The organism is Uliginosibacterium sp. sgz301328, assembly GCF_041807905.1.
Lineage (GTDB): Bacteria > Pseudomonadota > Gammaproteobacteria > Burkholderiales > Rhodocyclaceae > JBGVSA01.
The window spans coordinates 56463-171805 of record NZ_JBGVSA010000003.1 but is presented as its reverse complement, the minus strand read 5'-3'; the positions used below and the strand labels follow the sequence as shown (position 1 = coordinate 171805).

The following is a 115343-nucleotide window of genomic DNA, read 5'->3' as shown; positions in this document are numbered from 1 at the left end:
AGATCTTCCGGCTGGCCCCAGCGACCGGCGGGGATGCGGTCCAGGATCGCCTTGTTGCGGGCTTCGTCAGCGCGGATCGGCGCGGTGTTGGCCGTGGCGATGTACCCCGGGGCGATGCCGTTGCAGTTGATGCCCTTGGAGGCCATTTCGTTGGCGATCAGCTTGGTGATGCCGGCGATGCCGTGCTTGGAAGCCGTGTAGCCCGGCACCAGGATGCCGCCCTGGTACGACAGCATCGAGCAGATGTTGATGATCTTGCCCTTGCCGTTGCGGCCGACGACGTGGCGGCAGAAGGCCTGCGACAGGTACACCGGTGCGTAGAGGTTGATCTTCATGACGAAGTCGAAGTCCTCTTCGGTGTGCTCCAGGAACGGAGCGCGGCGGATGGTGCCGGCGACGTTGCCGAGGATGTCGACCTGACCCGCCAGCTTCACGGCTTCGTCGATGACGCGTTGCGGAGCGCCCGCTTCGGTCAGGTTGGCCTTGAGGTACCAGAACTTGCCGCCGGTCTTGGCGACGGCGGCTTCCAGGCCGGTCTTGGTCTCGTCAGTCATCGGTGCGAAGTCGGCAGCGATGACGGAGGCGCCCGCTTCGGCCATCTTGATGGCGATGGCTGCGCCGATGCCCTGTGCCGCACCGGTAATCAGGGCAACCTTGCCCGACAGATCAAAAGGATTGCTCATTGTGGTGACTCTCCCGTGTTGTAACGTTAATGCCGCCCGAGGGGTCGGGCGGAGGTGCCGGAGGGCGGTTCAAGCTGGTCGGCGGAGATGCCGCCGCCTGGAACCTGTTCCCGCGCCTGTTGCGATGTCGCGATCGGGGCTCATGTCCTGCCCGCCCCGCCGACCTTTCGCCACTGGCTGCGAACAGGTTGAACTTACTTGCGGAAATCCTTGCGTGGCGGGCTGAAGGTATCCAGCAGCAGGGTTTCTTCGCCTTGCTTGGCGAGGAAGCCGTGCATCAGTCCGCTCGGCACGAGGATCATGTCGCCGGCCTTCATTTCGTAGGCCTTGTCGACGATCGTATAAGTGCCGCCGCCATAGACCACGAAAGTCGTCTGCTCGTGCGGATGGCTGTGCATGTAGCCTTCGGCCCCGGGCTGGAAGTGGACCTCCACCTGCATGAGCATTTCGCCGTCGGCGATGATGCGTCGCTTGACGCCGCCGCCAAGCTCTTGCCATTCGGGTTTTTCGAGCGTGGTCATGGGGATGCTCCTCGTTGTCCTGGGACGGCGAGCCGTCCTGAAAAAACGTCGCACCGTCTGAACGGCGCGCGTGGTGCAACCATGGGATTTTAGCCGATGGCGGGCTTCCCCGTATATGTTTGATGGGCCCTGGCGCGGGGGCCCCATTTGAGTACGATCAAATGCATCCGGTCGCTTGTGGGAAAATGCGTGGTGGCTGCGACGGATCACCCCATGACGCCGGCGTCGAAGGCGGCCGGTATCCACTGGATCGCGGCCGTATCGAGCCGGTCGAGCAGGATGGCATCGAAGCGGCACGGCGCCGCCGAGTAGGCTTGGCCGGCGCCGCTCAGCCAATGCTGGGCCGCCAGCGCGACGCGCCGCTGCTTGGCGGCCGTGATGCTTTCGGCCGCGCCGCCAAACCGGACGTGGCGACGCAGGCGGACTTCGACGAAGACGACTGCGCCGTCCATGCGGGCGATCAGATCGACTTCGCCGCCCCGGCAGTGCACATTGCGCGCCAGTATCCGCGCACCATGGGCAACGAGGAAATCCGCCGCCAGGGTTTCGGCCGATGCGCCCTGATCGCGCTTGCGTGCGGGCGTGTCGGCTTGCCGCTTTTTCCACCACATTCCACAATCCCCCGATTCCATCGCGCTGGCGCCGTCCGCGCCATACCCGATCACGACATGAACGAATCCGTCTCTCCGCTGGCGCCGCAAGCCAGCCTCTACATCGTCGCCACGCCGCTGGGCAATGTCCGCGACATCACGCTGCGCGCGCTCGACGTGCTGCGCGCTGTCGACGTGGTGGCCGCCGAGGATACGCGTCACAGTCAACGGCTTCTTGATGCACATGGCATTCGCGCCAATCTGCTGGCGCTGCACGAGCACAACGAACAGGCCGGCGCCACGCGCGTCATCGCCATGCTGGAAGAGGGGCGCCATGTGGCGCTGGTGACCGACGCCGGTACGCCGGCCGTGTCCGACCCCGGCGCACGACTGGTTGCACGCGTGCAGGCCGCCGGGCATCGCGTGGTGCCTGTGCCTGGCCCCTGTGCGGCGATCGCGGCGCTGTCCGTATCGGGTCTGGCCGATGGGGCGTTCCAGTTCGTCGGCTTTCTGCCGCCCAAGCCGGCCGCCCGCCGCGCGATGCTCGAAGCGCTGGCGCCGGTTGCCGCGACCTTGGTGTTCTACGAGGCACCCCATCGCATTGCCGAATGCGTGGACGATTTGCTCGCGGTGCTCGGTGGTGAGCGCGAGCTGGTGGTCGGGCGCGAACTGACCAAGATGTTCGAGCAGGTCCAGCGCCTGCCGCTGGCCGAAGCGCCGGCGTGGTTCGCCGCCGACCCGAATCGCCAGCGCGGCGAATTCGTATTGCTGGTTTCCGCGCCGCCGCCGCGCGAAGGCGTGCCCGCCGAGGTCGAACGCACGTTGCGCCTGCTGATGGCGGAACTGCCGCTCAAGTCGGCGGCGCGACTGACGGCCGAACTCTCTGGCGTGTCACGCAATGTGCTGTATGACCTGGGGCTTTCGTTCAAAGCCGCGGATCAGGGCGACTGAAGGCGGCGCGATGAGTACAATGCTCGTTGCAGCCCGGTGTGCCGCGCGCACGGGCCGGCTGCAATGAGCTGATGGGTTGCCGCACTCTTGCCGGACGCTTCGCCCATGCACCACTCGCGGCGATGCGGGCCGTTCCCTAACCCCGCGTGCCCGGACCCCCGCACGCGATTCGTGACCGGAGCTTCTGTCCATGACCCTCTACCGCAAGACGTATTACGCCACGCATCCGGATTCCATGCCGGGTGCGACGAATGATCAATTGCGTAATCGTTACCTGATCACTGATCTGTTTGCCGCGGACGAAGTCCGCCTGAACTACACCCACTTCGAGCGCATGGTCATCGGCGGCGCAGCGCCCGTGTCGAAGAAGGTGTCGCTGCCGGTGCAGACCGAGCCCGCGTCCGCCAAGGACAAGCCTTTCCTGGAGCGTCGCGAGCTTGGCGTCGTCAACGTGGGCGCAGGGCAGGGCGCCGTGATCGTCGACGGCAAGCGTTTCGAGATGAAGCCCAAGGATGGCCTGTACGTGGCCATGGGCGCGGCCGACGTGACGTTCGAGTCGGCCGATGCGGGCAACGCGGCCAAGTTCTATCTGGTGTCGACGCCGGCACACGCTGCGTACGAAACGACCCATATCTCCATCGACAAGGCGGTGCCGCTGGAACGCGGTGCGCTGGAGACCTCCAACGAGCGCACCATCTACCAGTACATCGTTCCGCAGACGGTGAAGTCGTGCCAGTTGCTGCTGGGCCTCACCGCGCTCAAGCCGGGGAGCGTGTGGAATACCTGCCCGCCACACCTGCATGACCGCCGGTCCGAGGCGTACTTCTATTTCGACCTGGCCGAAGATCAACGCATCATGCACTTCATGGGCGAGCCGGACGACGTGCGTCAGATCACCATGGCCAAGGATGAGGCCGTCATATCGCCGCCGTGGTCGATCCACATGGGTTCGGGCACGAGCAACTACACGTTCATCTGGGCGATGGGGGGCGAGAATCTCGACTACACCGACATGAACGTGCTGGATATCTGCCAGCTCAAGTGATTCTCGGCGCTCTCTCAGTCAGGAATTGAGCAAACGACCCGCTCGCGCTCAGGCCGGCGGGTCGTTTTGTGTCGAGGCATTGCAGAACACGGATCTTGCGCGGCGCTTGGGCTGTAACGCGGTCGGTCCAATGAACGAGTGAACCTCTCCATCTTTCATCCATGTTGCCATGAGTGACCTGCCATCCCTGCGAGCCAGTGCGCTTGCCAACCGCTTATCCGACTGGCGCGCGTGGCGCGACCGCATCGTCGTGTGGCTGGCGGCGATCGTTGCGGGCCTGTGCGTGGTGGTGTTCACCAAGATGACGGAGTTCGCGGCGGATCTGTTCCAGACGATCCGCGCACACAGTGTTGCCTGGCCGCTGCTGTTGACTCCTTTGGGCGGCATGCTGGCGGTGTGGATCGCGCGCACCTGGGCGCCGGGCAGCGCGGGCAGCGGCATTCCGCAGGTGATGGTGTGTCTCGACCCGAGCGTGCCGCCGTCGCGCGTCCGGCACTTCGTGTCGACCCGGCTCTCGATCATCAAGAGTGTATGTGGCGCGCTGGCGCTGAGCGTGGGTTTTTCGAGTGGTCGCGAAGGACCGTCGGTGCAGATCGCCGCCGGCATCATGCACGGCTTCCGGCGCTTTCTGGGGCCCGACTCGCGCATCCAGCCCAACGATCTGATGCTGGCAGGCGGCGCCGCCGGTATTGCCGCCGCATTCAACACACCGCTGGCGGGCGTGATGTTCGCCATCGAAGAACTCTCGCGCCGTTTCGAGCAGCGCTCCAGCGGCGTGATCGTCACGGCCATCATTATTGCCGGTCTGGTGTCGGTATCGGTGTTCGGCAATCTCAACTACTTCGGTCGTCTGACGATCGAAGAGACACGCATTGCACTGCTCGTGCCGGCCGCCATCTGCGCCGTGGTCAGCGGTGCGCTGGGTGGATTGTTCTCGCGCCTGCTGATCGTGTCGTCGGCGGGCACCAAGGATCGCGTCACGGCGTTCCGCATCGCGCATCCGATTTGGTTTGCCGGCGGCTGTGGCCTGGCGGTGGCGATCCTGGGGCTGGTCAGCGGCGGTTCGGCGCATGGCAGCGGCTACGAACTGACCCGCGGTCTGCTGGCGCACGAAGAGTCGGTGCCGTTCCTCTATGCAGGCGTCAAGTTCATTGCCACGTGGATTTCGTACTGGAGCGGCATTCCCGGCGGCATCTTCGCGCCGGCGCTGTCGGTGGGCGCCGGCATTGGTTACGACATCGCCATGCTGACGCATTCGGATCTGATGATGCCGCTGGTGGCGCTGGGCATGGTCGGCTTTCTCGCCGCCGTCACGCAGGCGCCGATCACGTCCTTCATCATCGTCATGGAAATGATCGACGGACACATGATGGTGCTGAGCCTGATGGCGACCGCACTCGTCGCCTCGCTCATCTCCCGCCTGGTGTCGCCGCCGCTGTATCACTCGCTCGCACAACTGCAGTTGGAGGGCGCCAAGGCGGCCGAGAACGCCGCGGCAGGCGCTGATGCAGACAATGCCGCATCACCTGATACGGAACGCGATGCACCACCGCTGGACAACGCTGCAATCACCGAGCAGGCATCGAACACCAAGGAGCCCACATGACGCAACCACAACGCATCCTGATCATCGTGCACGCCGCACCTTACGGCAGCGAACGCGTACTGTCCGCACTTCGGCTGGCCTCTGCGCTGGCCGGGCATGGGGACGCAACTCCGCACCTGCGCCTGTTCTTCATGTCGGACGGCGTGACGACCGGCCTGGCCGGGCAGGCGGAGGCGACAGCGGGCGGCGGCCTGCAACAGATGATCGAAGACCTGACCGGGCAGGGTGTGCCGGCAAAATTGTGCCGCACGTGTGCGGTCGCGCGCGGCGTCGACAAATTGCCGCTGGCCTCCGGCGTCGAGATCGGCACGCTTCCGGAGCTGGCCGAATGGACGCTGTGGGCGGACAAGGTCATCACGTTCTGAACCATGTCTGCGCGCGACGTCGGCGCCGGCGTCAGGCGACGACGCCGGCCCGTTTCTTTGCCGCGCGCAGGAATTCGCCGAGCAACGGCGCGCCATCGAGCAGGTGGCTGTTGTGGGCGGGGTGGAATTCCGGGTGCCACTGCACGCCATAGACGAAGCCGTTGCCCGTCCAGCGGATGGCTTCCACGACGTCGTCGTGAATCGACTGCGCCTCGACCACCAATCCGTTGCCAAGTTGCTTGACGGCCTGATGGTGGATGCTGGTGACCTGCGGATCGTCCTCGGTGGGGTAGAGCCGTTCGAGCAGCGAATCCTTGGTGAAGCGAACGCCGTGCGCGTGCCGATCATAGGCGTCGTGGTCGACGTGCTTGAACGCACCGCCGAGCTGCGTGGCGACGTCCTGGTAGAGCGTGCCGCCGAAGGCCACGTTGATCAATTGGCAGCCCCGGCAGATGCCCAGCACCGGCTTGTTCTGGATGATGCACTCCCACAGCAGGTCGAGCTCGTACAGGTCGCGCACGCGATCGCCCCGCCACTCCGGGTGCATGGCTTCTTCGCCATAACTCTGCGGTGACACATCCGCGCCGCCCTGCAGCACCAGTCCGTCAATGGCGCGCACGTAGTCGCCCACGTGTACGGCGGCGCGGCGCAGGCCGCCCTCGCTCTCCAGCGTCGGGATCATTAATGCCAGGGCGCCTTCGGCAATGATCCAGTGTGCGATGGACTGCTCGATGTACTGCAATTTCTTGCCGCGGAATCCGAGCTCCATCGGCGGCTGGTGCATCAGTCGCGCCGATACGCCAATGCGCAATGGCGGCGTGCGGGCCCCGCCGAGAGGCGTAGTGGGCGTGCTCAGTGTGGGCCGCGCCATAGCTGGGCTTGCTCCCACACCAGGTCACCGAACGAGCGGTTGCGCTGGTAGGCGTTGCGCATCCATTGCGCGTGGTTTCCCGCTTCGACCGACTGCCACAAGGATTTGAGCAGATCGGTGGTTTCCAGTTCAGCCGCGTGGGGCGCGAGCTTTTCGAGCGTGTCGGCCAGATCGTCGCGCAGGCTGCGGCGCTCCTTGGTCTGCGGATCGATGATGCAGCCATCGAAGCCGAAGCGTGCAGCCTGAAAGCGGTTGTAGGTGTAGACCGCGTAGAGGGATTCGTCGATGACGAAAGGGCGTTCGATCAGCAGATAGCGGCACACCGTCTGCGCCAACGCCGCGAGTGCGGCGGCCCGCTCGATCGTCAGCGGGGTGTCGCAGATGCGGATTTCGACCGTGCCGAATTCGGGCTTGGGCCGGATGTCCCAGTAGAAGTCCTTCATGCTGCCGATCACGCCGTAGCTCTTCATGTTGTCGTAATAGGCGATGAAGTCGGCCCAGCGCTTGACCATCGGCGCTCTGCCCGACAGCGGGAAGGCCGAGATCGCATTCAGGCGCGAAGTATCGAATGCGGTATCCACGCCCTGGTAATAGGGCGACGCCGCCGACAGCGTGATGAAATGCGGAATGAAGCGCGACAGGCCGTGCAGCAGGAACAACGCCTCATCGCCGGACGGGCAGCCGACGTGGATATGCTGACCGAATACGGTGAATTGCTTGGCGAGATAACCGTACAGCGTGTTGAGCTGATGAAAGCGCGGCGTGTCGAAGATCTTGCGGTCCGCCCAGTGCTGGAACGGATGTGCGCCGCCGCCGCACACCAGCAGGTTGAGGCGATCCGCCTGCTCCACGAGTGTCGCCCGAGCGGCATTCAGCTCGTCCAACAGCGTGTCGCAGCGGCGATGGATGCCGGTGCTGACTTCGATCATGCTCTCGGTGATCTCGGGCTTGAAGTCGCCCCGGTGCTCGCGCCGTTCGATGAGCGCGAGCAGTTCCGTCGCGCCGCGCTGCAGGTCGCCGTCCATGCGGCTGACCAGTTGCAGTTCGAGTTCCACGCCCAGAGTAAGCGTGTCCGATTGCGAGAAGTTCAGCTCGGTGGTGTTGGGCGTTTGCGCGATCGGCGTCGTGATGTCTTCGGTCGTCATTTGGTAGCCCTCAGTCGCGAGTGGTTTCGTCGGCGCGCCGCAGGGCGAATTGCAGCGCGGGCGGCCCCAGCAGTTCCATGATCACCAGCGCCGTCAGCACGATGGCAGCCAATTGCGAGCCCAGTTCCGGCCAGATGGCGGTGGTGCGCTCGACCCACAGGAGCGCGGCGCCCGACATCGGCAACAGGCTGATCGACAGCAGAGACGCCTTGCGCATCGGCAGGCCCGATGGGCGGGCAAACACGAACACGCCGACGATCTTGCCGAGCGCACGCGCGGCCAGCAGGCCCAGGGCCGGCACGATGGCGGTGACGAAATCGTCCGGCCGCAGCAGCGCGCCCGTCGAAACGAACACCACGATCAGGGCCAGCCGCCCGATGAGGCCGAAATCCATCGGCTGCATGCGACGGCGCTTGTCGAGCGAGCGGCACAGCACGCCGGCGACAAGCAGCGTGATCACGACCGACAGTTGCATTTCGTCGACGATCGCCACGGTGGCGATGATCACGGCGATGGCGCCAATGGTCTGTCCGTTCTGCTCGGGGCGCATACGTGCGAGCAACGCGAGCATGAGCGCTGCGATGGCGGCGCCCAGCGCGATCGAACCCATGATCAGGTACATCGGGTGCAGTGCGGTCACCACCAGCGTCGAGGCGTGCGCCTGGTGCTGCCACGCGTAGGCCACGCCCAGCGTGACGAAGCTGTAGCAACTCGACAGTGCGCACAGCAGATGCAACCGCTCGGTGACCTGGCCCCGCGCCGCGGTGTCGCCGCACACCCCGAGCACGACTGCCGGGCCCGTGGCGGAGGCGAGCCCGGCGGCCAGCACACTGACCAATGGCGGCACGTCGAGCAGCATCAGCAGGGCGCCGACGAAGGCGAAGGCGAGCAGGGATTCGGCAATGCTCGTGGCGAGCAGCCACGGGTTGCGACGCAGCCAGCCCAGGTCGATGCGCTGCCCGAGTTCGAACAGCACGATGCCGAAAGCCACGTCGTAGAAAGGCTGCATGCGGGCGAGCATTTCCGGCGACCAGAAGCCGGCCACGCCCGGACTCAGGATCACCCCGGCGAGCACGTAACCGGTGATGCGCGGCAGGCGCAGCAGGCTATGCCCGAGTTCGCCCAGCACCACGGCGCACAACAGCATCACGCCGAACCACGACAGATCAGTCGCGGCGGGCGGCCAATTCGGCAGGAAAAAGAGTGTTTCCATCGTTGTTGTCCCCGAAATTCGAAAACCGCGGCCACTGCGTGACCGATGCGTGACGAGCGGACAGGTGCTGCGCGATCGTCAGTGATAGAGGCCTGAGTTGGCCGTTACTTTGGGGGAGAGTATTCGCAAGGCAGCCTGCGCGCACGAGCGGGACAGGGCCGCTGCGCCGCCATCTCCGCGTCACCGCGCGGATTGAGATCGGTACTGGAGTGCTCCCCCGAGCGCTCGTCCGGGTGGCCGCATGGCCGCGTCCGGTCTGAGGTCCGACGCGCGCAGGAGTGATGCGCGCCCGGCTCATGGTTTCGTCACTTCTTGTTACAGAAAGGTTCCGCAGCGGTTTCGATTAAAATCGCCACTCCGACTCCCTTCCGCGAATCCGTTTCGTTTCACGACATGCAAAAGCTCACCCTCACGCGCCCCGACGACTGGCACCTGCATCTGCGCGACGGCGCAGCCCTGGCCGCCGTCGTCGCCGACAGTGCGCGTCGCTTCGGCCGCGCCATCATCATGCCCAACCTGCGCCCGCCGGTGACCACCGTCGCCCTGGCCGCGCAGTATCGGGAACGGATCGTGCAGGCCGTGCCGGCCGGGCTTAAGTTCGAACCGCTGATGACGTTGTACCTGACAGACAACACATCGCCCGACGAGATCGATCGCGCCGTGGCCAGCGGCTTCGTCAAAAGTGTCAAGTTGTATCCGGCGGGCGCGACGACGAACTCCGACGCGGGCGTGACGTCAATCGAAAATGTGTACCCGGTGCTGGAACGTATGGAAGCACTGGGTCTTGTCCTTTGCGTACACGGGGAGGTGACTCATGCAGATGTTGATGTCTTTGATCGCGAGCGCGTGTTTATCGATCGCGTGCTGGCTCCGGTTGCGGCGAAATTCCCGCGCCTTCGCACGGTCTTCGAGCACATCACCACGCGCGAAGCGGCGCAGTATGTGATGGACGCGGGCGAGCACGTGGCAGCGACGATCACGGCGCACCATCTGCTGCTCAACCGCAACGCCATCTTCGTCGGCGGCATCCGACCTCATCACTATTGCCTGCCGGTACTCAAGCGCGAGACGCACCGCACGGCGCTGGTCGAAGCCGCGATCTCGGGCAATGGGCGCTTCTTCCTTGGCACCGATTCGGCACCGCACGGCAAGAGCACCAAGGAGGCTGCCTGCGGCTGCGCCGGTTGCTACACGTCGCACGCCGGCATCGAGCTGTATGCCGAGGCGTTTGAAGCAGCCGGGGCCCTCGACAAGCTGGAAGCCTTTGCCAGCTTCAATGGCCCTGACTGGTACGGGCTGCCCCGCAATGCCGACACGATCACGCTGGTGAAGGACGCCTGGACCGTACCGGCCACGCTGCCGTATCTGGCCGATGATCCGCTGGTGCCGCTGCGCGCCGGTGAAACCTGTGCCTGGCGCCTGGAAGACTGATCGACGATCCCACATGAAATCTGCGCGTATTGTCGTGTTGTTTGCACTGCCTGCCGTTCTCGCCGCGTGTGAGAACAGCGGTGCGTCGTATCAGATCGGGGGCAGTGCCGATCGCACCCTGTCCCTTCTGCGCGAACAGGAATTCTTCTGGAGCGATACGGTGCAGCAGGCACTGGTCCCGGCGAGTCTGCCGGACTGCCAGCGCCGCTATGCGTTGCCGGACGACACCAGGGCGATGACGCCGATGGATGTGTTTGCCGCGCCCTCGGGCGATCTTGTCGTCCAGCAAGGTTCGCATTGGTACGCGGTGACGATGAGCGGCTGCGCGGTGCAGGTGTTGCAGCAGGCGCCACAGGAGATGGGACACAAGGTTGGCAGCTTCGCGCTGCGCGACGGCAAGCTGGTCTTCGAGGCGGCCGTGGCGCCGTGAACGTTTCCGGAACCAGGTCACGATCGCGCGGGAACGCGCGTTCGGGGCAGAGGCCGATGAATTCCCTACTGAATGAACGGCGTGACGTCCAGGCCCCACTTGGCGGGGTCTTCGTGATTCACGATACGATCTCCGCCGCCTGAGCCCAGCGGGCGCGAAAGATCCAGCTCGTATGGCTCCACGCGCGCATTGCTGCGCGTGCTGAAGATTACTTTCAGCCGAGGCGCGAGCAGGCTCTGTTCGTTCTGTTCCGTCACCACGCCTAGCCGGCCGGATTCGAGCCGCACCAGCGCGCCCACCGGGTAGATTCCCACGCAGCGGATGAAGGCCTGCACCAGCATCGGGTCGAAGTGATGCGCGCTCCATTCGTGGAGCTTGCGCAGTGCATCGGTTGCCGGCATGCCCTGGTGATAGCAGCGGTCGGAAGTGATGGCGTCGTAGACGTCGACGATCGACGCCATGCGCACGAGCTGGCCGATACGGTCCGAGGCCAGCTTGTCCGGGTAGCCCTGTCCGTCCAGCCGCTCGTGGTGATGCAGCGTGATATCGAGCGGAATCTGATGGATGCCCTTCGTCTGCACCAGTACGTCGTAACCTAACCGTGGGTGGCGGCGGATGATGTCGAACTCTTCTTCAGTCAGCCGTCCGGGCTTGTTGAGCACTTCGTCCGGGATGAATGCCTTGCCGGTGTCATGCAGCAGGCCGCCAATACCGGCGAGCCGGGTGGTTTCGGAATCGATGCCCAGCGTGCGGCAGAAGGCAACGAGCAGCGTGCACACGCTGACCGAATGCAGGAAGGTGTAGTCGTCCTTGTTCTTGATGGTCAGCAGGCCGACCAGCGCGCTGTCGTTGCGCAGGATCGAGTCGGTGATCTGTTCCACCAGCGGCTCGATGCGTTCGAGCTCTACCGCGCGGCCCAGCCGCGCATCGCGCATCACGTCTTTCACCAGCTTCTGGGCGCTGCTGCGTACGGCGCTGGCGCGCTGGTATTCCTCGGCGACGGATACCCGGATCGGCAGCATCGGCTGCGAAGCGATCTCGACGATCTGCTGCTGGAGCGTATCGCGGACTTCCTCGGCGGTCGGCGCGTCGGGCACGTCCAGCCCGCGATCGGTGTCGATGTAGACGTCGTGAATGCCGGCATCTACGATCTTGCTGATCTGGTCTTCTGCGGTGACTTTGAAGCTGCTGCGAAAGAAAGGGTGCGACAGCCAGTCGCAGCCGAGTTCTTCTATATGCATGCCGACCCGGAGGGCGGACACCGATATTTTCTTGATCATTCGCTTGCTGCAGTGAAGGGCGTCTCCAATGACGTTGACGACCACCGTCGCAAAATCTGAAGCCTTGCGGTTTGGCGACACACAATGACACATCGGGCGGATGGCCGATCCTCCCGTATAATCGGCGCCGGAAGTTCGTCAGGCAGTCGCTGCGCGCGCAAGTGCGTGGAGGAAAGTCCGGGCCCCGTAGAGCAGGATGCCGGCTAACGGCCGGGCGCTATAAGTCGAAAGACCCAAGGCGACGGAAAGTGCAACAGAGAATAGACCGCCGATGGCCTTCGGGCACAGGTAAGGGTGAAACGGTGGGGTAAGAGCCCACCGCGGGACTGGCAACAGGACCGGCATGGCAAACCCCATCCGGGGCAAGGCCAAATAGGGGAGCGTTAACGTGGCTCGCGTTGCTCCCGGGTAGGCTGCTAGAGCGTCACGGTAACGTGCCGTCCAGAGGAATGACTGCCCCGTCGTCGCAAGACGGCGCGACAGAACCCGGCTTATCGACGGACTTCCACTTCTCCCGGCTTGCAGGCCTCCAGCCCCTGCAAACGATATCCCACGCCAGTTTCGGTGAGCAGGTGGCGCGGCACCATCGGGTCGCGCTCGAGCTTGTCGCGCAATTGCTTCATGTAGATGCGCAGGTAATGCGTGCGCTCGGCATAGCCTGGTCCCCACGCATCGATCATCAACTGGCGGTGCGTCAGTACGCGACCCTGTCCGCGAATCAATGCCATCAACAGGCGATATTCGATCGGGGTGAGATGGATTTCCTCCCCGTCGCGCGTGATGCGCCTGCCGATGGAGTCGACGACCACATCACCGAAGCGGAATACCGGATCGTCGTCCCGCGAGGACTGGGCGCCTCGTCGCAATTGCGCACGCACCCGCGCGAGCAGTTCAGGCACACCGAAGGGTTTGACAAGGTAATCGTCGGCGCCGGCGTCGAGCGCGGCCACCTTTTCGGCTTCATCCGTGCGGGCCGACAGCACGACGATCGGCACCTGCGACCAGGCGCGCAGATCGCGGATGACATCCTGTCCGTCGCGGTCAGGCAGCCCCAGGTCGAGAATGATCAGCGCAGGCTGCCGCGTGCCGGCCTCCACCAGTCCGCGCGCCGCCGTCTCGGCCTCGAAGACCTGGCAGCCTTCGCTTTCGAGCGAGGTGCGCACGAAGCGACGAATGACCTGGTCATCTTCGACGATGAGGATGCGATGCCCGGTGCTCATGTCTTGTCCTCTTCATCCAGCGATGGCGGCGTGCCCTGTGGCAGGCGGAAGCGGAAGCGCGTGCCGCCCGCTGTGCTCTTGCCGGCGTCGATGGTGCCGCCGTGCGCTTCGACGATGGCCCGGCAGATCGCCAGTCCCAACCCGACGCCGGGTTGCGACGACTCGGCCGCGCCACGCTCGAACATGCCGAACACGCGTTCGGTGGCGCCGGGCGGCAGGCCGGGGCCGTCGTCATCCACACACACTTCGAGCATGCCGTCATCGATGCGCGCGATGATGTCTATATGCGAGCCGGTCGGCGTGTACTTGGCGGCGTTGTCGAGAAGATTGGCCAGCACGCGCTCGATCAGCGCCGGATCGAATTCGCACAGCGGCAGGTTCGGCGCGACCTCGATCCGCACGACGTGCTGCGCCAGCGCGGGCCCGAGCTGGCGCGTGGCGGTTTCGATCACTTCTTCAATGGCGCACCAGTCGCGGCGCAGCGCGATGCGCCCCGTCTGCAAGCGCGCCATGTCGAGCAGGTTGGTCACCAGCGCCGCCAATCGGTGCGCGGTCTGGCGCATGTCCGCGATCATTGTCTGCTCTTCCGGCGATCGGCCCTCCCGCGCGGCCAGGGTGTCGGCCATGCCGACCAGGCCGGTCAGGGGCGTGCGCAGATCGTGCGACACGGCGGCGAGCAGCGAGTTGCGCAAGCGTTCGGATTCCATTGCGACCAAAGCGTCCTGCGCCACCTCGGCGTAGTGGACGCGTTCGAGCGCCTGCGCGATCTGCCCGAAGGCGCTGTCGAGCATGCGGGCGACATCGGGGTCGTTCAACGCATCGTCTTCCTGCGGCACCACGGCCACCACGCCGCGCACGCGCATCGGGGCGCGCAAGGGGAAGTAGCACGCGGCCGCCGCCGGCAAGGTGGCCGTGCCGCGCCCGGCGCTGCGCTCGTGGTCGAACACCCATTGTGCGACGGCCAGGTCGGCCAGCGCCGGGTCCGTGGCCCCGCTGGTGTGCATGCGTCCCTGCGCGTCGGGCAACAGCACGGCGACGCGCGTCTGCAACATCCCAGCCACGCGATGTGTGGCGACTTCAACGATCTGCTCGGTCGATAGCGCACCCGACAGCGCGCGCGACAACTCCGCCTGCTGGATCGAGCGGTGCTCGCGCCGGCTGGCGGTGACGGCTTCGAACTTAAGCTTGGCGGCGAGTTGCCCGATGATCAGCGCGACGGCCAGCATCAACACGAACGTGAAGATGTATTGCGTATCGTTGACCGAAAACGCCAGCCTCGGTGGAACGAAAAAATAGTCGAATGCGGCGACCGACACGCACGCTGCGAAAGCTCCCGGCCCGCGCCCGAAGCGCAATGCCACCCCCACCACCGTGAGCAGGAACACCATCACCACGTTGGGCGGGTCGAAGAATGAGCCCAGCAGCGCCGCGACGATACAGGTCACGCCGCACGCGACGAGTGCCCACACATAGCCTTGCCAGCGAAAGCTGCTTGTGGGGCGCGAGGCAGGCGGGCGCACGAGTCCGGGCAGCGCGACGACGGTGATTTCCAGATCGCGCGCGACGGCTGTCAATTGGTCGAGCAGGGGCCGGCGCACCAATCTTTGCCATGGCGCCGCATGCGTGTTGCCAATAATCAGCCTGGCCGCGTTGCGACTGTTGGCGAACCGCGCGATGGCTTCGGCGACATTGCCCGCGCTGACCGTGCACACCTCGGCGCCGAGCGACGCTGCCAGCTTGAGCGCCCGCATGCGCGCCGTGCGACGCGCTTCGGCCTCGCCCGCCATCTCGGGCGTCTCGACGCTCAGCGCAATCCATTCGGCCTGCTGTCGCCCTGCGGTGCGCGCGGCATTGCGGACCAGCGCTTCGCCATTGCCGTGCGGCCCGATGCAGACGATGAAGCGGTCGCGGGTGGCCCACACATGTTCGATTGCGCGGTCTGCTCGCCACGCGCGCATCTGCGCGTCGACGCGATCCGCCGTGCGGCGCAGCGCCAACTCGCGCAGAGCAATCAGATTGCCCGTACGAAAGAAGTTGTCGGCAGCGTGCGCTGCCGCGTCGCCGAGATATACCTTGCCAGCCTTGAGGCGTGCCTGGAGCTCTTCGGGCGGCAGGTCGACCAGCGATACTTCGTCGGCCTGTTCGAAGATGCGATCGGGGACAGTCTCGCGCACGCGGATGCCCGTGATGCCGCCGACAATGTCGTTGAGGCTTTCGATGTGCTGGACATTGAGCGCGGTCCACACGTCGATGCCGGCATCGAGCAGTTCCTGCACGTCCTGCCAGCGTTTGCGGTGACGGCTGCCTTCAATGTTGTTGTGAGCCAGTTCGTCGACGACGATCACCTGCGGGCGTCGCGCGAGGGCCGCATCGAGATCGAACTCGGCAAGTGTTCTGCCGCGATATTCCAACTGGCGGCGCGGCAAGAGCGGCAGACCGTCGAGCAGTGCCTCGGTTTCCGTTCGACCGTGCGTGTCGACTACGCCGATGACAATGTCGACGCCCTCGGCGAGCCGCTGGCGCGCCGCGCCAAGCATGGCGTAAGTCTTGCCCACGCCGGCGCAGGCGCCGAAAAAGATCTTCAGGCGCCCGCGCACGGCTTCGGTCGCCTCGCGCTCGATGGCGGCCAGCAGGCGATCCGGGTCGGGGCGTGCGTCACTCACTTCAGGTCATCCAGCGCCAGGTTGACGCGCAGCACATTCACGCGCGCTTGGCCGAACAGCCCGAAAGTGGGGCGCTCGGTCTCGGCGTCGATGATAGCTGCAACACGCTCGGCTGGCAGCCCGCGTGCGCTGGCAATGCGTGGCACTTGCCAGTGGGCGGCGGCGGGCGAGATGTGCGGATCGAGCCCCGAAGCGGACGCGGTGACCAGTTCCTGCGGGACGGGTCCGGTCTGGGTGGGATTCGCCTTGCGCTGCGTTTCGATGCGCGCCGCCACCGTCTCTGCGAGCGCTGGGTTGAGCGGGCCGAGGTTGGAGCCGGACGAGGCTAGCGCGTTGTACGGTTGCGGCGCAGTGGCGGAGGGGCGGCTCCACAGGTACCGCGCATCGCTGAAAGACTGTCCGATGAGCGACGAGCCGACCACCTTGCCGTCGCGTTCGATGAGGCTGCCGTTGGCCTGCTCCGGAAAGACGGCCTGAGCGATCGCCGTGATGCCGGCCGGGTAGAGCGCACCCGTCACGAGCGTGAGCAGGATGAAGATCGAGACGGCCGGGCGTAGCTCTTCGATGAGGTTGCGCCAGACGGAGGTGTTTTCGCTTTCGTTGTGAAGGTCTTTCATCACGCCACTCCAATGGCATTGAGCAGGATGTCGATGAGCTTGATGGCGGGAAAGGGCAGCAGCACGCCGCCCAAGCCGTAGACGAGGATGTTTCGTCGCAGCAGGCGCGCGGCACCGACCGGGCGATAGCGCACGCCGCGCAATGCCAGCGGGATGAGCACGACGATGATGAGCGCATTGAAGATCACCGCGGACAGGATCGCCGAGGCCGGACTGCCCAGGCGCATTACGTCCAGCCGCGCCAGTTGCGGATAGGCGCCGACGAATACCGCCGGCAGGATGGCGAAATACTTGGCGACGTCGTTGGCGACCGAGAAAGTCGTGAGCGCGCCGCGCGTCATCAGCATCTGCTTGCCGGTCTCGACGATCTCGATGAGCTTGGTCGGGTTCGAGTCGAGATCGACCATGTTGCCGGCTTCCTTGGCCGCCTGCGTGCCGGAGTTCATCGCCACCGCCACATCGGCCTGCGCCAAGGCGGGCGCGTCGTTGGTGCCGTCGCCGGTCATGGCGACCAGGTGCCCCTTGGATTGGTAGTCGCGGATCAGACGCAGCTTGTCTTCGGGGCGCGCTTCGGCAAGGAAGTCATCCACGCCGGCTTCCGCCGCGATTGCCGCGGCCGTCAGGCGGTTGTCGCCCGTGATCATCACCGTGCGGATGCCCATGCGGCGCAGCGACGCGAAGCGCTCCGCGATGCCGCCCTTGACGATGTCCTTGAGTTCGATGACGCCGAGTACGCGACGACCGTCGGCCACCACCAGCGGCGTGCTGCCGCGTTTGGCGACGGCATCCACCGTGTCGTTCACATCGCGCGGAAAGCTCGCGCCTTGCTCTTCCACCCACGCACGCACGGCGTCCGCCGCACCTTTGCGGATGTGTCGCTTGCCGTGCTGCTGCGCGTCCTGTCCGCCGATATCGACGCCGCTCATGCGTGTCTGTGCGGTGAATGGAACGAAGCTGGCTTCGAACAGCTCGCGTCCCCGCAACTGGAAGCGCTCCTTGGCGAGCACGACGATGCTGCGTCCCTCGGGGGTTTCGTCGGCCAGCGACGCCAGTTGGGCCGCATCGGCCAACTCCCGCTCGCCGATGCCCGCGGCAGGCAGGAATGCGCTGGCCTGCCGGTTGCCGAGCGTGATGGTGCCGGTCTTGTCGAGCAGCAGCACGTCGACGTCGCCTGCGGCTTCGACTGCGCGCCCCGACGTCGCGATGACGTTGGCCTGCATCATGCGGCTCATGCCGGCAACGCCAATGGCCGAAAGCAGTCCGGCGATGGTTGTCGGGATCAGGCATACGAGCAGCGCGACGAGCGCGGTGATGCTGATCGGTGTGCCCTGGCCCGCAGCGCGCACGCTGTAGATCGAGAAGGGCAGCAGGCTGACACATACGAAGAGGAAGACCAATGTCATCGCCACCAGCAGGATGGTCAGCGCGATCTCGTTCGGCGTGCGCCCGCGCCGCGCGCTTTCGACCATCGCGATCATGCGATCGAGAAAGGCGTCGCCCGGATTGGCCGTGATGCGCACCACCAGCCAGTCCGACAGCACGCGCGTGCCGCCGGTGACGGAGCAGAAATCGCCGCCGGCCTCGCGGATCACAGGCGCGGATTCGCCGGTGATGGCGGACTCATCGACGGACGCCACGCCCTCGATGACTTCGCCATCGCCGGGTACCGTATCGCCGGCTTCAATCAGTACGACATCCTGCGCGTGCAAGGTGGTCGACGGGCGCAGCGCCCACGTCGCACCGTGGCGAGGCTCGGTCAGCACCTTGGCCTGCGTGACGCGGCCGAGCGCGCGCAGGGCATCCGCCTGCGCCTTGCCGCGTCCTTCGGCGAGCGCTTCGGCGAAGTTGGCGAACAACACGGTGAACCACAGCCACGCTGCGACGGCCCAGACGAATGCTGCGTCGCTGTCATGGCCGCTGCTTGCCTGGATCGCGAGCAGTGTGGTGAGAATGCTGCCAGCCCATACTACGAACATTACCGGGTTGCGCCATTGCGCCACCGGCGACAGTTTGCGCAACGCCTGGAACAGCGCGGGCCTGACCAGTTTCGGATCGAACAGCGCAAGGGATTGGGTCTTGCTCATGAGTGTCCCCATCAATGGAACAATTGCAGGTGCTCGACGATCGGGCCGAGGGCGAGCGCGGGCAGGTAAGTCAGCGCGCCGACCAGCACCACCGTGCCGACCAGCAGCACAACGAACAGCGGGCCATGCGTCGGGAACGTGCCGGCCGATTCGGCCAGGCGCGGCTTGGCGGCAAGGTGCCCGGCGATCGCCAGCACGGGGACGATGACCGTGAAGCGGCCGAACCACATCGCCACCGCCAGCAAGGTGTTGTAGAAGGGCGTGTTGGCCGAAAGCCCGGCGAAGGCCGAACCGTTGTTGTTGGCGGCTGACGAGAATGCGTACAGCGCCTCTGAAAAGCCGTGCGCCCCGGGATTTGCGAAGCCGGCGAGTCCGCTGCCCGCGGTAACTGCCAGCGCGGTGCCACCGAGGATCAGCAATGGCGTGGCGAGGATCGCCACCGAGACCATCTTCATCTCGAATGACTCGAGCTTCTTGCCGAGGTATTCAGGCGTGCGGCCGATCATCAGGCCGGCGAGGAACACCGCTTCGATGGCAAAGACCAGCATGCCGTACAGGCCTGCGCCGACGCCGCCGAAGACGACTTCGCCCAGTTGGATCAGCCACATCGGGACCAGCCCGCCCAGCGGCATGAAGCTGTCATGCATGGCGTTGACCGCGCCGCATGAAGCCGCCGTGGTCACCACGGCAAAGAGGGCCGACGCGACGCTGCCGAAGCGCACGTCCTTGCCCTCGAGGTTGCCGCCGTTCCCGTCCATGCCCAACGCCGTCAGCAGCGGATTGGCGTGGCCTTCGGCCTTGATCGCCACGGCCGCCATCACGATGAAGATCACGGTCATCGCGGCCAGGATCGCCACGCCTTGGCGCGCGTCGCCGACCATGCGCCCGAAGGCGAGGCACAAAGCGGCCGGGATCAGGAAGATCGCCAGCATCTGCGCGAAATTGGTCAGCGGCGTGGGGTTTTCGAACGGGTGCGCCGAATTGGCATTGAAGAAGCCGCCACCGTTGGTGCCGAACATCTTGATGGCCTCTTGCGAGGCGACCGGCCCCATGGGCAGCAACTGCGTCATCGCCGTGACAGTGGTCGTCAGCGGTTGCCCGGCAGCGTTCTTGACGGGATTGCCGGCCGCATCCATCACCGCCTGTTGATAGGTGACAGGTTCGGTCAGTGTTGCTTCGCGCGGCGCTTCGAAGTTCTGCACCGTCCCCTGTGCGACCAGGAAGATCGCCAGTACCACGCTCAGCGGCAACAGCACCCCCAAGGTGCCGCGCGTCAGATCGACCCAGGCGTTGCCGATGCCGGATGTCGTCTTGCGCGCGAAGCCGCGAATCAGCGCTGCGGCGACCGCCATGCCGGTGGCGGCGGACAGGAAGTTCTGGACCGCCAGCGCCAGCATCTGGGTAAGGTGGCTCATGGTCGCCTCGCCCGAATATCCCTGCCAGTTTGTATTGGTGACGAAGCTGATGGCCGTATTGAACGCCGAACTCGGCTCAACGGCCGGCATGGCGGCCGGGTTGAGCGGCAATCCGGCCTGCAGGCGCTGCAGGGCATAGACCACCAGGACGCCGATGACGTTGAACGCCAGCAGTGCGGCGCCGTAACGCCAGGCGTTCATGTCCTGGTCGGGTTTCACGCCGCAGGCGCGGTAGAGGCGATTCGCCCACGCGGCCAGGCGCGGATAGCGCACCGACACGCCGTTATCGAACAGAAACGCCAGATAGCGGCTGAGCGGCCACGCCAGCACGAACAGAACCGCCAGAAAAAGGCCGATCTGTATCGGAGCCGAGTCGTTCATGACATCTCCTCGGCCCGGAACAGGGCAATCAGCAAGTAGATGAACAGCAGGGCGGCCATTCCGCCCGCCAGCCAGAGGTCAGCGTTCATCGGCGCGCCTCCAGCGAGCGGCAAGCCGCCAGCAGTAGCACCGCGCCCGCCGCCAATACGGCGATGAGCAGCAGTTGCAGGACGTCAGCCATGTTTCTCTCCCAGGTTGTGCAGCAGCGTTGCTGCATCGCGTCACTCTAGGGAGGGGCCCGTAAAGTCGGCATCAAAAGGGCGCGGGGACGCGTAAAGAAGCCGTAAAGACGCGATCGGCGGCGTCTTTCTGCGTCACGCGTCGTGCTGCGATGCAGCGTGTTTCGGAATGGTCTGATGGTGTTGTTGCCAAATCCCGACAAAATCCGTCGCTCAATCCATAGGCAATCGGCCGTAAGTGTCTGTCCCCATGGCGAAAAACCGGCCGACTCGATCTTGACCGGTGTTGGCCTTTTATCTACAGTGGAGCTAAGTGGGAGGAAATGGGTGAAAGTGGGCCAAAATCCCGCCGACGTGGCATGAAATGGCAGAGCGGGGCAAAGGCCCGGTTTCTCGACGAGGGGTCAAAAAGACATGTTCCAGGGCGCAGCAGCGCTGAATCTCGATGCGAAGGGTCGCCTGGCGATCCCGGCGCGGCATCGTGACGCCCTGTCGGAGCTGTGCGAAGGCAACCTCGTCATCACGGCTCACCCTCACGGCTGCCTCCTGATCTACCCCCTGCCTTACTGGGAACCCATCCGCGCGCAGGTGCTCGCCGCGCCCAGCCTCGATCCGCGTTCCGCGTTGATCAAGCGGCTGCTGGTCGGCCACGCCCGCGACGAGGAGATGGACGGCTCCGGCCGCGTGCTGGTCGCGCCCGAGTTGCGCCAGTTCGCCAACCTGGACAAGCAGGTGTGGCTGGTGGGGCAGGGCAAGAATTTCGAGCTGTGGTCGGATGCCGATTGGCAGCGTCAGCAAGAACAGATGCGGGCGCTGAGCCTGCCGAATCTGGCTGACCTGCCGGGTGATCTGGGAGCGTTGGCGTTTTGAGCGCTGCAGCAGCCCATATCACGGTGCTCTTGAAGGAGGCGGTGGACGCGCTGGCGATTCGCCCCGATGGCGTCTACGTGGATGCCACCTTCGGGCGCGGCGGCCACAGCCGGGCGATCCTCGCCGCGCTGGGCCCGCAGGGCCGGCTGATCGCCTTCGACCGCGACCCGCGAGCGATCGAAGCCGGACAGGCACTGGCGGCGCAGGACGCACGCTTTGTGTTGGTGCACGAACCGTTTTCGATGCTCGGCGAAGTGCTCGCCGAACAAGGCGTGGCTCAGCTGGACGGTGTGCTGATGGACCTGGGGGTGTCGTCACCGCAATTGGACGAAGCCGACCGGGGAATGAGTTTTCGTTTCGATGCGCCGCTGGACATGCGCATGGATACGACGCGTGGCGAATCAGCCGCGCAATGGCTGGCACGGGCGACCGTTGCCGAGATCACGACTGTACTGAGGGACTACGGTGAAGAACGGTATGCTCATGCGATTGCAAAGGCGATTGATGCTGCTCGGCAAGGCGGGGATATCGCAACCACAGGGCAACTTTCCGCGCTCGTGGAAGCGGCCGTCCGTACACGCGAGCCGGGCCAGCACCCGGCGACGCGCACCTTCCAGGCTCTACGGATTTGCGTTAACCGGGAGCTTGAGGAGCTGTCGCTGACGCTGCCCCAGGCAGTGTCGCGGCTGGCCGAAGGAGGACGCCTCGTGGTGATCGCGTTCCATTCCCTTGAAGATCGCATCGTCAAGCGCTTCATGCGCGACCATGCGCGCCCGCCCGCATTGCCGCGCGGCTTGCCGGTACGCGAAGCCGATCGCCCGCGACCGGCCTTGTCCCTGATCGGTGACGCGGTGCGTCCCTCCGCGGAGGAAGTCGCGGCCAACCCGCGCGCCCGCAGCGCCATCATGCGCACGGCCCAGCGCACTGCCGCGCCCTTTGCGCCCGTCATGGAGCGCCGCCCATGACGCGCATCAGCATCGCCCTGCTCGCGCTCACCATCTTCAGCGCTCTGGGCGTGGTCAACATCCAGTATCAGTCGCGCAAGCTCGTGACGGCCATCGAACGTGAACAGGCGCGCGGTCGGGCGCTCGATGTGGAATGGGGACAACTGCAACTGGAAAGCGGTACCTGGGCTGCACATGCGCGGGTCGAAAAAATCGCTCGTGATCGACTCGGCATGGTGACGCCGGACAAGAACGCCCTCGTGGCCCTCGACCCGGTGGTGTCGCAATAATGAAAAAGAACTTCACCTTCAACCACAACCCGTTGCTCTCGGAGCGCTTGCCGGTGTGGCGCGCGCGCTTCGTCCTCATCGCCTTGCTCGTCGGATCGATGGCACTGGTCGGTCGTGCCATGTACCTGCAGGGCGTCAACAAGGAATTCCTCCAGGCGCAGGGCGAATCGCGCTACGCGCGGACGCTGACCCTGTCGGCCACGCGCGGCCGCATTCTCGATCGCCATGGTGAAACGCTCGCCATGAGCACGCCGATGAAGGGCATCGCTGCCATTCCCGACGCCGCCCAGCTCACGCCGGGGCAGACTGCGCAACTGGCGCAGGCGCTCGACATGGACGTGCGCGAAGTCAATCGCAAGCTCGCCAGCGACAAGGACTTCGTCTTCATCAAGCGCGAAGTGCCGCCCGATGTTGCTGCCCGCGTGGCCGCGCTCAAGCTGCCGGGCATTCGCTCCGAAGATGAATACCGTCGCTATTACCCGGTGGGCGACGTGACCAGCCACGTCGTGGGCTTTACCAACGTGGACGATCGCGGGCAGGAGGGCGTGGAACTGGCTTTCAACGGCAACCTGGCCGGCAAGGCGGGTTCGCGTCGCGTCATCAAGGACCGTCGCGGCGCCATTGTCGAGGACGTGGAATCCATCAAGCGTCCGCAGGACGGGGACGACATCACGCTGGCGATCGATTCCAAGATTCAGTACCTGGCCTACAGTGCGCTCAAGGAAACGGTCGAGAAGTCGCAGGCAAAGGCCGGCGGCGTGGTGGTGCTCGACGTCAAGACGGGCGAGGTGCTGGCACTGGTCAACAACCCCACCTACAACCCCAACAACCGTGGCCGCCTGTCGGGCGCGCAACTGCGCAATCGCGTACTGACCGACCAGTACGAACCCGGTTCGACGATGAAGCCCTTCGTCGCGGCCATGGCGCTGGAGAGCGGCCGCTTCCGTCCCGAAACGATGGTGGACACCCAGAACGGTGCCATGACCATCGACGGCGCGACCATCCACGATTCGCACCGCATCGGTCTGGTGACGCTGTCGCAAGTCATCCAGAAGTCATCGAACATCGGCGTCGCCAAGATCGCGCTGACTTTCCCGCCCAAGCACATGTGGGAGCTGTACGACGGCCTTGGTTTCGGCCAGCCGCTCAAGCTCGGCTTCCCGGGTGAAGTGGGCGGACGGCTGCGCCCCTACAACACCTGGCGTCCGATCGAGCAGGCCACCATGGCGTACGGTCACGGCGTGTCCGTGACGCTCATGCAAATGGCGCACGCCTACCTCGCGCTGGCGCGCGACGGTGAGCTCCTGCCCCTGTCGCTGACCAAGCTCGACGCCGCACCGCTGCATGGGCAGCAAGTGTTCAGCCCCGAAGTGGCACGTCAGGTCCGGACTATGCTTGAGAGTGTGGTGGCCCCCGGCGGGACCGCGCCTGAAGCACACGTGCCCGGCTATCGCGTGGCCGGCAAGACGGGGACTGCGCTCAAGCTCGAAGGTGGGCGCTATGCCAAGAAATACATCGGTTCGTTCATCGGCTTCGCACCGGTGTCCGATCCTCGCCTCATCGTCGCCGTCATGATCGACGAGCCGACCAAGGGCAGCTACTACGGCGGCAGTGTCGCCGGGCCGACCTTTGCCCAGATCATGGGCGGTTCGCTGCGTGCGCTGGGTGTTCGCCCGGATGCGCCCATCGTGCCGGTCCAGGTGGCACGCCAGAGCGTGACGACCAAACCGGGAGACGCAATGTGACCTCGGATCTGGCTGCTGCGCTGTTCTCGCTCCTGCGCGCCGAAGGCATCGAGCCGACGCGTGTCTGCGCCGACTCTCGCCAGGTACGGCCGGGCGATGTGTTCCTCGCTTATCCCGGACACGCCAGCGACGGCCGCCAGTACATCCGCAACGCCATCGAGCGCGGCGCGGTTGCCGTGGTGTGGGAGCGCGAAGGCTATGAATGGGATCCGACCCTGGTCGTGCCCAACGTGCCTGTCGACCATCTGCGCCACATGGCGGGGGACATCGCCGACGAAGTCTTTGGGCGTCCTTCGGCCAGGCTCCTGACGATCGGCATTACCGGCACCAACGGCAAGACTTCGATCTCGCAATGGCTGGCGCGGGCCTACAACGATCTGGGCAAACGCTGCGCGGTCGTCGGCACGCTCGGTATGGGCTTTCCCGGCCAGCTCGATCCGACGGCCAACACCACGCCGGATGCCATCGTGCTGCAGGAAAAGCTCGCGCAGTTCGTGCAGCAAGGCGCGCAGGCGGTGGCGATGGAAGTGTCGTCCATCGGTCTCGACCAAGGGCGCGTGAACGGTTGCCGCATCAATATTGCGGTGCTCACCAACCTGACGCGCGACCACCTCGATTACCACCATACGATGGAAGCCTACGCGGCGGCCAAGGCCAAGCTGTTCGATCAACCGGGCCTGCATTCCGTCGTACTCAATTTCGATGACCTCATGGGCGTGGCGCAAGCGCGCCGCCTCCAGGGCAGCGATCTCGAAGTGGTCGGTTACACGCTGGTCCCGGACAACGCCCACGTTGCGCCTGCGCGGCGCGTGCTGGTGGCGGATCAGTTGCGCAACACGCCCAACGGCATGCGCTTCATCGTTGATTGCGAAGGCCAGCGCGCCGAAATGTCGGTGGGCGTGGTGGGGCATTTCAACGTCTCGAATCTACTGGCCGTCATCGCCGTGCTCATGCAGAGCGGCTATTCGATGAGCGACGCGGTGGAAGCCGCTCGCGCGCTGACGCCGCCCGAAGGCCGCATGCAGACAGTCGGCGGCATCGGTGAACCACTGGTGGTGGTCGACTACGCGCACACGCCCGATGCGCTGGAGCAGGCACTGCTCGCCTTGCGCAGCACCGTGACCTCGCGCGGTGGCGAGCTGACATGCGTATTCGGCTGCGGCGGCGATCGCGATCCGGGCAAGCGCCCGATGATGGGTGAGGTGGCGCAGCGCCTGGCGCAGCGCGTCATCATCACCAGCGACAATCCGCGCACCGAAGACCCGGCGGCGATCATTGCCGATATCGTCAAGGGAGCGCCGCAGGCGCGCGTGACGCCCGATCGCGCACTGGCCATCCGCCAGGCCATCGAGAACGCCGCGCCGGACGACGTGGTGTTGATTGCCGGCAAAGGGCACGAGAACTACCAGGAGATCGGCAAGGAGCGCACGCACTTTTCGGACGTCGAACAGACGCGCGCCGCGTTGCTGGCATGGAATCGCACGCATGTGGCGGGCGTGCAGGAGAGCGACGCATGATGAAACTGTCCGAAGCGGCAGTCGCAACGCGTGGCCGGATCATCGGCAACGACATTGAATTCGACGGCATCGGCACGGATACCCGCCGAGCGATGTCGTCCGCACTGTTCGTCGCCCTTCGCGGCGAACGTTTCGACGGGCACGATTACATCGACCAGGCAAACTCGCACGGTGCGGTTGCCGCAATGGTGGCGCGCGGCGCCGCGCGCAATGCTGCCGCGGACCTGCCGCTGCTCGAGGTCGAAGACACTCGTCTCGCCCTTGGCGATCTGGCCGCTTACTGGCGCACCAAGTTCGACATTCCCCTGATCGGCGTGACGGGCAGCAACGGCAAGACCACCGTCAAGGAAATGATCGCCGCGATCCTGCGCGCAGCGTTCGGCGACGATGCCGTGCTTGCCACGCAAGGCAATCTGAACAACGACATCGGCATGCCGCAGATGCTGTTGCGGCTTGAGCCTTCGCATCGCGCCGCGGTGCTCGAGATGGGCATGAATCATCCGGGCGAGATTGCCTATCTTGCCGCCATCGCCCGTCCGACAGTGTCGGTCGTGACCAACGCGCAGCGCGCCCATCTCGAAGGCATGGGCGAACTCGACGCCGTTGCTCGCGAGAAGGGTTCGATCTACAACGCGCTGCCCGAAACCGGTGTGGCGATCGTCAACCTGGACGATTCGCATGCCGAAATGTGGCGCGAGCAGAACGCAGGCCGTCGCGTCGTTACCTTCGGACTGTCGCACGCGGCCGATGTCTGCGCGACGGCTTCGCAACTGGCGTTCGGCAGCCGCATCGCGATGCGCGCACTGGGGCACGACGCGCGCTTCGAACTCCCCGTTCCGGGCATCCACAACGTGCGCAACGCCATGGCTGCTGCCGCGGCGACGCTGTCGGCGGGTGTGTCGCTGGACGCGGTGGTCGCGGGCCTGTCGGGCTTCTCGGGCACCAAAGGGCGCCTGCAGGTGCGTCGCGCCAAGAACGGCGCCGTGTTGCTTGACGACACTTATAACGCCAATCCGGATTCGGTGCGCGCTGGGGTCGACGTGCTCGCCGCCACGCCGGGCAAGAAGATTCTCGTGCTCGGCGACATGGGCGAGATTGGCGACATGAGCGCGCAACTGCACGACGAGGTCGGCGGCTATGCCAAGAGCCAGGGCGTGGATAACCTGCTCGCGCTCGGCGAGAACAGCGAGGTGGCCGTGAACAATTTCGGCAGCGGCGGCCAGCACTTCGAGCGGCTCGAAGATCTCGTCAAAGCGCTCGAAAAACTCCTTGCCCCGGACGTCGTCGTTCTCGTCAAAGGTTCGCGTTTCATGAAGATGGAGCGTGTGTCCGACGCCATTGCACAGGAGGGAACGTGAGCACGCCTTCGCATTTCGCCGGTCGTGCAATGTCCCCTCGATTCACTCTGACTCATCATGCTGCTTGAACTTGCTCTCTGGCTCGGCGAAGACATTCGCGGTTTCAACGTCTTCGGCTACATCACGCTGCGCACCATGCTGGCTGCGCTCACGGCGTTGGTGATCTCCTTCATCTTCGGTCCAAGTCTGATCCGCTGGCTGACGACCAAGAAAATCGGTCAGGCCGTGCGCGACGACGGCCCGCAGACGCACCTCGTCAAGGCCGGCACACCGACCATGGGCGGCGCGCTGATCCTCATCGCCATTGCCGTCACGATGTTGCTGTGGGGAGATCTCAAGAATCGCTACGTGTGGGTCGTTCTGTTCGTGACCCTGGGTTTTGGCGCGGTCGGCTGGGTCGATGACTGGCGCAAGGTCGTGCATCGCGATCCGAAGGGGCTGGCCAGCCGCTGGAAGTACTTCTGGACTTCGGCGATCGCCGGCGCCGCGGCGCTCTATCTGGCGCTGATGGCCAACGAACCGGCGCAGACCGAACTCATCGTTCCCTTCTTCAAGACCGTGGCATTGCCGTTGGGTGTGGTCGGCTTCGTTGCGATGAGCTACTTCGTCATCAACGGCACGAGTCACGCGGTCAACCTGACCGACGGTCTCGACGGTCTGGCGATCATGCCGACCGTCATGGTTTCGGCGGCGCTGGCGATCTTCGCCTACGTTGCGGGCCACGCGGGTTTCTCCAAATACCTGGGGCTGCCGTACATCGCCGGAGCCGGGGAGCTGGCCGTTTTCTGCGGTGCGATCGCCGGGGCCGGGCTGGGCTTCCTGTGGTTCAACGCCTATCCGGCGGAAGTGTTCATGGGGGACGTGGGCGCGCTGGCGCTGGGCGCCGCGATGGGCACGGTGGCCGTGATCGTGCGCCAGGAAATCGTGCTCTTCATCATGGGCGGCCTGTTCGTGGCCGAAACCCTGTCGGTGATGCTGCAGGTGTCGTATTTCAAGTGGAGCGGAGGCAAGCGCATCTTCCGGATGGCGCCATTGCACCACCACTACGAATTAGGCGGGTGGAAAGAGACGCAGGTGGTGGTCCGATTCTGGATCATCACCTTGATGCTGGTGTTGTTCGGACTCTCCTCCCTCAAGATCAGATGAAACAAAAGAGCGGCGGACTAGGAACCTAGTCCGCCGTTTAGCACGTACTGTCAGGACAATGTCGTATCTCGATCAGCACATTCTCGTACTCGGACTGGGTGAGTCCGGCATCGCCATGGCACGCTGGCTGGCGCGCAGCGGTGCCCGTCTGCGCGTGGCTGATTCGCGCACACAGCCGCCGGGGCTGGACGAGTTGCGCCGCGATGTGCCGGGAGCCGAGATCGTCACTGGCGCATTTACGGATGCCTTGCTCGACGACATCGGGCTCGTGGCCATCAGTCCGGGCCTGTCGATCGACGCGCCGCTATTGCAGACGGCACGTGCACGCGGCATCGCCGTGACGGGTGAGATCGAACTCTTCGCGCATGCACTGGTGGCGCTCGATCTGCGTAGCCGCGCACGCGTGATCGCCATCACCGGCACCAACGGCAAGACCACGACGACCACACTGGCGGGAGAGCTATGCCGCGCCTGCGGATGGAACACCGCCATCGCCGGCAACATTTCGCCGTCGGCGCTGACTGAATTGATGCGTCGCGTGGATGAGAACGACGCCGCTGATGCGTGGGTGTTGGAGCTCTCCAGCTTCCAGATGGAAACCACTCAGAGTCTGTACGCCGATGCAGCCACTGTGCTCAATGTGACCGACGATCACCTCGATCGTCACGGCACGATGGCCGACTACGCGGCAATGAAGGCGCGCGTCTTCGACGGACAGGGCGTCCAGGTACTCAACCGCGACGACGCTTTTTCGATCGGCATGGCTCGCGCGGGTAGAAAGCAGGTCACCTTCGGACTCGACGCCCCGGTAGCCGACGCCGATTGGGGGGTTGCGGAACGTGACGGCCGCCGCTGGCTGGCGCGCGGCACGATCGCGCTCGTGGCTGCCGACGAGCTTCAGCTCGCGGGAGCCCACAACGTCTCCAACGCGCTGGCCGCGCTCGCCTTGTGCGAAGCCGTCGGCGGTGACATGGAGCGCATGCTCGAAGCGCTGCGCCGCTTCCGTGGCTTGCCGCATCGTGTCGAACGCGTTGCGTGCCGGGCCGATGGCGTCGACTACTACGACGACTCCAAGGGCACCAACGTGGGCGCCACCATCGCGGCGCTGCAAGGGCTGGGCCGCACCGTGGTGCTGATCGCGGGCGGCGATGGCAAGGGGCAGGATTTCCGACCGCTGTCCCCGGTACTGCGCGCTCACGTGCGCGCCGCCGTGCTGATCGGTCGCGACGCCCGCCGCTTTGCCAATGAGGTCGCCGACAGCGGTATCCCGCTGATCCATGCCGATACGCTCGAAACCGCTGTACTCGAAGCCAATCGATTGGCGCTCGCCGGCGATGCGCTGGTGCTGTCGCCGGCATGCGCCAGTCTCGATATGTTCAAGAACTATGCCCATCGCGCCCAGGTCTTCATCGACGCCGTGCGCCAACTGCCCGAGGTGACTCCGGTATGAAAGTCGTCTCCGCTCTATCCGGCTGGTTCGCTCGTCAGGACTCCGGCGGTTTCAGCCCGCGCGCCACGGCGGTCGGTCGCCTCGGCGGCAGCGTCGCGCAGCCGCGCGAACTCGATCCGCTGTTGCTCTGGTCGGCGCTCGGCCTGCTGTTCTTCGGCCTGGTGATGGTGTACTCATCGTCGATCGCCTACGCCGAAGGCAATCGCGTTTCGGGCCACCAATCGACGTTCTTCCTGATGCGACACGCCGTGTTCCTGGCGGTCGGGCTGGTCGCTGCGATGATGGCCTTCCAGGTCCCGATGCGCATCTGGCAACAGATTTCGCCGTACCTGTTCATGGGTGGCGTGGTGCTGCTGATTGCCGTGCTGATCCCGCACATCGGGCGGGAGGTCAACGGCTCACGGCGCTGGATTCCGCTTGGGTTGATCAACCTTCAGCCGTCGGAGTTCATGAAGCTGCTGGTGGCGATGTACGCGGCCGACTACACGGTGCGAAAGCTGCATCACATGTCGAGCTTCAAGCGCGCATTCCTGCCGATGGCGATGGTGATTCTCGGTGTGGGCTTCCTGTTGCTGCGCGAGCCGGACTTCGGCGCGTTCGTGGTGGTCTGTTCGATCGCTTTCGGCATCCTGTTCCTGGGCGGGCTGAACGCGCGCATCTTTGCGCTGCTCACGGTCGTCGCGGCAATCGGTTTTGCGCTGCTGGTGTGGTTGTCGCCGTATCGTCGCGAGCGTCTGTTCAACTTCATCGACCCCTGGAATGACGCCTACGGCAGCGGCTACCAACTGTCGCACGCGCTGATCGCCTTCGGTCGCGGCGAGTGGTTTGGCGTCGGACTCGGGGCCAGCGTTGAAAAGCTCTTCTATTTGCCTGAAGCGCACACTGACTTCTTGCTCGCGGTGATCGCCGAGGAACTCGGTTTCATCGGCGTGATGGTCGTCATCGCGCTGTTTGCCATCATCGTGCAGCGTGCCTTCGCCATCGGCCGCCGCGCACTGGTAATGGATCGCTATTACTCCGGCCTCGTTGCGCAAGGAATCGGGCTGTGGCTGGGCGTGCAGTCGTTCATCAACATGGGCGTCAACATGGGCCTGCTGCCGACCAAGGGCCTGACCCTGCCGCTGATGAGCTTCGGCGGTTCGGGCATCGTCGCCAACTGTCTGGCGGTCGGCATCCTGCTGCGCATTGACTGGGAGAATCGTCAGGTCATGAGAGGCGTGGCATGAGCAGCGTCATCACGGTGAGCGCGGGGGAGCATCGCTGATGCCGAAGATCCTCGTCATGGCGGGCGGCACGGGGGGGCACATCTATCCCGGCATCGCCGTGGCCGACGCGTTGCGCGAACGCGGCTGGTCGGTGGCCTGGATGGGCAATGCCGATGGCATGGAGGGACGCATCGTTCCGACGAAAGGCTACGAACTGGCATGGATCCGCTTCGGCGCGCTGCGTGGCAAGGGACTCATGCGCGCGCTGATGTTGCCGGTCAATCTGCTGCGCGGTTTCTGGCAGGCGCTCGCCGCCATTCGCCGCGTGCGCCCCGACGTGGTGCTGGGCATGGGCGGTTACGTCACTTTTCCCGGCGGCATGATGGCCGCACTCCTGGGGCGCCCGCTGGTGGTGCATGAACAGAATTCCGTGGCAGGTCTGGCCAACCGCGTGCTCGCGGCCGTGGCCGACCGTGTCGTGAGCGGCTTCCCCGACGTGATCAAGCGCGGGCAGTGGCTCGGCAATCCGGTGCGCGCCGATATCGCCGCAATGCCTGCGCCGGCCGAACGCTTTGCCGACCGTCAGGGCCCACTGCGCGTGCTGGTCGTGGGCGGCTCGCTCGGCGCCCAGGCGCTCAACACCACCGTGCCCAAGGCGCTGGCTTTGATTCCGACGGATCGCCGCCCGGTGATCGCACACCAATCAGGCGCAAAACAGATCGACGCGTTACGCACCGCCTACGCCGAAGCCGGCGTGGAAGGCGAACTGTTGCCCTTCATTGACGACATGGCGGCCCGCTACGGTTGGGCGGATCTGGTCATCTGCCGCGCTGGCGCATTGACCGTGGCAGAACTGGCCGCCGCTGGCGTGGCAAGCGTCCTAGTACCGTTTCCACATGCGGTGGATGACCACCAGACCGGTAACGCCCAATTTTTGTCCAGGCATGGCGCGGCCGAATTGGTGCCGCAGTCGCAACTCACGGCCGAAGGGCTGGCCGCCTTGCTGGCAGGGCTGGATCGCGGCCGCCTTCTGGCGATGGCTGAAGCTGCCCGGGCGCTGGCGCGGCCCGATGCGGCCGCCGCCGTGGCCGATGTCTGCCAAGGATTGGTGCGCACATGAGCCTGGTCCGCTTGTCTTCGATCAATTGCAGCAAAAAGGTCCAAATGGCCAATGCCAATGCTGGCGCGGGGGAGAGCATTCCCGCGCGGCCGTCAAGACATGAAGTGAAGCGCGATTTCTGCAACACTCCGCGCCGCTCGCATGCTTGTGCGGGCTTGTCCGGAGGTTCGCATAGCTTCATGAGTATTTCTGCCGTTTTTTCCGTCTTCGCCATGCACGCAGCACCGATCGTTCGGGAGGTGCGTGCATGAAACACAAGGTCAAACACATTCACTTCGTCGGCGTCGGCGGCTCAGGCATGAGCGGCATCGCCGAGGTGCTTGCCAACCTGGGTTTCAAGGTCAGTGGTTCTGACCTGACCGAAAGCGCCACGACGCGTCGTCTGCGGTCGAAGGGCGTGCACGTGATGATCGGCCACGCGGCCGAGAACGTTGCCGAGGCTGACGCCATCGTGACGTCCACCGCCGTGCGCGGTGACAACCCGGAAGTCCTGCAGGCGCGCGCGCGCCAGATTCCAGTGGTGCCGCGCGCCCAGATGCTGGCCGAACTGATGCGCCTGAAGCAGGGCATCGCCATTGCCGGTACGCATGGCAAGACCACCACTACCAGCCTCGTCGCCAGCATCCTGGCCGAAGGCCGCCTCGATCCGACCTTCGTGATCGGGGGGCGGCTGAATTCCGCCGGCGCCAACGCCAAGCTGGGCAGCGGGGACTTTCTCGTCGCCGAAGCCGACGAGTCGGACGCGTCGTTCCTGTTTCTGAATCCCGTGATCTCGGTCGTCACCAACATCGACGCCGATCACATGGAAACCTATGGCCACGACTTCGCGCGGCTACGTCAGGCCTTCGTCGATTTCCTACATCGCCTGCCTTTCTACGGCGTGGCGGTGCTGTGCGCGGATGATCCGCACGTGCGCGAAATCATGCCTTTCGTGTCGAAACAGATCGTGCGCTACGGCCTGTCCGACGATGCGCAGGTGCGCGCCGAGAACATCGAGGCGGTCGGCGCGCAGATGCACTTCGATTGCGTGCGTCGCAATGGTGAAGAAGCGCGCATGCGCGTGGTGCTCAATCTGCCGGGCATGCACAACGTGCTCAATGCGCTTGCTGCAATTTCGGTCGCCACCGAGTTGGGCATCGATGATGCGGCGATCCTGCGCGCCTTGGCCGAGTTCAACGGTGTCGGCCGCCGCTTCCAGCGCTATGGCGAAGTCGCTCTGCCGCAGGGCGGTGCGTTCACGCTTGTCGATGACTACGGTCATCACCCGGTCGAAATGGCCGCCACGCTGGCCGCCGCACGTGGCGCTTTCCCGGGGCGTCGCCTGGTGCTTGCGTTCCAGCCGCATCGCTACACGCGCACGCGCGATTGTTTTGAAGACTTCGTCCGCGTGTTGGGCACGGTGGATGCGCTGTTGCTCGCCGACGTCTACGCCGCGGGCGAGGCCCCGCTGGTGGCGGCCGATGGTCGTGCGCTGTCGCGCGCGCTGCGCGTGGCGGGCAAGGTGGAGCCGGTGTTCGTCGAGGAGATCGCCGACATGCCGGCGCGCATCCTCGAAGTGGCGCAGGACGGCGACGTGGTTCTGACGATGGGAGCGGGCTCGATCGGTGCCGTTCCCGGCAAGCTGGCGACGCCTTCGTAAGGCGCGCGGGCAGACAGAGAGAAGTGGCAGATTCAATGACTGATACTCAGAACTTCGGCAAGGTCGCGGTGTTGATGGGGGGGAACTCCGCCGAGCGCGAGATCTCGCTCATTTCGGGACATGGCGTGCTCGAAGCCCTGCGCTCGGCAGGTGTTGACGCGCATGCGTTCGATCCGGCCGAGATCCCGGTGTGGGAACTCAAGGCGCGCGGATTCGGACGCGCCTTCATCGCGCTGCATGGCCGCTTTGGCGAAGACGGCACCATTCAGGGGGCGCTCGAAGCGCTCGGAGTACCCTACACCGGTAGCGGCGTGATGGCCTCCGCGCTGTCGATGGACAAGTGGCGTACCAAGCTGGTGTGGCAGGCGGCAGGCGTGCCCACGCCGCGTTATCGCCTGCTGACGCCCAACGTGAGTCCGTCGGATGTGATCGACGAACTGGGCCTGCCGCTCATTATCAAGCCCGCGCGCGAAGGCTCGTCGATCGGCGTGGCCAAGGTGAATACGCCGGCCGAGTTCGCGCCAGCCTTTGAAGCCGCGCGCCAGTGCGATCCGCTGGTGATCGCCGAGGAATTCGTTTCCGGCCGCGAATTGACCGCTGCCGTGCTGGGCGACGTAGCCCTGCCGCTGGTGCGCATCGATGCGCCCGAGGGCAAGTACGACTACCAGAACAAGTACTTCACCGACGTGGTGAGCTATCACTGTCCGGCGGGCGTGACGCCGGATGTCGAAGCGGCCATCCAGGAGTCGGCGTTGCGCGCGTTCAAGGTGCTCGGCTGCAAGGGGTGGGCGCGCGCTGACGTCATCCTGCGCGAGGATGGCAGTTTTGCCTTCCTCGAAATGAATACCGCGCCCGGCATGACCAACCATTCGCTGGTACCGATCGCCGCACGCGCGGCGGGTATCGATTACGCGACGTTGTGCGTACGCATTCTTGAGATGGCGAGCATTGGCTGACGCGCATCCGACCTCTTCGTTCGGCAAGTCCCCCGCCGCGGCAACGCGCGGCGCGGGCGGCGCTGCCCGTCAGGCCAAGTCACGGCCGGCGGGCTTCTGGCATCGTCCGGAACTGATGAACCTGGTGTCGGATGTGCTCATGCTGGTGGCGTCGGTCGCGCTCGGTTATGCCGCGGTCAAGGCCGTCATGCGCGCGCCCTGGTTCGGACTGGATCAGGTGGTGGTGACTTCGCCGTTGAGCCAGGTGACTCCCGCCCAGTTGGAATACGCTGCGGCCAGTTCGTTGCGTGGCAATTTCTTCACCGTCGACCTCGATGCGGCACGTCAGGCGTTTGAAAAATTGCCCTGGGTCCGACACGCGCAATTGCGCCGCGTCTGGCCGGCCACGGTGGAAGTGAGCCTTGAGGAACACGTCGCTGCAGCTTACTGGCGCGGCGTGGATAGCTCCGACGTGCAACTGATCAACACCCACGGTGAGGTGTTCGATGCAGCCAGTAACGCGACCATGCCGACGTTTTCCGGTTCGCCCGAGAACGCCCGCCTGATGCTCGAGCGCGATCGGCAGTTCGACGCCAAGCTCAAGCCGCTGGGCCGCCGTGTCGATACGCTCACCTTGTCCAACCGCATGGCGTGGCAGCTCAAGCTTGATAACGGGCTGACGGTGGAGCTGGGGCGCGACCAGCAGCAAGCGCCCATCGATGCGCGGCTGGATCGTTTTCTGGCGATCTATGGTCAGGCCGAAAACCGCTTGGGCACGAAAATTCTGGTGGCGGATCTGCGCTACCCCGGCGGCTTTGCCGTCAAGCTGGAACCGACGGCGCGCTCCGCCGAAAAAACAGGAAAAAGGTAAGCAATGAGCAAGGACAACAAGGACATCATCGTCGGCCTGGACATCGGTACGTCCAAGATCACTGCCATGGTCGCCGAGATGAAGCCCGACGGGCGCGTCGAAGTGCTCGGTGTCGCCACGCAGCCTTCCAGCGGACTGAAGAAAGGCGTGGTGGTCAACATCGAGGCCACCGTGGACGCCATTTCCCGCGTAGTGCAGGAAGTCGAACTGATGGCCGACTGCAAGGTGCGCGATGTCTATACCGGCATCGCGGGCAGCCACATCCGCAGCTTCAACTCCAACGGCATGGTGGCGATCAAGGACAAGGAAGTCTCGCCGCTGGACGTCGAACGGGTGATCGAAGTCGCGCGCGCGATGCCGATTCCCGCCGACCAGCAGATCCTCCACATCCTCACGCAGGAATTCATCATCGACGGCCAGGACGGCGTGCGCGAGCCGATCGGCATGAGCGGCGTGAAGCTCGAAGTGAAGGTGCACATCATCACCGGAGCGGTGTCTGCCGCGCAGAACCTCGTGAAGTGCGTGCGCCGCTGCGGGCTCGAAGTCGTCGACCTCGTGCTGCAGCCGCTGGCCTCGAGTTTCGCCACGCTGTCCGAAGATGAAAAAGAACTGGGCGTGTGCCTCGTGGACATGGGCGGCGGCACGACCGACCTGGCCGTGTTCACGCAGGGCGCGATCCACCACACGGCGGTGATTCCCATCGCGGGTGACCAGATCACCAACGACATCGCCATGGCGTTGCGCACGCCCACTGCCGAGGCTGAAGAGATCAAGCTGCGCCACGGCGTGGCGCTGCAGACGCTGGTCGACCCGGCGGAAATGATCGAAGTCCCCAGCGTTGGCGACCGTCCTCCGCGCAAGCTGTCGCGCGAGAGCCTTGCCGCCGTGGTGCAACCACGTGTGCAGGAGCTGTTCGAACTGGTGCAGGTCGAGCTGCGTCGCAGCGGTTACGAACAACTGCTGTCGTCGGGTCTCGTCCTCGCGGGGGGGTCGGCGCAGTTGTCCGGCATCTGCGAATTGGGCGAGGAAGTCTTCCATCTGCCGGTGCGCGTAGGCGTTCCGGTGTATCAGGGCGGGCTCGCCGACGTGGTGTGCCATCCGCAATACGCCAACGTGATGGGCCTCATTCTCGAAGGCGCGGCACAGCGTCGACGTGGTATCCAGGCGCGCGAGACGCGCAATGTGCGTCAGGTTTTCCAGCGTATGAAGTCCTGGCTGGAAAAAAATTTCTGACGACGTCGAGGATTTTTTTTGTGATGTGTCATGCACTTAGCGCATGACGCTTGATTTGTCTGAAAAAGCTTGTGCGCGCGGCCGATATTTAGTAGTACACTCGCGCGCTAATACTAGATTTAGGGTATCTCGGTTCAGCCTTCGGGGGCCGTTTTCCTAAGTGGCATACAGGAGCGATGAGCATGATCGAAATCGTTGAAATGGAACCGGTAGGGACAGTGATCAAAGTCATCGGGGTAGGTGGCGCGGGCGGCAACGCCGTCGATCACATGATCCGCGAAGGCGTGCAGGGCGTTGAGTTCATCAGCGCCAATACCGATGCACAGGCACTCAATCGCTCGCTGGCGCCCGGCAAGCTGCAACTGGGCAGTTCGGGGCTCGGCGCAGGCGCCAAGCCCGAGGCCGCCCGCGCTGCAGCGCTGGAGTGCCGCGATGAAATCGCCGAAGCACTGGCTGGCGCGCACATGGTTTTCATCACCGCCGGCATGGGCGGTGGCACGGGTACTGGCGCCGCTCCGGTGGTCGCGGAAATCGCGCGTGAGCTGAATATCCTCACCGTTGCGGTGGTTACCAAGCCGTTCGATTTCGAGAACCGCTATCGCGTGGCCGACAGCGGCATCGAAGAACTCTCCAAGCACGTCGACTCGCTGATCGTCGTCCTCAACGACAAACTGATGGAAGTCTACGGCGAAGACGCCAGCATGGAAGAGTGCTTCCGCAGCGCCGACGACGTGCTGCGCAAGGCGGTCGGCGGCATCGCCGAAATCATCAACGTGCCGGGCCTGGTGAACGTCGACTTCCAGGACGTGCGTACGCTGATGGCCGAGATGGGGCGCGCGATGATGGGTTCGGCCGAAGCCGCAGGCATGGATCGCGCCCGTATCGCCGCCGAGCAGGCCGCCGCGAGCCCGCTGCTGGAAGGCGTCGAACTCTCTGGCGCGCGTGGCGTGCTGATCAACATCACTGCCAGCCGCTCGCTGAAGATGTCGGAAGTCAAGGACGCGGTGCAGACCGTGCGTGCCTTCGCGATGGAAGAGGCGACCGTGTTCTACGGCACCGTGTTCGACGAAAGCATGGAAGACCGCATCCGCGTGACGGTGCTTGCGACCGGCCTGGGCGCTCGTCGCGCCGTGGCGCGTCAGCCGATGGTGCAGGTCGTCAAGACCGGTACCGATGATGTCGGCATCGAAGTCGACTACGCCGATCGCGATGTGCCGGCGGTGTTCCGCCGTCAGCAGCGCACCACCGCCGAGGCGATGAGTGCCAACGGCTACGGTACCTACGACATTCCGGCATTTCTGCGCAAGCAGGCGGACTGATCGTCCAGACCCGCCCATTCGGGCTGTAGGCGAATCGACAGGCTGTGAGGGCGCAAGCTCCCACGGCCTGTTTGCGTTAGAGGTGTTTGAATCGGGGTGTGGGCCGGGCGAGATTGCGGCGCTTGCGGCGAGCGCCTTGTCACGTTTTGAAACGCTCCCGAGCAGAGCTCTGGCAGCGAGCCCGCAACGTGCGGTGTATACTTTTTGAAATCAGTCAGTTGAAAGAACAAAGCATGGTCAGGCAGCGCACCCTCAAATCCGTGGTCAAGGCAACCGGAGTCGGCCTGCACGGAGGCGTGCGCGTCGATCTGTCGCTGCGCCCCGCGGCGCCCGACACGGGCATCGTTTTCCGCCGCGTCGACCTCGATCCCCCCGTCGATCTGCCGTGCGATCCGTACTCGGTAGTCGATACGCGCATGTGTTCGGGCCTGCAACAGGGCAAGGCCAAGGTCGGCACCATCGAGCATCTGATGTCGGCGCTGGCCGGACTGGGGATCGATAATTGCTATGTGGACGTCAATGCGCCCGAGATCCCCATCCTCGACGGCAGTGCAGCGCCGTTCGTGTTCCTGATCCAGTCTGCGGGTGTCGAGGTCCAGAATGCGCCTAAGCGCTTCATCCGTGTGAAGAAGCCGGTCGAATACCGCGAAGGCGACAAGTGGGTGAAGCTCGAGCCGCATGATGGCTTCAAGCTTTCGTTCGCCATCCACTTCAATCATCCCGCCATTGACCGCACCGTGACGGAAGTCACCGTGGACTTCGCTAAGCACGAATACGCGCGTGACGTGGCGCGCGCACGCACCTTCGGTTTCATGCAGGAAGTCGAAGCCATGCGCAGCAGCGGCCTGGGCCTGGGCGGCAGCCTGGATAACGCGATCGTCATGGACGAGTACCGGGTGCTCAATGCCGACGGCCTGCGTTACGCCGATGAGTTCGTCAAGCACAAAGTGCTGGATGCCATTGGCGATCTCTACATCATCGGCAAGCCCCTGCTGGCGGCTTACTCGGCCTATAAATCCGGCCACGCACTCAACAATCAGATCCTTCGCACCTTGCTGGCCGATGAGCAGGCGTGGGAGGTGGTCAGTTTCGAATCGTCCGAGTCGGTGCCTCCCGCGCTGCAAGGGCAACTCGCCCTCCAGTTTTCCTGACGCATGCTGATCCTGCGCGCCGCCGGCTTGCTACTGCTGGTTGCCGTGGCCCTCTGCGTGGGCGCGTGGCTGTTGACTGGGCGGGGCGAGTACCTTCGTTGGACCAAGCTGTTGCTGCGCGTCGGTGTGTCGGTCGCGCTCGTGTTCATGGCGCTGTTGCTGTTCGAACGTTTGTTGGCGCCGATTCTCTGATAGACGGTCGGCGGCATTGAGCCTTTGAGAAAAATCGGCTCCGGGTTGTCCGGCTTGGGCTAGAGTCCGTTCCCTTTTTTTCTTGCGTCACAGGAGCACCCATGGTGGAAGTGCTGTTGTTGGTCGTAAAGAACGCGGCCATCGTTGCCGGCGCCATGCTGCCGATCATGAACCCCCTGGGGTCGATGCCGATCTTTCTGTCCCTGAGTCGGGGCGCCACCGATGCACAACGCCGGCACCTCGCCTCGCGAATCGCTGTCAATGTCGCGATCGTGACCTTCATTGCGCTGCTGCTCGGGTCGTATGTGCTTGAGTTTTTTGGTATTTCGACGGCTGCCGTGCGTGTGGGCGGCGGCATTCTCGTGATCGTCATGGGGTGGCGGCTCTTGAATGCAGAGTCTTCGTCAACGGACGCCGAAGCGGCCACCACGCATGCATGGAATGAGCGGATGGTCGAGCAGCGAGCCTTTTATCCGCTGACCTTTCCATTTACGGTCGGTCCCGGCTCTCTGTCGGTCGCCGTCACGTTGGGCGCCCGCATATGGGGCGACACGCGCCACAAGCTGTCCGATCGCCTGCTGGCCGGCCTCGGCGCGATTGTCGGCGTGATCATCGTCGCCGTGGTGGTCTATGCATGCTTCCGCTCGGCGCGCACGGTGCTGGGGCGCCTGGGCGAGACCGGCACCAATGTCATGCTGCGGTTCGCGGCCTTCATTCTGTTGTGTATCGGTGTGCAGATCGCGTGGGAGGGCGTGTCGGAGCTCCTGCAGCCCTGGCGGCCGTTGCCCTGAGGGTGCTCTTAGCGCGTGTGCTTGAGCAGGCGGGCGACCGCCTGACCGAGCGGAGAGCTGGCATCCAGCCGGTCACTGAGTTCGCCGAACGCCGTTCGCCCCTGGTCGCCGATGTGGCGGCCTTCGCGAGCGTAGAGATGTGTGTCGGGCGCCATCTGGACCGGACGCACGCGCACCTTGATTTCTTCGATGGGCAGGCCCGCATCGCGCAATGCAGCGCGCAGGCTGTCCATGCCCATGTTCAGGCGGGACGCCAGCGACGGCGTCGGGACGTGCAGGACGAGCGTGCCTTCGCGGCAGTTGGCCACCGCCACCGCGCCCCGCATGGCGCGCGGGATCTGCTGATCGACGATGCGCTGCAGGCGCACCAGCAACCCGGCGTGTTCCTTGAGGCGCGAGAGCGCTTCGCTGCTGCCGAGGAGATCGCCGAGCGGGGTGGTCGATGAGCGCATTGGAGTATCCGGGAATCGATCGGCGGGTGTCGGAAAGCCCGGCCGCGAAGGCTTTCTGTCGGTCGTCAGACAGTACTGAGACGGCTCGCAAAGCCCAGCCGAAGTGCGTGCTAGAATGCCCGTTTTGCCGCGTTTCCTCAATAGATTCTCATGATCGCAGGCCTACTCAAGAAGGTTTTCGGCAGCCGCAATGATCGGCTGATCCGCCAATACATGCAGAAGGTTCAGGCCATCAATGACCTCGAACCGACGATGCAGGAACTCTCCGACGAGGCTTTGCGCGGCAAGACCGAAGAATTCCGCCAGCGCCTCGCCCAGGGCGAGAGCCTCGACAGCCTGCTGCCAGAAGCCTTCGCCGTGGTCCGCGAGGCCGGCAAGCGCGTGCATGGCATGCGCCATTTCGACGTACAGATGGTCGGCGGCATGGTGCTGCATGACGGCAAGATCGCCGAAATGCGCACCGGCGAAGGCAAGACGCTGACCGCCACGCTGCCCGTGTACCTGAATGCGCTGACCGGCAAGGGTGTGCACGTGGTGACGGTGAACGACTACCTCGCTTCCCGCGACGCCGAATCGATGGGCCGCCTGTACAAGTTCCTGGGCCTGACCGTCGGCTGCAATCTGTCGCAGATGCCGCACGACGAAAAGCAGGTCGCCTACGCCTCCGACATCACCTACGGCACCAATAACGAATTCGGCTTCGACTACCTGCGCGACAACATGGTCTATTCGACCGGCGAGCGCGTGCAGCGTGGCCTGAATTTCGCGATCGTCGACGAAGTCGACTCGATCCTGATCGACGAAGCGCGTACGCCGCTGATCATCTCCGGCCAGGCCGAAGACCACACCGAACTGTACGTCAAGATGAACGCGGTGCCGCCGCTTTTGACCGTGCAGGAAGGCGAGGGCGACAACGTCACCGTGCCGGGCGACTACACGGTCGACCTGAAGGCCAACCAGGTTCTCCTGACTGAACAGGGGCACGAGCACGCCGAGGAAATCCTCGCCCGCGTGGGCTTGCTGGCCGAAGGCACGAGCCTGTACGACCCGGCCAACATTCTGCTGATCCACCACTTGTACGCCGCACTGCGCGCCCACGCGCTCTACCACCTCGATCAGCAGTACGTGGTGCAGAACGGCGAAGTGATCATCGTGGATGAATTCACCGGCCGCCTGATGGCAGGCCGCCGCTGGTCCGACGGTCTGCACCAGGCCGTCGAAGCCAAGGAAGGCGTGGAGATCAAGTCCGAGAACCAGACGCTCGCCTCGATCACCTTCCAGAACTACTTCCGCATGTATGGCAAGCTCGCCGGCATGACGGGTACGGCCGATACCGAAGCCTACGAATTCCACCAGATCTACGGTCTCGAAACAGTCATCATCCCGACCAACAAGCCGATGATCCGGATCGATTCCAACGATCAGGTCTATCGCACGGCGCAAGAGAAGTACAACGCCATCGTGGCCGACATCAAGGACTGCCATGAGCGTGGACAGCCCGTGCTGGTCGGTACGACGTCGATCGAAAGCTCCGAACTGCTGTCGGGCATCCTGACGCAGGCCAAGCTTCCGCATCAGGTGCTCAACGCCAAGCAACACGCCCGCGAAGCCGAGATCGTTGCCCAGGCTGGTCGTCCCGGCGTGATCACCATTGCCACCAACATGGCAGGCCGCGGTACGGACATCGTGCTGGGTGGCAACATCGACAAGGAACTGGCTGCCCTGCGCGAAGACGCAGCGCTGCCGGAAGAAGAAAAATCCGCTCGGGCGGCCAAGCTGCGCGGCGAATGGAAAGCGCTGCATAACCTCGTGATTGAAGCGGGTGGCCTGAAGATCATCGGCACCGAGCGTCACGAATCCCGCCGTATCGACAATCAGTTGCGTGGCCGTGCGGGCCGTCAGGGTGACCCGGGCGCTTCGCGCTTCTACCTGTCGCTCGAAGACCCGCTGATGAAGATCTTCGGCGGCGATCGCCTCAACGCGATCATGGTCCGCCTGAAGATGCCCGAGGGCGAGCCGATCGAGGCAGGCATGGTCAACCGCTCGCTGGAGTCCGCACAGCGCAAGGTAGAGCAGCGCAACTTCGATATCCGCAAGCAACTGCTCGAATACGACGACGTTGCCAATGACCAGCGCAAGGTCATCTACCTGCAGCGCAACGAACTGCTCGAAACTGTCGACATCGCCGAGACCATTACGGCCATGCGCCACGGCACGCTGTCGGAGCTGTTCCGCACCTTCGTGCCGGCAGATTCGGTCGAAGAGCAGTGGGAGATTCCCTCGCTCGCACAGGCGCTGCGCGCCGATTACCAGCTCGACCTGCCGCTGACCGAGTGGGCGGCCGCCGAGTCGGGCATGTCGGATTCGGACATCCTCGCGCGCGTGCTGGAAGCTGCCGACAAGGCCTATGCCGACAAGATACTCAACGTCGACAAGGCCGCCTGGCAGGGCTTCGAGCGCAGCGTCATGCTCAACAGTCTCGACACGCACTGGCGTGAGCACCTGGCCTCGCTCGACCACCTGCGCCAGGGCATCCATCTGCGTGGCTATGCGCAGAAGAACCCCAAGCAGGAGTACAAGCGCGAAGCCTTCGAACTGTTCGAATCGCTGCTCGACACCATCCGTGTCGACGTCACGCGCCTGCTCATGACGGTCCAGATCCGCTCGCAGGAGCAGATCGAAGAAGTCGCTGAAGACCGCCCCGCCGTCGATAACGTGCAGTACCATCACGCCGACTACGACGAGGCCCTGGCAGACGTGGCGACCGCCAAGCCGGCGCCGGTACAGAATTTAGTGCCGCGCGTGGGGCGCAACGATCCGTGCCCCTGTGGTTCGGGCAAGAAGTACAAACACTGCCACGGGCAACTCGCCTGATACTACAGAGCCTGTTCATGCTCCGCGCTGGGCAGGCTCTGAAGTCGGTACGTATCAAAGGCCGGCCTGATGGGTCGGCCTTTCGTCTATGTGATCATCCTTCATCGCTCGCCGTCTTCAGGGGAGTCGACTCATGAGCAGCAACCATTCCGAATCGCAGAGTCTGCGCACGCTGACCTTGGCTGCGTTGGGCGTCGTATTCGGTGACATCGGCACCAGCCCGCTATATTCATTCAAGGAGGCATTCGACTCCGCCCACCATCCGCTGGCGGTCGTGGAATCGAACATTCTTGGCGTCCTGTCCCTCATCGTCTGGACGCTGATCATCGTCGTCACGCTCAAGTACGTTTTCATCATGCTGCGCGCCGACAATCACGGCGAAGGCGGCGTGGTGGCGTTGCTGGCGCGGGTACTCGAAGGCACGCGCGATCGTCCGCGCAAGCGTGCCGTGTTCATCATGCTGGGCATGTTCGGCGCGGCGCTTTTCTATGGTGACGGCGTCATTACGCCAGCCATCTCGGTGCTGTCGGCGGTCGAAGGCCTGGAGATCATCACGCCGACGCTCAAGCCATTCGTCGTGCCGCTGACTCTGGGCATCCTCATTGGCCTGTTTCTCGTACAGCATCACGGCACGGCACGTGTCGGCGGCTTCTTCGGCCCGGTGCTGTGCGTGTGGTTCGTGGCGCTCGCAGCGGTCGGCATCTACAACATCTCAGCGTATCCGCAAGTGCTCCTGGCGCTGTCGCCGCACCATGCCGTGCGGTTCTTCATCGACAACCAGGCGGTGGGGTTCTTCGCGCTCGGCGCGGTGTTCCTGACCGTCACCGGTGGCGAAGCGCTGTACGCGGACATGGGGCACTTCGGCGCGCGCCCGATCCGTCTGGCATGGATGGGGCTCGTGTTGCCGTGCCTGCTACTCAATTATTTTGGGCAGGGTGCTTTGCTGATCACGCACCCGGAAGCGTCGTCCAACCCGTTCTTCCTCGCCGTGCCGCAGTGGGCGCTGATCCCGATGGTGTGTCTCGCGACCATGGCGACCGTCATCGCGTCGCAGGCGCTCATCACGGGCGCGTACTCGATCACGCGTGAGTTGTCGCAACTGGGCTTCTGTCCCCGTGTAGCCATCCGGCACACGTCCGGTGCGCAGATGGGACAGATCTACGTGCCGTTCGTGAACTGGCTGCTGTTGCTGCTCGTGCTGGCCACGGTGATCGGCTTCAAGACTTCGTCCAATCTCGCCTCGGCCTACGGTATCGCCGTGACGCTGACCATGCTGGTGACCACGATTCTTGTCTTCTCGCTCGCGCGGCGCGACTGGAAGTGGCCGACGTGGGTTGCATTGCTGGTGTTCGGGCCGCTGTTCATCATCGAGTCGTCGTTCCTGACCGCGAACGCCATCAAGATCGTCGAGGGCGGCTGGTTCCCGCTCATCTTCGGCGCGTGCATATTTACTGTGCTGACGACGTGGAAGCGGGGCCGCGAACAGCTCAACGAGCGCCTCAAGTCCGAAGAGATCGCGCTGCAGCCGTTCATCGAAATGCTTGCCAAGGAAGAAATGCCGCGCGTGCCGCACACCGCGATCTTCCTGTCGCCACGTACCGATAGCGTGCCCAACGCGCTGCTGCACAACCTCAAGCACAACTTCGTCCTGCATGAGAACACCGTCTTCGTCAGCATCGTGTTCCTGGCGGTGCCACGCGTGGTCGATTCCCAGCGCGTGCTGGTCGAGCGCATTGGCAGTAATTTCCATCGCGTGAAGATCTTCTTCGGTTTCATGGAAGAGCCCGACGTGGCCGCCGCGCTTGAATGGACCGAGGAGCAGGGGCTGTCGATCCAGCCCCAGATGGCGTCGTACTTCCTCTCGCGCGAGACGCTGCTGCCCACGCCGGGTGAAGGGATGGCGCTGTGGCGCGAACGTTTGTTCGAGTTCATGTTCCGAAACGCGACCAACGCGGCGAGCTTCTTCAACTTACCGACCAACCGGGTGGTGGAACTGGGTAGTCGTATCGCCATCTAGCGGGAGTACGCCATGAGCAGCGCCATCCGCTTTGACTGGCAGGATCTGCAATTGCTCATCGCTGCCGGCGAGACCGGCAGCATTGCTGGTGCGGCTGAACGTTGCAACACGGTTGCCTCGGCGGCCAGCAAGCGCCTGTCGGACCTCGAGTCCGCGCTCGGCGCCGCGTTGCTCGAGCGCAGCAGCCGCGGCGTGGCGCTCACGCCTGCCGGCGAAGCGCTGGCGCGACGCGCGCGTGGGCTCATCGAACAAGCATTGCAGGTGCAGGGCGAAATTGCAGGCTACGCCTCGGGCATGCGTGGCAGCGTGCGCCTGTTCGCCAATATCTCGTCGATCGTTGAATTCCTGCCCGCCGCATTGGCCGGATTCGCGCAGCGCCATCCCGACATCCGCGTCCAGCTCGAAGAGGCTGTCAGCGAGCGTGTCGTGCAGGCGGTGGCCGAGCATGTTGCCGACCTTGGTGTGGTCAGCGAGCGGCTGGCCCGCGACGGCTTGGCTTTCTTCCCCTTCCGTCGAGATCAACTTCAGCTCATCGTGCCGCGCGGTCACGCCCTTGCCGGCTACACCGAAGTTCGCCTGGCGGACGCCCTTGATCATCCGTTCATCGGTCTGCATGCCGGCAGCGCGCTGCATGGACAACTTTTGCGCGCAGCCGCGGCGCTTGGTCGAGAACTGCGCCTGGCGATGCAAGTGACGAGCTTCGATGCCGTATGCGCCATGGTGGCCACAGGGCTCGGTGTGGGTGTCGTGCCGCGCGCTGCCAGCGCCGCCCACGTGGCCGAACTCGATCTGATCGGCCTGTCCATCGCGGAGCCCTGGGCAGAGCGCCAGCTCTACCTGTGTGCGCGCGACGAGCCCATGCCGCCCGGCACGCAACATCTATTCGATCACCTCAAGGCGATCTCCTGATCGCGGCATCGTCGCCGGCGATGACGACATCGCCAAACGTCAGCGCACGCGGCGCGGCGATCCGTCAAGCTGTCGATTCCCAACCAGACAGATCGAGGAATCGACATGAGCCAGTGGAACGCCGCCGACTACGCCCGCAACTCCAAAGGACAAGAGCGCTGGGGGCGAGAGCTCATCGAACAGCTTGGCGTGCGCGATGACGACGATGTGCTCGACATCGGCTGCGGCGACGGCCGCCTGACGGCCGCGATCGCCGAACGTACCTCCGGCTCCGTCGTCGGCGTGGACAGCTCGCTCGATATGGTTCGGCACGCCAATGCCCATCACGCCTCCGGCCGGCTGCGCTACGAACATGGCGATGCTGCCGCGCTGGCGTTCGATGGCGCTTTTTCGCTGATCTTTTCCAATGCAGCCCTGCATTGGGTCGCCGGCTGCCACAGTCCGGTCGTTGACGGCATCGCGCGCGCCATGCGACCCGGTGCGCGCGCACTTCTGCAGATGGGGGGAGAAGGCAATGGCGCCGGCATCATCGCCGCCTTCGACGAAGTGCGCTCGCGTCCCGAGTGGGCGGCGCATTTCGAGGGCTTTGTATTCCCGTACGGCTTTCATACCCCCGCGCTGTACCAGCGCTGGGCAGAGCGGGCCGGGCTCAAGATCGAAGAGGCACAGATCATCGCCAAGGACATGACATACGACAGCCACGAGTCCTTCATCGGCTGGCTGCGCACGGCGTGGCTCCCCTTCGTCGAGCCCGTTCCGGCGGCGGATCGCGACGCGTATCTCGAAGCGGTTGCCGATGTCTACCTCGCCGCGAATCCGGTGGACGGGGAGGGCATCGTGCATGTCGACATGCGTCGTCTGCAGGTGCGCCTGTCCAAGCCTGCATGAGCACGAGCAGGCGGGACGGCAATGCCGGCCCGCTTACCAGCGGTTGCGAACTAAATCTGGCGCCCGGCGGGCAAGGCGATAAAATGCGCATCTTTGCCCGCTCGAGGACAGTTCCATGCCGGTCAATCTGTTGCCGCCCGTTGCCGATCAACTCTTTCCCGTCAAAGGCGTTCGCCTGGGTACGGCAGAGGCGAATATCCGCAAGGCCAACCGACGCGACCTGACCTTGATCGAGCTGGCTCCGGGTAGTCGCGCCGCGGGCGTTTTCACACAGAACCGCTTCTGCGCCGCACCCGTTCAGGTGTGCCGCGAACATCTGGCCGGCGGCGAAATCCGCGCGCTCGTCATCAACACCGGCATCGCCAACGCTGGCACGGGCGAGCAGGGGCTGGCCGCCGCCCGCGCGACGTGCGATGCCGTCGCCGCGCAATCCGGCGTCGCCGCCAATACCGTGTTGCCGTTTTCCACTGGCGTGATTCTCGAACACCTGCCGGTCGAGCGTATCGTCGCCGGTCTGCCGGCCGCGCGCGCAGCGCTGTCGGATGAGGGCTGGTTTGCTGCCGCCCACGCCATCATGACCACCGACACCATCGCCAAGTCCACCTCGAGTCGCGTGACGGTCGACGGTCAAACGGTCACCGTCACCGGCATGAGCAAGGGCGCCGGCATGATCCGCCCCAACATGGCGACCATGCTCGGCTACGTCGCCACCGACGCGAACCTCGCCCAACCGCTGCTCGAAGCCCTCGTGCGCGAAGCTGCCGACGTGTCCTTCAACAGCATTACCGTCGATGGCGACACGTCGACCAACGACTCTTTCATCCTGATCGCCACCGGCCAGGTCGGTTCGCCCATCAACGATGCGGCATCGGCGCAATACGCCTCCGTGCGGGCGGCAGTCATCGAAGTCGCCCAGTGGCTGGCGCAGGCCATCGTGCGCGATGGCGAAGGCGCTACCAAGCTGATGAGCATCGCCGTCGAAGGCGGATCGAACCGCGATGAATGCCGCCAGGTCGCCTACGCCGTGGCGCATTCTCCGTTGGTCAAGACGGCATTCTTCGCGTCGGACCCCAACCTGGGACGCATCCTGGCCGCGATCGGCTATGCCGGCGTCAATGATCTGGACGTGAACAAACTGCGCGTATGGCTGGCCGGCGGTGGTGAAGAGGTCTTGGTGGCGGAGAAGGGTGGCCGTGCCGTCAGCTACCAGGAGGAGGCCGGTGCCCGCATCATGAAGAACGCCGAGATCACCGTGCGGATCGACCTCGCGCGCGGCCAGGCTGCCGCTACGGTCTGGACCTGCGACTTCTCGTACGACTACGTCAAGATCAACGCCGACTACCGCAGTTGATCGGCCTGACCGGGCGGCGGCCGCCGCCCGGTTTCATTCCCCTCGCGCCTTCCCGTGCAACTCGACCAGGCACTTTCCGTCACGCAGATCTTCGGCTACCTCGCCTTCGCGATGGGGGTGTCGTCCTTCCTGCAAAAGAGCGACCAGCGTTTCAAGATCTTCATGGCGGCCGAGTGCGTGAGCTACGTCATTCACTTCTGGCTGCTCGGCAACTACACCGCAGTGGCCAGCTCGGCCGTTTCGGTCGGCCGGTCGGTGGCCGCGATCCGCACCCGTTCGATCTGGGTCGCGCTGTTCTTCGTCGCATTGAGCCTCGGTTTTGGCATTTGGCTGGCGACGTCGTGGCTGTCGTTCCTGCCGATCATCGCCTCCTGCGTAGGCACGTTGTCTCTGTTCCTGCTGCATGGCGTCCGGATGCGGTGCTTCATGCTCATCGGCACTTGCCTGTGGCTGCTCAACAACATTCTTTCCGGTTCCATCGGCGGCACGATGCTGGAGGCGACCGTCCTGGCGACCAATCTGCTCACCATCCGGCGACTGCAACTCGAGCAAATCCGCAAAGCGGCCGACCTGCGGTGATGATGTCGACAAATTTTACGGTTGTGGTGTTGTGACCGATTCGAGATGTGCCCAAGTGATTGAAATAAAATAAATTATCAAAATTGGCGCATTTGCTGCTTTTGTCTCCGCAGTCTTTTTTGGAGATCGCAATGCGCGCCACCCTGAGCAAGTTCCTGCTGCCTGCCACCCTGACCCTGTCCGGCATTGGTGCGGCACACGCCGTACCCATTTCGTACATCTTCGATTCCACCAGCACGCTGAACGCGAGCAATCAAAAGACGGTGGATGGCGTGACCGTGACGGTTTCGTCTGGCGGTCACAACAGCGCAGACCTCGTCCAGAATTCGGCCGGTCTCGGCGTGAGCGGGGCGGGGGGCAATCAACTCAGCAGCAACCCGTCACAGCAAGAGTTCATTCGTTTCAGCTTCGCGCAGTTGCTGACACTGGACAGCATCCTGTTCAACAGCGCCGACTCGGCGGACGCATTTCTGCTGACCTGGGGCACGGGTGCCACGCAGACGGGCTCGATCACCCAGAACCCGGTGGCCTACACGGGCTCCAACCCGCTGACCTTCATCCCGGCGTCGGTCGTGAGCGGCGATTGGTTCCAGATCACTACGCTGGGCAGCAGCACCGACCTGTACCTGAGCCGCCTGAACGTGAGCGGTGCAGTCGTCGCGCCAAACAGCACAGTCCCCGAGCCGGCCAGTTTCGCACTGGCGGGGCTTGGTCTCGTCGCTCTGGCGTCCTTCCGCCGGCGTCAGGCAAAGTAATCAGCGCTCTGCGCAGCGCACGCCCACACCCGGCATGCGCTGCGCGTCAAATGCCCGTGCAATCCCTTTGCTCGCGTGAGATGTCCGCCACCACTTATCGCCACGCGCGGCTATAATCACGCCTCTCCGCAAGACGCCTTCCCCGGCGCGCAACCCCGGAAGGGTGGCAGAGCGGTTTAATGCACCGGTCTTGAAAACCGGCGATGGGCGACCATCCGTGGGTTCGAATCCCACCCCTTCCGCCAGAATGTCCCTTGAGCCCCGCATCGCTACTGGCTTCCAGGTTTTTTCGTTTCTGGCGACTCCCGATCTACCCTCCCGAACGAGATTTCGCTTGAAGACGGGCAGTCGAACGGTCTTGATAGATCGGCGGCAAGGAATGCGCGTGGCCTACTCTGTTCTGGTCGGGCGAGTGGTTCGATGGCTCGGCGAGTTCAGGTGTCAGCGCGTCACTGGCGCCGCAGGACGACATGCGTGGCTTTCTCCGACGCTACGAGGTCAACACATTCGTAGCCCAGTGTGCGCAAGTCCAATCCCTCGAACAGCGCTTCTCCCCGGCCAAGCAGCACCGGCGAGATGGCAATGTGCAGCTCATCGATGAGTCCCTCGCGAAGGTACTGCCGAATTGTCTCTGGCCCTCCGCCGATCCGCACGTCCTGGCCGGCAGCCGCCCCGCGCGCACGGTCGAGCGCTTCTCGGATGCCGCCTGTCACGAAGTGGAACGTTGTGTTGCCTTCCATCTCGATCGGGGCGCGAGCATGATGGGTCAAGACAAAGACCGGGACGTGGTAGGGTGGATTGTTTCCCCACCAGCCTTTCCAGTCGGCATTCGGCCATTCCCCGCGGATAGGGCCGAACATGTTCCTCCCGAGAATCCAGGCTCCGACGTTCTGGAAACCACGAGCCGCGAAATCATCGTCGATTCCGGTCGTACCGTCTTCCTTGCCGAACAAGGCCCGCTGGAACGTGCGAGTCGGGAGCAGCCACTGGTGCAGCTCTGTCCCGCCAATTCCGAGCGGATTGTCGATGTCCTGATTTGGACCCGCACCGTATCCATCGAGCGAGATAGTGAAGCCATCAACGCGCACTCGAGTCATGGTTTGCCTCCGTTCAGACGCCTGGTGAATGGGAGTTAAGGGCTGCAGTGTAAGGCCGCGGAAGGAAGAAACAACCGAACCTCATTGGCGCCCCCGCTTGATCGCCAATCAGGCAGGTCGGGAATCCATTTTCGATCGGGTAACTGCGGCGAATCACGAAAGATCCGCGTTGTCGGGGCGGTTCTGTCCACGAGTACGTGAAGGCTCGTCCGTGCCTCAGAGCGGTTGTAAGGGCCGTTATCGTGTTTTCGACGACGACGGATGACTACCACCAGGAACGCCCAAAAGGTCCAGGTCGGTAGCCCACCCTATTCGCGCTATCTATACTCCCGCGGTTCGCACGTGTCTTCAGCAAAGTGAGTACGCCGCCTGCATCATTCGCAATATTCGTGAATTCCGAGTAAGTCTCGAAGGTCCACGAATCGATCGCTCTTTTCGCGACTCTGCTGCACCCGTTACATGCACGCTTCGTCCTCCTGACTCAATAAGCGCTCCAGGCAACAGCGCTTCATGCTGGACCCTATCTCGAGGAGACGGGCATGAATTGTGGAGAGAATCGCAACGGGTATTTCGCAGCCCATTCGCACCGCAAAATAGTTGCGCCGGTTCCTGCGGTCTTCCGATGGGCCGCGCGGCAGCATTTCGCGTGTTCCGCCCTTCGACGACGCTGCCGTTGCGGCTTACCGGCACTGCTGCTGGCGGCGATACCGGAGATCGCCTCCGCCACGTGCTTCACCAACGGCTCGATCGTCACTTGCACCACGGCTTCGCCCAATCCTTACACACAACGGATCGGCAATGGGCCGAACAGCGCGTCAGGAATTACGATCACGCTCGACCCGAACGCACAGATTTCGGTGAGCAATTCCAACGCGATCAGCCTGGGCAACAACGCCATCATTACGCTCGGCGCCGGTGCTTCTGTCACCAATAATGCGTCGACCAGCACCGGCCTGTGGGGCGGTGGTCCCAACACGATCGAATTCGGATCGAACGGCCGCCTGACGGTCGGCGTCGGTGCTTCCGTCACGGCAAACGGCTCCCAGAACAACGGCGAGCCGGTCAATGTCTTTGGAGTAGGCAACGTCATCACCAACTACGGGATCATCTCGTCTCGCAGTGGCGCCGCAATCTGGTTCGAGGACAAAGTTGGCGGAGGCGGCAACACGGTCGACAATTACGGCATCATCCGCACGCAACTCGGCGCGAACGCGAACGTCATTGGCAACAACGCGAACGGCCCCGTCACCTTCATCAACCGCACCGGGGCACGCGTCGAAGGCAGTCTGTCGTTTGCCGGCGGTGACGACAAGCTTACGCTGGAAGCAGGATCGGTCATTACCGGCAGCTTTAACGGTGGCGGCGGGAACAATTCGCTCACACTCGGCGGTGTTCTGGGTTCATCCGATAGTCTGGCCGGCGATATCCGCAATTTTCAGACACTGACCAAGACGGGCCTGGGCATATGGACGCTGACGGGTGCCATCGGCGCGAACGGCGGCGGAGTGCCCCTGCAGGTGGTGGTGGATGAGGGGACGTTGGCGCTGACTGGCAACAATGCCAACTTCAACGGCGGCGTCACGGTGAACGCGGCGGGCGTGCTCGAAGCACGCGCGCAGAGCCTGCCGCCGTCGGTGGTCGACAATGGTCTGGTGCGCTTCACCCAGGATAGCGCCGGCACTTATGCAGGCCTGATCTCGGGTAGTGGCGCCGTCGACAAGACGCTGGGTGGCGACCTGACACTGAGCGGCACGAACACCTATGGCGGCGGTACGACGATCAATGCAGGCACGCTGTTCATCTCTGGCGACGCGAACCTCGGCGCGGCCTCTGGCGGCCTGACGTTGAACGGTGGCGCGCTGGGTTCCGTGGCGAATGTCACCACCTCGCGCGCAACGACAGTGACGACGGCCGGCGGCGGGCTCAATACGGCTGCTGGCACGACGCTGACGATGAATGGCGTGATTGGCGGCGCAGGGCAACTGGCCAAGACTGGCAGCGGCACTGCGGTGCTGGCCGGCACCAACAGCTATGCGGGCGGCACCAGTATCTTCGCCGGTGTGCTGCAGGCGGCCAGCGATGCCAATCTGGGGGCGACGAGCGGCGCGCTAACCTTCGACGGCGGCACGCTCGATACCACGGAGGACATGGCCACGGCCAGGGCAACGCTGATCATGGCCAACGGCGGCACACTGCAGACCGAGGCGGGAACGACGCTCAGCCACGACGGGACGATCTCGGGCTCCGGCACGCTGGCCAAGACGGGCGACGGCACCCTGGTCCTGTCGGGCAACAATACGCAGGCTGGCGGCACGGCGATCAATGGCGGCGTTGTGCAGATCGCCAGCGACGCCAATCTCGGCGATGCCGGCGCCGCAGTTTCCTTTGATGGTGGCACGCTGCGAGCCGCCAATGGCATGACCATCGCCCGCAGCGGCACGCTGAACGCGGGCGGCGGCACGATCGAGGTGGGCGGCGATCCATTCCAGAGCGCGAACGACGTCACTTTCAGCGGGGCAATCAGCGGCGCCGGCAGCCTCAACAAGATCGGGACTGGCACACTCGTCCTTAACGGGACCAACACCTACACCGGCGCGACCAACGTCACCGATGGTCAACTCAGCATCCATGGCGACCAGAGCGCGATGACCGGCGCGATCAACGTGTCTGGCGCGGGCACGCGCTTGATCGGCGATGGTGTCTACGGCGGCAGCGTGAATCTGTCGAACGGTGCCTCGTTCGGTCCCGCGTTTGCACCGAATACGCCGGCCAAGCTCACCATCAACGGCAATCTGAATATCGGCAGCGACGCGGTGCTGCTGTACAACATCGTCAATACGGCAGTCGGCGGCGCACTGAATGACCTGACCACCGTCAATGGCAACCTGACGCTCGATGGCCGCATCGACGTGCTGGACCAGGGACAGACGCTTGGGCCGGGTGTCTATCGCATCATCAACTACAGCGGCGCGCTGACCGACAATGGTCTCACCGTCGGCAACTACGTCGACGTCACCGATACGATGACGCGTGTGCTGACCGGGCTCAGCGTGCAGACGGCGGTGCCTGGGCAAATCAATCTGATCAACACCACTGGCCTGTCGCTGACCTATTGGGATGGCAACACTTCGCCCAACAACGGCGTCATCAACGGCGGCAACGGGGTTTGGCTGATCGATCCGTCAATCCGCTGGACTGATCCGGCGGGCGCGGTCAACGCACCGTGGTCGGACGAACACTTCGCCATCTTCATCGGTGCGCCGGGCACGGTGACGGTCGACGATACCGCAGGGCAGGTCAGCGCTTCCGGCATGCAGTTTGGCGTCGACGGCTATCGCCTGCAGGGCGCGGAGCTCGATCTCGTCGGCGGTAACTCCACCATTCGCGTCGGCGACGGTACGACGGCGGGCTCGGCCATGACGGCTACCATCAGCGCGCCGCTGGCCGGAGGCAGTCTGCTGCACAAGACCGACGCAGGCACCTTGGTCCTGTCCGGCGCCAACACCTACACCGGGGGCACCAGCGTCGAAGGTGGCGTGCTGAGGATTTCGTCGGACGCCAATCTGGGCGCAGCCGCCGGTGGCCTGACGCTCGACAGCGGCACGCTGAATACCACCGCCAGCATCACCACCGGCCGTGCAACTCAGTTGAACAGTGGCGGCGGAATCTTCGATACGGCAGCCGGCACGACCCTGACGCTGGCGAACGCGGTCACCGGAGCGGGCGCACTCACGCATATGGGCACGGGCAACCTGACTCTGCTGGATGACGCCGTCTACGAGGGCGGGACGACGAATGCCGCGGGCACGCTGCAACTGGGTAATGGCGGGACCGCCGGCAGCGTCGTGGGCGACATCGCCAACGACGCCGCGCTGCTTGTTAACCGATCGGATACCCTGGCGCTGTCCGGCATCATTTCGGGGGCCGGCACGCTGGAGCAGGCGGGCGCTGGCACAACAATACTGACTGCCGACAACACCTATGCCGGCTCCACGACCATCAGCGCTGGGACGCTGCAACTCGGTAACGGTGGCTTCAGCGGCAGCGTGGCGGGATCGATCGTCGACAACGCGGCGCTGGTGATCAACCATTCGAACGACATCACCGTGGGGAACCTCATTTCCGGTACCGGCTCGCTGCAGCACATGGGTACCGGCTCCACGTTCCTGACCGGCGACAACAGCTATATGGGCACCACCACTGTCACCGCCGGCAGGCTATTCATCAGGGGCGACCAGAGCGCTGCGACCGGCGATACCAATGTCTCCGGCGCGGGGACGCGCCTGAGCGGCGACGGCATCATCGGCGGCAACGTGAACCTGTCGAACGGCGCCTCGTTCGGCCCCGGCTCCACGACGAACACGCCGGCGCAACTGACGATCAACGGCAATCTCCAGATCAGTAGCGACGCGGTGTTGGTGTACAACATCATCGATACCACGGTGGGCGGCGCGCTCAACGACCTGACCATCGTGAATGGTGCCCTGACGCTCGACGGCCGCATCGACGTGATCGATCAGGGGCAGAACCTGGGGCCGGGTGTGTATCGCATCATCAACTACAGCGGCCCGCTGACCAACAACGGCCTTACCATCGGCAGCTATACCGACATCAACGATGCGCCCACCAGGCCGCTGGACAACTTCAGCGTGCAGACGGCGGTGCCCGGTCAGGTCAACCTGGTCAATACGAACGGCATGGCGCTCACCTACTGGGACGGAAGCGGCGTGCCCAACAGCAACACCATCGACGGTGGCAATGGCATCTGGCTGGCGAATCCATCGGACCCGTCGGCCAGATGGACGGATCTGACTGGCGCGGCCAACGCACCGTGGGCAAACGGTCAGGTCGCCATCTTCTCCGGCGCACCAGGGACTGTGACAGTCGATGACGCTGGTGGGGCAGTCGACGCTGCGGGCATGCAGTTCGGTACCGATGGTTATCTGTTGCAGGGGGGGGCAGGTCCTGCTCGTCGGTAGCGATCCCACCATCCGTGTCGGCGACGGCACGTCTGCCGGTGCTGCCATGACCGCCACCGTGAGCGCTCCACTGACGGGGAGCGGCGGCCTGCGCAAGACCGATGCCGGCACGCTGGTGCTGTCCGGAATCAACACCTACGCCGGCGACACGTCGATCGATGGCGGCACGCTGGCAGTCTCGTCTGAGACCAATCTGGGTGCCAGTACCAGCAGGTTGCGGCTCAATAGCGGTGGCGCGTTGCAGGCCACGGCGGACATGACCAGTTCGCGTGCGGTGATATTGGGCCCCGGCGGCGGCACCTTTGAGACCGAGACGGCGACCGGCGTGGCAACCACGCTCCAACTGGACGGGACGATTGCCAACGTTGGTTCGCTCACCAAGACGGGTACCGGCACGCTACTGCTGACCGCCAACAACCGCTATTTCGGCGGCACGACGATTAGTGCCGGCACGCTGCAACTCGGCAATGGCGGCACCACGGGCAGCGTGCCCGGGCCGATCGTCGACAATGGCGCGCTGGTGATCGACCGTTCGAATCAACTGGTCTTGTCTTCCGCTGTCTCGGGCTCTGGCACGCTGGAACAAAGAGGCGCCGGGACCACGATCCTGTCCGCCAACAATACCTATACCGGCGGTACGCTGATCAGCGGCGGCACCTTGCAGATCGGCAATGGCGGCACGACCGGTGACGTGGTTGGCGACATCGTCGACAACGGCGTCCTGGTCGTGAACCGGTCCGACACCAAATCGATCCAGGGAGTCATCTCCGGCTCCGGCCGCCTGGTCCAGGGCGGCACTGGTACGCTCGTCCTGGCGGCGGACAACAACTATGCGGGCGGCACTTCGATCGATGCTGGCACGCTGCAACTGGGTGATGGCGGCACCGCCGGCAGCGTCGTTGGCGACGTGCACAACAACAGCGTGCTCGCGTTCAACCGCTCGGACGAGGTCGCCATTGCCAGCGCGATCGACGGCAACGGATCGGTCCAGCAGATCGGCCCCGGCAAGACCATCCTCACCGGTGCCAATACCTACTTGGGCGGCACGACCGTGAGCGCTGGTTCGCTGCAGGTCGGCAACGGCGGTACCACTGGTCAGATCTTCGGCGACATACTCAACAATGGCACGGTCATTCTCGATCGCTCGGACGATCTGGTCTACACCGGCTCGATCTCCGGTACGGGCAATACGATCAAGAACGGGGCCGGCACCATGGTCGTGACCGGCACCGGTTCGTACACAGGCGGCACGACGATCAACGCGGGCGTGCTGCAATTGGGCAATGGCGGCACCAGCGGCAGTGTCATAGGCAACATCGTCGACAATGCCGCTTTGGTCGTGGACCGCTCCGACAGCCTGCTGCTGCATAACGCGATCTCGGGCAGCGGCCGGTTTGAGCAAGCCGGTACCGGCACCACCGTGCTGGAAGCCGACAACACCTATGGCGGCGGCACGACGATCAGCAATGGCACGCTGCAGATTGGCAACGGCGGCATCACTGGTTCGGTCATCGGGGATATCGTCGATGACGGCGTGCTGGTCTTCAATCGTGCCGATACGCTGACTCTCTCCGGGCTGGTCTCTGGCGGCGGAGAACTGGTGCAGGCGGGCCTCGGCACCCTCATCATGAGCAACACCAGCAACAGTTATTCGAGCGGCACTGCGATCGAGTCCGGTGTGCTGCAGATCTCTGCCGATGCGGCACTTGGCGCGGCTACCGGGGGCCTGCGCATGGGCGGAGGCACGCTGCGCACCACGGCGGACATCACCACTTCGCGAGCCACGGTGCTGGCCCAGGAGGGTGGTGTTTTCGATACGGTCGGCGGCACCGTGCTCACGCACACGGGCACGATCGACGGTGCGGGCGGGCTCACCAAGACCGGCGGCGGCACGCTGCTGCTGACCGCCACCAACGACTACGCAGGCGGCACCGAGGTTGGCGCAGGCACGCTGGCGGTGGATGCGGCGAGCGCGACATCGACCACCAATCTCGGCGGCGGGGATGTCGACATCGCCGCCGACGGCACGCTGGCGGCGAACACCGCCGGCGCGTTCAATTTCGACAATGCGCTGACGGGCACCGGGCTATTGACGGTATCCAACAGCAACGCAGCTTTTTCGTTTGGCGCAGCCGCCGCCGGCAGCGGTTTTGCCGGGACCGTGGCGCTGGCAAGCGACACCTTTGCGCTGACCGGGAACAACACCGCCGCGCTGACCAGCGCGACGCTTGCGGTGGGCAACGGCAGTGAGGTCACGGTTGGCCCGGGCGCCGGTATCGCCGAAACAGAGAACATTGGCGGCCTGCGCTTCGACGGCGGCAAGGTGATCTTCAACGCCCAGGTGCCGGCGGATGTGGTGTCGCCAGCGTTCATCGCCACCAGCGGCACGTTGGACATCTCCGGCACCGGTACGCTTCAGGTCGACGTGCCTGCCGGTTTCAACAATACGCAGCCCTTGCCCGATACTTCGTTGCCATTGCTTGCGCAGGACGATACGACGGCCATCAGCCGACTGGTCCAGGCGAACGGACCGGTGATCGGCACCGGCGGCGCGCTGACCCTGCTCGACCAGAACGGCAATCCGATCAGCAATGGAACGGTCGTCTCGATCGATCAGGGCGGCACCAGGGTGGCGCAAGCCAGCTATGACTTCAACCTCATCTCGTCTTCCAACGGCGTGACGCAGGACGGCCTGTACGTTGGCTACGGCCTGAAGGAAATCGAGCTGGATGGGACGATCACGTGCACGGCCAACAACACGGGGACATGCGGTGGCGCACCCAACGCATTGGTGCTCACGCCGGCCGCGGGGGCGACCGGGCTGGCGAGTGATCTGGGCGCCAAGGTGACCGGCAGCGGCGATCTGGTGATTGCGGCGGGGGCTGGCGCCTCTGTATCGCTGTCGAACCGCTCGAACGACTATACCGGCACGACCTACGCACTGACCGGCACGCTGCTCTTGCAGAACGACAATGCACTGGGCCGGACCTCCGACCTGAGAGTGGCCTCGGGCGCGGCAGTCGATACGAACGGCTATTCGCAGCACGTCGGCGCGGTCGACACGGTGGCCGGCGGCATGCTCACCCTCGCCAGCGGATCGACGCTGACCGTCACCGATGCGCAGCGTGCCGCGGGCACGACGCTCGGCGGCGGCATCGACAGCAATACGGTGTCCGGCGCGGGCTCTTTCGTGATCGACCCCAGCGTGGTCTACGTCAATGGCGACCAGCCCGGCTACACCGGCACGATTACGGTCACCGACGGTTCGCAACTGGTCGTGGATTCGGCGAGCGCGTACAACAACGCAGCCGGCATCGTTCTCGCCGGCGCGACGGACATCCTGACCTTTGGCTCGGCGACCGCCTACGACCCGACATGGACATTGATCCCGAATGGCAGCGCGACGACGGCCATCTCGGGCGCTGGCACCGTGCAGGTGTTCGACGGGGCGCGCGTCACGTTTGCTGGCGACAACAGCGGTTTCTCCGGCCGTTTCAGTATCGCCAGCGGTTCGGCGATGACCGTCTCGACGGGAGGCAACCTGGGTACGGCTGCCGTCGCCAATGCGGGCGAGTTCCACGTCGACACCGCGACCGACTGGCAGATCGACAATGCCGTCTCGGGCACCGGTACCTTCTACAAGGAAGGCCCGGGTCGCCTGACGGCAGGTGCCGGCCTGACCTACAGCGGCGACACGTTGGTCAATTCCGGAACCTTCGCGGCGGGCGCGGCCAATAGCTTCAGCCGCGATTCGGCGGTGACGGTGGCGCCCGGCGCAGCACTGGACGCCAATGGCCTCAATCAAACCGTCGCTGTCCTGAGCAATGCCGGCACTGTTAACGTGGCGAGCGCCAATGCCGATGCCACGCCGGGTGCGGTCCTGGCCGTCGTTGGCAATTACGTGGGTAACAATGGCACCGTGGTGCTGGGGACGCAGTGGGGCAACGATGGTGCTGCGCACGATCAACTCGCCATCGCCGGCAACGCCTCCGGCACGACTGCACTGCAGGTTCTGCATCGTGGCGGCAGCGGCGACCGGACCGACATAGGCATCGATCTGGTCAAGGTCGGTGGAAGCAGCACGACCGACGCCTTTGCGCTGTCACCTGCCTCCGACGGCTACCGGGCAGGCTCCGCGGGTGTCATCGCCGCAGGTCCGTACGACTACACGCTCAAGCAGGGCGGCAATGGGGGCAATGCCAACGATTGGTATCTGGTCTCTTCTCCCGCCGCGGTGGCTCCGGGCGAAGAAGCCCCGGGCGCGGCCCGCTACCGCCCGGAGGTCGGCTCCTACCTGGATAACCGTCTGCTCTCGATGCAATCGCAGTGGCACACGCTGCACGACCGCCAAGCGCAGGCCCCCGGCTTGGTCGGTGACACCTCGGGCAATGCCGACGCCAATAGCTGGGCACGGTTGCATGGCTCTTTCGGCAGCAGTCGCAAGACCGACAATTTCGACGACGACGACGACAGCTATCTGCTGCACCTGGGCAGCGACGTGGGACGCTGGAATGTGGGCCCGGACGGCAGCGTACGTGCCGGCGTGATGGGCATGCTCGTCCACAGTTCCGGCACGACCACTGCGCCGGACTTCGATGGACGAGCCAGCCAGTCGATCGACGGCGTCAACTTCGGTGCTTACGCGACCTGGTATGGCCGGCGGGACACGACGGTGGGGCCGTACGTGGACGTCTGGTTGCTGGGTGGGTCGTTCGACAACAAGGTCCGGGGCAGCGGCCTGCCGGAGGAGAAGTACCACGCCCAAGCGTATTCCGCGTCGCTGGAGGCTGGTTATGGCGTCCCGCTGCATGACGTTGGCAGCGGCCAGGAACGTACCCGGGTAATCATCCAGCCGCAGGCACAGGTGATCGGGTCGACATATCGGGCGGACAACCACATCGAGCGCAATGGTACGGTCGTCTCGGACCTGGATGACGATGGCGTGAGCATGCGGCTGGGCGTGCGGCTGTATGCCGAAATTTACCGGAACCAGCAGCGTGTCCGTCCGTTTGCGGAAGTGAATTGGTGGCACGGCAGCAACTCGCAGACGGTGGCCCTGGACGGCATCGCGGTGCGCGACGGACTGCCGACCGACATGGCCGAGTTCAAGCTCGGGGTGGAAGGTAACGTGACGCGCAGTCTGACTCTCTGGGGCAGTGCCGAGATGCAGCGCGGGAGTGGCTATTCCGGCAACAGCGTCAGTCTGGGGCTCAAGTACGCGTGGTGAAGCTTGTTCCGGATGACGCAGCATCGGCGCCGTTGTATCCCGCGATCGTTGCCTTGGGCCTCGGTCGCCATGCCGACGGCGTAGCGGCCCGGACCGCGCAGCGAAGAGAGGGGCCACGGGGCCGGCTGCGCGCGGCGCTTTTGCTGCGTGCGTTTGATATTTCGGAGGCCACCGTCCAATTGGCAATCCTGTCGTTACAGATCGCCTTGCGTTGCCTGTTCGTTTCTCATCTCGTCGCTCGGCATGAAGAGGGGCATCGGCGACCTGTCGGGCCTGCCGGCGCCGGACGACTTTCGGACGGTGTGTGCAACACCATCGATTCGGTGCGCTGACGGAAAAGATTTCACGTTCCCTGTAGAACTTACGCAATTCGCGAGGGCATTGGCGTCGCGTGGGGGCGCGAAGGCGGAGGGAGCGAAGCTTGCGCTCCTTGCCGCAGGAGGGGGCGATCATGGAATTGAGAGGATCGGTGGCGTTGGTAACGGGCGCAGGGTCAGGCATCGGGCGGGCGGCGGCGCTGCGGCTGGCGGCGGAAGGTGCGACCGTGGGCGTGCTGACGCATGCGTCCGACGAAGGCTTGGCGGTAGCACAGGAGATCGCGGAAAAAGGTGGGCGAGGTATTCCGATCACCGTCGACGTGAGCGACGTGGTGAAGCTGGGTGCCGCCATCGAGGGATTCGTGTCGCGGGCGGGGCGCATCGACATCGTGCTCGCCAATGCGGGCATCAACGGCGTGTGGGCGCCCATCGACGAGCTGCAGCCGGATGATTGGAGCCACACCGTGCACACCAATCTGTTCGGTACGTACTTGACCTTGCACTACGTCGTGCCGCATCTCAAGAAGGCGGGCGGTGGTTCGATCATCGTCGTCTCATCGATCAACGGCACGCGCGTATTCAGTAACACGGGCGCTACGGCATACGCATGCACCAAGGCCGGACAGATGGTGATGGTGCGCATGCTGGCGCTGGAACTGGCCAAGCATCGCATCCGCGTCAACGCCATCTGCCCGGGCGCGATCGACACCGAAATCGAGGACAACACGCGGCGCCGCAACGTGGAGCGCGAGAAGGAGCCCGCCGAATACCCGCGCGGCACTGTTCCCTTGACCGGCGGACAGCCGGGCTCGCCGGAGGATGTCGCGGAGCTGGTGCTGTTCCTCGCCTCCAAGCGTTCGGCGCACATCACGGGGACGCCCGTGTGGATCGATGGCGGCCAGTCGCAGTTGCAGGGCTGATGCGATGGCCGCGTACATCGTCGTGGCCGGTCGATGAGCCCGCCGCTTGCCTTCGGTCCCTTGCCGCCACGGCAGACGATTCATCTGTGCGTGGACATGCAGCGCATGTTCGCGACCGGCTCCGAATGGTGCGCACCGTGGTTCGAGCGCGTGCTGCCCAACGTCGTGCGCCTGGTACGTCACGCGCCGGAGGCTGCCATCTACACGCGCTTCATTCCGCCACGTACGACAAATGACGCGCTCGGCGCCTGGCAACGGTACTACCGTCACTGGCACCACATGACGCTCGCCGAGATCGACCCACGCCTGATCGAACTGGCCGCGCCGCTCGCCGAACTGGCAGTCGGCCACACGGTCATCGACAAGGCCGGATACTCGCCGTTTCACGATACTGGGCTACGCGCCGCGCTTGCGGCGCGTAATGCGCAGACGCTCGTCGTCACCGGCACCGAGACTGACGTCTGCGTCGCCGCCGCGGTCGCTGCGGCCGTTGACTGTGGCTTCCGTGTGATCGTCGCCGCCGACGCAGTGTGCAGTTCGAGCGACCAGACGCATGACGCGCAGATGAACCTGTACCGTCAGCGCTTCAGATTCCAGATAGAAGTGGCCGACGTGGCGGAGATCATCGCCGCGTGGTCGCCGTCGGGCACTTAGGTGTCCTCGTCGTTCTCGTCACGCCATCGCCACTGCGCGATCATCGGACGAGAGAGTCCGGGATGGGTATGTGATGTGCTGAGCAAGTGACGGCCAGCAACGCTGGCATTCATTCGAATTGAATCCATTTCCGGAGAAGACCATGCCTGCCAGACAGACTCTGAACGACCTGTTCATTCACGAACTTTCCGATATCTACAGCGCCGAAAAGCAACTGACGAAGGCGCTGCCGAAGATGGCGCGGGCCGCCAGCAATCCCGATCTTGTCGCCGCGTTCGAGAGCCACCTCACGGAGACACAGGGTCAGGTCGAGCGTATCGACCAGTTCGTCGAAGCAGCCGGCCTCAAGCTCAAGCGCGTCAAGTGCATGGCCATGGAGGGCCTGGTTGAGGAAGGCAAGGAGGTGATCGACGAAATAGAGAAGGGTGCGGTGCTTGATGCCGCACTCATCGGTGCCGCGCAGAAGGTGGAGCACTACGAAATCGCAAGCTACGGCACGATCCTGACTTTCGCCAAGCAGTTGGGGCTGACGCAGGCGCTCGAGCCGCTCAAGGCCACGATGGCGGAAGAGAAGGGCGCGGATGAGAAACTTTCGGCCCTCGCGCAGAAGATCAACGTCGAGGCAAAGAGCGCCAAATAGCGGCGTGCGCTTGCCGTGCGCCCCGTGTCGTCGGCAAGCGCTCGCGCGCAATTCCGTCTTCCAGCACTCGCGCGCGCGTTGTTAGACCCTGAGGGGGCGGCGTTGGCTGCGGTCCTCACCCGAAGTCTTACACGCGCATGGAGGAGCCTTGTTGGGTAAGTCGCAAAAGAGGGGCGAGGCCCTGATCTGCGTGTTGGCACCTGCAATGCGTCAATGTTCGCGCAATGAGCATGGCTACCATTGGCCCCACCCGAAATCCCATGGAGCCCAAAGTGAACTACGCGGACCTCACAAAGACCTACACGCTATTCTGCAAACGTCGCGCGGATCACTGGCGCACCATTCTTCAGGATTCTGCCCAGCAGATGGTCGATGAGTTCGAAGCCTCGCTGGATCTGCCTGCGTCCACGTGGCAGGACCGGAACCTGAAGACACACCGCTACGTTCAACTGGGTGAGGTCGAGGGCGGCGCATTCGTGCCCCGTCAGCCGCAACAACTCCTGGGCCACGATGACGTCCTGCGGTTTGCGATCCAGCTCACCCTCGAAAAGGGCCCGAACCTGCATCCGAAGCTTGATGTAAACGTTCCGGTCGAATTTCTCATCGATGACAATCGCATCCGCGTGACGATCGCCAATCAATCGACCATTCCGCTTTATGTGCAGAAAACCGCGGCGCCGGGCCGCTTTGCCGAAGCGGTAACCGCCGTCAAGGCGGCGGTGGAGCGGCACTTCTCCCGCACCTTCGACTGACCTGAAGACACATGGCCGGTCTCGGGCCCCGGATCCATGCCAAATGGATTCACTGAGACTCGGCCGGCCCGTACTTCCGCTGTCGTGACCATTTGGTCATGATCCACTTCTCTCCCGCCAGCACCGGCCTGCCAGCGTGCAGGCTCATCGGGTCGACGTGCCCCGCGGCGTTGGCGTACTGGAAATACACGGCGTTGCCCTTTCGCGGGTGAACGCTGATGCCCGCGTCGGGAAAGTGGGTCTCTCCGCCGGCGTCGACGTCATTCAGATAGACGATCAGCGTGCTGAAGCGCTGCCCGCCCCTTTCCATCAAAAGATGGCTGCCGGGGTTCTGCGGCGGGAAGTAATCGAAATGTGGGCGGTATTCATCGCCCATTCCATAACGCAGCACAGCAAAGCCTTCGCCGTTCTCCATCGGCCAGTTGAGCAGACGCGCGATGCGTCGTTCGAGCGTCGTCAGAAGCGGGACTTCATTGCGCCGGAAATTCATGCCTTCGCTCACTCGCAGATCACTGGGCAGCGAGCGGCCGGTGGCCGGATCGATCGTGGTCGAGGGCTTGAGCCGCGGGCGGGCCAGATCGATGACGGCTGCGCATTCCTCGCCCGACATCAGATCGTCAAAGGCAATGACAAAGGGCCGCTCGATGCGTACCGATACGCCGACGATGCGGTCGCCCGCGTCGATGCGGTTGCCCTGCGGGACCGGGCAGACGTCGTTGCGGTACCCCGCGCCGCCATCGTTGAACGGGTAGGGCGGCACGACCGCGCGTGCCGGTTCGGCAACGGCAGTCTGACGGCCGCCGGACGCTGCCTGCGCGACCAGGTAGCGCGCCGTAGCGGCATCGAAACCGAGATTCACCAGCGCCTTGATCAGCACATCGGGGGCCGTCTGCTTGCGTGTGTAATGGAGCAGCCAGCCAACCCAATTCTTGTCGATTTCAAGCATCGTTGCGTCGCTCCTTGCGAACGAAGTCGCCTTCCCGCACGCGAAATTCCGTGACACATCTCGTGCGCTTGCGGGTTTCGCGCGATGGTAGCGCATCGCATGCCTGCCGCATCGCCGCCCGACGCCCGGCGGCTACCTACTGCGGGGCCTGATTCTGAGAGAGAATCGCTCGGCGAGCAGCAACCCAACAGAGGCTGACGACATGAAGAACGTACAGGCAGGAGGTGCCGAATCCCCCTCGGCACTGATCGATGCGCGCATCAAAGAGCTGGGCGATTGGCGTGGTGACATGCTGGCGCACCTTCGCGCGCTGGTGAAAGCGGCCGATCCTGACGTGGTCGAAACCTGGAAATGGCGAGGCACGCCCGTCTGGGAGCATGCCGGCATCATCTGTACCGGCGAAACCTACAGGACTGCCGTCAAGATGACCTTCGCCAAGGGCGCGTCCTTGCCCGATCCGGCGGGCCTGTTCAATTCCAGCCTGGAAGGCAACACGCGCCGAGCCATCGATTTCCATGAGGGCGATAAGATCGACGAGGCGGCGCTGAAGGCCCTCATCCTCGCGGCCGTCGAACTCAATGCATCATCGGCGCGCAGGACGTCGACCAAGAAAACGGGTTGACAGGTCGCCTGGTGAGGCGGCCTTTGTCCTTTCACTGCGATCGCTATTCGACGACGGCAACTTCGACCCGGACGATTACTTCAGCGCTCCGGCCAGTTCATTGAGCGCGGGCGCGTCGCGGATGCCGTCGGCGACCATGCCGGCGATGGCTTCTGCGCCGGGCTGCTGAAAGTGGGTGGTATCCGGGTTGGCGAGTGTGCCGATGCTTTGCGTCGCGTAGTACGGATAGCGTGCATCCTTCGGATCGATGGCCAGCCAGTACTGCTTCCAGTCGCTGGCGTGCGCATTGGCGAAGGCCACGGTCCTGGCGTCGATATCGATGAGCGGCACATCGTTGGCGCGGGCGGTGTCGCGTACCGTCTGCGAATAATCGCCGATGAAGGCGAATCCCCCTGTGGCGTTCTGTTCAGTGATGTGGTTGGGTACGACAGGGCGCGTGTCGCCGCCTTCGAAGGCCGTCTTGCGGTCGGCGTTCCAGAAGCGCGTCGTCGGCGTCATGATGATCGGCGTGGCGCCTGCCATGCGCGCCAGCACGATGTACTTCTCCAGTGCAGTCTGGAATGACAGCTCCGGGCGATCGGCAGGGTATTGCCGATGGCCGCTGACGTCGTTCGGATAGGCGCACAGGTTGGTGACGTCCGCCGGGCCGCGTACCGGTTTGCGACTGTCGCAGTTTTCGTCGTTGTGCGCGTGGTGGATGATGACGTAGTCGCCGGGGCGCAGGAATCGCGCCATCTGCGCGTACCAACCGCTGTTGTAGAAGTCGCGCGCCGAGCGTCCCGCCCGTGCGCCATTGACGACCTTCACGCCGCTGTCCGGCTTGAACTGCTCCTGGAATACCTGCCCCCAGCCCATGCGCGGCATGCGTTCGCGCTCGTACGTCGCGGCCGTCGAGTCGCCCACCACCAGAACGCGCGTGCGCGCATTGCGAATGTCATCGAGTTCGCGCGCGGCGCGCGGGTAGTCCAGCGGCTCGTAGGCACCCGCGCCGAGCAGGCCAACGATGGGGCGGAAGCCGACGTCGGTCAGCACTGTGTAACTGGATTCGCCCGTGTTGTTGTCGTAGTTACGCGTGTGGTTGATGACCGCCAACACAGCGCTGACACCCTGTCCGTCGGCCCGCATCGGGCGCGTGACCGGGTCGAAGTCGGCCAGTTCGTGCACGCCGTTGGCGCCGAGCGCGGAGGAGAATCCCGCGCGCATCTGATCGAGCGCACGCTTGACAGCGGCCGGGTCGGCTGCCGGCGCCTTGCCACCGTCGACCATCTGCTGCGGGCCGATGTACTTGAGCGAGACGGCAATGTCCGACGCTACGCGATCGGTGAGCGGGTTGATGTTGGCGGTGTTGTCCGCGTCGGCCTTCAGCGTGGGCAGATATGCCGCCATGCAGCGCGCACGCGGACGGTCGTTGTGACGGCAGTTGGTGTTGTCGCCGGCTTCGATGGCCGAGAGCAGCAGCGGGGCGCGCAGGCCGTCCACATCGGCGGCAAAATTCCCGTCGCGGGCGGCGGTGACGCCGACGCGCTTGCCATCGGCATCGGCGATGGTGATGGCCGCGCCGGCAAACGGCGTTTCCGCTGCGACCACGCCTTCGACGCGGGTGGCGGCCTGACTGGTTGTGCCGCTCGACAGGGCGAGTGCGGCGGCGGTGGCCAGTACGAGGTGGCGGGCGGTGTGGCGCCGGGCAAGCGCGTTCATGCAAGTCTCCGAGGTGCGTGTCTGTGTGGGCGGTTCACTGTAGGCGCCGGCTGCGCGCGCGTCCTGACCGCGATTGCGATCCTGCCAGCCGCAGTAACGGCCGAACGGGCAGGGGTGGAGGCATGCGGGAGTTCCGGGGCTGACGCCGCTGCTGCAGCGCGGTAGGCTGACGGTATCAAAAGGGTTCGCGCGTATTCCGTGGTTTCCGATGGATGGGCGTATGCGCGGCCTCTCGTGCAAGGAGGTGTCGTCGATGTCGAGGATCTGGCCGTGAGCCGTGAATCATGATGGCGGAGAAAGATACCCCCCGTGGCACGGCGGCGACCGCCGCTGCGATTGCGCGTGTGCTCATCGATGGCTTCGATCGCCACTACCGGATTTTCGGTGAGACCACGCGAAGGGCCAAGGCGCGTTTCGAAGCCGCCGACTGGGTCGGGCAGTTGCACGCAGTGACCGCCCGCGTGCAGTTCTACGATGAGCGTGTGGAAGAAACGGTGCTGCGCCTGCGCCGCGAGTTCAACGCCGAGCAACTCGCCGACGCAACGTGGCAGCAGGCGAAGCTAGCCTTCATCGGTCACCTCATCAACCACAAGCAGCCCGAATTGGCCGAGACGTTCTTCAATTCGGTGTGCTGCAAGATCCTGCACCGGACGTATTTCCACAACGACTACATCTTCCAGCGGCCGGGCATGTCGACTGACTTCATCCAGTCATTCCCGCCGACCTGGTCGAGCTACTACCCGCAGCAGGAGGGCATGCGCGCGACGGTGCGGCGCATCGTGACCGATTTCGGCTGGGAGTTGCCTTTTGCGGATCTCGACCGCGACGTCGACTACGTCGTGCTCGCAGCGCGAGCGCACGTCGGCCGATGGCCCAAGCAGGACTTCAACCTGCAGATACAGGTGCTGTACTCGCCGTTCTACCGCAACAAGGCGAGCTACATCATCGGCAAGGTCATCAATGGATACCAGGAATATCCGTTTGCCATCGTCATCCGTAGCGATGACCGCGAGCTGTTCATCGACACGGTAATCATGGATGCGTGGCGCATATCGTTGCTGTTTTCGTTGTCGCGCGCGTATTTCATGGTCGACATGGAAGTGCCCTCGGCCTACGTGCGATTTCTCAAGTCGATCATGCCGCGCAAGCCCGAGAGCGAGATCTACACCATGCTGGGGCTGGGCAAGCAGGGCAAGACGATGTTCTACCGCGACCTCATCAGCCATCTTTCGCAGTCGAACGATCAATTCGTGGTGGCGCCGGGCATCCGTGGCATGGTGATGATGGTATTCACGCTGCCGTCGTTTCCGTACGTGTTCAAGGTCATCAAGGACCAGGGCGCGATCCAGAAGGACATGGACCCGGCCACGGTGAAGCGCAAGTACCTCATGGTGAAGCAGGTCGACCGGGTGGGGCGCATGGCCGACACGCTGGAGTTCTCCAATGTCGCGTTGCCGCGCCAACGCTTCGATGCCGGGCTGCTGCGCGAACTGCGCGAGGTGGCGGGCGACAGCGTGGAAGAAGACGGCCAGTCGGTCGTCATCCGTCATGTGTACATCGAGCGGCGGCTCATGCCGCTCAATCTCTTCCTGGACAGTGCGGACGACGCGCGGACCGACTACATCGTGCGCGAATACGGGCAAGCCATCCGCGAAATGGCGCAGGCCAACATCTTTCCCGGCGACATGCTCTGGAAGAACTTCGGCGTGACGCGTTACGGGCGCGTGGTGTTCTACGACTACGACGAAATCGAGTTCATGACCGATTGCCACTTCCGTTCGATCCCGCCGCCGCCCAACCCCGAGGCCGAAATGTCGGGCGAAGCGTGGTATCCGGTCGGGCGCAACGACATCTTTCCGGAAGAGTTCGGCGCCTTCCTGCTAGGGCGCGAGCCGGTGCGGCGGGCATTCATGACGCATCACGCCGACCTGTTGCAGGCGCCGTTCTGGCAGGCGACGCAACAGGCCCTGCGCGAGGGGCGCGTGGAGGATTTCTACCCCTACCCGCAGTCGCTGCGTTTCTGTCACATGTTTGGCCAGGACAAAATCCCGGAAGAGCCCGACTGGAGCCCGGTGTGGGCCGGCGCCCAGCCGGAGGACTGAGCCCGCGCGCCGCTGCGGTGTTCGCGCGGACGAAGGATTGGTCATAATCCAGGCTCGTTTCCTCGCCCCAGACCCCATTCGTGAACCGATCCCCTTCTACTGATGGCGATACGTCCCTGCTCGAACGCATCGCCGAAGCGTCTTCATGCGAAGACGCCTCATTGCTGGCAAGCCTCGTCGCGTGGCTGCGTCCCGCGCGTGGCGAGCGCATCGAGGCAGTCAACGCGCGCCTGGGTTCCGTGCTGCAGGTATTGCGCAGCCGCCCCGATCTGGCTGGCGGGTTGCGCGACTACGTCGCGATGCAGCTTGCGCAGCGTCGCCATCGTTTTCTGTACGCAGGCAGCGGCATTCTCGGCAACACGGGTTTTTTCACCGAGCTGCGTCACCGGCTGAGCGACCGGGTATTGCCACCTGCGCTCGATGCACGCTTTCTCGGCGACATGCTCGAAGAGGTCTTCACCGAGCCGAACGATTCCGACTGGTTGGCGCGCATCGACGATCACCTGTGGGATGAGCTGGTCGACGTGCTGGGTTTTGGCGGCCAGGGTGAAACCGATGCCGGCCGGAAACGGGCGGCGAACGAAATGCTCGATGCTGTGCGTATTCTTGCGTGCCGCCTGGCTGCACTCGGGCTGGAGCCCGACCTCGTTCGCTACCATGCGCCGCTGGCCCAGTACGAGTCGCCATTCCTGGCGTTGCAGCGCGAAATCGACGCATTGCTCGAGCCGATCCGAGGTGCCATCGTGGCGGGCGACTCCACAGCCTGGCCGGATCTGTCACATGCCAACGTGCTGGTCGAACAGTGCGTGGACGCGCTCGACCGCATCCGTCGCCAGTCACGCGAATCGGGCGCGGCCGTCAAACTGAGTTGGCACCTGACGCGTGCGCAGCAGATGATCGAGCGCGGCACCTTGTTGATGAGTCTGTTGCGGCCCGGCGAGGACGGCGCGCGGCGAGCGCGTGCACGCGACTTCTTCCTCGTGCTCGTGCGCAACGAGTGCCGCCGCAACAGCGTCGGCGACCTGGTCGGCGATCTGTTCCAGTTGCTGGCGCTGCAGGTGACCGAGCACGCCAGCAAGACGGGCGAGCACTACGTGACGCGCGACCGCGCAGGGTTCTGGCAGATGTTCCGTGCCGCTGCCGGCGCGGGATTCATCGTGGCGTTCATGGCACTGATCAAGGTCTTCATCGGCAACCTGCACCTGGCGCCGATCTGGGAGGCAGTGTGCTTCAGCCTCAATTACGGGCTGGGTTTCGTGTTCATCCACGTGCTGGGCTTTACCGTCGCGACGAAGCAACCCGCCATGACGGCTGCCACGCTCGCTGTGGCGCTCGATCCGCGGCAGGCTCAGGGGGGCCGCTCGCCCATGCAGGAACTGACCGAACTGATCGTGCAGGTGGTTCGATCGCAGTTCATTGCCATCGTTGGCAACGTCATCGTTGCAGTGGCGATATCGCTGCTGGTCGCTCTGGCGTGGACACATCTGTTCGGCACCCCGCCGGTGGGTACCGACAAGGCTCAACATCTGCTGCACGACCTGCACCCATGGCGCAGTCTGTCACTCATTCACGCCGGCATCGCCGGGTGTTGCCTGTTCCTGTCCGGGCTGATTTCCGGTTACTACGACAATAAAGCCATCTACAACCGCGTACCGGAGCGCCTGCTGCGCGTGCGCGGCTTGAAAACGCTGCTGGGCGAGGCCCGGCTGGCGAGGCTGGCCGATTACGTCGAGCACAATCTCGGCGCGCTGGCGGGGAATTTCCTCTTCGGCTGCATGTTGGGCAGCATGGGGACGATCGGCTTCTTGCTCGGTTTGCCGCTGGATATCCGCCACGTCACCTTCGCGGCGGCCAACTTTGCCTACGGGACGGATGCCATCGATTTTGCGATCGGTTGGCACGAAGCCCTGGTGCTGGGAGGCGGCGTGGTGCTCATTGCTGCAGTGAACCTTGCGGTGAGCTTCACGCTGGCGCTACGCGTGGCGCTCAAGTCGCGTGGAGTGCGCTTTGCCGAGCGCAAGCGCCTGCTGGGGATGTTGCTGGCCCGGTTCCGCGAGCGCCCGCGCGACTTCTTCTGGCCGCCGCGCGAACCGAAGGAACCGGTCGAGCAGTGACAAAAAAAGGGCGCCGCACCTTGCGGTGCGCGCGCCCTGGTTCCGTTGCCGGTGAGTCTTACTTGGCCAGCACGTTCTGCTTGGCCAGCTCCTCGCCGACCTTGGCGTTGAGCGTCTTCAGCTCGGCTTCGACGTTCGAATTGCAGTCGGCCAGGATGCGGTTGAAGCCGTCAGCCGTCGTCTGGCGAATCGGCTGCCAGTTCGGCACTTGCGGCACGTAACGCGCGCTCTTGCCGTAGAGGTCGGCAAACAGCGCCCAGCGCTCGTCGTTGTAGACCTTCTTGGTATCCACGTTCTTGTTGACCGACAGGCGCACCGCGGGGATGTTGGTGGTGCCCACCGCCATGCCGGTTTCCTGCGCTTCGGGCGAGATCATGTATTCCATGAACTGCTTGGCGTTGGCCTTGTTGCGGCTGGTCTTCATCATGAAGGCCGACGTGCCTTCGGCCAGCGTGGCCACACCCTTCGGGCCGGCCGGCGGTACGACCACTTCGATGGTGTCCTTGCCCGGGTCCTTGTCGAACAGGGCGATATGGTAGGGGCCGGAGAAGAACATGCCGGTCTGGCCGGAGCGGAAGGACGGGATGGCGTCGGCCGTGGTGGCGTTGATGGCGCCCGGTTGGGTGTACTTGTTGCAGATGAGCCCGCGCATGAAGCGCAGCGTTTCGGCTGCGGCCGGTTCATCCAGCGAAGGCTTGTAGCCGTCGCCCGACTTGCGGATGAAATCGCCGCCCGCCTGCCACAGGAACGAGCTCAGGAACCAGCTCGTGTAGCCGCGCGTCACCGAGCCCGGCAGGATGAAGCCATAAGTGTCGGCCTTGCCGTTGCCGTCCGGATCTTTCTCGGTGAAAGCCTTGGCGAGTGCTTCGAGGTCTTTCCACGTCTTGGGTTGCGGCAGGCCGAGCTTGGTGCGCCAATCCTTGCGGATGAACAGGGCGAACGATTGTGCCGAGGTCGGCACAGCGTAGTACTTGCCATTGAAGGCGCGCGCGCTTTCCCACGCCGCGTCGTAGAGGTCGGCGCCGCCCTTGATGCTCTTGCGGTCGATTTCGTCGACGATGCCCATCTGCACCAGATGGCCCATCAGCGCGGCATCGTCGAAGATCAGGTCGGGCAACTGGTTGCCGGTAGCGGCGCGTGCCAGACGTTGTTCAAAATCGGTGGTGGCGTTGAAGTACTCGACGGGAATGCCGGTCTTCTTCTCGAACGCGGCACCGATCTTTTCGTACACCACGCGCGAATCGTTACTGGCGCGAATCCACACCTGCAGGGGTTCTGCCGCCTGCGCCGTGGCGACGCAGCCCAGGGCGGCGACGCAGGTCGCCAGGAAGGTCTTGCTCAACATTGCTTCTGTCTCCTCGCTGTTTCTGCTTCCGCCTGCTGGCGGACGGTCTCATAGTAAAACGTTTGACATGCCTTTACATGCGGGTTTTCAGCAGTATTGGCATGTCGTCGATCAATCGAATAACTCTTCGGCGAGACGGGTCCGAGCGCCTTTTGCGCTACAGTCGCTGCTCCTTCACGGCAGGGAGCCCTTCATGGCTATCGAACGTAAACCGATCCGTCGCGGCGGCATACGCTCGGCGGGCTACGACCGCGGAGCACGCGTGCTGGAAGTGGAATTCGACAATGGTTCTGTGGTGCAGCACAGTGGCGTGGGCGACGAGATCGGGCGGCGATTCCTGGCGAGCGCGTCGCCGATGAGTTACTACAAGGACAACATCGAAGAGGAATTCACCATCCGGCGCATCAAGTGATGCGCCCCAAAAAAAGCAAAAAGGCCGCAGCGATGCGGCCTTTTCGTTGGTGCACGGTGCGTTCAGTGCTTGCCTGTGCTGCCGAATCCGCCTTCGCCGCGCTCGGAGGCCACGAATTCGTCGACCACGTTGAAGCCGACCTGCAGGACGGGGACGATGACCAGTTGCGCGATGCGTTCCATCGGTTGAACGACGAACGAGTCCTTGCCGCGATTCCAGGTGGAAATGAAGATCTGCCCCTGGTAGTCGGAATCGATCAGGCCAACCAGGTTGCCCAGTACGATGCCGTGCTTATGGCCCAGCCCGGAGCGCGGGAGGATCAGCGCGGCCATGGTGGGGTCGTCCAGGTGGATGGCGATGCCTGAAGGAATCAGGTGCGTGTCGCCTGGCCGGAAGGTGATCGGGTGCTCGATGCATGCACGCAGGTCGAGGCCGGCCGAGCCAGCACTGGCGTAGTGCGGCGGCGCCTCCTTCAGGCGCGGGTCAAGAATCTTGACGTCGATTTTCTTCATGGCTGTGTCGATTCGCTCTAAGTGATTGCGTTGAGATGCGGTGAATTCGTTCGGCCGTCAGTGCGGCGCGCGCGCGGGCAACATGCGTGCGAGGTGTTCCACGATGCCCTGCGCGACTTCGATCTTGCTGGCTGCCGGCAGCGGATGGCGCCCGGCGGCATCGTACAGGGTGACGCGATTGTCATCGCCGCCCATGCCGTCCTGCACCAGATTGCCCACGACCAGTTGCAGCTTTTTGGCGACGCGCTTGCCTTCGGCGTATTCGTCCAGCGCGCGGCTCTCCGCAGCAAAGCCCACGCAGAATGGCGGCGAGGGCAGGGCGGCGACGCCGGCGAGGATATCCGGATTGCGCGTGAGCGCCACTGACATTTCTGCGCCTGTCTTCTTGATCTTGTCGGTCGCGACCTCAACCGGACGATAATCCGCCACCGCCGCCACGCCAATGAAAATGTCATGGGCGGCCACGTGGTGCATGACGGCTTGATGCATCTGGCTGGCCGAATGCACGTCGATGCGCGACACGCCGTAGGGCGTATCAAGCGCCACCGGGCCGCTCACCAACAGCACCTCGGCGCCGGCGCGTGCGCACGCTTGCGCCAGGGCGTAACCCATCTTGCCGGAACTGATGTTGGTAATGCCGCGCACCGGATCGATGGCCTCGAACGTGGGGCCGGCCGTCATCAGCACACGGCGGCCCGCCAGCAGCTTGGGCGACAGAAAGGCGACCAGTCCTTCGAAGATGTCTTCGGGCTCCAGCATGCGGCCGTTGCCGACCTCGCCGCAGGCCTGGTCGCCAGCGTCCGGGCCGAGGAGGGCGATGCCGTCGTCACGAAGCAGGCGCACATTGCGCTGGGTGGCCGGGTTCTCCCACATCTGGCGGTTCATCGCCGGAGCGATCAATAGCGGACAGTCGCGCGCCAGACACAAGGTGCTGAGCAGGTCGTTGGCCATGCCGTGGGCCAGCTTCGACATGAAATCTGCGCTGGCTGGCGCAACCAGGACAGCATCCGCGCCGCGCGTCAGATCGATGTGCGCCATGTTGTTGTCCATGCGCGCGTCCCATGCGTCGGTCCACACGGGATTGCCCGACAGTGCCTGGAAGGTGACAGCCGTGACGAAGTGGGCGCCGCCCTCGGTCAATACCACGTGGACCTCCGCCCCCGCCTTGACCAGCAAGCGGACGAGTTCGGCCGTCTTGTAGGCCGCGATGCCGCCCGTCACGCCGACAACGATCTTCCGATTTGATAATGATGAAGTCATATCTTCCGTCCACCGGCACACAATGTGCGTCGATATTATCTCCCGGGGAGCGTGTGGTGGCGATCACTGACTGGCCTGTAGACGAGCGTCCGCGCGAACGTCTCTTGCGTTTGGGGGCTGCTCCGCTGTCCGATGCGGAGTTGCTGGCCATCTTCTTGCGTGTCGGCACGCGCGGCCAGACTGCCGTCGACCTCGCGCGCGTGCTGCTGTCCCACTTCGGCAGCCTGGAGCGGCTGTTCGATGCGGACGTCGAAGAGTTTTCCCGCCTGCCCGGCATGGGCCCGGCCAAATATGTACAGTTACAGGCGATCATCGAAATGTCGCGGCGAGCGCTGGGCGAAGGCTTGCGCACGCGCGATGCGCTGTCCTCGCCCGGTGCTGTGCGCGACTGGCTGCGCCTGCGGCTGGCCGCACTGCCGCATGAGGTCTTCATGGTGCTCATGCTCGACTCGCAGAATCGTCTGATCGAGGCTGTCGAACTGTTTCGGGGGACGCTCACGCAAACCAGCGTCTATCCGCGTGAGGTGGTCAAGCTGGCGCTGTCGCACAATGCTGCCGGGGTGATCCTGGCGCACAACCATCCTTCCGGCAGCGTGGAGCCCAGTTCGTCGGACGAAGCGCTGACGCGGGCGCTGGTGTCCGCTCTGGCGCTGGTCGACGTGCGGGTGCTCGATCACTTCATCGTGGCGGGCAAGGCGAAACCCTTGTCATTTGCCGAGCGAGGATTGTTGTAAAGCGTGGCGACATCATGGCGGGACGTGCTATTCTCGCCGACCCGAAAGCGGCCTGCGGCAAGGGTTTGGGCGTGTTTTGCGCGCGCCTTGCCTTGTGCCTGCAAAAGTGTATATAATCGCCGGCTTTCCGGAACCAATCCTCGGAGCGAGAACATGTCTCGAGTATGCCAAGTTACGGGCAAGGGCCCGATGGTGGGGAACAACGTTTCCCACGCCAACAACAAGACCAAGCGTCGTTTCCTGCCGAACCTCCAGCAACGCCGTTTCTGGCTGGAGTCTGAAAAGCGCTTCGTGCACCTGCGCGTGTCCAACGCCGGTCTGCGCACGATCGACAAGAAGGGTATCGAAGTCGTTCTGGCCGAGCTGCGCGCTCGCGGCGAGAAGGTCTAACAGCTGAATTTAACTCAGCCAGGCGCTGTGCCTCGCTGATCAGGAGATTGCAATGGCAAAAGGCGGCCGTGAAAAGATCAAGCTGGAGTCCACCGCGGGCACCGGCCATTTCTACACCACCAACAAGAACAAGCGCACCACCCCGGAAAAGCTTGAGTTCATGAAGTACGACCCCGTCGCTCGCAAGCACGTGGCGTACAAGGAAACCAAGCTCAAGTAATACCTCTCCGGTATGGCACGGGTGCGAACCCCTGCCAGCGAACGGTTGGTTCCGCGCGCAAGAAAAAACCCGCTCATGGCGGGTTTTTTCGTTTCTGGCGGCCGTTGCTGCCTTTCTGGCCCGGCGTCGATGGGGCAGGCTCGCCGCGGAAGACGTATACTGTCTGGTTTCCGCGATCCCCCTCCAGAGAAGTGTTGGCACCATGACGCATCCGAGTACAGAGAACCTCAACGTTGTCTCCTTCGATCACATGCCGTCGCCGGCCGAGATCAAGGCAGGACTGCCGTTGTCCGATGCAGCCGCCCAGACCGTCCTCAACGGCCGCCGCACCATTACCCGCATCCTTGACCGGCTCGATCCGCGCCCCGTGGTGATCGTCGGGCCGTGCTCGATCCACGATCCCGTCGCCGGCCTCGATTACGCGCGCCGCCTGCGCGAGTTGGCCGACGAGTTGTCCGATACGCTGTACATCGTCATGCGGGTCTATTTCGAAAAGCCGCGCACCTCTACGGGCTGGAAGGGTTTCATCAACGATCCGTACATGGATGACTCTTTCCGCATCGACGAAGGCATGCAGCGCGGCCGTCGCTTCCTGCTGGATGTGGCCGAAATGGGGCTGCCGGCTGCGACCGAGGCGTTGGACCCGATCGCGCCGCAATACTACGGCGACCTTGTGAGCTGGACCGCCATCGGCGCCCGCACGGCCGAATCGCAGACGCACCGCGAAATGGCCTCAGGCCTGTCGACGCCGGTGGGCTTCAAGAACGGCACCGATGGCTCGCTCGAAGCCGCCGTCAACGGGGTGCTGTCGGCATCGCACCCGCATAGCTTCCTTGGACTGAGTGAGCAGGGCGAATCGGCCATCATCCGCACGCGCGGCAACAAGTATGGCCATCTTGTGCTGCGTGGCGGGGGCGGTCGCCCGAACTACGACACGGTGTCGATTTCGCTGGCCGAACAGGCGCTGGCCAAGGCCAAGCTGCCGCAGAACATCTTCGTGGATTGCTCGCACGGCAATTCCTGGAAGAAGCCAGAACTCCAGCCGCTCGTCATGCGCGACGTGGTGGGGCAGATTCGCGACGGCAATCGTTCTATCGTCGGCGTGATGATCGAGAGCTTCATCGAAGCCGGCAACCAGAGCATTCCGGAAGACCTGTCGCAACTGCGCTATGGCTGTTCGGTGACCGATGCCTGCATCAGTTGGGACACCACGGCCGCAATGCTGCGCGACTCGGCGCGCATTCTGAGCGACGTCGTTCTGCAGCGGGCAGCGGCCTGATTTTGCGGCGCGCCGCATGCGTGGTGCGCCGCCTTCACTGAAAGATCTACATGCACCTGATCCAGCCTTTCGCCGGCCTGCGTCCGGCAGCCGGCCGCGCCGCCGAAATCGTTGCGCCTCCGTACGACGTGCTCTCCAGCGACGAAGCCCGTGTGCGCGCCAATGGCAAGCCGTGGAGCTTCCTGCACATTTCCAAGCCCGAAATCGATCTGCCGGCGGGTACCGACCTGTATTCGGCCGAAGTCTATGCCAAGGCGGCCGAAAACCTCGCGCGCATGCGCGAAGCCGGCGTGCTGGTGCAGGACGCCTCGCCCCTGTACTACGCCTACCGCATCATCATGGGCGAGCACGTGCAGACCGGCCTGGTCGCGGCGGCTTCCGTGGCTGACTACGACAAGAACCGCATCCGCCGCCACGAACTGACCCGTCCGGACAAAGAAGACGACCGCGTACGCCAGATCGAGGCGCTCAACGCCCAGACCGGCCCGGTGCTCCTGGCCTATCCGCCCGCACCGGACGTCGACCGCATCCTGGCGCAGGCCAGTCAGGGCGAGCCGCTTGCGGATGCTGTTGCCGACGACGGTGTGCGCCACACGGTCTGGGCGATTACCGATGCGGCCGCCATCGCCGCATTGACGGCCGCCTTCGACGCGCTGCCGGCGCTGTACATCGCCGACGGACACCATCGTTCGGCAGCCGCTTCGCGCGTGTGCGCGTCTCGCCGTGCCGCCAATCCAGCGCACACGGGCAATGAGTCCTACAACTACTTCCTGTCGGTGATCTTTCCTGAGCATCAGCTCAAGATTCTCGACTACAACCGCGTGGTGACTGACCTGAACGGCCTGTCGGAAGACGCCTTCCTTGCCAGTCTGGCAACGGCGTTCACCGTCGAGCCGAGCACCAGCCCGGTCAAGCCGGCGCGCCATGGCGAGTTCGGCATGTTCCTGACCGGCAAGTGGTATCGCTTGGCGATCAAGCCGGGCCTGGTGCCGCAGGATCCGGTGGCTCGACTGGACGTGAGTCTGCTGTCGGACCACTTGCTGACGCCGATCCTCGGCATCGCCGACCTGCGTCGCGACAAACGCATCGATTTCGTCGGCGGCATCCGCGGCCTGCCCGAACTGGAAAAGCGCGTGAACAGCGGCGAGATGAAGGTTGCCTTCAGCATGTATCCGACCACGCTGGCCGACCTGATGGCCGTGGCCGACGCCGATCAGATCATGCCGCCGAAGTCGACCTGGTTCGAACCGAAACTGGCCGACGGCCTGCTATCGCACGTAATAGGCTGAATCCCGTGCGCCCGCCCCGGCCGGGGCGGGCTTCCTGGCGCCGGAGAGGGTGCCGCATGCTGCGCCTTTGCCGGAGGCTGTTGTGAGCGCGACGACCGCATTCATTACTCACCCGGATTGCTGGCTGCACACCATGGGCGACATGCACCCCGAGTCGCCCGACCGGCTATCCGCCATCGCCGATCAGATGATCGCTTCGGGGCTTGGCGCGCTCGTCGAACAGTTCGACGCGCCCTCTGCGACCGATCAACAGCTCGCGCTCGCACACTCCCCGCTCTACGTTGCGCAACTCAGCGAGCTCGCGCCCGAGCGCGGCATCGTCCATCTCGATCCCGATACAGCCATGTGCCGCGATACCCTGCGTGCCGCGCGGCGCGCGGCCGGGGCGGGGATCATGGCGACCGATCTCGTGCTGGACGGTTCGGCCCGCAATGCCTTCTGCGCCGTACGCCCGCCCGGCCACCATGCTGAATCCATGCGGGCGATGGGCTTCTGCTTCTTCAACAATCTCGCCGTCGCCGCGCGCCATGCGCTGGATGAGCGCGGTCTGTCGCGCATCGCGGTCGTCGATTTCGACGTGCATCACGGCAACGGCACCGAGCAGATATTCGCCGCCGATCCGCGCGTGCTGATGGTCGGTTTCTTCCAGTCGCCGTTGTATCCCTACTGCGGCACCGAGCCGGCCGGCCCCAACATGCTCAATACGCCGCTGCCCGCCGCGACCAGCGGCAAGGTCGTGCGCGAACTGCTGGAAAGCACCTGGTTGCCGGCGTTGGCGGCCCATGCTCCCGAAATGCTGTTCATTTCGGCGGGCTTCGATGCTCACCGCGAGGACGACATGGCCTCCATGGCGCTGGTGGAGTCGGACTACGCGTGGATGACCGAGCGGCTGTGCGAATTCGCCGACCGATACTGCGAGGGGCGCATCGTGTCGTTGCTGGAAGGCGGTTACGACCTGTCGGCATTGGGGCGCAGCGTGGCCGCCCATGTCCGCGCCCTGATCGGCTGACGGGCGCCAAAGTCTTGTAACGATTTGTGCGCGCTCCCTTTGTGGCTGGACGTGTCGCCCGACGGGCTTCAGGTACAATCGCGTGATTAACCTCAGCGCTCACTAGCACATGATTACGGGTTCCCTTGTCGCGCTCATCACACCGATGACGCCGGATGGCCAACTGGATTTCTCCCGCCTCAGAGAGCTCATCGATTTCCACGTCAGCGAAGGTTCGGACGGTCTGGTGATCGTCGGCACCACCGGCGAATCCCCGACGGTCAGTGTCGAGGAACACTGCGAACTGATCCGCGCTTCGGTCGAACACGCTGCCGGTCGCCTGCCGATCATCGCGGGCGCCGGTGCCAATTCGACGCGGGAAGCCATCGAGCTGACGCGCTTTGCCAAGAAAGTCGGCGCCGATGCCGTGCTGTCGGTGGTGCCGTACTACAACCGCCCGACGCAGGAAGGCCTGTACCAGCACTTCCGCTCCATCGCCGAAGGCGAAAACATCCCCGTCATCCTGTACAACGTGCCGGGCCGTACCGTGGCCGATCTGGCCAACGATACGACCCTGCGCCTGGCGCAGATCGACAACATCGTCGGCATCAAGGACGCCACTGGCAACATCGAGCGCATCACCGACCTGGCGCGTCGCGCACCGGCCGACTTTGGGCTCTACAGCGGCGACGACATGACCAGCCTGGCATTCATGCTGCTGGGGGGACATGGCGTGATCTCGGTCACCGCCAACGTCGCACCGCGCCTGATGCGCGACCTGTGCGCCGCCGCCCGCGAGGGGAACCTCGCACGCGCTCGGGAGATCAACAACCAGCTCTATCTCCTGAATCGCGACCTGTTCTGCGAAGCCAACCCGATCCCGGTCAAGTGGGCCGCCCAGCAAATGGGGCTGTGCCAACCGGGCATCCGTCTGCCACTCACGGAACTGTCCACGCAGTTCCACGAGAAAGTCCGCGCCGCGCTCCAAGCCGCCGGCTGCCTGAAGTGAAAGGGAAGTGATGATGAACCGGAGTACAGCGGGTGCAGCCGCTCTGTCCGTGCTGGCTGCATTGACGCTCAGCGCCTGCGGTGGCAGTGCCAATACCAAGCCCAACAGCGTCGACTACAAGAGCGGCGCGCCGGCCAACCGCAATACGCTTGAAGTCCCGCCCGACCTGATCGCGCCGACGCGCGACGATCGTTTCGCCATCCCCGACGCGAGCAATGCCCAGCGCGGCTCGGCGTCGCTGGCGACCTACACCGCCGGCCAGGCGGCTTCCCCCGTGGAGTCCGCCAAGCTGCAGCCGCTGCAGTCCGACACCATGCACGTCGAACGCCAGGGCGACGAACGGTGGCTGGTCATCAAGGGTACGCAGGCGGGGATCTGGCCGCAGTTGCGCGCCTTCTGGGAAGACAACGGCTTTACGCTGACCACCGACAGCCCGCAGACGGGCGTGATGGAAACCGACTGGCTCGAAAACCGCGCCAAGCTGCCGCAGGACTGGCTGCGCCGCAATTTCGGCTCGATCATCTCGCCGGTGTCCGATACGGGCATGCGCGACAAATTCCGTACGCGCGTCGAGCCGGGCAGGGAAGCCGGCACGATCGACGTGATCATCACCCATCGCGGTATCCAACAGGTCTGCTCGGATGACCGCTGCATGTTCCTGCAATGGCAGCCGCGCCGTCCCGATCCGGGCCTGGAAGACGAGATGGTGCGTCTCTTCATGGTCAAGCTCGCCGGTGGCGACGAGAAGAAGGTCGAGCAGATCGCCAACCAGCCCAGCTCGCAGCCGGCACGCGCTGCGCTGACGGGTACGGGCAGCGAAATGCAACTGGCCGTCGATGGCGAGATCGATCGCGTGTGGCGCCAGCTTGGCTCCGCGCTGGATCGCGTCGGCCTGGTGGTGGAAGACCGCGACCGTGCGAAGAACACCTACTTCGTGCGCTACGTGTCGGCCGAAGACCTCAAGCAGAAGGATTCGGGCAACTGGTTTACGTCGATGTTCTCCAGCAAGCCGACGCCGGGTACCAACCAGTACCGCATCGTGGCATCGCCCTCCGGCAACAAGACGCTGGTGCGCGTGCAGGACAAGGACGGTGCCGCCGTCTCTTCCGAATCGGCCCGCCAGATCCTGACGCTCTTGTTCAACGAGCTGAAGTGATCCGCTTCGCGTCCCTTGGCAGTGGCAGTCGGGGCAACGCCCTGGTTGTCGAAGCCGGGGGCACGCGAGTCCTCCTCGATTGCGGATTCGGGCTGCGCGAGACCATCGCGCGGCTCGGCCGCCTCGGCCTGATCGCCGAGGGTCTCGACGCCATCCTCGTCACGCACGAGCACGGCGACCACGTCGGCGGCGTCGCCCGTCTGGCGGCACGCTTCAACATCCCCGTCTATCTCACGAACGGCACGCGCAGTGCGTGCGCGGCATTGCACGCAGAGCGGCGCGTGCACCTCATCGAAGGCGGGCGCGAGTTCGCCATTGGCGACCTCCATGTCGCACCCTACGCCGTGCCGCACGATGCGCGCGAACCGGTCCAGTACGTCTTCTCGGATGGTGCAGTCAGTCTTGGTGTGCTGACCGATGCCGGCCACGCCACCGAAGCCATGATGGCTCGACTGTCGGGGCTCGAGGCATTGGTGCTCGAATGCAACCATGACGTGGACATGCTGCGCGACGGCCCGTACCCGCGGTTTCTCAAGGCCCGCGTGGGCGGCGATCGCGGCCATCTCGCCAATGCGCAGGCCGCGCAGATTCTGCAGGGCATCGACAGGTCGCGCCTGCGGCACATTGTCGCCGCCCATCTTTCCGAAAAGAACAACACGCCGCGCCACGCGCGTACCGCGCTGGCCGATGCACTCGGCTGCCACGGCGACTGGGTATGCATCGCCGGACAGGAAGACGGCTTCGCCTGGCGGCAGATATGAACGCGCCGACAGAAGCCGCGGCCTGCTATCACTGCGGCCTTCCCGTGCCCGTCGGCGTTCGCCTGCAAGTGCGGGTGGACGGTGAAGCGCGCGCCATGTGTTGCCCGGGTTGTCAGGCGGTGGCGCAGGCCATCGTCGACAACGGCCTCGAAGACTACTACCGCCATCGCGACGCGCTGCCGGAATCGCCCCGCGATGCGGCCGCGCTCGTCCCTTCGGAGCTCGAACTCTTCGACATGCCCGCCTTCCAGGAAGGCTTCGTGCGCCTTGCCGGCGAACATGAGCGCGAGGCCGACCTGATCCTGGAAGGCATCACCTGCGCTGCCTGCATCTGGCTCAACGAGCGACATCTGGGGCAACTCAAGGGTGTCACCGCCGTACAGGTGAACTACACCACCCGGCGTGCGCGTGTGCGTTGGGACGAGCAACGCATCCGCCTCTCTGACATTCTCGCCGGCGTGGCCGAACTGGGTTATCGCGCCCATCCGTTCGACCCGCAGCGTTCCGAGGAAGTCGCCCAGCGCGAGCGTCGCTCAGCCCTGTGGCGCCTGTTCGTCGCAGGCTTCGGCATGATGCAGGTGATGATGTATGCGTATCCGGCCTACATCGCGCGCGCTGGCGACATGACGCCCACGGTGATCGGCATCATGCGCTGGGCGAGCCTGATCCTGACCTTGCCCGTCGTCCTCTATTCGGCAGCGCCGTTCTTCCGACGTGCCTGGCGCGACCTGTCGATGCGCAGGCTCGGCATGGACGTTCCCGTGGCGCTGGGCATCGGCAGTGCATTCCTGGCGAGCATGTGGGCGACCCTGTCCGGCGCCGGCGAGGTTTACTTCGATTCGGTCACGATGTTCGTGTTCTTCCTGCTGGCCGGACGCTACCTCGAAATGCTCGCCCGCCAGCGCGCATCGCGCGGCGTTGAAGCGGTGACGCGGCTGATTCCCGCGTATGCGCGCCGGATCGAAGCCGGTGTCGATGAACGCGTGCCCATTGCGTCGCTGGCCGAAGGCGATCTGCTGCGGGTCTTGCCGGGCGAAGTGATCGTCGCCGATGGCGTGGTGACCGATGGCCGCAGCGAAGTCGACGAATCCTGGCTGACCGGCGAGAGCCGACCCGTCACCAAGGCCGTGAATGACGAAGTCTTTGCTGGCAGCATCAACGCGGCCAGCCCGCTCGTATTCCGTGCCCGGCACGTTGCCGACGCGACGCGTTTTTCGGCACTGCGGCGTTTGATGGAGCGCGCTGCAAGCGAGCGGCCGCGCATTGTCGAGCAGGCCGATCGCGTGGCCGGGCGCTTCGTCGCAGTGCTTCTGCTGCTGGCAGTCGCAACGGGCCTCTATTGGTGGCAGGTCGATCCCGCGCATGCGTTCTGGATTTTCGTATCGGTGCTGGTCGTCAGTTGCCCGTGCGCGCTGTCCCTGGCCACGCCCGCCGCGATGACCGTAGCGACGGACGCATTCGGCCGGCTGGGGTTGCTTGTGACGCGTGCGCATGCGATCGAGACACTGGCGCGCGCGGACTGGTTCGTGTTCGACAAGACCGGCACGCTGACCGAAGGGCGCATCCGTCTGCGCGAAGTGCGTACCGCGCCCGGCATCGAGCGCGCAGATGCGCTGGCGGTCGCCGCAGCGCTGGAACGCCAATCCGAGCACGCCATTGCACAGGCCATCGTCGCGGCGGATACGGCAACACGGCCGGCGACGGACGTCCGCGTCACTGCCGGGCAGGGAGTGGAAGGGCGCGTCGATGGCTTGGCGTGCGCCATCGGACGCCATGCTTTCGTCGCCGCACGGGCGACCGCGCCGATCCCTGAGTCCTTGCGCGCGGACGCGGCGAGCGAAGTCATGCTCGTGCGCGACGGCCAATGGCTGGCGTCGTTCATCATCGACGACGCATTGCGTGGCGATGCGCTCGAGATGATCCGCGGATTGCGCGCCCAAGGGTGTGGTGTGAGCCTTTTCAGCGGCGATGCGAAAGGCCCTGTGCACGGGGTAGCGGACGCTCTCGGCATTGAAGATGCTCGTGCCGGCATGACGCCCGAAGCCAAGCACGCCGCCCTGCGCGCCTTGCAGGAGCAGGGCCATACCATCGCGATGGTCGGCGATGGCATCAACGACGCACCGGTGCTGGCGGGCGCGCACGTGTCGATTGCCATGGGCGGCGGAACCGAACTGGCGCGTAATCAGGCCGACATCCTGCTGCTCAACGACGCCTTGTCGCGCATCCTCGATGGCCGCCGCCTTGCCCGCCGCACGCTCGGCATCGTTCGCCAGAACCTGGGCTGGGCGTTTGCCTATAACACCCTGTCGGTCCCTGCCGCCATGCTCGGCTGGGTCACCCCGTGGATGGCGGGCATCGGCATGGGCGCGAGCTCATTGTTGGTGGTGCTGAATGCGTTGCGAATTGCCCGGCGCAGGAATATCCCGCGAAAGGCGGGCGATCTCTTGGTCTAGTATCGGAAAGGCCTGAATCGCAAATCAGGCGATAGGCGGGCAAATCTGCCTCTGTCGTCTGGTTCTTCTCGGATATTGGCCGTGCGCAAACCGGTTTGCCGCCGTTCTGTCGGAATAACCGGCTCCCCTCTGGAGATCTCCATGTCCGACATCATCGCCAAGATCGCGGATGAGTACGACGAAGTCCCGTACCTGTCTTCCGCGTTTCCCTCGTCCTGCCCCGAGCACCTGCAGGGACTCGGTCATCTGTTCAATGTGCCGGGGCCGGATGTCGAACGTGCCCGTGTACTGGAGCTCGGCTGCTCGATGGGCGGCAATATCATCCCGTTTGCCGCGCGCTGGCCGCAGGCGAAGGTGGTCGGGCTCGACCTGTCGCCCACGCAGATCGCCAGCGGGCAGCGCATCGTCGAAGCAATGGGCCTGACGAACATCGAACTGCGCCAGATGAACCTGATGGACGTGAGGCCGGCACTGGGCCAGTTCGACTACATCATCTGTCATGGCGTCTACAGTTGGGTGCCTGCCGACGTGCAGGACACCATCCTGCGCGTCTGCTCAGAAAACCTCGCGCCCGAGGGGCTCGCGTACGTGAGCTACAACACCTACCCCGGCTGGAAGGGCAAGGAAATCCTGCGCGACGCGATGATGCTGCGCGGCGGCCACCGGGCCACGGCCAGCGAGCGTCTGGCGTATGCCCGCGGCATGATCGACTTCCTGGAAAAATGGGCCAAGCCCGGGTCGATGCTGGCGACCGCCCTGGCCGGACATGCCGAAACGATCCGCAATGGCTCGCCGCACTATCTGCTGCACGAATATCTCGAAGCCTGCAATGCGCCGTGCTACTTCAAGGACTTCATCGCCGCTGCGGGTAAGCATGGTCTGGGCTACGTCGCGGAATCCAATGCGGCACGCATGGTGGTGTCGCACCACGGCGCAGAGGTGGAACGCGCATTGCTGTCAGAACTCAAGGACCAGATCGACATCGAGCAGTATCTCGACTTCATCCAGGACTCGGCGTTCCGCACCACGATCCTGGCGCACAAGGCGCACATGGAGAAGGTCGCCTATGCTGTTCCGGCAGCAGGGTTCCGTGGTTGCCACGTTGCCGCCGGCCGCAGTCCCGGCAAGCCCAACGGCGGCGAGCCTGGCATCAGCGTTCACAATCTCATCGTGAATCGCATTCTGGCCGCCTGGCCATCCACGGTGCCGGTCGACGAATTGATCGACGCCAGCAAACGCGAGTTTGCCGCCCATGATCCAGCGGAAATCGAAAGCATGGTGCTGCAATCGTTGCGCATGGTGTTCCTGCACGGCGCGCTGCGCGTACGCCGCCATCCGGTCGTGGTCGGTGCCAATGAAGCGACGCATCCGCGGGTTGTTGCCGGCATGGCGGAACTCGTGGCGATCTCGGGCGGTGGGCTGCCGCAGGTGCAGCTATTCAACGCCTGGCACGAGGCTGTATCGCTGGATGTCGTATCGCAGCGCCTCATTCCGCGCTTGGATGGCACGCGCGATCGTGCCGAGCTGTGCGCCGCAATGGTCGAGGACGCAGCCAAGGGGGTGTTGCGCTTCACGCGCGACGGGGTGCAAGTGACGGACGCGGTCGAGATCGAACATTGCGTGCAGGAGCATGTCGGCAACAGTCTGCGCAATCTGCGCAAGCTGGCGATCCTGGCATGAAGTGACGCGCAGCCGACGGGGCGGCGGAGCCGCCTTGTTCGGCGTACTGAGAGTTTGCACCGCGTCACGCGCAGAAAGCGGGGCGGGTGCTTGATGCGATATAATCGCCGGTTTGCCGCGATCTGCAGTCCATTTGGGCTGCGGACCTTGAATTTTGGTGCCGAGGAAGGGACTCGAACCCTTACACCTTGCGGCGGCGGATTTTGAATCCGCTGCGTCTACCGATTCCGCCACCTCGGCTTGAGGAGCGCGGATTATGATTCAAGCGGCGCCGGCCAGCAAGTTTCACGATCAAATACGACCCGTGTCCGACCCAAGTACTGCTCTCACCCTCGACGATTTCGACTACGAACTTCCTCCTGAACTCATCGCACAGGCGCCATTGGCCGACCGTTCCGGCAGCCGGTTGCTTGAAGTGAAGGGCGATTCGCTCGTTGACCGCAATTTCCGTGATCTGCCAGGTCTGCTGCGCGATGGCGATCTGCTGGTGTTCAATGACAGTCGCGTGCTGCATGCGCGACTGTTCGGCGTAAAGGCCACCGGCGGACAGGTCGAAGTGATGATCGAGCGCCCGGTGGGTGAGCACGAAGCCATCGCCATGGTTCGCGCCAGCAAAACGCCCAAGGCTGGTTCGACGATCCGGCTGGCCGATGCGTTCGACGTCGAAGTGCTCGGACGGGTGGGGGAGTTCTTCCACCTGCGCTTTCCGTCCGACGTGCCGGCCATCGACTACATCGAGCGCTACGGACGCCTGCCCCTGCCGCCGTACATTGAGCGCAGCGCGCAGGAGACCGACGAGGCCCGTTACCAAACGGTGTATGCGCGCGAGTTGGGCAGCGTCGCCGCTCCCACGGCGGGTCTGCATTTCGATGATGCGCTCTTTGCCGAGTTGCAGGCCCGTGGCGTGAGCCGGGCCTTTGTCACGTTGCATGTCGGCGCAGGCACTTTCCAGCCGGTACGCGCCCATCGGCTGTCCGAGCATGTCATGCACCGCGAGTGGTACAGCGTGCCGCAGGCCACCGTCGATGCGATCGCGCGCACGCGCGCCGCGGGAGGGCGTGTGATCTGCGTCGGCACGACCAGCATGCGCACGCTGGAAAGTGCGGCACAATCCGGTTCGCTGGTCGCCGGCAGCGCCGAAACCGGCATCTTCATCACTCCCGGGTACCGTTTCCGCGTGGCCGACGCCCTGGTCACCAACTTCCATCTGCCGCGCTCGACACTGCTGATGCTGGTGTCCGCACTGGCCGGCATGGAGCCGATCCGCCGCGCCTACGCTCACGCCGTCGCTCAGCGCTACCGTTTCTTCAGCTACGGGGACGCCATGTTCCTCGAGCGCGCAACCGAACAGACATCATGAAATTCGACCTGCTCAACACCTCCGGCGCCGCGCGCCGCGGGCGCCTGCACCTGAATCACGGCGTCATCGATACGCCCACTTTCATGCCGGTCGGCACCTACGGCACGGTCAAGGCGATGAGCCCGGCCGAACTCAACGACATCGGCGCACAGATCTGCCTGGGCAACACGTTCCACCTGTGGCTGCGGCCGGGACTGGATGTCATCGGGCGCTTTGGCGGGCTGCATGCCTTCATGGGCTGGGACAAGCCGATCCTCACCGATTCGGGCGGCTTCCAGGTGTTTTCGCTTGGCGCGCTGCGCAAGATCACGGAGGAGGGGGTCAAGTTCTCCTCGCCGGTCAATGGCGACAAGCTGTTCCTGACGCCCGAAGAGTCGATGCGCATCCAGCACGTGCTCAACTCCGACGTGGTGATGATCTTTGACGAATGCACGCCGTATCCGGCCGATCATGCCCAGGCGGCGGCTTCGATGCGATTATCGATGCGCTGGGCGCGCCGCTCGCGCGATGAGTTCCTGCGGCTGGAAAACCGTAACGCCCAGTTCGGCATCGTCCAGGGCGGCATGCACGAAGACCTGCGCGAAGAGTCGCTCGCCGGGTTGAGCGACATCGGTTTCGAAGGTTTTGCCATCGGCGGCCTGTCGGTGGGCGAGCCCAAGGAAGAATTCCACCGCGTGCTGGCGCACACCGCACCGCGCCTGCCGCAGCAGAAACCGCGCTACCTGATGGGCGTGGGTACGCCGGAGGACCTTGTTTATGGCGTCTCGCAGGGCGTTGACATGTTCGATTGCGTCATGCCCACCCGCAACGCCCGCAATGGCTGGTTATTTACCCAATGGGGCGATCTCAAGATCCGCAACGCCCGCCACAAGACCGATACAGGCCCGATCGACGTGGATTGCACCTGTTACACCTGCCGCAATTTCTCGCGCGCGTATCTGCACCACCTCGACCGCGCGGCGGAAATGCTCGGGCCGCGCCTGATGACCATCCACAACCTGCACTACTATCAGCAATTGATGCGCGAGATGCGTGCCGCCATCGACGCGGATCGTTTCAGCGACTTCATGGTCGAATTTGCGGCAAAGCGGCAACGCGGCGCCTGAAGACTGCTTCAGCCATGACCGGTCACCGTTTGAACCGATAGTGGCTGATATATACTCATCCGTTAATTTTTTTCGCCTTAATCGATTCTGGAGAGCAACGTGTTCATTTCCAACGCTTACGCGCAAACCGCCGCTGCTGCCGAGGCCCCTGCCGGCGGCCTGCTGAGCCTTCTGCCCATGGTGCTGATCTTCGTGGTGATGTACTTCATCATGATCCGCCCCCAAATGAAGCGTGCGAAGGAACACAAGAATCTTCTTGCAGCGCTGACCAAGGGGGACGAAGTCATCACCGCCGGCGGAATCGCCGGTCGTATCGTCCAGGTGCAGGAGAGCTTCGTGAAGGTCGAGATCGCCAATGGCGTCGAAGTCACGGTTCAGAAAGGCTCCATTGGCACCGTGCTGCCGAAGGGCACGCTGAAGAACTCGTAAGACCTGCCCGAAGCCCCGCCCGTCACAGACCGGCGGGGCTTCGTTTCAATATCAGCTCAGTCATTCCGAACAATGAATCGCTATCCGCTCTGGAAAAACCTGCTGGTCGTCATCGCGTTGATCCTTGGCCTGGTCTACACGCTGCCGAACTTCTACGGTGAAGTGCCCGCCGTGCAGGTATCGGCCGCCCGTTCCACGCTCAAGGTCGACGCCGCGCTCGAGCAGCGCGTGCTCGATACGCTCAATGCCGCTGGCATCAGGAACACGGGCATCGTGCGCGACCAGGGCAGCCTGCGCGTGCGTCTGAACGACACCGATACGCAGCTCAAGGCCAAGGACGCCATCGAGCGCGCCCTCAACACCGATCCCACCGACCCCGGCTACGTCGTTGCGCTGAACCTGCTGTCGGCCAGCCCGCGGTGGCTGGCGTCGATCGGCGCGCTGCCCATGTACCTCGGTCTCGACCTGCGCGGCGGCGTGCACTTCCTGCTGCAGGTCGACATGAACGGCGCCATCACCAAGAGTCTGGACGCCACTGCCGGCGACCTGCGCTCGCTGCTGCGCGACAAGAAGGTCAGCTACAGCGGCATCAGCCGTGACGGCACCAACCTGACGATCCGCTTCCGCGACGACGAAGCTCGCCAGAATGGCCTGAATTACATCCGCGACATGCGCAACGACCTGCAGTTTACGCAACGCAGCGAGAACGGCGAATCGCTGCTGATTGCCTCGCTGACCCTGCAGGCGCAAAAGACCATCCAGGACGAGGCGATCAAGCAGAACATCACCACCCTGCACAACCGCGTGAACGAACTCGGCGTGGCCGAACCGGTCATCCAGCAGCAAGGCGCGGACCGCATCGTCGTGCAACTGCCGGGCGTGCAGGACGTAGGCAAGGCCAAGGATCTGATTGGCCGCACCGCCACACTCGAAGTGCGCATGGCCGCCGAGAACGTGGTCAACCCGAACGAACCGCCCCCCGGCACTGAAATGTTCGGCGAGCCGCGCGAGGGCATGATCGTGCCGCGCTTCGTCAAAAAGCAGGTCGTGCTGACCGGCGACCGCTTCGTCGGTGCACAGGCCGCTTTCGACAGCAACCACCAGCCGGCCGTGGCCGTGCGCCTGGATGCCGCCGGCGGCCGCATCATGAAGGACGTCACCCGCGAGAACATCGGCAAGATGATGGCCATCATCCTGTTCGAAAAGGGCAAGGGCGAAATCATCTCGCTGGCCCGCATCCAGGGTGAGTTTTCCAACCAGTTCCAGATCACCGGCCAGTTCACGACCGAAGAGACCAACCGCCTGGCGATCCTGATCCGTTCCGGTTCGCTGGCCGCGCCGATGGACATCATCGAAGAACGCACCATCGGCCCGAGCCTCGGTGCCGACAACATCGACAAGGGTTTCCACTCCGTGCTGTGGGGGTTCCTGGCGATCGTCGCGTTCATGTGCGTGTACTACCAGCTGTTCGGTCTGATCTCGGCGCTGGCGCTGTCGGCCAACCTGCTGTTGCTGGTTGCCTTGCTGTCGTTGCTGCAGGCCACGCTGACACTGCCGGGTATTGCCGCTATCGCGCTGACGCTCGGTATGGCCATCGACGCCAACGTGCTGATCAATGAACGCATCCGTGAAGAACTCCGCGCCGGTGCCAGCCCGCAGGCTGCCATCAACGCCGGTTACCACAACGCGTTCCGCACGATTCTCGACTCCAACGTGACCACGCTGATCGCCGGCGTCGCACTGCTGGCCTTCGGTTCGGGCCCGGTGCGCGGCTTCGCGGTGGTCCACTGCCTGGGCATCCTGACCTCGATGTTCAGCGCCGTGGTGATCTCGCGCGCCATCACCAACCTGGTCTACGGCCGTCGTCGCAAGCTCGACAAGCTGTCGATCGGTCAGGTGTGGAAGCCCCAGACCTGATTCTCCGACGAGACGCACAACTGGACTCGATGGGTGCCGGCAAGGCCGGCGCCCGCAGATGAAGAGACGAAAAAATGGAATTTTTCCGCATCAAGAAAGACATCCCGTTCATGCGGCGCGCGTTGATCTTCAACGCGATCTCGGTGGTCACCTTCCTGCTGGCGGTGTTCTTCCTGTTCCACCGTGGCCTGCACCTGTCGGTGGAGTTCACCGGCGGCACGGTGATGGAGCTGAACTACGCCGAGGCGCCGCAGTTGGAGCCGATTCGCGAGGTGCTGGCCAAGGCCGGCTACCAGGACGTGGCAGTGCAGAATTTCGGTACCTCACGCGACGTCATGGTCCGCGTGCCGACGCGCCCCAACGAGACCTCCGCGCAGATTTCCGCCAAGGTCATGGAAACACTCAAGACGCTGTCGGGCCCGCAACCCGAATTGCGCCGCGTAGAGTTCGTCGGCCCGCAGGTCGGCAAGGAACTGCTTGAAGACGGTTCGCTGGCGCTACTGCTGGTGATCCTGGGCATCGTGATCTACCTCGCGGTGCGCTTCGAATGGCGTTTCGCAGTGTCGGCGATTCTCGCCAACCTGCACGACGTCATCATCATCCTGGGCTTCTTCGCCTTCTTCCAGTGGGAGTTCTCGCTGCCTGTGCTGGCTGCGGTGCTGGCCGTGCTCGGTTACTCGGTGAACGAATCCGTGGTCGTGTTCGACCGCGTGCGCGAAACCTTCCGCAACAGCCGCATGCGTCACCTGTCGGTGCCGGAAGTGCTCGACCACTCCATCACCAGCACGATTTCGCGTACGGTCATCACTCACGGCAGCACGCAGATGATGGTGCTGTCGATGCTGGCCTTCGGCGGCCCGACGCTGCATTACTTCTCGATGGCGCTGACCATCGGCATCTGTTTCGGCATTTACTCATCCGTGCTGGTGGCGTGTCCGCTGGTCATGTGGCTGGGCGTGTCGCGCGAACAGTTCGTCAAGCAGCCCAAGGCAAAACAGGAAGCCGTCGTCTGATCCACGCAGACGCAGCATCGCAGAAAGGCCGGCATATGCCGGCCTTTTTTTGTCGACCGTGGGAACGCTTCGTGCTGCATCGCAGGTGAAACCAGCTACGAAGGAGCCTGCCATGTCACTCATCGTCGCGGCGCGCTTCACCACGTTCGACGAAGCCGAATCGGCGGCGCGCGCATTGTTCGCGCGCGGCGTGGCCGAGGCCGACGTATCCATCTTCTACGTCAATCCTCCCGGCCAGAACAACCGCATCGCTACGGGCGGGGACGAAGTTGCCGATCGCGGGGCGCGCTCGGCGCATCGCTCGGCGTGGATCGGCGTGGCGGTGGGTGCTGTGGTCGGCGTCGCCGTCGGCGCACTGGTCCTGATGCTGACCGACGTGCCGTGGATCGCGGCGGCCGCCACCGGGGGCGTTGGCGCCTATTGCGGCGCCTTGATGGGGGCGCTGTCGGGCATGCACGACGCAGAAAAAAGCCCGCGCGTCGGCCGCGATCTTGGTGTAAGACATGCCGGTGTGCTGCTGGCGGTTCATGTCACGCGCGACGCGGAAGGCAGCAATGAAGCCGCCATCGCCACCACGCTGCAGCAGCATGGCGGGCAAGACGTCGAACAGGCGTTAGGGCGATGGCATGACGGGCGCTGGAGCGACTTCGATCCGGCCCGTGCCCCGGTGTTGAGCGACAAAGTCCCGCCGATGACGGCCTCGACGCCTGGGCATTGAACCCACAGCGTCAGTTCGACCGCAGCGCGTCGACGATCTTCAGCCGGGCCGCCCGCCACGCCGGCAACACGCCGCCCAGGAATCCCATGAACAGCGAAAACGCCAGGCTCGTCACGACGATGCGCGGCGTGAGCGTGAACGAGAACGCCAGCTCCGAGAACGTCTGCCAGTTCATGGTCGATACCGACACGAGCTGCATGGCAGAGGCCGCCAGCAATCCGGCGAGCCCGCCGCACAACGACAGCAGCAACGATTCGATCAGGAACGCCACCAGGATGTTGCCGCGGCGGAAACCGATCGCGCGCAAGGTGCCGATCTCTGCGGTGCGACTCGCCACGGCCGCATACATGGTGATCATCGCGCCGATGATCGCGCCGATCGAAAAAATGATCGACAACGTCATGCCGAGGATGCTGATGAAGCCGGCCATGACCTTCGACTGGTCGGCGTAGAACTGGTTTTCGCGCTTCACTTCGACCGTCAGGCGACGGTCGTCTTGCAGCGACTTCTTCACCGCATCGAACGCACTGGCCGAATCGAGCTGGAAAAGAATCGACGAATACGCGGTGCGCCGGAACGACTGCATCATCTGCTCGGCGTCTCCCCAAAGCTCCGAGTTGAAACCGGTCTTGCCGGCATCGAAGATGCCCACCACCTGCCAGTCGCGTCGCGCAAAACGCAGCGATTGCCCAAGTGCGACGCCTTCGAAGCCGTCGCGAATGCTGCGGCCGACGACGATCTCGCTGCTGCCCGGTCGGAACATGCGACCTTCGACCAGCTTCACCTGCGGCCGCAGTGAAAGGCTGATTTCGTGCGTGCCGCGGATCGACACATTGGCCGGCCCGCCGCCTTTCTTGGTGAGCGAGATCAGCACCACGCTCTCCTTTGACAGCAACTCGCGACCGGACTCATCGCGCGCGATGTGCGGCTGCGTGCTGACGATGGCCGACTGCGTCAGATCGAGCACGCTCTGGATTTCGGTTTCCGACGCAGCGCGGATCACCATCACGTTGTCGGTGCGGCCGGTATCGACGAGCGTCGAACGCAACCCGGCTTCGAGCATCAGCACGGCGGTGAATACGAACACCACCAGCGCCATGCCGCCCGCAGTGAATACCGTCGTCAGCTTGCGCGTGGCCAGATTGCGCCAGATGTACGAGAGCGGCACACGCTTCATCACAACACCTGCCGCAAGCCGTCGATGATCTTTACGCGTACCGCGCGCCGTGCGGGGATCAGCGCAGAGGTGATGCCGATCACCAGTGCGGCCGCCCATTGTTGCTGGATGGTGCCCGGCGATACGTTGAAGATCGGAAAGATCGCATCCAGCTTGCTGCCCACGAAACGCGCTGCCGGGCCCGTCGCGGCGATGCCGATGCCGCCGGCTACCAATGCAATCGCCATCGATTCGGCATAGATCAGGCTCGCCACCACCCAGCCCCGAAAGCCCAGCGCCTTGAGCGTGGCGTATTCACGCGTGCGTTCGCGCGCCGACATCGCCATGGTGTTGGCCATCACCGCCATGATGATGAGGATGATCACGTACGACACCAACTGGATGGCGTTAACGATGGTGCCGGTCATCGCCACGAACGAAAGCTGAAAAGCCTTCTCGGTTTCGGTCAGCGTCTCGGCCAGCGAATTGCGGAAGGTTTCGTCGATGCGCTTCGACACCGCCGCCGCGTGCGATGGTTCATCGATGCCGACGAGGAACACGCCGATCTGATTCACGCGCGCCATCGATAGTTGCTTGATGCGCTCGTTGAGGAATTCCCACTGGAAGAGAAACTGGTTTTCGTCCGTGCTGCTGCGTGCGCCGTGATAGATGCCGCGCAGCACGAATTCATAGTTGCCCGGGTAGATGGTGCCCTTGATCGGGATGACATCACCCACCTTCCAGCCATAGCGGGCAGCCAGTTTGGCGCCGGCCACCGCGCCGCGGCGGTCGCGGCGGAACGCGGTGAGCTGCTCTTCGGGCAGGACGAATTCCGGGTACAGCGAGAAATACGTTTCGGCATCCACCGCCGATTGCGGGAAGAAGTTCCGCGCGTCGATGTATATGCCGCCGAACCAGTTGGCCCACGACACGCCGGTGACGCCTTCGACGCCACGGATGCGCTCGGCGTAGGCCAGCGGCATCGAGAACGCCAGCGAAATGGCGTTGCGCGTGATGAGCCGTTTGTCCGACGCCGCGTCCGCCCCCGCGTACCACGCCGACACCACCGTGCGCAGTAGCCCGAAGGCCAGGATCGCCACGACGATGCCGGCCACCGTCAGCGTGGTGCGCAAGCGGTGGCGGAGCGGGTTGCGCAATGCGCAGCGGAGGATCAGGGCGAGCAAATCAGCGCTCCGCGTTCATCGCTGGTTGATGACCAGCGCCGACAACTCGCCTTTTTCGAGATGCCGCACGGCGTGCGCGGCGTCGGCCGCTTTCTGGTCGTGCGTGACCATGATGATGGTCTTGCCCAGCGTCTCGTTGAGCCGTTGCATCAGCGCCAGGACTTCTTCACCGGACTTGCGGTCGAGGTCGCCCGTGGGCTCGTCGGCGACGAGCAGCGTGGGGTCGCTCACGATGGCGCGGGCAATCGCCACACGCTGCAACTGTCCGCCGGAAAGCTCGGAGGGATAGTGCTTCACGCGGTCCCCCAACCCCACGAGTTCGAGCGCGGTGAGCGCGCGTTCGCGGCGTTCGCGTGCGGGCAGGTTGGTCAGTTGCAGGGGCAGTTCGACATTTTCGAGCGCCGAGAGCACCGGCATCAGGTTGTAGAACTGGAAGATGAAGCCGATGTTCGCCGCGCGCCAGTCCGCCAACGCGGTGTCGTCCAGTTCGCCGATGTCGACGCCGTCGATGATGACCTGGCCCGAACTGGGTTGATCCAGCCCGGCGATGAGGTTGAGCAGCGTCGACTTGCCCGAACCCGACGGCCCCATCAGCGCAAGAAAGTCGCCGCGCAGGATGTCGAAGTGGATGTCCGCCAGCACGGGTACGATTTCGCCCCCGCGCACATAATGCTTGCCGACGTGGTTCAGATGAATGACAACTTCATCGCCGGTACCCGTGACGTCGCTCAAGACTTTTTCTCCACCACCCTGGCGCCATCGCGCAACGTCGGTGCGGGCTTGAGCACGACCACGTCGCCGGTCTTCACGCCAGAGACCTCCACGAGGTCCGCCATCTTGCGGCCGGTCTTCACCGGCACGGCGCGCACGACGCCTTCGTTCAACACGAACACCTTGCCGTCCACCACGGCATCCGCCGCCACGGCCACGCGCGGCGTGCGTTCGTCTGGCTGCAATGGACGTTCGAGGAACGCCACCTTGGCGCTCATGTCGGGCAGCACGCGTTTGTCATGTTCATCGAACTGGATCTTGAATTTGACTGTTGCCTTGGTGCGGTCGACGGTCGGTACGATGCGCGACACGTGGCCCATCAGTCGCAGCTCGGGCAGAGCGTCGAGCTGGATTTCGCACGGCTGATCCAGGTGCGCCTTGGACAGGCTCGTCTCGGACACGTCGGCTTCGATTTCGAGCGTGTCGAGGTCCGCCATCGTCACTACCGCGCCCTTGGAGTCGGCACTGGCGTTGAAAGGGGCGACCACGTCGCCGACGTCGGCCTGCTTGGTCAGCACCACGCCGGCGAAAGGCGCGCGGATGATGGTGTTGTCCAGCGCCACCTGCGCTTCGCGTACGGCAGCCTGGGCCGCGCGCACGGCGGCGGCCTGCGCGCCGACGGTGGCGCGCGCCTGGTGTGCGCGATTGACGGCCGCATCGACCACCGATTGCGAAACGAAGTTGCGGGCCTGCAGATCCTGCTGGCGCTTGAGGTTGAAGTTGGCGTCGACCAGTTCGGCCTCCGCCTGGGTCTGGCGCGCGCGGGCGGCTTCGACATTGGCCTGCGCCTGCGCGATCTGCGCACGGATGTCGGAGTTCTCCAGCCGCGCGATGATCTCACCTGCCTTGACTGCGCTGCCTTCGCGCACCCCGAGCCATTCGAGTCGGCCCGCGCCCTTGGAGGCCACCGCCGCCTTGGTGTCGGCAACCACGTAGCCGGTGGCGTTGAGCCGGGTGATCGATTGCGCCGGCCACGCCTGGGTGACCCGCGTGGTGTCGACTTCAACCGGGCGATTGCGCTGCGCGAGGACACCGGCCGCAACCAGCAGGACGGCGATGGCGGCAATCCACCACCATTTGCGCGAACGGCGTTTGCGAGGCGTCTTGCTGCGATCGATGCGCAATGCGTCGAGAGCGTCCTGGGCCATGATCGGCAAGCCAAAAAGGAAATGATTGTAAAGCTGCGAGCGGCCCCCATGGAGGGATGCGGACAAATGGGGCGATGCCTGTCGTTTGCGGACGACGCCGCACGCGGGCACACTGCGCGCCATGCCCGTACACCCCAAAGCGCGCCAGTTGCTCGACATGCTCCATCGCATCGAGGCGCCACGACTCTTTGAGCAACCTCTCGACATCGCCCGTCACAACTATCACAAGCTGCTGTACGCCTATCGCGGCGAGCTGGAGCACGTGGCTTCGATCTCCGATCTGGAACTGCCCCGCCGCGAATTGGCCGGCGGGCCCCTGGTCGCGCGGCTGTATCGCACCCGCACCGACGCTCTGCAGCCGGTGGTGCTGTGGTTTCACGGTGGAGGCTGGACGTTGGGCGACGTCGCGGGCTACGACGGCGTGTGCCGTTCCATCGCGCGGCGGGCCGACTGTGCCGTACTGGCGGTGGACTATCGGCTGGCGCCGGAGAACGCTTTCCCGGCTGCCGTCGACGATGCGTGGATGGCATGGCGCTGGGCCCAGCAACACGGCGCCGAGCACGGGCTGGATGCGGCCCGCGTGACGGTGGCGGGCGATTCCGCTGGCGCCAACCTCGCCGCCGTGCTGAGTCTCATGACGCGTGACGCGGGCGGCGTGCAACCCCGGCTGCAAGTGCTGGTGTATCCGTCGACCGATCAGTTGAGCGAGGCGCCCTCGCACGCGCGGTGGGGCGAGGGGCATTTTCTGGATCGCGATTCGATCGCGTGGTTCCAGCGCAACTATCTGCCATCGAGCGCGGACTACCTCGATTGGCGCGCCTCGCCGCTGCGCGCCACCGATCATCGTGGCCTCGCCCCGGCGCTGGTGGTCTCGGCCGAATGCGATCCGCTGGTCGACGACGTCATCGCCTACGGCAATCGGCTGGAAGGGGCCGGCGTGCCGGTTCGCCACGTCTGCTATCTCGGCATGATTCACGGCTTCCTGTCGATGGCGAGACTGTTCGCCGCCACCGACGACGCACTCGACGAAATCGCGCAGGCTGTGCGCGGCGCATCCAGCGCCATGCCCCAATAAGGGGCGCGCGTGCGCGGGCTGCACTCTGGCGGTGAGCCGGCGCGCGGCAACACAGGTCCCACGGGCCTTTCGATCACGTGGAACAGCTTTTGCATTAGATGGCTAACCAATCAAGGAGGTCATCATGGCAAGCGGCTGTTCGTGGGAATCGATCGATGTGCATCTGTTGCGTGTCCTGCATGCGCTGCTGACCGAGTGCAGCGTGTCGCGCGCAGCACGACGCCTGAATCAGTCCCAGCCGGCCGTGAGCACTGCGCTGCGCCGGCTGCGCGACATCACCGGTGACCAACTGCTGGTGCGCAGCCGCAATGGCATGACGCCGACCGAACGCGGCGCCGGGCTGCTCGAACCGGTCAAGATCGCGCTCCAGCAGATCGAATCGATCGCGGTGAAGCAGGTGCGCTTCGATCCGCAGCAATCGCGGCGCGTCTTCAACATCGCCACGCCGGACTACCTGAACGCCGTCCTGCTGGGCGACATCGTGGCGCGCCTGCGCAAGCTCGCACCGCATTCACAGGTGATGTTCCATTCGCTCGGCCCGGACCACGACTACGCCCGCGATCTCGAAAGCGGCGACCTGGACGTCGTCATCGGCAACTGGCCGCAGCCGCCCGACCATCTGCGCATCCAGCCATTGTTCGAAGACGAGATCGTCTTCCTGACCCGAAAGGGCCATCCGCTGTCCGAACGCCGCATCTCGCCAGAGGAATACCTGGCCGCCGAACACATCGTGCCCACGCCCTACGCCGTCGGCCAGCGCGGCGTCATCGATCTGCATCTGGCGCGCGAACGCCTCAAGCGCAACGTCGTCGCCTACGTGCCGTATTTCGGTCTGGCGCCGTACATGCTGATGCAGACCGACATGGTCTTTACCGGCCCGCGCGTGTTCGCCGACCATTTCTCGCGCCTGCTGCCACTGGCCGTGTCGACGGCGCCCGTGGAATTCCCCAAGATGAGCTTCTATCTGCTGTGGCACGATCGCAAGCACTACTCGGACGAGTGCCGCTGGTTCCGCGACCAGATCGTGCAGGCCACTCGCCAGGCCGCGCTCGGCGTCGTCGCGCCGCCGCCGGCCATCCGGCCGGTGTATGCGTCGCAAGGTACGCGAGCGGTGACGGCGTAGGCTGCCTTTGTGAGTGTCGAAACGAAAAACGCGGGCATGCCCGCGTTTTTTTTGAACAGTCCGGCCAATCACCTGCCGTTCAACGCATGGCAAACCGCTCCCAATGAAAGTCTCCGCTGCGACGGCCGAGGCGTGCCCAGCCGCGGGCGAGCAGCTTGCCGAATGCGCCGGGGCCGCAGAACCACATCGAGTTGCGTGTGTTGTGTCCGACCACGCGCTCGATGCGCTGCATGTCGAGCGAACCGTCGCGCGCCTGGTCGATCCAGTGCAAGGTGACGCCAGCACGCTGGCATAGCGAACGGATGCGTTCGGCCAAGGGCGAGGTTGCCGGTGCGCAGCAGAAAAAGTGAATCGACCGGGGGGCGCGTGCCGGGTGCGCTGCCAGGTGTTCCAGGCGCGCCAGGAACGGAGTCACGCCGATGCCTGCGCCGACCCATATCTGGCCTTGCTCTTCTTCGCGGAAGTCGAACGCGCCGTAGGGACCTTCGATGCTGGCGCGCGTGCCAACCTGCAATTGCTGCATCATGCGTTGCGTGTCATCACCCAGCGTCTTGACGACGAAACTCACCGTATTCGGGTCATGGCCCGATGAGCTCATCGTGAAGGGGTGCGGGTCGCGCAGGCCGTCCAGCGTCACGAACGCGAACTGGCCCGGACGATGTGCCATGCCGGTGCCTTCGAGCGTGCAATGCAGCTCGATGACTTCGTCGTCGAGGCGGCGGACTTCTGTGACGACGCCTCCGTGCGCGCGAGATCTGCCGATCCTGCCTGCCAGCGACAGCACCGCCGCGATGGTTCCGGCGACGGCGGCGATGGCCGTCAGCACGCCGATGACGGTCGGCCACAACACCGGAGGCATCAGTACCACGCTGTGGAAGGTGGCGGCGAGAAACAGCACCGGAAACACTTTGTGCAGGCGCCGGAACCAGTGATAGGGCACCAGCCGGACCAGTGCGATGATCAGCATGGCGATGAGTACATACAGCAGTATCTCGCCGATTTCGCGGGCGGGTCCGTTGAACTGCGAGAGAAACCATTCTGCCCCGTGACGCGCGCCACCGCGCGACGGACGCTCGACCCAGCCAGCCTGCACCAGCCATCGCGCGCCGTGTTCGCACAGCCAGTGGCCAATGACCAATACCCCGGCGGCGATACCCAGCCATTTGTGGAGGCCGAAATTGCGGTCCAGGCCGCCGAGGCGTCGTTCGATCCATGGCAGGCGCAGGGCCAGTACCATCGCCGTGGCCATGAACAGATAGGCCACAATGCCGGTCAGCAAGAGCGCTTCGCGGCGGATTGCCCAGAAACCCGTGCCGCCGAGGCCTTCGGCCGGCAGGCTGATCATCCAGGCCAGCACGCCCAGGACGAGGGCAGGGAGTACCCAGCGTTTCATCGTTCTCTCCTCGCGTTGATGGGGATGGGTCGATTGTCTTGGGCGAGTCTTAAGCTCCACTTAAGCGCCACGCAGAAAGTGTTGCGCAAATGTTTCGAGATGTAGGAGCGTGGCCACGGGCGGGAGCCTGGTTCTTAAGGCTGCGTTAAGCTGGGCGCGTTGTGATGGCGGCGGGCAACAAGGCCCCAAGAGGTGGAGGACGCGTGCGCATACTGGTGCTGGAAGACGACCGTCTGATCGGTGACGGAATCAAGACCGGATTGGGCCAGTTGGGTTTTTCTGTCGACTGGTTCAAGGACGGCGCCGAAGGCATGGCCGCATTGGTCGCCGCCGACTATGACGCGGCGATACTCGACCTTGGCTTGCCCAACGTCGATGGCATGGACGTGCTCGCCTGCTGGCGCAGGCAGGGGCGCGATGTGCCGGTGCTGATCCTGACCGCGCGGGGTACGCTCGATGACCGCATCCGGGGACTCGACGCAGGCGCCGACGACTATCTGGCCAAACCTTTCGCATTGACCGAGGTGGCCGCCCGATTGCGCGCGCTGATCCGCCGCCGCCACGGACACAGCGAGTCGAACCTGCAGCACGGTGCCGTCACGCTCGATGTTGCCGCACGCAGCTTGACGCTCGACGGCAAGCCGGTCGAACTCACCGCGCGCGAACTCGCCCTGGCCGAGTTGTTCCTCAATGCTGGCACACGCGTGCTCTCGCGGGAGCAGATCGAAGAAAAGCTCTATGCATGGGGTGAAGCCGTGGGCAGCAACACCATCGAGGTCTACGTCCACCATCTGCGTCGCAAGCTCGGCCGCGATTTCATCACCACGGTGCGCGGTTTTGGCTATCGATTGGGGGACCCCGCGTGAGACCCGCCAGCCTGCGCGTGTGCCTGTCATTGCTCATCACCGTGGTGCTCGTCGTGGCGTGGGTGCTCGCGTCCGCCGTCTCTTACCGCGATACGCGCAGCCGTGTGTCCGAGCTATTCGATCGCCAGCAGACGCTGCTGGCGCAGCAACTGCTCGACACCGATATCCAGAATCTCGTCTCCCGTCCCGCCAAGGATCGGCAACGCGGGCCCTTGCGCCTGCGTCGTCGCGGAGCGGATCGCAACGACGATGATGCGCCGGACGACGCCATGGGCTTTGCCATTTTCGACGCGCAGGGCACGCGCCTTTTCAGCGATGGGCGCAGCGGCGGTGACTATGCCTTCGACCCGGCGCGGCAGGGCTTCATGACGCAGCCGCTGGGCGGTCGCCACCATGCCTGGCGCCTGTACTACGCGGCCAATGCCGATCGCTCGCTCTTCGTGGTGGTCGGCCAGGAGATCGGTTATCGGCGCAGTACCGTGCTCGGCATCGTGCGCAGCCAGTTCCTGCCGTGGGCGATTGCGTTGCCGGTATTGCTGGCGCTGGTGTGGTGGGGCATCGGCCGCATGCTGGCGCCGTTGGACCGCGTGGCCGGCGATCTTCGGCAGCGGGCGCCGGATGACGCAAGACCGATTCCTCCGAGGGGGCTGCCGAGCGAGGTGCGCCCGCTCATCGACGCGCTCAACGCGTTGTTCGCCCGCGTGGCGGAGACGCTTACCCGCGAGCGGCGCTTTATCGCAGATGCGGCCCACGAATTGCGTTCGCCGCTGGCGGCGTTGCGCGTGCAGGCCGAAGTGGCCCAGATCGCGCGCGACCCGACGGTGCGTTCGCAAGCGCTCGACAACCTCAACGAGGGCGTCGACCGCGCGTCCCGACTGGTCGACCAACTGTTGTCGCTATCGCGGTTGGGACCGATGCAGATGCCCGCGGATGCCAAGCCGATCGATTGGCGCGCACTGGCCGAATCCGCCAGGGACGAGATGGCGCCGATGGCTGCATCGCGCGATATCGGGCTGTCGTTGCAGGTCGCCGCGCTGCCGCCGGCGACGCGCGGCGATGCGATGCTGCTCGGGCTCATGCTGCGCAATCTGCTCGACAACGCGCTGCGTTACACGCCGGCCGGGGGGCATGTCGAACTGGTGCTGGACGCCGAAGGCATTCGCGTGGTCGATGACGGACCGGGCGTACCCGAGGCATACATGTCGCGCATCCGCGAGCGATTTTTCCGCCCGCCCGGCCAGAACGAAACAGGCAGCGGGCTCGGACTTTCGATCGTGGAGCGCATCGCCACGCTTCACGGCATGCGCCTGCAACTGGACAACCGCGCGCCGCACGGTCTGGTGGCGGCGGTGGTACGGCCTAGCGCCGCAGATCGAGCGTGAACGGAAAATTGGGATTGACGGCTTCACGCGTCACTTCGATCTTGCCCGGTGTGTGGCCCATCGCGGCGAAGCGGGCCAGTCGACGCCCTTCGGCCTCGTAGGCGTTGACGGGGTATTGCTCGAAGTTGCGCCCGCCCGGATGCGCCACGTAGTAGGTGCAGCCGCCCATCGATCGGTTCATCCAGGTGTCGACCAGGTCGAACACCAGCGGGCCATGTGCGCCGATGGTGGGGTGCAGAGACGATGCGGGCGACCACGCTTTGTAACGAACGCCGGCGACGAATTCGCCGACCGTGCCGGTGGGCGCCAGCGGTACTTCGCGCCCGTTGCAGGTGAGCACGTAGCGATCTGAAGCCAAGCCCTGCACGTGCACCTGCAGGCGTTCGACGGAGGCGTCGACGTAGCGCACGGTGCCGCCGATGTTGCCTTCTTCACCCATCACGTTCCAGGGTTCGAGTGCGGCGCGCAACTCCACCTTTGCGCCGCGCGACGCGAAACTGCCGTACTTGGGGAAGCGGAATTCCATGTGCGGCGCGAACCACGCTGTCTCGAACTGGTAGCCGAAATCGTGCAGCTCGGTGACGACATCGTTCAGATCCTGCTGCACGAAGTACGGCAGCATGAAGCGGTCGTGCAGTTCGGTCCCCCAGCGCGTGAGGCGCTGCGGCTCGTATGGAACTTGCCAGAAGCGCGAGACCAGCGCGCGCAGCAGCAGTTGCTGCGTCAGGCTCATGCGCGCGTGCGGCGGCATTTCGAAGGCGCGCAGTTCGAGCAGACCGAGCCGGCCGGTGGGGCCGTCGGGTGAATAGAGCTTGTCGATGCAGAATTCAGCGCGGTGCGTATTGCCTGTAGCGTCGATCAGCAGGTTGCGCAGAATGCGGTCGACCAGCCACGGCGGCGTGGATGCCATGCCCTCGGTGCGCGCGATTTCCCGGAAGGCGATTTCGAGTTCGTACACCGAATCGTTGCGGGCTTCATCCACGCGCGGCGCCTGCGAGGTCGGCCCGATGAACTGGCCGGAGAACAGATACGACAGCGCCGGATGGTTGTGCCAGTAGGCGATCAGGCTCGCCAACAGATCGGGCCGTCGCAGGAAAGGCGAATCCGCTACCGAGGCGCCGCCGAGTACGAAGTGATTGCCGCCACCGGTGCCGCCGTGTTTTCCGTCGAGGGCGAATTTTTCCGTGGTCAGGCGTGACTGGTGCGCCTGGTCGTACAGGTGCGTGGTGCGTTCGACGAGCTCGTTCCACGACGATGATGGATGGATGTTGACTTCCAGCACGCCGGGGTCGGGTGTGATGCGGAAGCTCTGCAGCCGTCCGTCCTTGGGCGGCTCGTAACCTTCGAGGATGACGGGCGCGTTGAGTCGTTCGGCGACGCTCTCCACGGCGTTGACAATCTCGAGGTAGTCCTCGAGCGCCGTCAGCGGGGGCATGAAGATGTACAAGCGACCGTCGCGAGCCTGCGCACACATCGCGGTGCGCGTGATCCAGCCTGCCGACTCGAACGCGGCCGGCCGTCGCGCCGTCGCTTCTTCGCGCAGGCTGTCTGCTGCGCTCGAGCCGTCGCGTGTGGACGTGTCGCGGAGTTGTTGGCGAATGCTCGTGTACGCGGGCAGGGGCGCGAAGAACTGGGTCTGGTCCGGCGCATGCACCCACGGATAGTCGGTCGCGCTTGCCCATGGCTGCGAATCGAGCGGCAGGCGATAGCCCAGCGGTGAGTCGCCCGGGATCAGGTAGCAGCGCTCGCTGCGCAAGAACCACGGCCCCGTCTGCCAGCGCGCCGGGCCCGAAGGATGGCGGGCGATGGGCAGCACGCTGCCGACTTCCGCCGACAGGCCAGCATCGAACACGCGCCGCAGGCGGTCGCGTTCGATGGGGTCGTCCAGCCGGGCGTCGAACGGATCGACGTTGGCCGGCAGGCGGCGTTCGCGCCACAGGTAATACCAGGCATCCTCGAAGGCCGGGAAAACGTAATCCGCATCCAGCCGCAGGGTGGCGGCGACTTCGCGCAGAAAGCGTGCGGCCAGCTCGGCGTCCGCACCATATTCGCCCCGTTCGTTGGCCAGCAAATCAGGATTGCGCCAGATCGGTTCGCCGTCCGCGCGCCAGAAGCAATTGAGCGACCAACGCGGCAACTGTTCGCCCGGATACCACTTGCCTTGCCCGAAGTGCAGCAGGCCCTGCGCGGCGTAGCGATCCTTGAGCCGCAGCAGCAGGTCGGTGCCGAGCAGTCGCTTAGTGGGGCCCATGGCTTCGGTGTTCCATTCGGCGCCATCGCGGTCGTCCACCGACACGAAAGTCGGTTCGCCCCCCATGGTCAGGCGCACGTCATAGGTCGACAGGTCGGCGTCGACGCGACGGCCGAGCGAGTCGATGTCGATCCATTGGTCTTCGGAGTAAGGGCGGGTGACGCGCGGCGCCTCCCATACGCGCTCGACGTGCATGGTGTGTTCGAACTCGCAATCGGCTTCGTCCGCGTAGCCGAACACCGGCGCGGCCGAAGACGGTTCGGGCGTGCACGCCAGTGGAATGTGGCCCTCGCCCGCGAACAGACCGGACGTCGGATCGAGCCCGATCCAGCCCGCACCTGGCAGGTAGACCTCGCACCAGGCGTGCAGGTCGGTGAAGTCGGTTTCGGGGCCGCTCGGGCCGTCGAGCGATTTCACGTCCGGCGCGAGCTGGATGAGATAGCCGGACACGAAGCGCGCCGCCAGTCCGAGGTGGCGCAACAACTGCACCAGCAGCCAGCCCGAGTCGCGGCATGAGCCTGATGCACGTTCCAGCGTTTCTTCGGGCGTCTGCACGCCCGGCTCCATGCGGATCAGGTAGCGGATGTCGCCTTGCAGCCGCTGGTTGAGTTCGACCAGAAAATCGACGCTTGGCCGCGCCTCGCGCGATATGCCGTCGAGGTACTTCGAAAACAACGGGGTGAGCGGCTGGCGCACCAGGTACGGCTGCAATTCGCGCAGTTGTTCGGCGGTGTAGGCGAAAGGGATTTTCTCGGCGTGGGGTTCGAGGAAGAAGTCGAACGGGTTGATGACCGACAGTTCGGCGACGAGGTCGATCTCGACCCGGAATTCGCGCGTCTTCTCGGGGATCACCAGCCGTGCGAGGTAGTTGCTCTGCGGATCCTGCTGCCAATTGATGAAGTGTTCGGCCGGCGTGATGCGTTGCGAGTACGCCAGGATAGGCGTGCGGCAGTGGGGCGCGGGACGCAGGCGCACCACCTGCGGCGACAGGCTCACCAGGCGGTCATAGCGGTAGTGGGTGACGTGGTTCAGCTTGACGTGGATCGACACGATTCGCTCTCCGCAGCGGGCCGGGGGTGGGTGCCACTTTCAAAGCAAGATGCATGCTGGCGATGGTGGCGGACCATCGGGCAAGCCCAGCTTATGGCGCTTGTGTTGCAGCTCTTTGCGCACCGCCCGTGTGGCGGCGGTGTATCGCTCAGCCTTGCACCAGATCGGTCAATCGCAGGGTGGCGATACGCTCGATCTGGCGCAGTGCCTCGACGAATTCCACTTCCGGCGCGTTGGCCAGCCGCTGGCTGAAACGTTCGATGATCTGCTGCCGGTCGTGGCCCCGCACCGCCATGATGAATGGAAAGCCAAACTTGGCGTTGTACGCGGAATTGAGGGATTGCAGCCGGGCAAACTCATCCGGTGTGCACGCATCGAGCCGCGCGCCGGCCTGCTCGCGGCTGGACTCCGCGGTCAATTCCCCACGCACCGAGGCGCGGCCGGCCAGCTCCGGGTGGGCACGCACCAGCGCCAGTTGTCGCGCGTGCCCGGCTTCCCGCATGGCACACAGAAGTGCATCGCGCAGGGCCTCGAATGAGCCGAAGGGGCGCTTTTCCCAGGCTGCGTCGGCAACCCATGGAGAATGCTCGAAGATACCGTCGAGTGCGGCGATGAAAGCGTCCCGGTCGAGGCTGGAGAGTGACTGCAGGGTCGTCATGGCGAAGGGGCCTGTCTGCGGTTCTTGTCGTCTTGATGGCAGCGTAGTAGCAGCCCGCGGCCCGGGCAATCCATCGTCACCTATATCGAACTTGTCTGCCGCGCATGATGGGACCGGCGCCTGATGCCGTCCGTGACATGTGCCCGCGCACATACGGTGTATTCGCGGGCAGCTCGGGCCCCGCTCCTATAATCGATTCAAGCCTCGCAACAGGACTTTGTCATGGGACTCTCCACCCACGTGCTCGATACCGCCCACGGCCGTCCGGCCGCCGGCATGCGCTACCGGCTCTATCGGCTTGCCGATTCGGAAGCCAGCGCACGCACCCTGCTGCGTGAAGGGGCGACCAACGACGATGGCCGCACCGATGGGCCGCTGCTTGCCGGCGACGCGCTGCAGGCTGGGTTCTATGAACTTCTTTTCGACGCCGGCGCGTACTTCCGCGCGCAGGGCACGGCGTTACCGCAGCCACCGTTCCTCGACGTGGTGGTGCTGCGCTTTGCCGTGGCCGACGCCGCGGCGCACTACCACGTCCCGCTCCTGGTCTCGCCGTGGAGCTATAGCACGTACAGGGGAAGTTGATGGACACCGGGTATCTCATCGAAGTCGCCAGCCTGTGCCTGCGCTGGCTGCACCTGATCGTCGGCATCGCGTGGATCGGTGCGTCGTTCTACTTCGTATGGCTCGACAACCACCTGACGGCGCCCACCGATCCGGTGCTCAAGGAAAAGGGCGTCGGCGGCGAACTGTGGGCCGTGCACGGCGGTGGTTTCTATAACCCGCAGAAGTACCTCGTCGCACCCAGGACGCTGCCGGAGGACCTGCACTGGTTCAAGTGGGAGGCGTACTCGACCTTCATCACCGGCTTTCTGCTCATCGCAGTGCTGTATTACTTTCAGGCCAGCGTGTACATGATCGACCCGGCGGTGTCGTCGATCTCAACGTCGGACGCCGTCGACATCGGGCTGGGCACATTGATCGTCGGCTACATCGTCTACGACCTGCTCGCACGGCTGCTCATCGAGCGCAGCCAGTTGCTGTTCGGCATCATCTACGGCGCCTTCGTGGTGGCTGTCACCTATGTGCTCACGCACTTTCTTTCGGGCCGTGCGGCGTTCATCCACGTGGGCGCCATGCTCGGCACGACGATGGCGGCCAACGTGTTCTTCTGGATCATTCCGGGCCAGAAGAAAATGGTCACCGCCATGCAGAAGGGCGAGTTGCCCGAAGCCATCCACGGCAAGCGCGGCAAGCAGCGCAGCGTGCACAACAATTACCTCACGCTGCCTGTGCTGTTCTGCATGATCAGCAACCACTACGCCTTCACGTACACGCATCCGCAGTCGTGGCTGGTGCTGTCGCTGATCATGATCGCGGCGGTGCTGATCCGTCATTTCTTCAATCTGCGTCACCGCGGCGAGGTGAAGCTCGCGTACCCGATCGTGGGTGGAGTCATTCTGCTGGGCGTGTTCGCATGGGTTTCTCCGCGCCCCGTCGCCGCGCCTGCTGCCGTGAGCAGTGCAGCCGCGGTGGCACCCGTCGCGCCGGTGACGCTGGCCGAGGTGACGACCATCATGCAGCAGCGATGCGTGGCCTGCCACGCCGCCAAGCCGACGATGATGCCCTCGGCGCCGGCCGGGGTGATGTTCGATACGCCCGAACGGATCACCTCTCAGGCGCAGCGGATGTATACGCAGGTGGTGACGCTCAAGGCCATGCCGTTGGCGAATGTCACGGCGATGACGGATGAAGAGCGGGCGAAGGTGGCCGCATGGGTGGAGGCGGGCGCCAAGCCTTAGTTGCCGGCTTGTGGCGGCTATTTGAAGGCGCTTTCTTGCTGGGGTCCCGGCGGCCGGGAGTTTGCCCGCAACGCATATTCGGCCTGCGCACAAAGCGCTGGCGTTCATGAATCTCCCGTTACATCACAGTGTCAGCGACATCGCGAGTGCGGCAGGGCTACGCATTCGTCGTGCGGTCGCTGGTGGAGAGCGATACCGCAGCATTCGCCCGCACGTGTCACATTCGCCGCAAGGTGGGCGAGGCGACGATCCATGGCGCGCTGTCGCAAACAGTAACCCACCATCCCTTTGCGCTGTCGCAGGACTCGCAGCGCTGTGAGTTCTCTCAGACTCGCATCGCGCTGACGCTCGATGTGCGCATATCGTTTTCCCGCCTGAATGTCCCCTGGCCGGATCAGCCGCTTTGTCCCCCGTGAGCCGGCTGACGGGGCTCTGTGTGGCCAGTCGGGGGCGTCCCCGCACGCAATTTCAATGCCTCCTGAGCAGCCGAAAATCCCCGCTTGCAGCCTACTTAATTTGCGTCAACATCCGACAAAATCCTTCTGTAACGTTTCACTGAAACGCTACAGTAGACTCAAGTTCGAACCCGGCGCACACCGCCGTGGGCGGCTTGTGTCGTCATGTCTGAGTGAAAAACAGGAGGAGGGTCCCATGATCAAATCCACAAACAAGCGGTCGATTCGTGGCGTCGTGCACGCCTGCGCAGCGGCGATGGTGTTCGCGTTCGGTCTACATGGGGCGCAGGCGGCTCCGGTAGTGACGCTGCGCATGTATTCCTCACTGCCTGCAGATGCCAACTCCGCTCACTACGTGTGGTTCGAGCGGTTTCAATCCAATCTGCAGAGCAGATTCAAGGACGCCATCAAAGTGAATTACTTTCCCAATGCAATGCTGGGGAAAGAAGCCGACGCGGTTCAGCAAGTGCGCCTGGGCGCCATCGACATGATGGCGTCCGGCACTTCCATCTGGTCCACCTTGGTGCCGGAAATCGGCGTACTGGATCTGGGCTATCTGTTCGAGGACTCGGATCACGTGGGACGCGCCCTCGACGGCAAGGCGGGGGAATTGATCTCCAAGCTCATGATGAAGAAGGCCAACGTCAAGCCGCTGGGCTTCGGCTACAGCCTCGGCGCGCGCAATGTCTACACGCGCAAACCGATCAATGCTCCGGCCGATCTGAAAAACGTGAAGATCCGCGTGCTGCCTGTGCCCAACTTCATTGCCACGCTCAAGGCCATGGGGGCGACGCCCATTCCGATGCCGGGCGGCGAAGTGTATTCGGGCCTGCAGATGGGCGTCATCGACGGGCTCGAACATGACTCGGCAACGGTTCTTTCGAGCAAGTTCTACGAGATCGCGAAGTACTGCACGCTGACCCAGCATATCTACAACCCGATCGTGGTGAACATCAACAGCGCCTCGTTCGAGCGTATTCCGCAAAATATGCGGGCAGGCTTCCTCGAAGCCGCTGCTGAAGCCACGGCCTACGAGCGCAAGCTTGCCAATACCGCAGAAGCCAAAGCCTTCGACGAGTTGAAGGCGCGTGGCGTGACGGTCCAAAAGACCGATCGTGCGTTCTTCCGGCAGGCCGTCAAACCCGTCTGGGCGACTTTCTCGCAACAGAATCCCTCGACGGTCCCCATCCTCGAAGCCATTCAAGCCGCCGAAAACAAATAGGACGTTGTTCTGGCTATCGCGACCGGGCGGAGGCGCACTTCGCCCCGGTCCGACGCCGCGCAATGCCTCGCGGCCGATGAGCCTCATCGGCCTCCGATTGGTCCTCCTGCATGGGATGCATCATGTCTATCGATTCCCGGACAGAAAACCTGATACCCGGACTCACTGTCCTTCACAGTCTGAGCCGTTCACTGACGACACTGACTGCCGTCATCGGCGCCGTCGCTCTGTTTGCAGACGTCATCGTCGTTTTCATGTCGGTCATATGGCGCTACATGCTCCATACGCCCATTGAATGGGCCGAAGAAGTCGCTCGGGCGCTGATGGTCACGCTGGTCTTCTGCGGAGTGGCGACCTCGACAGGGCGCGGCGGCCATCTCGGCATCGACCTGTTTCTCGGTTGGCTACCGGCGGGCGTGCGCGAGTACATCTCGCACATGAGCCGTTGGGTGTTGTTCGTCGTCTCGGTGGGCCTTAGCTGGTCCAGCCTTCTACTGGTGGAGGCTGCCCTCGCTCAGACGACCGAGACCGGACTGCCGCAAGTCATCTACGTTGCACCGGTACTCCTCGGTGCGATCGTGATGATGGTCGCCTCGCTCCAGCACGCGCTGGAGGCCCGTCCGCGCTTGGTGATCGGCGCGGCTGTGGCTGTCGGCGTGCTGGCATTGGCGGGCTACGTCTTTCTTCAAACGGCGCCCGACCCGGCAAGTGCGCCCGCGCTATTGATGCTCGCCTGTTTTGCGCTCGGGATTTTCGCCGGCGTACCGATTGCCTTCACGCTCGCGATCTCTGCGATGGTGTTCTTCACCAGTCAGCCTTCGCTTCCGTTTGCGTTTTTTGCGCAGCAAGTGGCTGCGGGGGTCGATCACTTCGTACTGCTGGCGATTCCGTTCTTCCTGCTGGCAGGGGCTGCCATGGAGGTAAATGGCATGTCCTCCCGCCTGGTCGAACTCATCGTTCGCGGTATGGGCCGGGTGCGCGGCGGCATGGGAATCACAACCGTGCTATCCATGGCCTTCTTCTCCGGCATCTCGGGCTCGAAGCTGGCCGATGTGGCCGCCGTTGGCGGTGTGCTCATGCCCGCCGTGCGTCGCGCAAAACAAAGCAGCGAAGACATGGCGGGGCTGTTTGCCGCGTCGGCCGTCATGGCCGAAGCGATCCCGCCGTGCGTCAATCTGATCGTCATGGGCTTCGTGGCCAACATCTCGATTGGCGCGCTCTTCGTGGCCGGCCTCGTTCCGGCTGCGTTCCTCATGCTGTGCCTGCTTGTGGCCGCCGCAGTCTTCGGCCAGCGCGTCAACGTCAAGGATGCCTATCCGGTCCTCATGCCGATGAGGCAACTCATCATCGGCGCGGCCGTTGGTTTGATCATGGTGCTCATGATCGGTCGCGGCGTCATGGCGGGCATTGCAACGTCTACCGAAATATCGGCCTTTGCCGTCGTATACGCGATCATCGTCGGGCGTCTGGCCTTCCGCGAGCTGACATTCAAAGCGACGATCAAGCTCTTCGTGGACGTGGCCGCAAAGTCGGGCATGTTGCTGTTCATCGTGGCCGCGGCGGGCAGCCTGTCCTATGCCCTGACCATCGAGATGATTCCGCAGCAGATCGCACACCTCCTGGGCAGCATCGGGTCCAGTCATGGGTCGTGGCTGTTCATGTTGCTGACCATCGTCATCGTGACCCTCTTCGGTGCTGTGCTCGAAGGCGCCCCGGCACTGATCATCTTCGCCCCGATCCTCGTGCCCATCGCTTTGCAGTTGGGCTACAACCCGCTGCACTACGGGATTCTCGTCGTGCTCTCGATGGGCCTGGGCCTGTTCTCGCCTCCTATCGGGCTGGGGCTCTACGCCACGTGCGGCATCTGCGGCGTCTCCATGAAAGACGTGATCAGGCCAATGGTCAAGTACTGGGTCATTCTCATTGCGGGTCTCCTGGTTCTGGCGCTGGTGCCGTCGCTCACCACCTGGCTGCCGAAACTGATGGGTTACGTCACCTGATGTGCCTCCACGCATCGATTCGATATGCATTTTTTGAACGTCAGAGAAAGGGAAACAGATGGGCTCGTTGACAGGCAAGCGCGCATTGATCACCGGCGCGGAACAAGGCATAGGCAAGGCCGTGGCCGAAGGGTTGCTCAAGGCCGGCTGCGACATTGCCATTCACTATTTTTCCGGCGAGGAAGGCCCGCAGGAACTGGTTGCCCTGGCCCAATCGCTGGGGCGCAAGGCTCAGTACTTCCAGGCCGATTTGACGCATGAAGCGGCGGCCGTGGAGATGGTCCACCGCGCAGTCTCGTTCCTCGGCGGGCTCGACGTACTGGTCAACAACGTGGGGGGGCTGGTGGAGAGGCGGCACCTCGAAGCCGTCGACATGAGTTTCTGGAAGAAAGTCATCGACATCAATCTCACCACCATGATGTTGGTGACGCGCGAGGCCGTGCCCCATCTGGCGAAGTCCGGCGGCGCATCCATCGTCAACCTCGCTTCGCTCGCCGGTCGTAAGGGCGGACACGGCGGCTCGCTGGTCTACTCGATGACCAAGGGCGCCGTATTGACCCTGACGCGTGCGCTGTCGGCGGAACTGGGCCCGCAAGGCATACGCGTCAATGCTGTCGCACCGGGCCTGATTCTTGGCACGCGCTTCCACAACGTTCACACCACCAGGGAGTCCGCCGACGAGACGATCCGTGGCATTCCGCTCGGCCGCGCTGGCGATGTGCAGGACGTTGCGCGCCCGATCGTCTTCCTCGCCTCGGAATACGACGGATTCGTGACCGGCGAAACCATCGACATAAACGGCGGCGTCTACTGCGCCTGACAAAGCACGCACCGTCGGGCTCTGTCCTGGCCGGACGGTGGCTTGTTGAATCTCAAGAAGAGGACTCGATGCTCAAATCCAAGTTGCTGCACCCCGAAATGCTCAGATGCCTGGCTTCATCGGGGCATTTCTCCCGCATCCTCATCGCCGATGGAAACTATCCGTTCGTCTCGCGTTCGGGACCCAATGCCAAGATCGTGTATCTGAATCTCACGGCAGGGATTCCTAAAGCAACAGACGTGTTGGCGGCCATCCTCGACACCGTTCCCGTCCAGGGAGCGACGGTCATGGAGACCCCAAATGGCGAGCGGCCGGCCATTCACGACGAATATACGTCGATGCTGCCAGGGGCCGTCATCATCGACCGGCTCGAGCGGTATGCCTTCTACGATGCGGTCTGCTCGCCACTGACATCGCTCGTGGTCGCCACAGGGGAGACGCGCCGCTTTGCGAATCTTCTGTTGTCGATCGGGGTCGTCAAGCTGGAAAAGGACGAGCGGTACTAGCGCGTGGCACGCACGCCCATCCCCGACCCCGCTCAGAGCATGGAAACCGGCGCCGAGGCCGACCGCATCTGTATGATCCAACCGTGCTCGGCCT

General features: G+C 64.3%; 97 protein-coding genes, 2 tRNA genes, 1 other RNA gene and 1 pseudogene (1 of these 101 only partly in view). 73 read left to right on the top strand and 28 right to left on the bottom strand.

Annotated features, from left to right (window positions below):
• The 3 genes from ACDA63_RS03505 to ACDA63_RS03495 all read right to left on the bottom strand — a co-directional run.
• Window positions 1–683, bottom strand: partial view of an SDR family oxidoreductase gene (locus ACDA63_RS03505; RefSeq protein ID WP_373661787.1) — the 5' portion only. Its footprint begins 91 nt before the window's first position; 683 of the gene's 774 nt are visible here — the first part of the coding sequence; the start codon lies at window positions 681–683; its stop codon lies beyond the left edge, outside the window.
• A 194-nt stretch (window positions 684–877) separates the two neighbouring features.
• The gene (locus ACDA63_RS03500) at window positions 878–1204 is read right to left on the bottom strand and encodes a cupin domain-containing protein (RefSeq protein ID WP_373661786.1); all 327 of its coding nucleotides are present in this window, start codon (window positions 1202–1204) and stop codon (window positions 878–880) included.
• Between the two features lie 206 nt (window positions 1205–1410).
• On the bottom strand, window positions 1411–1815 hold the full coding sequence (locus ACDA63_RS03495; protein WP_373661785.1) for a YraN family protein: 405 nt from the start codon (window positions 1813–1815) through the stop codon (window positions 1411–1413).
• 57 nt (window positions 1816–1872) lie between these two features.
• Here ACDA63_RS03495 and rsmI point away from each other — a divergent pair, with 57 nt between their 5' ends.
• The 4 genes from rsmI to ACDA63_RS03475 all read left to right on the top strand — a co-directional run bounded on the left by rsmI (window position 1873) and on the right by ACDA63_RS03475 (window position 5761).
• Window positions 1873–2745: a 16S rRNA (cytidine(1402)-2'-O)-methyltransferase gene (rsmI, locus tag ACDA63_RS03490; RefSeq protein ID WP_373661784.1), complete on the top strand. Its 873-nt coding sequence runs from the start codon at window positions 1873–1875 to the stop codon at window positions 2743–2745.
• 190 nt (window positions 2746–2935) lie between these two features.
• Complete coding sequence (kduI, locus tag ACDA63_RS03485; protein WP_373661783.1) at window positions 2936–3790, top strand: 5-dehydro-4-deoxy-D-glucuronate isomerase; 855 nt, start codon at window positions 2936–2938, stop codon at window positions 3788–3790.
• Between the two features lie 169 nt (window positions 3791–3959).
• Window positions 3960–5396, top strand: coding sequence for a chloride channel protein (locus ACDA63_RS03480; protein WP_373661782.1), 1437 nt, complete (start codon window positions 3960–3962; stop codon window positions 5394–5396).
• Complete coding sequence (locus ACDA63_RS03475) at window positions 5393–5761, top strand: DsrE/DsrF/TusD sulfur relay family protein (protein WP_373661781.1); 369 nt, start codon at window positions 5393–5395, stop codon at window positions 5759–5761. The genes ACDA63_RS03480 and ACDA63_RS03475 overlap by 4 nt, the downstream gene beginning before the upstream one ends.
• Before the next feature lie 31 nt (window positions 5762–5792).
• Here the strand turns inward: ACDA63_RS03475 and ACDA63_RS03470 are convergent, their stop codons facing one another.
• From ACDA63_RS03470 to ACDA63_RS03460, 3 genes are read right to left on the bottom strand one after another with little or no spacing between them, the layout of a single operon-like run.
• Window positions 5793–6632 carry a gamma-glutamyl-gamma-aminobutyrate hydrolase family protein gene (locus ACDA63_RS03470; RefSeq protein WP_373661780.1) on the bottom strand — a complete coding sequence of 280 codons (840 nt, stop codon included), beginning with the start codon at window positions 6630–6632 and terminating at the stop codon, window positions 5793–5795.
• A complete protein-coding gene (locus tag ACDA63_RS03465) occupies window positions 6614–7777 on the bottom strand; it encodes a YbdK family carboxylate-amine ligase (RefSeq protein ID WP_373661779.1) in 1164 nt (387 codons plus the stop codon). Before ACDA63_RS03465 ends, ACDA63_RS03470 begins: the two co-directional genes overlap by 19 nt.
• A 10-nt stretch (window positions 7778–7787) precedes the next feature.
• Entirely contained in the window at window positions 7788–8990 is a 1203-nt protein-coding gene (locus tag ACDA63_RS03460; RefSeq protein WP_373661778.1) for a cation:proton antiporter, read from the bottom strand.
• 393 nt (window positions 8991–9383) lie between these two features.
• Here ACDA63_RS03460 and pyrC point away from each other — a divergent pair, with 393 nt between their 5' ends.
• A complete protein-coding gene (gene pyrC / locus ACDA63_RS03455; RefSeq protein WP_373661777.1) occupies window positions 9384–10421 on the top strand; it encodes a dihydroorotase in 1038 nt (345 codons plus the stop codon).
• Window positions 10422–10434: 13 nt separating this feature from the next.
• Window positions 10435–10851 (top strand): hypothetical protein, encoded by a 417-nt coding sequence (locus ACDA63_RS03450; protein ID WP_373661776.1) that lies wholly within the window; start codon window positions 10435–10437, stop codon window positions 10849–10851.
• A 65-nt stretch (window positions 10852–10916) separates the two neighbouring features.
• Here ACDA63_RS03450 and ACDA63_RS03445 read toward each other — a convergent pair whose 3' ends face one another.
• Entirely contained in the window at window positions 10917–12131 is a 1215-nt protein-coding gene (locus ACDA63_RS03445; RefSeq protein WP_373661775.1) for an HD-GYP domain-containing protein, read from the bottom strand.
• Window positions 12132–12261: 130 nt separating this feature from the next.
• On the opposite strand from ACDA63_RS03445, the gene rnpB reads away from it, so the two are divergent.
• An RNA gene (gene rnpB, locus ACDA63_RS03440) (RNase P RNA component class A) lies at window positions 12262–12641 on the top strand.
• Window positions 12642–12670: 29 nt separating this feature from the next.
• Here rnpB and kdpE read toward each other — a convergent pair.
• The 6 genes and pseudogenes from kdpE to ACDA63_RS03410 form a co-directional block, all read right to left on the bottom strand.
• Window positions 12671–13351, bottom strand: a pseudogene (gene kdpE, locus ACDA63_RS03435) (two-component system response regulator KdpE); the annotation flags it as partial.
• A complete protein-coding gene (locus ACDA63_RS03430) occupies window positions 13348–16014 on the bottom strand; it encodes a DUF4118 domain-containing protein (RefSeq protein WP_373661774.1) in 2667 nt (888 codons plus the stop codon). The gene ACDA63_RS03430 and the pseudogene kdpE, both read right to left, overlap by 4 nt.
• Window positions 16011–16631, bottom strand: a complete 621-nt coding sequence (kdpC, locus tag ACDA63_RS03425) for a potassium-transporting ATPase subunit KdpC (protein ID WP_373661773.1) — start codon at window positions 16629–16631, stop codon at window positions 16011–16013. The genes ACDA63_RS03430 and kdpC overlap by 4 nt, the downstream gene beginning before the upstream one ends.
• The gene (gene kdpB / locus ACDA63_RS03420; RefSeq protein ID WP_373661772.1) at window positions 16631–18715 is read right to left on the bottom strand and encodes a potassium-transporting ATPase subunit KdpB; all 2085 of its coding nucleotides are present in this window, start codon (window positions 18713–18715) and stop codon (window positions 16631–16633) included. The genes kdpC and kdpB overlap by 1 nt, the downstream gene beginning before the upstream one ends.
• Before the next feature lie 11 nt (window positions 18716–18726).
• Window positions 18727–20511, bottom strand: coding sequence for a potassium-transporting ATPase subunit KdpA (gene kdpA, locus ACDA63_RS03415; protein WP_373661771.1), 1785 nt, complete (start codon window positions 20509–20511; stop codon window positions 18727–18729).
• Window positions 20508–20600, bottom strand: a complete 93-nt coding sequence (locus tag ACDA63_RS03410; RefSeq protein ID WP_373661770.1) for a potassium-transporting ATPase subunit F — start codon at window positions 20598–20600, stop codon at window positions 20508–20510. The genes kdpA and ACDA63_RS03410 overlap by 4 nt, the downstream gene beginning before the upstream one ends.
• A gap of 504 nt (window positions 20601–21104) precedes the next feature.
• Between ACDA63_RS03410 and mraZ the strand changes: the two genes are divergently transcribed.
• From mraZ to ACDA63_RS03315, 19 genes are all read left to right on the top strand, one after another.
• A complete protein-coding gene (gene mraZ, locus ACDA63_RS03405; RefSeq protein WP_373661769.1) occupies window positions 21105–21560 on the top strand; it encodes a division/cell wall cluster transcriptional repressor MraZ in 456 nt (151 codons plus the stop codon).
• On the top strand, window positions 21557–22525 hold the full coding sequence (gene rsmH, locus ACDA63_RS03400) for a 16S rRNA (cytosine(1402)-N(4))-methyltransferase RsmH (protein ID WP_373661768.1): 969 nt from the start codon (window positions 21557–21559) through the stop codon (window positions 22523–22525). The genes mraZ and rsmH overlap by 4 nt, the downstream gene beginning before the upstream one ends.
• Window positions 22522–22794, top strand: coding sequence for a cell division protein FtsL (gene ftsL, locus ACDA63_RS03395; protein ID WP_373661767.1), 273 nt, complete (start codon window positions 22522–22524; stop codon window positions 22792–22794). Before rsmH ends, ftsL begins: the two co-directional genes overlap by 4 nt.
• On the top strand, window positions 22794–24539 hold the full coding sequence (locus ACDA63_RS03390) for a peptidoglycan D,D-transpeptidase FtsI family protein (RefSeq protein ID WP_373661766.1): 1746 nt from the start codon (window positions 22794–22796) through the stop codon (window positions 24537–24539). The genes ftsL and ACDA63_RS03390 overlap by 1 nt, the downstream gene beginning before the upstream one ends.
• Window positions 24536–26056, top strand: a complete 1521-nt coding sequence (locus ACDA63_RS03385) for a UDP-N-acetylmuramoyl-L-alanyl-D-glutamate--2,6-diaminopimelate ligase (RefSeq protein ID WP_373661765.1) — start codon at window positions 24536–24538, stop codon at window positions 26054–26056. Before ACDA63_RS03390 ends, ACDA63_RS03385 begins: the two co-directional genes overlap by 4 nt.
• Window positions 26053–27414 (top strand): UDP-N-acetylmuramoyl-tripeptide--D-alanyl-D-alanine ligase, encoded by a 1362-nt coding sequence (murF, locus tag ACDA63_RS03380; RefSeq protein ID WP_373661764.1) that lies wholly within the window; start codon window positions 26053–26055, stop codon window positions 27412–27414. The genes ACDA63_RS03385 and murF overlap by 4 nt, the downstream gene beginning before the upstream one ends.
• A 57-nt stretch (window positions 27415–27471) precedes the next feature.
• Window positions 27472–28560, top strand: a complete 1089-nt coding sequence (gene mraY, locus ACDA63_RS03375) for a phospho-N-acetylmuramoyl-pentapeptide-transferase (RefSeq protein ID WP_373661762.1) — start codon at window positions 27472–27474, stop codon at window positions 28558–28560.
• A gap of 58 nt (window positions 28561–28618) precedes the next feature.
• Window positions 28619–30010 carry a UDP-N-acetylmuramoyl-L-alanine--D-glutamate ligase gene (murD, locus tag ACDA63_RS03370; RefSeq protein WP_373661761.1) on the top strand — a complete coding sequence of 464 codons (1392 nt, stop codon included), beginning with the start codon at window positions 28619–28621 and terminating at the stop codon, window positions 30008–30010.
• A complete protein-coding gene (gene ftsW, locus ACDA63_RS03365) occupies window positions 30007–31236 on the top strand; it encodes a putative lipid II flippase FtsW (protein ID WP_373661760.1) in 1230 nt (409 codons plus the stop codon). The genes murD and ftsW overlap by 4 nt, the downstream gene beginning before the upstream one ends.
• A gap of 37 nt (window positions 31237–31273) precedes the next feature.
• Window positions 31274–32335, top strand: coding sequence for an undecaprenyldiphospho-muramoylpentapeptide beta-N-acetylglucosaminyltransferase (murG, locus tag ACDA63_RS03360; protein WP_373661759.1), 1062 nt, complete (start codon window positions 31274–31276; stop codon window positions 32333–32335).
• Window positions 32332–32586, top strand: coding sequence for a hypothetical protein (locus ACDA63_RS03355; RefSeq protein ID WP_373661758.1), 255 nt, complete (start codon window positions 32332–32334; stop codon window positions 32584–32586). The genes murG and ACDA63_RS03355 overlap by 4 nt, the downstream gene beginning before the upstream one ends.
• Window positions 32583–33974 (top strand): UDP-N-acetylmuramate--L-alanine ligase, encoded by a 1392-nt coding sequence (gene murC, locus ACDA63_RS03350; RefSeq protein ID WP_373661757.1) that lies wholly within the window; start codon window positions 32583–32585, stop codon window positions 33972–33974. Before ACDA63_RS03355 ends, murC begins: the two co-directional genes overlap by 4 nt.
• A 35-nt stretch (window positions 33975–34009) precedes the next feature.
• Complete coding sequence (locus tag ACDA63_RS03345) at window positions 34010–34930, top strand: D-alanine--D-alanine ligase (protein WP_373661756.1); 921 nt, start codon at window positions 34010–34012, stop codon at window positions 34928–34930.
• Window positions 34923–35780: a cell division protein FtsQ/DivIB gene (locus tag ACDA63_RS03340; RefSeq protein WP_373661755.1), complete on the top strand. Its 858-nt coding sequence runs from the start codon at window positions 34923–34925 to the stop codon at window positions 35778–35780. The genes ACDA63_RS03345 and ACDA63_RS03340 overlap by 8 nt, the downstream gene beginning before the upstream one ends.
• Window positions 35781–35783: 3 nt before the next feature.
• Window positions 35784–37013, top strand: coding sequence for a cell division protein FtsA (gene ftsA / locus ACDA63_RS03335; protein WP_373661754.1), 1230 nt, complete (start codon window positions 35784–35786; stop codon window positions 37011–37013).
• 182 nt (window positions 37014–37195) lie between these two features.
• Window positions 37196–38332 (top strand): cell division protein FtsZ, encoded by a 1137-nt coding sequence (ftsZ, locus tag ACDA63_RS03330; RefSeq protein ID WP_373661753.1) that lies wholly within the window; start codon window positions 37196–37198, stop codon window positions 38330–38332.
• Window positions 38333–38565: 233 nt separating this feature from the next.
• Complete coding sequence (gene lpxC, locus ACDA63_RS03325) at window positions 38566–39483, top strand: UDP-3-O-acyl-N-acetylglucosamine deacetylase (protein ID WP_373661752.1); 918 nt, start codon at window positions 38566–38568, stop codon at window positions 39481–39483.
• 3 nt (window positions 39484–39486) lie between these two features.
• On the top strand, window positions 39487–39675 hold the full coding sequence (locus ACDA63_RS03320; RefSeq protein WP_373661751.1) for a hypothetical protein: 189 nt from the start codon (window positions 39487–39489) through the stop codon (window positions 39673–39675).
• Between the two features lie 101 nt (window positions 39676–39776).
• Window positions 39777–40466 carry a MarC family protein gene (locus tag ACDA63_RS03315; RefSeq protein WP_373661750.1) on the top strand — a complete coding sequence of 230 codons (690 nt, stop codon included), beginning with the start codon at window positions 39777–39779 and terminating at the stop codon, window positions 40464–40466.
• A gap of 8 nt (window positions 40467–40474) precedes the next feature.
• Here the strand turns inward: ACDA63_RS03315 and ACDA63_RS03310 are convergent, their stop codons facing one another.
• A complete protein-coding gene (locus tag ACDA63_RS03310; protein WP_373661749.1) occupies window positions 40475–40918 on the bottom strand; it encodes a DciA family protein in 444 nt (147 codons plus the stop codon).
• Between the two features lie 150 nt (window positions 40919–41068).
• Here ACDA63_RS03310 and secA point away from each other — a divergent pair, with 150 nt between their 5' ends.
• From secA to ACDA63_RS03270, 8 genes are all read left to right on the top strand, one after another.
• Window positions 41069–43792, top strand: a complete 2724-nt coding sequence (gene secA / locus ACDA63_RS03305; RefSeq protein WP_373661748.1) for a preprotein translocase subunit SecA — start codon at window positions 41069–41071, stop codon at window positions 43790–43792.
• A 133-nt stretch (window positions 43793–43925) separates the two neighbouring features.
• Complete coding sequence (locus tag ACDA63_RS03300; protein ID WP_373661747.1) at window positions 43926–45809, top strand: potassium transporter Kup; 1884 nt, start codon at window positions 43926–43928, stop codon at window positions 45807–45809.
• A gap of 12 nt (window positions 45810–45821) precedes the next feature.
• Entirely contained in the window at window positions 45822–46718 is an 897-nt protein-coding gene (locus tag ACDA63_RS03295) for a LysR family transcriptional regulator (RefSeq protein ID WP_373661746.1), read from the top strand.
• 105 nt (window positions 46719–46823) lie between these two features.
• Complete coding sequence (locus ACDA63_RS03290; RefSeq protein ID WP_373661745.1) at window positions 46824–47606, top strand: methyltransferase domain-containing protein; 783 nt, start codon at window positions 46824–46826, stop codon at window positions 47604–47606.
• 115 nt (window positions 47607–47721) lie between these two features.
• Complete coding sequence (gene argJ, locus ACDA63_RS03285; RefSeq protein WP_373661744.1) at window positions 47722–48957, top strand: bifunctional glutamate N-acetyltransferase/amino-acid acetyltransferase ArgJ; 1236 nt, start codon at window positions 47722–47724, stop codon at window positions 48955–48957.
• A gap of 54 nt (window positions 48958–49011) precedes the next feature.
• The gene (locus ACDA63_RS03280) at window positions 49012–49536 is read left to right on the top strand and encodes a YgjV family protein (protein WP_373661743.1); all 525 of its coding nucleotides are present in this window, start codon (window positions 49012–49014) and stop codon (window positions 49534–49536) included.
• Between the two features lie 131 nt (window positions 49537–49667).
• Window positions 49668–50291 (top strand): PEP-CTERM sorting domain-containing protein, encoded by a 624-nt coding sequence (locus ACDA63_RS03275; protein WP_373661742.1) that lies wholly within the window; start codon window positions 49668–49670, stop codon window positions 50289–50291.
• A 157-nt stretch (window positions 50292–50448) separates the two neighbouring features.
• Window positions 50449–50536, top strand: a tRNA-Ser gene (locus ACDA63_RS03270).
• A gap of 204 nt (window positions 50537–50740) precedes the next feature.
• Here the strand turns inward: ACDA63_RS03270 and ACDA63_RS03265 are convergent.
• Window positions 50741–51388: a dihydrofolate reductase family protein gene (locus ACDA63_RS03265; RefSeq protein WP_373661741.1), complete on the bottom strand. Its 648-nt coding sequence runs from the start codon at window positions 51386–51388 to the stop codon at window positions 50741–50743.
• An 857-nt stretch (window positions 51389–52245) separates the two neighbouring features.
• Here ACDA63_RS03265 and ACDA63_RS03260 point away from each other — a divergent pair.
• The 7 genes from ACDA63_RS03260 (at window position 52246) to ACDA63_RS03230 (ending at window position 64877) form a co-directional block, all read left to right on the top strand.
• A complete protein-coding gene (locus ACDA63_RS03260; RefSeq protein WP_373661740.1) occupies window positions 52246–56367 on the top strand; it encodes a beta strand repeat-containing protein in 4122 nt (1373 codons plus the stop codon).
• Between the two features lie 46 nt (window positions 56368–56413).
• Window positions 56414–61594 carry an autotransporter outer membrane beta-barrel domain-containing protein gene (locus ACDA63_RS03255; RefSeq protein WP_373661739.1) on the top strand — a complete coding sequence of 1727 codons (5181 nt, stop codon included), beginning with the start codon at window positions 56414–56416 and terminating at the stop codon, window positions 61592–61594.
• Window positions 61588–61926 carry a hypothetical protein gene (locus tag ACDA63_RS03250; RefSeq protein WP_373661738.1) on the top strand — a complete coding sequence of 113 codons (339 nt, stop codon included), beginning with the start codon at window positions 61588–61590 and terminating at the stop codon, window positions 61924–61926. Before ACDA63_RS03255 ends, ACDA63_RS03250 begins: the two co-directional genes overlap by 7 nt.
• Window positions 61927–62045: 119 nt before the next feature.
• Window positions 62046–62831, top strand: coding sequence for an SDR family oxidoreductase (locus tag ACDA63_RS03245; RefSeq protein ID WP_373661736.1), 786 nt, complete (start codon window positions 62046–62048; stop codon window positions 62829–62831).
• Window positions 62832–62864: 33 nt separating this feature from the next.
• Window positions 62865–63485 (top strand): isochorismatase family protein, encoded by a 621-nt coding sequence (locus tag ACDA63_RS03240; protein ID WP_373661735.1) that lies wholly within the window; start codon window positions 62865–62867, stop codon window positions 63483–63485.
• 142 nt (window positions 63486–63627) lie between these two features.
• Window positions 63628–64125, top strand: coding sequence for a ferritin-like domain-containing protein (locus ACDA63_RS03235; RefSeq protein WP_373661734.1), 498 nt, complete (start codon window positions 63628–63630; stop codon window positions 64123–64125).
• Window positions 64126–64385: 260 nt separating this feature from the next.
• Window positions 64386–64877 carry a hypothetical protein gene (locus ACDA63_RS03230; protein ID WP_373661733.1) on the top strand — a complete coding sequence of 164 codons (492 nt, stop codon included), beginning with the start codon at window positions 64386–64388 and terminating at the stop codon, window positions 64875–64877.
• 49 nt (window positions 64878–64926) lie between these two features.
• Here the strand turns inward: ACDA63_RS03230 and ACDA63_RS03225 are convergent, their stop codons facing one another.
• Window positions 64927–65823, bottom strand: a complete 897-nt coding sequence (locus ACDA63_RS03225; RefSeq protein WP_373661732.1) for a 2OG-Fe(II) oxygenase — start codon at window positions 65821–65823, stop codon at window positions 64927–64929.
• A gap of 202 nt (window positions 65824–66025) precedes the next feature.
• Between ACDA63_RS03225 and ACDA63_RS03220 the strand changes: the two genes are divergently transcribed.
• Window positions 66026–66445, top strand: a complete 420-nt coding sequence (locus ACDA63_RS03220) for a DUF1801 domain-containing protein (RefSeq protein WP_373661731.1) — start codon at window positions 66026–66028, stop codon at window positions 66443–66445.
• 75 nt (window positions 66446–66520) lie between these two features.
• Here the strand turns inward: ACDA63_RS03220 and ACDA63_RS03215 are convergent, their stop codons facing one another.
• Entirely contained in the window at window positions 66521–68143 is a 1623-nt protein-coding gene (locus ACDA63_RS03215; RefSeq protein ID WP_373661730.1) for an SGNH/GDSL hydrolase family protein, read from the bottom strand.
• Window positions 68144–68427: 284 nt separating this feature from the next.
• Here ACDA63_RS03215 and aceK point away from each other — a divergent pair, with 284 nt between their 5' ends.
• Both aceK and ACDA63_RS03205 read left to right on the top strand, forming a co-directional pair.
• Window positions 68428–70245 (top strand): bifunctional isocitrate dehydrogenase kinase/phosphatase, encoded by a 1818-nt coding sequence (gene aceK, locus ACDA63_RS03210; protein WP_373661729.1) that lies wholly within the window; start codon window positions 68428–68430, stop codon window positions 70243–70245.
• A gap of 80 nt (window positions 70246–70325) precedes the next feature.
• A complete protein-coding gene (locus ACDA63_RS03205; RefSeq protein WP_373661728.1) occupies window positions 70326–72359 on the top strand; it encodes a site-specific recombinase in 2034 nt (677 codons plus the stop codon).
• Window positions 72360–72417: 58 nt separating this feature from the next.
• Here ACDA63_RS03205 and ACDA63_RS03200 read toward each other — a convergent pair whose 3' ends face one another.
• Entirely contained in the window at window positions 72418–73704 is a 1287-nt protein-coding gene (locus ACDA63_RS03200) for a sugar ABC transporter substrate-binding protein (RefSeq protein ID WP_373661727.1), read from the bottom strand.
• Window positions 73705–73897: 193 nt separating this feature from the next.
• On the opposite strand from ACDA63_RS03200, the gene ACDA63_RS03195 reads away from it, so the two are divergent.
• Window positions 73898–74116: a KTSC domain-containing protein gene (locus tag ACDA63_RS03195; RefSeq protein WP_373661726.1), complete on the top strand. Its 219-nt coding sequence runs from the start codon at window positions 73898–73900 to the stop codon at window positions 74114–74116.
• A gap of 62 nt (window positions 74117–74178) precedes the next feature.
• Here ACDA63_RS03195 and dut read toward each other — a convergent pair whose 3' ends face one another.
• Together dut and coaBC are read right to left on the bottom strand one after the other, a co-directional pair.
• Window positions 74179–74628: a dUTP diphosphatase gene (dut, locus tag ACDA63_RS03190; protein ID WP_373661725.1), complete on the bottom strand. Its 450-nt coding sequence runs from the start codon at window positions 74626–74628 to the stop codon at window positions 74179–74181.
• Window positions 74629–74685: 57 nt separating this feature from the next.
• Window positions 74686–75888, bottom strand: a complete 1203-nt coding sequence (coaBC, locus tag ACDA63_RS03185; RefSeq protein WP_373661724.1) for a bifunctional phosphopantothenoylcysteine decarboxylase/phosphopantothenate--cysteine ligase CoaBC — start codon at window positions 75886–75888, stop codon at window positions 74686–74688.
• Between the two features lie 56 nt (window positions 75889–75944).
• Between coaBC and radC the strand changes: the two genes are divergently transcribed.
• The 11 genes from radC to ACDA63_RS03130 all read left to right on the top strand — a co-directional run bounded on the left by radC (window position 75945) and on the right by ACDA63_RS03130 (window position 87847).
• Window positions 75945–76622, top strand: a complete 678-nt coding sequence (gene radC, locus ACDA63_RS03180) for a DNA repair protein RadC (RefSeq protein WP_373661723.1) — start codon at window positions 75945–75947, stop codon at window positions 76620–76622.
• Window positions 76623–76775: 153 nt separating this feature from the next.
• Complete coding sequence (rpmB, locus tag ACDA63_RS03175) at window positions 76776–77012, top strand: 50S ribosomal protein L28 (RefSeq protein ID WP_373661722.1); 237 nt, start codon at window positions 76776–76778, stop codon at window positions 77010–77012.
• Between the two features lie 52 nt (window positions 77013–77064).
• Window positions 77065–77232 (top strand): 50S ribosomal protein L33, encoded by a 168-nt coding sequence (rpmG, locus tag ACDA63_RS03170; RefSeq protein WP_373661721.1) that lies wholly within the window; start codon window positions 77065–77067, stop codon window positions 77230–77232.
• 202 nt (window positions 77233–77434) lie between these two features.
• Window positions 77435–78511, top strand: coding sequence for a 3-deoxy-7-phosphoheptulonate synthase (locus tag ACDA63_RS03165; RefSeq protein WP_373661720.1), 1077 nt, complete (start codon window positions 77435–77437; stop codon window positions 78509–78511).
• A 50-nt stretch (window positions 78512–78561) separates the two neighbouring features.
• On the top strand, window positions 78562–79800 hold the full coding sequence (locus ACDA63_RS03160) for a DUF1015 domain-containing protein (protein WP_373661719.1): 1239 nt from the start codon (window positions 78562–78564) through the stop codon (window positions 79798–79800).
• Between the two features lie 133 nt (window positions 79801–79933).
• Window positions 79934–80809: a histone deacetylase family protein gene (locus ACDA63_RS03155; protein WP_373661878.1), complete on the top strand. Its 876-nt coding sequence runs from the start codon at window positions 79934–79936 to the stop codon at window positions 80807–80809.
• A 109-nt stretch (window positions 80810–80918) separates the two neighbouring features.
• Window positions 80919–81797, top strand: coding sequence for a 4-hydroxy-tetrahydrodipicolinate synthase (dapA, locus tag ACDA63_RS03150; RefSeq protein ID WP_373661718.1), 879 nt, complete (start codon window positions 80919–80921; stop codon window positions 81795–81797).
• Window positions 81798–81810: 13 nt separating this feature from the next.
• Window positions 81811–82953: an outer membrane protein assembly factor BamC gene (gene bamC / locus ACDA63_RS03145; RefSeq protein ID WP_373661717.1), complete on the top strand. Its 1143-nt coding sequence runs from the start codon at window positions 81811–81813 to the stop codon at window positions 82951–82953.
• Window positions 82950–83714, top strand: a complete 765-nt coding sequence (locus ACDA63_RS03140; RefSeq protein ID WP_373661716.1) for an MBL fold metallo-hydrolase — start codon at window positions 82950–82952, stop codon at window positions 83712–83714. Before bamC ends, ACDA63_RS03140 begins: the two co-directional genes overlap by 4 nt.
• Window positions 83711–86167: a heavy metal translocating P-type ATPase gene (locus tag ACDA63_RS03135; RefSeq protein ID WP_373661715.1), complete on the top strand. Its 2457-nt coding sequence runs from the start codon at window positions 83711–83713 to the stop codon at window positions 86165–86167. Before ACDA63_RS03140 ends, ACDA63_RS03135 begins: the two co-directional genes overlap by 4 nt.
• Before the next feature lie 141 nt (window positions 86168–86308).
• On the top strand, window positions 86309–87847 hold the full coding sequence (locus tag ACDA63_RS03130; protein ID WP_373661714.1) for a methyltransferase regulatory domain-containing protein: 1539 nt from the start codon (window positions 86309–86311) through the stop codon (window positions 87845–87847).
• Window positions 87848–88002: 155 nt separating this feature from the next.
• On the opposite strand, the gene ACDA63_RS03125 is transcribed toward ACDA63_RS03130, so the two are convergent.
• Window positions 88003–88087, bottom strand: a tRNA-Leu gene (locus ACDA63_RS03125).
• Window positions 88088–88151: 64 nt separating this feature from the next.
• Between ACDA63_RS03125 and queA the strand changes: the two genes are divergently transcribed.
• The 6 genes from queA (at window position 88152) to ACDA63_RS03095 (ending at window position 94390) form a co-directional block, all read left to right on the top strand.
• Entirely contained in the window at window positions 88152–89207 is a 1056-nt protein-coding gene (queA, locus tag ACDA63_RS03120) for a tRNA preQ1(34) S-adenosylmethionine ribosyltransferase-isomerase QueA (RefSeq protein ID WP_373661713.1), read from the top strand.
• On the top strand, window positions 89204–90313 hold the full coding sequence (gene tgt, locus ACDA63_RS03115) for a tRNA guanosine(34) transglycosylase Tgt (RefSeq protein ID WP_373661712.1): 1110 nt from the start codon (window positions 89204–89206) through the stop codon (window positions 90311–90313). The genes queA and tgt overlap by 4 nt, the downstream gene beginning before the upstream one ends.
• A gap of 99 nt (window positions 90314–90412) precedes the next feature.
• Window positions 90413–90742: a preprotein translocase subunit YajC gene (gene yajC, locus ACDA63_RS03110; protein WP_373661711.1), complete on the top strand. Its 330-nt coding sequence runs from the start codon at window positions 90413–90415 to the stop codon at window positions 90740–90742.
• Between the two features lie 72 nt (window positions 90743–90814).
• Complete coding sequence (secD, locus tag ACDA63_RS03105) at window positions 90815–92659, top strand: protein translocase subunit SecD (protein WP_373661710.1); 1845 nt, start codon at window positions 90815–90817, stop codon at window positions 92657–92659.
• Window positions 92660–92733: 74 nt separating this feature from the next.
• Window positions 92734–93672: a protein translocase subunit SecF gene (gene secF / locus ACDA63_RS03100; protein ID WP_373661709.1), complete on the top strand. Its 939-nt coding sequence runs from the start codon at window positions 92734–92736 to the stop codon at window positions 93670–93672.
• A 112-nt stretch (window positions 93673–93784) separates the two neighbouring features.
• Complete coding sequence (locus ACDA63_RS03095; RefSeq protein WP_373661708.1) at window positions 93785–94390, top strand: hypothetical protein; 606 nt, start codon at window positions 93785–93787, stop codon at window positions 94388–94390.
• Between the two features lie 10 nt (window positions 94391–94400).
• Here the strand turns inward: ACDA63_RS03095 and ACDA63_RS03090 are convergent, their stop codons facing one another.
• Genes ACDA63_RS03090 through ACDA63_RS03075 form a run of 4 tightly spaced genes read right to left on the bottom strand, consistent with a single transcriptional unit; the run spans window position 94401 to window position 98649 of the window.
• A complete protein-coding gene (locus ACDA63_RS03090) occupies window positions 94401–95567 on the bottom strand; it encodes an ABC transporter permease (RefSeq protein WP_373661707.1) in 1167 nt (388 codons plus the stop codon).
• Complete coding sequence (locus tag ACDA63_RS03085; RefSeq protein ID WP_373661706.1) at window positions 95567–96730, bottom strand: ABC transporter permease; 1164 nt, start codon at window positions 96728–96730, stop codon at window positions 95567–95569. The genes ACDA63_RS03090 and ACDA63_RS03085 overlap by 1 nt, the downstream gene beginning before the upstream one ends.
• Before the next feature lie 15 nt (window positions 96731–96745).
• A complete protein-coding gene (locus tag ACDA63_RS03080) occupies window positions 96746–97462 on the bottom strand; it encodes an ABC transporter ATP-binding protein (protein ID WP_373661705.1) in 717 nt (238 codons plus the stop codon).
• The gene (locus tag ACDA63_RS03075) at window positions 97459–98649 is read right to left on the bottom strand and encodes an efflux RND transporter periplasmic adaptor subunit (protein WP_373661704.1); all 1191 of its coding nucleotides are present in this window, start codon (window positions 98647–98649) and stop codon (window positions 97459–97461) included. Before ACDA63_RS03075 ends, ACDA63_RS03080 begins: the two co-directional genes overlap by 4 nt.
• A 121-nt stretch (window positions 98650–98770) precedes the next feature.
• Here ACDA63_RS03075 and ACDA63_RS03070 point away from each other — a divergent pair, with 121 nt between their 5' ends.
• Both ACDA63_RS03070 and ACDA63_RS03065 read left to right on the top strand, forming a co-directional pair.
• Window positions 98771–99724, top strand: a complete 954-nt coding sequence (locus ACDA63_RS03070; RefSeq protein WP_373661703.1) for an alpha/beta hydrolase — start codon at window positions 98771–98773, stop codon at window positions 99722–99724.
• Window positions 99725–99848: 124 nt separating this feature from the next.
• A complete protein-coding gene (locus tag ACDA63_RS03065; RefSeq protein ID WP_373661702.1) occupies window positions 99849–100847 on the top strand; it encodes a LysR substrate-binding domain-containing protein in 999 nt (332 codons plus the stop codon).
• Window positions 100848–100926: 79 nt separating this feature from the next.
• On the opposite strand, the gene ACDA63_RS03060 is transcribed toward ACDA63_RS03065, so the two are convergent.
• Window positions 100927–102240 carry a ferric reductase-like transmembrane domain-containing protein gene (locus ACDA63_RS03060; protein WP_373661701.1) on the bottom strand — a complete coding sequence of 438 codons (1314 nt, stop codon included), beginning with the start codon at window positions 102238–102240 and terminating at the stop codon, window positions 100927–100929.
• Window positions 102241–102443: 203 nt separating this feature from the next.
• On the opposite strand from ACDA63_RS03060, the gene ACDA63_RS03055 reads away from it, so the two are divergent.
• Complete coding sequence (locus ACDA63_RS03055) at window positions 102444–103106, top strand: response regulator (RefSeq protein ID WP_373661700.1); 663 nt, start codon at window positions 102444–102446, stop codon at window positions 103104–103106.
• Window positions 103103–104488: a quorum sensing histidine kinase QseC gene (qseC, locus tag ACDA63_RS03050; RefSeq protein WP_373661699.1), complete on the top strand. Its 1386-nt coding sequence runs from the start codon at window positions 103103–103105 to the stop codon at window positions 104486–104488. Before ACDA63_RS03055 ends, qseC begins: the two co-directional genes overlap by 4 nt.
• Here qseC and ACDA63_RS03045 read toward each other — a convergent pair.
• Window positions 104466–107789 carry a DUF2126 domain-containing protein gene (locus tag ACDA63_RS03045; RefSeq protein ID WP_373661698.1) on the bottom strand — a complete coding sequence of 1108 codons (3324 nt, stop codon included), beginning with the start codon at window positions 107787–107789 and terminating at the stop codon, window positions 104466–104468. The genes qseC and ACDA63_RS03045 overlap by 23 nt on opposite strands.
• A gap of 148 nt (window positions 107790–107937) precedes the next feature.
• Window positions 107938–108447, bottom strand: coding sequence for a 2-oxo-4-hydroxy-4-carboxy-5-ureidoimidazoline decarboxylase (gene uraD, locus ACDA63_RS03040; RefSeq protein ID WP_373661697.1), 510 nt, complete (start codon window positions 108445–108447; stop codon window positions 107938–107940).
• Window positions 108448–108669: 222 nt separating this feature from the next.
• Between uraD and uraH the strand changes: the two genes are divergently transcribed.
• The 7 genes from uraH to ACDA63_RS03005 all read left to right on the top strand — a co-directional run bounded on the left by uraH (window position 108670) and on the right by ACDA63_RS03005 (window position 115249).
• Entirely contained in the window at window positions 108670–109029 is a 360-nt protein-coding gene (uraH, locus tag ACDA63_RS03035; protein WP_373661696.1) for a hydroxyisourate hydrolase, read from the top strand.
• Entirely contained in the window at window positions 109029–110246 is a 1218-nt protein-coding gene (locus tag ACDA63_RS03030; RefSeq protein WP_373661695.1) for a urate hydroxylase PuuD, read from the top strand. The genes uraH and ACDA63_RS03030 overlap by 1 nt, the downstream gene beginning before the upstream one ends.
• A 146-nt stretch (window positions 110247–110392) precedes the next feature.
• Window positions 110393–110662, top strand: coding sequence for a hypothetical protein (locus ACDA63_RS03025; protein WP_373661694.1), 270 nt, complete (start codon window positions 110393–110395; stop codon window positions 110660–110662).
• A gap of 235 nt (window positions 110663–110897) precedes the next feature.
• Window positions 110898–111923, top strand: coding sequence for a TRAP transporter substrate-binding protein (locus tag ACDA63_RS03020; RefSeq protein WP_373661693.1), 1026 nt, complete (start codon window positions 110898–110900; stop codon window positions 111921–111923).
• 122 nt (window positions 111924–112045) lie between these two features.
• Window positions 112046–113923, top strand: a complete 1878-nt coding sequence (locus tag ACDA63_RS03015) for a TRAP transporter large permease subunit (RefSeq protein ID WP_373661692.1) — start codon at window positions 112046–112048, stop codon at window positions 113921–113923.
• Between the two features lie 58 nt (window positions 113924–113981).
• Window positions 113982–114743, top strand: a complete 762-nt coding sequence (locus ACDA63_RS03010) for an SDR family NAD(P)-dependent oxidoreductase (protein WP_373661691.1) — start codon at window positions 113982–113984, stop codon at window positions 114741–114743.
• A gap of 68 nt (window positions 114744–114811) precedes the next feature.
• The gene (locus ACDA63_RS03005; protein WP_373661690.1) at window positions 114812–115249 is read left to right on the top strand and encodes an RbsD/FucU family protein; all 438 of its coding nucleotides are present in this window, start codon (window positions 114812–114814) and stop codon (window positions 115247–115249) included.
• Window positions 115250–115343: the final 94 nt, after the last annotated feature.

What these genes read in the sequence shown, in the direction of transcription:
- ACDA63_RS03500 (WP_373661786.1), bottom strand. Translation starts at nt 1,204, where the DNA reads ATGACCACGCTCGAAAAACCCGAATGGCAAGAGCTTGGCGGCGGCGTC.
- ACDA63_RS03495 (WP_373661785.1), bottom strand. Translation starts at nt 1,815, where the DNA reads ATGTGGTGGAAAAAGCGGCAAGCCGACACGCCCGCACGCAAGCGCGAT.
- rsmI (WP_373661784.1), top strand. Translation starts at nt 1,873, where the DNA reads ATGAACGAATCCGTCTCTCCGCTGGCGCCGCAAGCCAGCCTCTACATC.
- kduI (WP_373661783.1), top strand. Translation starts at nt 2,936, where the DNA reads ATGACCCTCTACCGCAAGACGTATTACGCCACGCATCCGGATTCCATG.
- ACDA63_RS03480 (WP_373661782.1), top strand. Translation starts at nt 3,960, where the DNA reads ATGAGTGACCTGCCATCCCTGCGAGCCAGTGCGCTTGCCAACCGCTTA.
- ACDA63_RS03475 (WP_373661781.1), top strand. Translation starts at nt 5,393, where the DNA reads ATGACGCAACCACAACGCATCCTGATCATCGTGCACGCCGCACCTTAC.
- ACDA63_RS03470 (WP_373661780.1), bottom strand. Translation starts at nt 6,632, where the DNA reads ATGGCGCGGCCCACACTGAGCACGCCCACTACGCCTCTCGGCGGGGCC.
- ACDA63_RS03465 (WP_373661779.1), bottom strand. Translation starts at nt 7,777, where the DNA reads ATGACGACCGAAGACATCACGACGCCGATCGCGCAAACGCCCAACACC.
- ACDA63_RS03460 (WP_373661778.1), bottom strand. Translation starts at nt 8,990, where the DNA reads ATGGAAACACTCTTTTTCCTGCCGAATTGGCCGCCCGCCGCGACTGAT.
- pyrC (WP_373661777.1), top strand. Translation starts at nt 9,384, where the DNA reads ATGCAAAAGCTCACCCTCACGCGCCCCGACGACTGGCACCTGCATCTG.
- ACDA63_RS03450 (WP_373661776.1), top strand. Translation starts at nt 10,435, where the DNA reads ATGAAATCTGCGCGTATTGTCGTGTTGTTTGCACTGCCTGCCGTTCTC.
- ACDA63_RS03445 (WP_373661775.1), bottom strand. Translation starts at nt 12,131, where the DNA reads ATGATCAAGAAAATATCGGTGTCCGCCCTCCGGGTCGGCATGCATATA.
- kdpC (WP_373661773.1), bottom strand. Translation starts at nt 16,631, where the DNA reads ATGAAAGACCTTCACAACGAAAGCGAAAACACCTCCGTCTGGCGCAAC.
- kdpB (WP_373661772.1), bottom strand. Translation starts at nt 18,715, where the DNA reads ATGAGCAAGACCCAATCCCTTGCGCTGTTCGATCCGAAACTGGTCAGG.
- kdpA (WP_373661771.1), bottom strand. Translation starts at nt 20,511, where the DNA reads ATGAACGACTCGGCTCCGATACAGATCGGCCTTTTTCTGGCGGTTCTG.
- ACDA63_RS03410 (WP_373661770.1), bottom strand. Translation starts at nt 20,600, where the DNA reads ATGAACGCTGACCTCTGGCTGGCGGGCGGAATGGCCGCCCTGCTGTTC.
- mraZ (WP_373661769.1), top strand. Translation starts at nt 21,105, where the DNA reads ATGTTCCAGGGCGCAGCAGCGCTGAATCTCGATGCGAAGGGTCGCCTG.
- ftsL (WP_373661767.1), top strand. Translation starts at nt 22,522, where the DNA reads ATGACGCGCATCAGCATCGCCCTGCTCGCGCTCACCATCTTCAGCGCT.
- ACDA63_RS03390 (WP_373661766.1), top strand. Translation starts at nt 22,794, where the DNA reads ATGAAAAAGAACTTCACCTTCAACCACAACCCGTTGCTCTCGGAGCGC.
- murF (WP_373661764.1), top strand. Translation starts at nt 26,053, where the DNA reads ATGATGAAACTGTCCGAAGCGGCAGTCGCAACGCGTGGCCGGATCATC.
- mraY (WP_373661762.1), top strand. Translation starts at nt 27,472, where the DNA reads ATGCTGCTTGAACTTGCTCTCTGGCTCGGCGAAGACATTCGCGGTTTC.
- murD (WP_373661761.1), top strand. Translation starts at nt 28,619, where the DNA reads ATGTCGTATCTCGATCAGCACATTCTCGTACTCGGACTGGGTGAGTCC.
- ftsW (WP_373661760.1), top strand. Translation starts at nt 30,007, where the DNA reads ATGAAAGTCGTCTCCGCTCTATCCGGCTGGTTCGCTCGTCAGGACTCC.
- murG (WP_373661759.1), top strand. Translation starts at nt 31,274, where the DNA reads ATGCCGAAGATCCTCGTCATGGCGGGCGGCACGGGGGGGCACATCTAT.
- ACDA63_RS03355 (WP_373661758.1), top strand. Translation starts at nt 32,332, where the DNA reads ATGAGCCTGGTCCGCTTGTCTTCGATCAATTGCAGCAAAAAGGTCCAA.
- murC (WP_373661757.1), top strand. Translation starts at nt 32,583, where the DNA reads ATGAAACACAAGGTCAAACACATTCACTTCGTCGGCGTCGGCGGCTCA.
- ACDA63_RS03345 (WP_373661756.1), top strand. Translation starts at nt 34,010, where the DNA reads ATGACTGATACTCAGAACTTCGGCAAGGTCGCGGTGTTGATGGGGGGG.
- ftsA (WP_373661754.1), top strand. Translation starts at nt 35,784, where the DNA reads ATGAGCAAGGACAACAAGGACATCATCGTCGGCCTGGACATCGGTACG.
- ftsZ (WP_373661753.1), top strand. Translation starts at nt 37,196, where the DNA reads ATGATCGAAATCGTTGAAATGGAACCGGTAGGGACAGTGATCAAAGTC.
- lpxC (WP_373661752.1), top strand. Translation starts at nt 38,566, where the DNA reads ATGGTCAGGCAGCGCACCCTCAAATCCGTGGTCAAGGCAACCGGAGTC.
- ACDA63_RS03320 (WP_373661751.1), top strand. Translation starts at nt 39,487, where the DNA reads ATGCTGATCCTGCGCGCCGCCGGCTTGCTACTGCTGGTTGCCGTGGCC.
- ACDA63_RS03315 (WP_373661750.1), top strand. Translation starts at nt 39,777, where the DNA reads ATGGTGGAAGTGCTGTTGTTGGTCGTAAAGAACGCGGCCATCGTTGCC.
- ACDA63_RS03310 (WP_373661749.1), bottom strand. Translation starts at nt 40,918, where the DNA reads ATGCGCTCATCGACCACCCCGCTCGGCGATCTCCTCGGCAGCAGCGAA.
- secA (WP_373661748.1), top strand. Translation starts at nt 41,069, where the DNA reads ATGATCGCAGGCCTACTCAAGAAGGTTTTCGGCAGCCGCAATGATCGG.
- ACDA63_RS03300 (WP_373661747.1), top strand. Translation starts at nt 43,926, where the DNA reads ATGAGCAGCAACCATTCCGAATCGCAGAGTCTGCGCACGCTGACCTTG.
- ACDA63_RS03295 (WP_373661746.1), top strand. Translation starts at nt 45,822, where the DNA reads ATGAGCAGCGCCATCCGCTTTGACTGGCAGGATCTGCAATTGCTCATC.
- ACDA63_RS03290 (WP_373661745.1), top strand. Translation starts at nt 46,824, where the DNA reads ATGAGCCAGTGGAACGCCGCCGACTACGCCCGCAACTCCAAAGGACAA.
- argJ (WP_373661744.1), top strand. Translation starts at nt 47,722, where the DNA reads ATGCCGGTCAATCTGTTGCCGCCCGTTGCCGATCAACTCTTTCCCGTC.
- ACDA63_RS03275 (WP_373661742.1), top strand. Translation starts at nt 49,668, where the DNA reads ATGCGCGCCACCCTGAGCAAGTTCCTGCTGCCTGCCACCCTGACCCTG.
- ACDA63_RS03265 (WP_373661741.1), bottom strand. Translation starts at nt 51,388, where the DNA reads ATGACTCGAGTGCGCGTTGATGGCTTCACTATCTCGCTCGATGGATAC.
- ACDA63_RS03255 (WP_373661739.1), top strand. Translation starts at nt 56,414, where the DNA reads ATGACCGCCACCGTGAGCGCTCCACTGACGGGGAGCGGCGGCCTGCGC.
- ACDA63_RS03245 (WP_373661736.1), top strand. Translation starts at nt 62,046, where the DNA reads ATGGAATTGAGAGGATCGGTGGCGTTGGTAACGGGCGCAGGGTCAGGC.
- ACDA63_RS03240 (WP_373661735.1), top strand. Translation starts at nt 62,865, where the DNA reads ATGAGCCCGCCGCTTGCCTTCGGTCCCTTGCCGCCACGGCAGACGATT.
- ACDA63_RS03235 (WP_373661734.1), top strand. Translation starts at nt 63,628, where the DNA reads ATGCCTGCCAGACAGACTCTGAACGACCTGTTCATTCACGAACTTTCC.
- ACDA63_RS03230 (WP_373661733.1), top strand. Translation starts at nt 64,386, where the DNA reads ATGGAGCCCAAAGTGAACTACGCGGACCTCACAAAGACCTACACGCTA.
- ACDA63_RS03225 (WP_373661732.1), bottom strand. Translation starts at nt 65,823, where the DNA reads ATGCTTGAAATCGACAAGAATTGGGTTGGCTGGCTGCTCCATTACACA.
- ACDA63_RS03220 (WP_373661731.1), top strand. Translation starts at nt 66,026, where the DNA reads ATGAAGAACGTACAGGCAGGAGGTGCCGAATCCCCCTCGGCACTGATC.
- ACDA63_RS03215 (WP_373661730.1), bottom strand. Translation starts at nt 68,143, where the DNA reads ATGAACGCGCTTGCCCGGCGCCACACCGCCCGCCACCTCGTACTGGCC.
- aceK (WP_373661729.1), top strand. Translation starts at nt 68,428, where the DNA reads ATGATGGCGGAGAAAGATACCCCCCGTGGCACGGCGGCGACCGCCGCT.
- ACDA63_RS03200 (WP_373661727.1), bottom strand. Translation starts at nt 73,704, where the DNA reads ATGTTGAGCAAGACCTTCCTGGCGACCTGCGTCGCCGCCCTGGGCTGC.
- ACDA63_RS03195 (WP_373661726.1), top strand. Translation starts at nt 73,898, where the DNA reads ATGGCTATCGAACGTAAACCGATCCGTCGCGGCGGCATACGCTCGGCG.
- dut (WP_373661725.1), bottom strand. Translation starts at nt 74,628, where the DNA reads ATGAAGAAAATCGACGTCAAGATTCTTGACCCGCGCCTGAAGGAGGCG.
- coaBC (WP_373661724.1), bottom strand. Translation starts at nt 75,888, where the DNA reads ATGACTTCATCATTATCAAATCGGAAGATCGTTGTCGGCGTGACGGGC.
- rpmB (WP_373661722.1), top strand. Translation starts at nt 76,776, where the DNA reads ATGTCTCGAGTATGCCAAGTTACGGGCAAGGGCCCGATGGTGGGGAAC.
- rpmG (WP_373661721.1), top strand. Translation starts at nt 77,065, where the DNA reads ATGGCAAAAGGCGGCCGTGAAAAGATCAAGCTGGAGTCCACCGCGGGC.
- ACDA63_RS03165 (WP_373661720.1), top strand. Translation starts at nt 77,435, where the DNA reads ATGACGCATCCGAGTACAGAGAACCTCAACGTTGTCTCCTTCGATCAC.
- ACDA63_RS03160 (WP_373661719.1), top strand. Translation starts at nt 78,562, where the DNA reads ATGCACCTGATCCAGCCTTTCGCCGGCCTGCGTCCGGCAGCCGGCCGC.
- ACDA63_RS03155 (WP_373661878.1), top strand. Translation starts at nt 79,934, where the DNA reads ATGGGCGACATGCACCCCGAGTCGCCCGACCGGCTATCCGCCATCGCC.
- dapA (WP_373661718.1), top strand. Translation starts at nt 80,919, where the DNA reads ATGATTACGGGTTCCCTTGTCGCGCTCATCACACCGATGACGCCGGAT.
- bamC (WP_373661717.1), top strand. Translation starts at nt 81,811, where the DNA reads ATGAACCGGAGTACAGCGGGTGCAGCCGCTCTGTCCGTGCTGGCTGCA.
- ACDA63_RS03135 (WP_373661715.1), top strand. Translation starts at nt 83,711, where the DNA reads ATGAACGCGCCGACAGAAGCCGCGGCCTGCTATCACTGCGGCCTTCCC.
- ACDA63_RS03130 (WP_373661714.1), top strand. Translation starts at nt 86,309, where the DNA reads ATGTCCGACATCATCGCCAAGATCGCGGATGAGTACGACGAAGTCCCG.
- tgt (WP_373661712.1), top strand. Translation starts at nt 89,204, where the DNA reads ATGAAATTCGACCTGCTCAACACCTCCGGCGCCGCGCGCCGCGGGCGC.
- secD (WP_373661710.1), top strand. Translation starts at nt 90,815, where the DNA reads ATGAATCGCTATCCGCTCTGGAAAAACCTGCTGGTCGTCATCGCGTTG.
- secF (WP_373661709.1), top strand. Translation starts at nt 92,734, where the DNA reads ATGGAATTTTTCCGCATCAAGAAAGACATCCCGTTCATGCGGCGCGCG.
- ACDA63_RS03095 (WP_373661708.1), top strand. Translation starts at nt 93,785, where the DNA reads ATGTCACTCATCGTCGCGGCGCGCTTCACCACGTTCGACGAAGCCGAA.
- ACDA63_RS03090 (WP_373661707.1), bottom strand. Translation starts at nt 95,567, where the DNA reads ATGAAGCGTGTGCCGCTCTCGTACATCTGGCGCAATCTGGCCACGCGC.
- ACDA63_RS03075 (WP_373661704.1), bottom strand. Translation starts at nt 98,649, where the DNA reads ATGGCCCAGGACGCTCTCGACGCATTGCGCATCGATCGCAGCAAGACG.
- ACDA63_RS03070 (WP_373661703.1), top strand. Translation starts at nt 98,771, where the DNA reads ATGCCCGTACACCCCAAAGCGCGCCAGTTGCTCGACATGCTCCATCGC.
- ACDA63_RS03065 (WP_373661702.1), top strand. Translation starts at nt 99,849, where the DNA reads ATGGCAAGCGGCTGTTCGTGGGAATCGATCGATGTGCATCTGTTGCGT.
- ACDA63_RS03060 (WP_373661701.1), bottom strand. Translation starts at nt 102,240, where the DNA reads ATGAAACGCTGGGTACTCCCTGCCCTCGTCCTGGGCGTGCTGGCCTGG.
- uraD (WP_373661697.1), bottom strand. Translation starts at nt 108,447, where the DNA reads ATGACGACCCTGCAGTCACTCTCCAGCCTCGACCGGGACGCTTTCATC.
- uraH (WP_373661696.1), top strand. Translation starts at nt 108,670, where the DNA reads ATGGGACTCTCCACCCACGTGCTCGATACCGCCCACGGCCGTCCGGCC.
- ACDA63_RS03030 (WP_373661695.1), top strand. Translation starts at nt 109,029, where the DNA reads ATGGACACCGGGTATCTCATCGAAGTCGCCAGCCTGTGCCTGCGCTGG.
- ACDA63_RS03020 (WP_373661693.1), top strand. Translation starts at nt 110,898, where the DNA reads ATGATCAAATCCACAAACAAGCGGTCGATTCGTGGCGTCGTGCACGCC.
- ACDA63_RS03015 (WP_373661692.1), top strand. Translation starts at nt 112,046, where the DNA reads ATGTCTATCGATTCCCGGACAGAAAACCTGATACCCGGACTCACTGTC.
- ACDA63_RS03010 (WP_373661691.1), top strand. Translation starts at nt 113,982, where the DNA reads ATGGGCTCGTTGACAGGCAAGCGCGCATTGATCACCGGCGCGGAACAA.
- ACDA63_RS03005 (WP_373661690.1), top strand. Translation starts at nt 114,812, where the DNA reads ATGCTCAAATCCAAGTTGCTGCACCCCGAAATGCTCAGATGCCTGGCT.